Source organism: Nostoc linckia z4, assembly GCF_002608075.1.
Lineage (GTDB): Bacteria > Cyanobacteriota > Cyanobacteriia > Cyanobacteriales > Nostocaceae > Nostoc > Nostoc linckia.
Map to the genome: position 1 here is coordinate 1 of NZ_LAHA01000056.1, position 111,859 is coordinate 111,859.

Here is a 111,859-nt window from a genome sequence, read left to right on the forward strand (position 1 = left end):
GGTTTCAACTTCAACCAATCCATCATTGACTCTCAAGGTCGCGTAATCAACACCTGGGCAGACATCATCAACCGTGCAAACCTGGGTATGGAAGTAATGCACGAGCGTAACGCTCACAACTTCCCCTTAGACTTGGCATCTGCCGAAGCGGCTCCTGTTGCAATCAGCGCTCCTGCTATCAACGGTTAATCGTTGCCCTAGTCAACTGAACTGAAAATTAAATAGAATAAAAAGCGCCCTCCATCAAGGAGGGCGCTTTTTAGTGTCATAGCAATTTGCATTTACCATCTCCATCTCCCCAGATTTTCTTCACAACTCTCTCAAAATCTTTTGCTATAAATAGAACTATCAAACTAAAAGATTTCAGGAATTTAAAATTCAAAAATTGCTAGACTGACACTTCGCAGCAATTGTTTGATTGCAACTCTTGTAGTGTCAGCACTACGCGGTTATTCAAAATACTTCAAAATCTCAGGAAACATAGCAGATAGGCTGCTCATTTTAAATGATCCCACATCTGCAAATTCAAAATCATAGAACTGGGGGTCTATATGTTTAAAAAGATTTTAGTTGCATTAGATCGGTCGGAAGTAGGGCAAAAGGTTTTTGACCAAGCCTTTAATTTAGCAAAATTAACACAAGCTAGCTTAATGCTACTGCATGTCTTATCACCAGAAGAAGATGGTAGTCCTTACGTACCTGTTGTATCTAATTTTGACTACTATCCTGGATTGAACACTCAAAGCTTCGAGTTGTACCAAAAGCAGTGGGAGACCTTTAAAACTCAAGGTATCCAAATGTTACAATCTTTCTGCGCTCAAGCTAATACAGCAGGGATTACTACGGAGTTTACACAAAATGTTGGTAATCCCGGTCGCGTTATTTGTGACTTAGCCCGTAGTTATGATGCTGACTTAATTGTTATGGGGCGTCGCGGTCGTTCTGGGCTGACGGAATTATTTCTGGGTAGTGTAAGTAACTACGTCCTTCATCATGCTCCTTGTTCAGTACATATAGTGCATCTTTCCATTACCACTAAAAAAGACGAACTTGTCAAAGAAACTACAAGTGCTTCAAGCGTTAACTAAGTATTAAATTGCATGAACTATGGGTGACTGTTGACGGTTGAATGTTAACTGTTCGCTGTCAACAGTCTAATCGAGTGGAGTAAGGAAGGCTCCGCTCAATTAATGTGCAATTTTTATGTAGAACAGCTTAGAAATAATTATTACGTGAGCGATCGCTAATTCCATGCTACCAGATAAAATTAAGTAATACTTAAGGAAAAAGCCAACATGGAAGAAGATACCACAGAAATCGTTGGTTTTCATGCTCATGTCTACTTTGATACTGCAACTCGTGATATAGCTGCCCATGTGCGTGAAGGATTAGGCGGTAGATTTGATGTAAAGCTAGGACGCTGGTTTGACCAGCCCATCGGCCCCCACCCCAAAAGTATGTATCAAGTTGCTTTCTTACCAAATCAGTTTGATAAAGTTGTCCCTTGGTTAATGCTGAATCGTCAAGGCTTGGATATTCTTGTTCACCCCGAAACAGGGGATGATGTAGCAGACCATACCCATCGCTCTCTATGGTTAGGTAATAAGCTAGATTTGAATATAGACTTTCTTCGACAGATTACAAAGCACTCTTAATTTGCCTACATATAGGCATCCGATTTGATTTTTTAACCATTCGTAAAGACTCTTAACAAGGAATGGGCAACGGGGAACAGGTAAAAAGAAATCAAAGTGTACTGAGGTTTTTGCAAAAATCAAATATGAGTCCCATAGTTGGCAAATTTGTATCAGGCATCGCTCTAAATAATCAAAATTTTTAACATAATCATTCTCACAATCTTTTAATTATTAAATCACCCTAAAGATTGATTTCCGAGAATTTTACGCTACTAATAAAGAACAAAATTAATAACCAGAATATATTTGAGATACCCTACCCTGCGATTGAGGTGATTTCTCACTTTTGTAGATAGACTATTTATGAATTATGAATTGCTGAAATTATAAGACAATACAGTTCAGTTAAGGAATTTCTTTGTTAAGGCAGGAAGCAAAAAAGTTAAACTAAACTGTATTGAATTATAAGAATTATATTTTTTGAAAAAACAGTACAGTTACAGCCATTTTTTTGTTTACTTAAATCTGTTTTATTACCAAGAAAAATCAGTTATCCAAATCAAATTTTTATAGTTTTAGCAAATCGAATAAATTTGGCTATTAATGATAAACTAATACGCTTATCTATCGCACTAATTTTCGTATAAATTTTATTCGTCATTAGTTATTACTCATTTGTGTTTCTAAAGAAAAAGAACAACTATTAACAAGAATATTTTTCAATTTTTATTTATAAAAGCAACAAAATCTATAAATAGCAAATACAAGAGGTAATGATGGCAAACGAACAAATCAAAGTTGAAAAGACTGTAACCATTAACAAACCAGCAGAAGAACTTTACCGATTTTGGCGTAACTTTGAAAATTTACCCCGCTTCATCAAGCATCTTAAAGAAGTAAAGGTGTACGACGATGCGAAAATTAGGTGGATTGTTGAAGGACTCTTAGATAGAACCTTAGAGTGGGATGCAGTCATTGTTGAAGATAAAGAAAACGAAGTAATTGCATGGGCTTCAGTTCAAAGCGCAGAATTTCAAAACTCAGGTGTAGTTCAATTTAAGCCAGCACCAGGTAATCGTGGTACTGAGGTGAAAGTAGTTAGGAAATATAACCCGCCTGGTGGTGTGATTGGAAATGTGATTGCTAAACTTTTTGGTGAAGACCCAAAACACAATCTTACAGAAGATTTACGCCACTTTAAAATGCTCATGGAAGCAGGAGAAATTGCCACAACAGAAGGTCAACCAAGAGGTCAAGGCTAAATATTTAGGAGTTTGCAAGTAAAAAAATATTTCACAGAAGACTGTTAACTGTTGACGGTTGACAGTTGACAGTCAGTAATCAACGACCCCAAGGGCAATAATTTATTTTTTGGAGTTACCTTATAGGACTTAGGCAAAAACTCTCTGAAATTCTTATTTATTTGTGTCCTTTGAGGTTTCTTTTTTCATGATTTTGCGTAAGTTCTGATTTAATACAAAAGAGGAAAAACAATGAAAGCAGTTTGTTGGAACGGCGCTAAAGATATGCGGGTCGAAACAGTACCCGATCCAAAAATTCTGAATCCGCGTGATGCTATTGTTAAAATCACTACAACTGCAATATGTGGTTCTGATTTACATATCTATAATGGCTACATCCCCACAATGGAAAAAGGGGATATCGTTGGTCATGAATTCATGGGCGAAGTTGTTGAACTGGGTAGTGGTGTCAAGAATTTAAAAATAGGCGATCGCGTCATCGTACCATTTCCCATTTCCTGCGGTCACTGCTATTTCTGCCAGCAAGACCTGTGGTCGCTGTGCGATAACTCCAACCCCAACGCTTGGTTAGCAGAAAAACTCATGGGTTATTCTCCGTCTGGTCTTTTTGGCTACTCTCACATGCTCGGTGGTTACGCAGGAGGTCAAGCCGAATACGCCCGCGTTCCCTTTGCTGATGTCGGTTTGTTCAAAATTCCTGATTTCCTCAAAGACGAACAAGTACTATTTCTTACAGATATCTTTCCCACCGGCTATATGGCAGCTGAAAACTGTAATATTCAGCCTGGTGATACTGTGGCAATCTGGGGCTGTGGCCCAGTGGGACAATTCGCCATTCACAGTGCTTATATTCTTGGTGCTGAACGTGTCATAGCCATCGATAGAATTCCCGAACGCCTACAGCTAGTGGAGAAATATACCAATGCCGAAACACTTAACTATGAGAAGGTCGATGTTGGAGAAGCCCTCAAAGAAATGACGGGTGGTCGCGGGCCGGATGCTTGTATTGACGCTGTGGGAATGGAAGCACACGGTGTGGATTTGGAATATTTGTACGACCAAGTGAAGCAAGCAGTACGTTTAGAAACAGATCGACCAATTGTCCTCAGACAAATGCTAGTAGCTTGCCGTAAAGGCGGTCACGTTTCAATTCCTGGTGTTTATGTCGGTTTTATAGACAAAATGCCAATGGGTGCTGCCATGAACAAAGCCTTAACATTCAAAATGGGACAAACCCACGTTCATAAGTATTTACCCACGTTACTAGATCACATCCAAAACGGTAAGATAGACCCGTCTTTTGTCATCACCCATACTCTACCCTTAGAGCAAGCACCGCAGGGCTACCAAATTTTCAATGAAAGGAAAGACAACTGTATTAAAGTTGTACTTAAACCGTGAATTGGGCATTGGGCATTGAGATGCGAATAACTGTTGACCGTTGACGGTTCACGGTCAACAGTCAACAGTCAACAATGAACCACCTAAACCTATTATTTATTGTTTCCACTTCCCTTATTTAGTCACGAACGATCGCCAAACCCAAAGCTTTGTAAGAAGTTAGTATGCGATCGGATACAGTTGGTGCAGTTACAAGGTAAGTAATTGCATGAATCGATTCCACAACATAAGGAGCAGCAGTATCTAACTTTTCCTCTGTGGCTAATGCAACTACTTCAGCTGCTCCAGCAATCATCGCTCGTTTGACATGGGCTTCGTCTAAGTTCTGTACGCTAATGCCAAATTCCGGATGTACGCTGCATACTCCCAACATGCACAAATCTGCACGAATCATCCGTAATGACTCAACTGTTGTAGTACCGACGTTGACCAAGGCTTTTTTGTAGAGCTTTCCGCCTAACATTACAACTTCTACATGGGGATGTTCTGCTAAGGCAACAGCAATGGGAGGACTATTTGTAACAATTGTCGCCTGCAAATCCAAAGGCAAATGACGGGCTACTTGGAGAGTTGTGGTGCCTCCATCTAAAATTACCACCTGTCCTGTAGAGACCAATTTAGCAGCTGCACGGGCGATCGCTTCCTTTTCTTTGGGTGCTTGCTTTTGGCGATCGGCATAAGAGGCAATGGCTGGCGAAATCAGAAGTGCGCCTCCATGAACTCGCTGCAAAAACCCTGATTCGGCTAATTCCCGCAAATCCCGGCGAATCGTATCCTCCGAAACCTTCAAAACCGCACTCAATTCCGATGACAGCACCTTTTTGTCACGACGCAGAATCTCCATGATAAATTGCCGTCGCTCCGCAGTTAGCATAATTGACTTTCCTGAAATTGCACATTTAATCTTGAAATTGCACGTTTGTGAGTTTATACTCATAGATATGCAGGTTCATGCATGTTTATCGCCATCTTCAAATAAATTCAAGCACATTCGTGCAAGCGAGATTTAACAATCTTAGCTTGTTGATAGTGGCTTGTTGATAGTCAATAAACGCTGCTTTGGGATTGGGAGATGGGGTGCTCTTAAGGCAGGGGAAAAGGTTAAAGGGAAAAGGGAAAAGGAATAAATTTAATCTTTCCCCTTTCCCCCGGTTGGTGAGCTTGTCGAACCATACCCCTTTCCCTTTCCCCATACCCTGTTTGCCCAATGCCCAATGCCCTTGAAATCCCAGGAATAAATTATGACTTTTACCAACATTCAATTTCCCATTGATTTGAGTGCTTACAAACGAGTAATTCTCGATCTGACAAATCCAACTCTTACCTTGGAGCAACGAGAGAACCTCAAAGCTAATATTCAATTGTGCCGTGATGCGATCGTGTTTTTTACAGCCACCGGAGCTGCTAGAGGGGTGGGTGGCCATACTGGGGGGCCTTATGACACAGTACCAGAGGCGATTGTACTTGATGCCTTGTTTCGGTCAGTATCCGATAAGTTTGTGCCGATTTTCTTTGATGAGGCCGGACATAGAGTTGCAACTCAGTATTTGATGGCAACTTTGCACGGTGACTTACCAAGCGAGCAACTCCTACACTATCGCCAAGCACATTCCCACTTACCAGGACACCCGGAATTAGGGTTAACTCCCGGTGTCAAGTTTAGTTCTGGACGATTGGGACACATGTGGCCTTACGTCAATGGTGTCGCAATGGCAAATCCAGGTAAAGTGGTTTTCTGTCTTGGTTCCGATGGTTCCCAGCAAGAAGGCAATGATGCTGAAGCTGCTCGCTTAGCTGTTGCTCAGCATCTTAATGTCAAGCTCATCATTGATGATAACGATGTGACCATCGCCGGACATCCTTCAAAGTATCTGTCTGGTTTTAGTGTTGCCAAAACCTTACAAGGGCATGGATTGAAGATACTCGAAGGAGATGGGGAAGATATAGACGACCTATACCATCGTATTTACGAGGCTGTAAATACTCCAGGGCCAATTGCCATCATCAATAAACGCCCCATGTGCCCTGGTATTACAGGGTTAGAAGGCTCTACTCACGGTCACGATGTGATTTCTGTAGAGTTAGCTATTCAATATCTCGAATCACGCGGACAAACTGCTGCTGTTGAGTACATCAAGAGTATTCAAAAACCAAAACAAACCTACACTTTTTTTGGCTCTAGTAATAAATGGGATGCTAATCGCAACGTGTTCGGCGATGCGGTGGTTGCTGTGTTAAGTCACCTCAGTGAAGTAGAGCGCAAGGAAAACGTCAGAGTCATCGATAGCGATCTTGAAGGCTCGTGTGGTTTGAAGAAAATTCACGATGCATACCCGGAAATTTTTATCTCCTCTGGCATTATGGAGCGGGGGAATTTTTCTGCCGCAGCGGGATTTGGCATGGAATCAGGGAAACAAGGTATTTTTGCAACCTTTAGCGCTTTCTTAGAAATGTGTATCTCTGAGATTACGATGGCGCGGTTGAACTACTCAAATATACTTTGTCACTTTTCCCATGCAGGTATCGATGATATGGCGGATAACACCTGCCATTTCGGTTTGAATAATATGTTTGCGGACAATGGTTTAGATGATGGCTACCAAACACGTCTTTACTTTCCATCTGATGCTAATCAGATGAAAGCCTGTGTAGAATCTGTGTTCTTTGAACCTGGACTGCGGTTTATTTTCTCCACCCGTTCTAAAGTGCCATTAATTCTCGACAACAATGGCCATGAATTTTTTGGTAGTGACTATAAATTTGTTCCTGGTAAAGATGAAATAATTCGAGAAGGAACGCAAGGCTATATTGTGAGCTTTGGTGATGCTCTATATCGTGCCCTAGATGCAGTTGAGCGCCTCAAGCAAGAAGGTCTAGATGTAGGTTTAATTAACAAACCAACTTTAAACGTTATTGATGAAGAGATGATGACAAAAATCGGTAATGCCCCTTTTGTACTTGTGGTGGAGTCGTTTAATCGTCGAACTGGATTAGGTAGCCGTTTTGGTAGTTGGTTATTAGAGCGTGGCTTAACTCCCAAATACGCTTATCTTGGTACTCATCAAGAAGGTTGCGGTGGTTTGTGGGAGCAATTTCCACATCAAGGAATTGACCCAGTGAGTATTATCAACAAGGTTAAAAATTTAGTCGAATAATTTTTCCAAGACAACAGCTAACAGTTGGATACCCCAGACCTAAATTAAGATAATTTGCAACAGATACCGGATTTTTTTAAACTCCGGTATCTTACTTAGAGTTTGTTGAAAAAGTAAATTGAGGGAATATAATAGGAAAAATTATTCCTAAGTATAAATGCATGATAGAAATTGTACTATTAAATTCTTTTTTACTACTTTCTCAAGCACCCACACCAGAACGAAAATTTATTGAGTTGAAAAATCAATTAGAAAAATTTGGGTTTCAAGTAATAATTCAGTTACCTCCTAAGCGCGGTGCTTATGGATTATTACAGGAAACTACCAAAAAAATTTGGATTAATCCAGTAGTATTTGACCTACAAATCGGTACTCAAACCATAATTCACGAAGCTGTTCATGCTGCACAAGTATGTGCGGGAAAAGGAAAAATAAAAACTTTAGGTTTAGACATTCAGCCTATCAATTATGCTCGACCGTTTTTTATGCACTATACGGATATCCACAGGCAAGATTTAGAAAGAGAAGCTTATGCAGTGCAAACTCAACCTCATAGTTTTGAACTGGTTATGTCTCTTCTTCAAAAACATTGTAAATAATTAGGGACTTCCAAGTAAAAAATATTTCATAGAAGACTGTTAACTGTTGACCGTTGACCGTTGACAGTCAGCAGTCAACAGCAGCAAGATTTCACAAATGATTTATACCATTTCTTTGTGAGGCTGCGCCAAATTTTTTTTCTTTCTTTCTTTCTTTCTTTCTTTCTTTGTGTCCTTTGCGCCCTTTGCGGTTTGTTCCTCATACAAGGCGAACGCATCTTCATACAGAATTGGTATTAGGACTGCTATATATAGGAATCCTATTTGATTTTTGTAGGACTTAGGCAAAAACTCTCTGAAACTCTTATTCCTCCGTGTCCTCTGTCTTGAAAAGTTCAGAGCGCCGGCTTCCGGCGCTCCGACTTTTCGCTGCGTCCTCTGCGGTTAGATTTTCCGTTACTTGTGCGTAAGTCCTGTTTTGAACAAAATTCCGTACACTTTACTCTTTTATAACCCTCTTGCCTGCTTATACAGTTCATTAATCAAATCGGACTGCTATATAAATACTGCTTTTACTGCCAAGCCAGGGAGAAAATTTGCAATTCTGGTTCGCTTAGCATTAAAGTCAGTGGAGAGCGATCGCACTCATGAGTATTTTGTGAAATCCTATCAAAGAAGATGGGATTTGGCGCTGGCTGTTGGTCTTTGAGGGTTTTATTAAATTTAATTAGCAATTAGCTATATTACTAATAAACTATTAAATAACTATTGTGCTGAGCATTAAATCAACCTATGCCAAAAACTAAGTCACCCAAAGCCGATCCAGCTGTTCTCGTGGCGGTTGCTGATTACTTTAAGGTTTTATCAGAAGCAAGCCGATTACAAATTTTGAGCTGTCTGAGGTCGGGTGCAATGAATGTGATGGAAATTGCCGAGGCCACTGGTTTAGGACAGGCAAATTTATCTAAGCATTTGAAAGTGTTAACTCAGGCTGGAATTTTATCTCGTCAGCCTAGAGGTACCAGTGCTTATTACGAGATTGTCGATCCAATGATTTTCGAGCTTTGTGAATTAGCGTGCGATCGCATTAGCGAACGCGTCCAACAGCAGGCTGAAAGCCTAAAAACTCTCCGGGGCAAAACAGCAATTTTTTGAACGAGAAAACACACTCAAAATCGAGGGTGATAGTAGGAGCGTATCTAACTTGTTTTCAGCCCAGTTAATTTGCCAAACTTGGCAACGTCAATATAATCGACTACCAGATGCCTTGATTGTGGAAAATTGCCAGCAAGTGGGAGGGCATTTCAGCCAGTGCGAAGATGTGAACTCTCCAGGATTCTCCATAGAGTCTGTGATTTTTCAGTCCGTCACAGAACTGATGGCAGAGTTAACCCAACCTCAAAAACCAATGCACTTAAACATTGTTGTCCAAAGGAAAAACCCGCTTCAGATAAATTAGAGGTCGTAACGATTATGGACGTGGATGAAATTATCAAACGCTATAACGCTGGAGAACGAAGCTTTCAGCGAGTAAATCTCCAAGAAGTAGAGCTCACCAATGCCAATTTCAGAGGTGCAGACTTCAGCAATGCTGATTTACGACAGACACGGCTGGGTAAAACCAACTTCAATCAAGCATGTCTGCGGGAGGCAAACCTTAGTGAAGCAATCCTCTGGGGAATCGACTTAAGTGAAGCCGACTTGTGTGGCGCGATTTTGCGTGAGGCTGATTTGACTGGTGCAAAGCTGGTTCAGACACGCCTAGACAAAGCCAACTTAATCAAAGCTAGTTTGGGTGGTGCTAATTTGAATGGTGCAAAACTCTCTGGTTGTCTGTTAATTCAAGCAGACTTTCGCCCCAGTTCCAATCAACGCACAGATTTGGGATACGCTGTTTTAACTGGGGCAGACTTGAGTTACGCTGACTTGAGAGCAGTTTCACTCCATCATGCCAACTTAGATGCAGCAAAGTTGTGTCGGGCAAATTTGAGCCACACAACATTGTGGGGAGATTTGGCAACAGATCTCAGTCAAGCAAGTTTGCAAAAAGCAGACTTGAGCTATGCAGATCTTAGTGGTGCGATTCTGCGAAAAGCTAATTTGCAAGGAGCAGACTTAACAGGGGCAATTCTCACTGACGTTGATTTCCAAGGTGCAATCATGCCTGATGGTACAGTTCATGATTGAGGATGAGCGATCGCCAAGAACAACCATATCATGTCCGGTTGAAAACTTATCATTTAGGAGGCAGGGGTTCTGGGAGCAGGGGTGAAGTGTTATAAAATTTGCTTGAACAAACCTGAAATTGTTGGAAGCCCTAAGTGCTTTATTCCACGCCATTACTAAGTATCTGTATATTAAAGTTTGTCTAAAGTTCAGACCATTGCTTGTTTCCAAAACTTTGTATTTTGGGACATTAGTCTATTATCAATTTTTATCGGCGTTCCAATTCAGATATTATCTCTGTTGATCGGAAGATTTAAATCTTTACGGCAATAGTATATTGGTAAAAGTAATAATACTGATAATTTACGCTACATACTATCAGTACTTGAAAATCTATACTAAATTTTTACAATAAAACTCAGCACTCGGATATTAACTTTATAATATTTTTCTTAAAAATATTGTTAAATGAAAGGTGCAAAAAAAAGGTAGGAGGATAGGATTCAAAAAATATATAAGTCATTCACACTACCATAAATAATGCTCCCAAATAACTTGCTTAATGCTGAAATATATTTTCAGCTATGTGTGCTGCCTTAAATTAAATAGCACAAAATATTAAAACAATTTTTATCTGACCTTAACTACAAATCAGCCGAAAATGCAACTTCATAAAGACTGATTTTTGAGATAAAAATTAATTTACAGACTCTTTTGGGGTAGACAACAACCAACAGATAACAGGGAATAGCGATGGCGACGTTTAGTTGTAGGTCGGAGCTACAGTTTAAAAAAAGATGTTTTTACTAGACGAAAAGCGCGATTCTAAACGGTGTCCTTGTGACCATGCCATGCTGAAAAAAGTGGGTTTTCCTGTTAATAGTTCCTGTTGTCTCTGAACTATCAGATAGCATCATCCAATAATTTTGAATTGAGGATTTCACAATTACTACACTTGAGTGATACTAATGCAACTCTATACACCTATTGAAATTCAACAACTCCAGGAAAACGAAGACCTTCCTTACTTAAATCAAATTTTAGAGTGGGTTAAAACTTTTTTAGGAAAACCCCATCCACTTTTAGGCAGACCGGGTGCAGTTTGTCCTTTTGTACCTCACTCTATAAGAACCAACAGTATTCGTTTGGCAGTTATTCGTAGCAAAGACTTGTATCCAGAACAAATAGAAAATCTTGTCAAACGCTACCGAGATATCTTTCTAGAGATGGATGCTAAAGAACAAGAATCAAGAATTAGTAAAGCTTTTTTATTGATATTTCCTGATATCGATATAGAGGATGCGCCGAAAATCATAGACAGCATACAACAAAAACTTAAACCTTTGTTTGTCGAATCAGGATTAATGATTGGAGAGTTTCATAAACGCAATCAAAGTCCTGGTTTACATAACCCAGACTTCCGTCCACTACGTAGCCCCGTACCATTGTTGGCTATCCGATTTATGGTTGAAGCAGACTTGCCTTTTCTTCAAAGTCCTGTCGATTTACATTTACGCATTCGGTATTTGGAAGCTTATTTAAAGCGGTTTGGCGGTAAATTTACAGATGAAAATAGATTTAAAACTGCCTATCAGGTATTGGCTTTGGCGAAAGCAGAAGTAGAAGCAGCAACCTTAGTGAGTCATTAGAATTTCAATCAACTATGAGTTATCATCTACCTTTGATATAGCGATTCCCACTTCAGTGAGGTAGACAAACTTTTGTTTTTAAAGGCGCAGCGTCGCAGAGTCACACAGAGGTTTGCCCAATAAGATAAGCGAAGTACTCAGTACCTCAGCAGATTGGGAAACGCTATAACTGATAACCAGTGTCAGGCTTGTATTGAATTTTTCCAGAAACAACCTACTGTTTTGGCTATTTATTGTGTATCTTGTGTTCCCTGTTTTCTTCTAAAAATTTTCCATCAAAGATTCCAGTGCGCCACTTCAAACATCACTGAAATCTTGCTTTTGATAACATTTCACTTTATTTATCATAGGAATGAGCGCAGATAAGTAACTCAACCTAAAAAAACGTCATACATAGATGTCAATAAATGTAGTGGCGTGGCAAGGTTAAAATAGTGCATTAGTAAACTCTTGTGGGGTGGGCATCCTGCCCGCCCGGACGGGTGAGGACACCCATCCCACAAGAAATTTTATTGCAACATTTAAGGCTTGTCACGCCAGTAGGGTGTGTTATGCCGTAGGCTAACGCACCTCTGTAGACTGTACTATAGCAATTGAGGTGCGTTACGCTTTGCGATAACGCACCCTACCATTGTTTTATGTTTAATTAAGTTGACCTACTTATTAACGTTACCAAAGCATTGGCAGAATCGGTGAATGTCGATGAGATGGATAATGCGATCGACTATAGCGTAACTCGACTACGGGGCGATCGCCAAAAATTATTTTTTGAAAAAATGATTTAACTAAATAATTTTTTATAGAATTTCTGAGAAATGAATGTTTAAAGTAAAGCTTTTATATTCAAGCTAGTATCATGAATATTAGTTTAAGTTCAGGGTACAATTTATGTCTGTTGTACATAACAGTGAAATTGCTCGGTTAGTCAAAACTGATTATAATCTCAAAGATTTGCAAAATATTAAATTACTTCTAGAGGAAAAAGGAACATTTAATTTCCCTGTTTTAGACAATGGTCTTTTTCCTGCGGCAAGTGTGGCAGATAAAACTAAATATACGGGATATGCAGCTGTATGGATACGTGATAATGTATACGTCGCCTATTCTCACTATCTTTTTGGAGAGACTTCCATAGTCATTAATAATATTAAATCTTTGTTCCAATACTTTCAAAAACATCAGATTCGGTTTGAAAATATTATTAATGCTCAAGTCACTCCCGATCGAGTGATGGAACGTCCTCACATTCGATTTAATGGAGAAAATTTAGAGGAAATTAATCAGTCTTGGGAACATGCACAAAATGACGCTTTAGGATATTTTTTATGGTTTTCTTGTAAATTAATTAGCGATAAAATTTTAGAGCCAACTCAAGATGAGATTAAAACCTTAGCACTTTTTCCTTTGTATTTTGATGCTGTTTCTTACTGGGAAGATGAAGATAGCGGCCATTGGGAAGAAACTCCGAAAATCGAAGCTTCTAGTATCGGTGTTGTTCTTGCATCTCTTAAGGCTCTCAAACAACTAAAAATAGACTATCCTCATATATTCCAAAACTGTAGATATCAAAATAAACTCGTTACAATCGAACTTTTAGATAATTTAATTCAGAAGGGCATAGATGCACTGAATAAAATTCTACCTTCAGAATGTATTCAACAAAATAAAGAAAGGCGATATGATTCGGCTTTACTTTTTTTGATTTATCCTTTGGAAGTTTTGAACGATTCGATAGCTGGGGTTATTCTTGGAGATGTAATTAATAACTTGCAGGGAAAATATGGGATATCTAGATATTTAAATGATTCTTTCTGGTGTCGTGACTATACAGATCTTCCTGAAAGTATACGTACAAGCATATCTACAGAACGAGAGCAGTGGCTAAAAGAAAATCAGCGTGCTTTAAAACAAGGTGAGGAAGCTCAATGGTGTATTTTCGATCCAATTATTTCCACTATATTTGGTATGAAATTTATCAAAACTCAGCGAAAGGAGTTTTTAGAAAAGCAAATATTATATCTAAATCGCTCACTCGGACAAATAACAGCAGAGGATTTTCAACTTGGCGGTTTTAAATGTCCTGAGTTGTACTATCTCGAAAAAGATAATTACGTACCAAATGATGCAACACCACTATTATGGACACAAGCAAATCTGCGTATAGCTTTGAAAATCATGGAAGAAAGTTTAAAGCTAAAATAGTTCAATAATTCAGTCATTAGTCAGTGGTCATTAGTATTACACCTCGGCTTCCCTCGGTGTAAGCCTGAGCAAAGTCGAAGGCTTACTGGATACGATAAATTAAATATAACTACTAATGACTAATGATTAATGACTAATGACTCGAAATCCTCGCTGCGTAAAGCTGGGGAATGAGTTAATAAAGAGCGATCGCCTTTTTCATACCCAAGCAAATTTTTATGGCAAATACTATTTTAATCACGGATTCTCTAGTTCCCGATCCTATACCCAAACCAAGTATTATTCGTTTAGAAAATATATATAAAGTCTATGGCACTGGTGAAACTGAAGTCAAAGCACTCAACGATGTGAATTTGACTATCCACGAAGGCGAATATTGTTCAATTATGGGGCCTTCTGGTTCTGGTAAATCTACAGCCATGAATATTATCGGCTGTCTAGACCGACCCACAGGCGGTCATTATTACTTAGATAATATTGATGTGGCGCAAATGGACGATAAATCCTTAGCACACATCCGGAATAAAAAACTGGGGTTTGTGTTCCAGCAATTCCATTTATTACCCCAACTTACAGCATTAGAAAATGTGATGCTGCCAATGGTATATGCTAACGTCAATCCCAAAGAAAGGAGCGATCGCGCCACAGAAGCACTGACACGAGTCGGTTTAGCAAAACGCCTCAACAACAAACCAACCCAACTATCAGGGGGACAACAACAAAGGGTAGCGATCGCCCGTGCCATTGTCAACCGTCCCGTAGTCCTCCTGGCCGATGAACCCACCGGCGCACTTGATTCTCGCACAACCCAAGAGGTTTTAGACATCTTTAGCGAACTCAACGCCAGTGGAATCACCGTTGTTATGGTTACCCACGAACCAGAAGTAGCGCGTCAAACTCACCGCATCGTTTGGTTCCGCGACGGTGAAGTAGTACACTCTAACTTGACTTCATCTGACTTAACTCAGCTGGTAATGTCTTGATAAAGCTGTGAGTGTTGACTGCTGACTGTCAACACTCAACAGTCAACAGTTATCAAATTAACTTACAAACTCGGCGTTTTACCAGTTTGTGCTTGTGTTTCAATAGGCTTAACATCGGTGTAACCCATTTCACCGGCTATTGTCCGGAACACCGATATTTGCTCATCAAAATCTAGTGCTTCAATTTGGGAAAGTAAATCATTAATCGCTTTACTTGGCTTGTAGCTAGCTGGTAAACCAACAACTTTATCACCCATAGCTACTGCCCAAGCATACCAAACTAACAACTGATTGTTTTCTTTAATCGCTCCATAAGCGCGGGAATATTCTGTATCTTTGCGGTTAACTATATCCCGCATAATTTCCAATTGCTCGTCATCTGATAAATCAAAATAATCTCCTAGCAACTTTGGTGCTAATTCCGGATCGGTAGCGGCGGGAGCAGCTGGGGTAATGGAATCACCCATTTTTTTATAAACAAGATAGAACCAAGCTAATTTGGCATCGGTATCTAATGCATTAAACGCATCTACCACTTTTTGAGTTTCATTGCTTCGAGCTTGAGAAATATTTTTATCGTAACTTGTAGTCATAACTTTTCTCCAACACAATTTAATTAATAGGCCAAACTAGAAGTTACTAAAGTTTGAACGTCAGACTCTACTATCAATAGAAAGAGTTCAATTAACTATTAAATTTCAGATTAATCTATCTTTTAATAGAGGTAAAAATCTCTCGCAAGAAAGTAATAAATTAGTGAATTACTTTGCTAGCATTGCTCCAGCAATAAAAATTTACTTAAGGTTTTAATTATGCCAGATGAAATTAAACCCAATGTTAATGAAGCTCCCACCCATGATGCTCAATTAGCAGCTGAAAACATCGCTAGCGGTGAAGAAAAAGCCCCAAAAGTGGATTTTGAAGCTGATTATGCAGCTGCACAACAATTCAGCGTTAGTGAAGTTGACCGCACAGGTGAAGGCGCAGCAGTAGCCGAAGCTGCAACTGCTCCCAAACAAAAAGTCCCTGAAGCAAAAGAAATCAAAACACAAACCCAGTCAACTGGTAATCCCGATGATTATAAAGAGTTGGCTAAGGAAGTTGGAAATTCCAAAACTGAAAGTGTAACTAGCGTTGATGACAATTTGGTAGAAAAGGCTTTAGAAAAAGGTCAGCCGAAAAAATAAGTTTTTCTCATCCTAAATCTATTATGTGGAGACGTTGCATTGTAACGTCTCTACATTTTGAATTTTCATTTCATCACTTCTAGTAACTCGCTAGGTTTATGAATCAAATAATCTGGATTTTGCTTAGCGAGTACTTCTGATGAATTAAAACCCCAAGTCACTGCAATTACTTGGATATTTGCTTTTTTTGATGCTTCTATGTCTCTCGTTTCATCTCCTACATAAATTACATCTTGGGGCTTTAATTGTTTTTGCTTCAATACATTATTAATAATAGTTGTTTTACCAAAAATTGTAATTCCTGAATATATAAAATCAAATAAGCGATCTAAACCATTAATTTGGAGAAATTGTGTAACATTTTCTTTGGAGTTAGAAGTAATAATTCCCAGTTTGTATCCTTGAGCTTGGAGTTCTACCAATGCTTCCTGAATTCCAGGAATAGGCTTTAATTCGGGGATTTTGTTTTTTAATTCTCCTTTCACTTTTTTAACTAAAAAAGGTATTTTAAACAGCGAAACTCCAGAGTATTTAATAATTTCTCTGGATGTTAAGTTTTTGAGTAACGCTAATTGGTCTGGGGTTATTTGGATATAACCAAAGTCTACAGCTAGACGATTAGCAATACTGACAAGGGCGTCTACTGTATCAGCAATTGTGCCATCAAAATCAAAAATAATTACTTTTTGAGTCATCTTTCGCTTAGATGCGTCAAGATTAGCTTGAGCGTTGCGTCGTAACATTTCTGGCTTAATCCGTCGTAAGGCGGATGCTGGAAATCGTTTATTCCAGTCTCCATAAGAGATTTGGGCTAACTCTAGCAGTCGGGGAGCAAGATTCTGAGGATAGGGCGCAAACTCAGCGATATCAGTATTCTTCGCAAAACGTTGATTCCAAGGACAAACATCTTGGCAGATATCGCAACCAGCAACCCAGCCTTGCAAATGGGGTGTAAGTGTTTGTGGCAATTCTTCTGCCCGATTTTCAATTGTATGATAAGCAATGCAGCGATTGGCATCCACCACAAAAGGCTGAGTAATTGCATCGGTGGGACATGCTTGAAGACAACGAGTACAACTACCGCAGTGTTCTGTATGGGGGCGATCGCTTTCTAGTTGCAAATTGGTTAACACTTCTCCCAAAAATACCCAAGAACCATACTCGCGTGTAATCACATTACCATTTTTGGCAATCCAACCAATTCCCGCTTTTTGTGCCCAGACTTTATCTTGCACTGGGCCTGTGTCTGCATAATAAATGGCTTGTATATTTTCATCCAGTGATTCTAACCAGGTGGCTAGCTGCTTGAGTTTTTTATGCATTACCTTGTGATAATCCCTTCCCCAGCCATAACGAGAAATTTTGCCGTATTCTTCCCCTTGGGGACGTTGATATGCTGTGTAATAATTCAGCGCTACACAAACGAGCGATCGCACTTCTGGCATCACCAACCTAATATCCTGGCGCTTTGGGTTACTCATCCATTCCATATCAGCCTGATAACCCAGCGCTAGCCATGCTTTCAACCTCTGTGCTTCTGTAACATCTACCTTGTCCACAGCAGCAATTCCAACTTTGTGAAAGCCCAACTCGCTGGCTTTTTCTTTGACGACCCTGCTGCTGGTTACGGAAGAGTAATTCATTGTTTTATATTTGAATTTGCCTAACTACAGGCATAATTATTATACATTAATGTAGTCATTTTTTTGATAAATATTTGTGACTTGTTTTACATTCAGATCGTTAGACTTCTAAGAGAAGTCGGGAAAAGGGGAAGGGTAATGGTTCGACAAGCTCACCAACCGGGGAAAGGTTTAGTATTTTGCCTTTTTGCAATCAAGATGCATCCCTTTGACCACAAGAGTGCAAAAAGCAATTAACCCAAGCGTATTGAGTGATATCCCACGTGAGATAAATCTGGTGGCTTGTACCATTTAGTTTTCTTGACTTGCAACTTCCGATTTTTTCGGTCAACGGTCAACAGTCAACAAATCCACCATCAGAAAGATTTAAACGTATGTAGCAACTATCTCAATAGTGGCTTTTTTTTTAAGGATTTTTGTAATCAAATTAATATTTAGCTAATGTAATATAGGTAATTTTATGACCTCTGCGGAAATATCCCCAGTACAGTTGCAAACAGAATTGCAAATTCCAGGAATTACACAAACAAGTGTAATGCGTTATTTTGAAACATTGAATGCGGGAGACTTTGAGCAAACTGCGGGTTTATTTACCGAGGACGGTGTGATGCGTCCACCCCTGGAATCTGATATTGTGGGACGTGATGCGATCGCAGCTTACTTAAAGCAAGAAGCCCAAAACATTAAAGCTTACCCCAATACAGGAATAAGCGACACATTGGAAAACACTACCATCCAAGTCCAAGTAACAGGTAAGGCCCAAACTTCTTGGTGTGGCGTCAATGTCTTGTGGACATTTATCCTCAACCAACAACAGCAAATTTTATATACTAGAATCAAACTTTTAGCTTCACCTCAAGAGTTACTATCTTTACGCCCTCAAAAATAGTAAGTATAGCAGGCAACAGACAATAGGCAAAAAGTCCATGAACTCACGTCCTAAACTATGCTCCAACTGCCAACTCATTTGACTAATTCGGGTAAAGTAGCTTCTAACTTGAGACAGTTAGCGCCATTAATTTGTAACTTGTAGTCTACTTTATCCATTAGACGATTCATAATCAACCAACCATAACCACCTTCTTGTTTTTCAACAGGGTCAGGAGCATAGTAGGTAGACATATCAAAGCCTTCACCATAATCCCAAACTTCTAGAGCCAAGTCTCGGTCTTTGAGTTCCAAACGCAGTAATATGGGCAAATTTGGTTTGTCCCTATGGGCGTGACGTACTGCGTTTGAGTAGGCTTCCACTAAAGCCAATCTCAAACGACTCGATTGGCGCGACCAATCTACCGAGTCTCCTAGCTGGATTTTCAAACATCCCAACAACCAGTTCTCAACAATATTGAGAAAATTCAAATCACTTGGTACATGAAGCTCACTTTTCATTACTTACAAAATCTCCAGCGAGAGTATAGTTTGATCGTCTTCTTGGACGTAGTTATCTGCCTGTATGCGAGCTACTAAATGGTTCAGAGAAAGCGGTTTTTCCTCTTTTTGTAAGAGTTGCCAAAGGCCATCTTGATTCAGCATAGAACGTTCAACAGGCTCAACGCCAGACACGGTTTTTACTAAATTAGATGAATTATTAAATACCATTGCTTCTGTAATACCATCACTAGTTAGTAACAGTGTGTCTCCAGGAGCGAGAACCAAGCTACAAGACTGTCCTTGCCATTTGGGCAATATCCCCAAGGGAACGCTGCGGACTTTGAGGTAATTGGGATTGTCGGCTGATGCTGCTTTGTGTGACCATAAAAGTGGATAAATGTGACCAGCATTAGTGTAGATGAGTTCCCTAGTACTAGGGGTATAACAAGCTAACACAAGAGTGATGAAATAATTATTGCTAATTAAGTCTTCACTCAAAGCGTGGTTGAGGTTCTGCATAACGACATTTGGCGCTGCTGGGGCTTCTTGAGATAATTCCCAGCGCAAGACGGAAATAACACTAGCCATAAATAAAGCAGCTGGAACGCCTTTGCCAGAAACGTCACCCACAGCCAACCACAAATCGCCTTTGGGATGGACAAAAACTTCAAAAAAGTCTCCTCCTACTTCCCGCGCGGGGTAGCAGCAGGCTTGTACTTTCACACCTTTGATATCAGGTAAACTTTGGCGGAGCAGATTGTATTGAATTTGGCGAGCCACTTCTAACTCATTGTGAATCTGCTGTTGTTTTTCCTGGAGGCGCTGGTAGAGTTTTGCTTGGGAAAGAGCTAAAGCTGCTTGTTCGGCCACACCTGCAATCAGTTGGATGTCTTCTTCTTCCCAAGGACGATGGCGTCCCCATTGATGGAGAGTCAACACAGCCACTAGATGTTGCTGATAGCTAAGCGGTACAACCAGATGATGACAAGGGTTACCGTCGTATATTTCTTGAGCAAGTTCGTAATGACGGGTTTGCAGAACTTTTTCAATTAAAGGAGTCGAGTCGAAGGCGCAATCCAACACATCAGATTGAGAATCGTAGTATGAGAACAACTCCGATGTTAAGCGATCGCCTTCTGTTGGTCTGAGCATACAACTAGTAGCTTCAAAGGTTTGTCCAATGGTTGCTACAGTCTTTTGCAGCATACTGTCGTAGTCTAAAGATTCTCGAATTGCCGTTGTCACTGCATTGAACAAAGATTCTCGGCGCAGCGCCCGACGTAACTCTTGGGTGCGCTTCTTCACTAAGCGGTATGTATCGGTGGCTTGTTCCACTAACGCCCTGAGTCGCTCTGGATTCCAGGGTTTGGTGATGTACTTGAACACCTGACCGGAGTTAATCGCATCTACCAAATCTTCGACATCGGTAAAACCAGTTAACAAAATCCGAATCGTGTCCGGAAATCGTTCCACCGTGCGACTAAAAAATTCGCTCCCACTCATTTCTGGCATTCTTTGGTCAGAAATAATCACAGCCATCTCGCCAACCTTCTCCAAGATTTCCAAAGCACCATGAGCATGATTAGCTTTGTACACTTGAAAATCTCGTCTAAAAGTGCGGTAGAGTAAATCTAAGTTGTCTGGCTCATCGTCTACCACCATGAGCTTGAGTTTGTCCACCCCTGTCTCAGCCATATTTGACTTTAATTTTTCAACTATGTTTAGTGGCGAGATAGTCTGATGTTTATCCCACCTGATAACCAACGAAAATTTAGAACTAATCATTCTCAACAGTTATCAGTTATCAGTGTTTGAAACCTTGATAACTGTTTACTGTTAGTTGAATTTAACTTTTATCCCACTAACCCAGAACGCAAGGCGCGGACTGCGGCCTGAGTACGGTCATCGGCACATAGCTTATTCAAAATATTGCGGACGTGAGTTTTAACAGTTCCGACAGTGATGTAAAGCCTTTCCGCAATTACCGCATTGCTACAACCTTCGACAATCAACTGTAACACTTCTAACTCCCTTTCTGTCAGGGTGTAGGGTTCAATTCCTTCCAGATTTTCCGCAAAATCAGGATTAGGGGCAACGGCTTTAGTATCTACAAAAGCCGATTCCGACTTTTGGGGATTTTGTTGCGCTTGTTGTAATACAATTCGAGCGATCGCCGGATCGATCCAGGCGTTGCCATTGTAAGTTACTCGTACTGCTTCCAGCAAATTATCAAATTTGATATCTTTCATACAGTAAGAGTCTGCCCCCGCAGCAAAAGCCGCCAATACCGCTTCTCGATTATCCCGCAGTGTCAAAATTAACACCTTTGTGCTTGACTCTTCGTTATTAGTAGTAGATTTTACCTCCCGTGTCAACTCAATGCCATCCTTATCTGGTAAACCAATATCTACTATGGCAATATCTGGTTGTAGCACTTTTAACATTTTTAATCCCTCAGCGGCATTAGCAGCTTCCCCTACAACTTCAATTTCATCTTTTTGTAGTAGTGCTGTCCGAATACCTACGCGAGTCAGGTCATGATCTTCAATCAGAGCAATACGAATTTTACTCATAGCCAACTTCAGCCCGTTACACTACCTTAACTGTAAAGTCGAGTTTACTAAAAAGTCTTATCTAGGCACAGATAAAAGGCATCTTCGTATAATGTCACACTTGTTGAGCAACTAATCTTACGTTGAGAAAGAACCCAATCTTGACAATCAAAGGCAGTTGATATTCCCTTAATTATCCAGCAATTCCCCATCTTTTGATAAAGCGTTAACAGTTAACAGTCAACAGTCTTCTATGGAATATTCTTGTACACCCTCATACCCCTATACCCTAAGTCCTATGTACGGTAGATAGTGGTTTTCATCCCTTAGGGTTACCCTCATGACAGAAACCAGACTGGCTCGTGTTAAATTCTTCTTTGATAAAAATATTTGATAAACTTAACATTCAAGGAAATGTGGTGTGAAATCAATCAAAAATAGGCATATGTCTAAATCGCCTGAAGCATTTTCAGTGTTGGGAATACCAGTTCATGTGATGAGTAATTATCCGGGCTGGTTGTTAGAATGCTTGCAACAAGGCAGAGGAACTCATGTAGTAACCCTCAATGCAGAAATGACTATGCAGGCAGAGCGTAACGAACTTTTAGCTCAGGCCATTCAAAATGCTGAACTGGTGATTCCAGATGGAGCTGGGGTTGTTCTGTATTTACGCTGGTTATTATGGCAAAAAGTACAGCGTTGTCCAGGAATTGAATTATCAGAAAAGCTTTTGCAACAACTTGGACAACAAAAGACAGGAGCAAAAGTCTTTTTTTATGGCGCTGCACCTGGAGTGGCTGCAAAAGCAGCAGAGTTTTGGCAACAGCAAATTCCAGATTTGAACTTAGTAGGTACTCACTCAGGTTACCATTCCCCACAAGAAGAAGCACAATTGCAACAAACTCTTGCCGAATTGCAGCCACAAGTGATTTTTGTAGGTCTAGGAGTGCCACGTCAAGAATTATGGATTGCCGAAAATCGCCATTTGTGCCCCCAAGCAATTTGGATTGGCGTTGGTGGCAGTTTTGATATTTGGTCAGGAACTAAAACTCGCGCTCCCGCTTGGTTAGGAAACAACAATTTGGAATGGCTATATCGGCTATATCAAGAACCTTGGCGTTGGCGGCGGATGTTAGCTTTGCCAGAGTTTGCGATGAAAGCCTTTGTCTATCGCTGGACTACAAAGAGTGCAATTAAGTGCTGAGTGGAGAGTGGGGAGATGAGGGAGAAGGACAGGAGCAAGGGAGAATAATAACTCCCCACTCACCAGTCACCAGTCAACAGTCAACACTCTAATACCCCATACCCAATTCCCAGTACTTTTACGTAGCTGATACTGAAATCTTTAACAAATTTTAAATTTCTTTATTCCATTTGAAATTCCCAGGCAAAACCTGGGAATTCTGATTTTGAGGAGAATGTCGAATCTAGGTTGGCAAAGTATTTGGTTGTGGGTATGAGGAGAATTTAACAATGCCAGTATTAACAAGTGAAGTTAAGACAGAGAAATCCGTTGATAAACAGCACAGTGAAACTCAACAGCACATTAGCAGTAATGCTAAAAAGGTGCAATTGCAATCTGTAACTAAAACCTATTCCAATGGTTCTCATGCCTTGTTAAATGCGAACCTTGAAGTTAAAAAGGGAGAATTTTTGTTTATCACAGGGCCGAGTGGTTCTGGTAAATCCACGCTTTTGAAACTGCTCTATGGCCAGGAGTTACCCACACAAGGTGAAGTAATTGTTGATGAATGTAATGTAGCAGCTTTAAAGGGCGATCGCTTGTCATTATTGCGGCGACGTATTGGAATTGTGTTTCAGGACTACAAACTAATTAACCAACGGACAGTAGCAGAAAATGTTACTTTTGTACTCCAAGCTCAAGGCTATACCCGTAAAGAAATTCAACGCCGCTTAGAACCAACTTTAAAGTTAGTGGGTTTACTGAATAAAGCTGACTGTTTTCCAGATCAACTTTCTGGAGGAGAACAACAGCGGGTGAGTATTGCTAGGGCGATAGTCAGTACACCACCACTGCTACTAGCTGATGAACCAACCGGAAATCTCGATCCCGATAATTCTTGGCAAGTTATACAAATTCTCCAAAAGTTAAATTCCTTTGGAGCTACGGTAATTGTTACCACCCACGATGAACAATTGGTGCGACGATGCAATCATCCGGTAGTGCAAGTTCGCAATGGAAGGCTGTTTCGTAAATAATAATGGGGCATGGGGTATTGGGAGATGGGGAGATGGGGAGATGGGGAGATGGGGAGATGGGGAGATGGGGAGATGGGGAGATGGGGAGACAAGGGAGATAAGGGGGACAAGGAAGCAGGGGGAGCAGAGGAAGAAATGCCCAATGCCCAATGCCCAATGCCCAATGCCCAATGCCCAATGACTAATAAACACGCTGTTTGAGTTTTGCTGATATGGGTATGAAGGTTTTGGCTGTTTTGGGTGGTAGTATTTGTGAGCGATCGCAGGCTTGCAAGATTTTAAAAGCCGCCTCTCTAACCACAACTTCCTCTTCACGACTCAGTAGAAGTTGCAAGCATTCCACTACATCTTGCTGCACTGAAGTATCAACTCGCTTACGAACAATCAATTTAGTTAGTTGACGCAGAGCTATTAACCGCTTTAATGGATCTTTTTCTGTTAAGTTGACTAACAATTGTTCGAGGTGGTCTTCTTCTCGATTTCCATAAAAGTTGACAATTTGCCATACTAATAAAATTAAAGTTAGCAGGGTTCCTACACCTTGGGCGATAGCACCAGCCGCAATCCATCGGCTATGAGAATCAACCCAAATTGCAGCAGCCATGTAAGTACTAACAGTAGCAATACCACCACTGAGAACTGCTAAGACTAACCGACGGTTTGGATTATTTAAGAATTCGCGTATTTTAGACCAGCGTAATTGCCAGTCCCACTCTTGCATTGAGTAAACTAATACCATTACCCCAACGCCGATTAACAGAGCTAATAGGAGTTTCCAGTTCCACAACAGCATGGCAATGATAATGGTCAGGAACCCTAGAAAGCCTCCAGGCCCGGAGTAGCGTTTAAAAGTTTGTTGTTTTGAGCTTCCTCCTATCTTGAACTTTGGAAGCGACCAGTTGGGAAGCTGCTCGATCAATTGCTGCCAAGAAGACGAAGCCTGTGCCACGGTGTTTACCTACTTGAATACGAGATTACCTTTTGTAAAAGTTTGATTAGATACGAAAAATCAAGGAGCGTCCACAATTGGTAAAAACACTGGGAGATGAGAAATCACACCCTAGTTTCTACCCTTGGGGAGATCCATGAACAATATACTCTAAAAGAATACCCGGACTCGGACGAGTAAGCTTAATTTTTCTAGTGAGTTTTTAACGTTTCTAGTTTAGAAACAAAAACGAAAGTCATCAAGGACAAATTGACCGTCAAAAGCACAGAAAGTAACTGTGTAGATGTTATTCGCACTGATGGATAATAATGTATTCGGGGAAATTGCTGAGTCGGAATCGGCTAGATTACCGCTCGGTAGTGCGGTTTGTCCAAGGAGTTGCCTATGGCCATCGTAAGCCGAAAGTACTAGCCGTTGGGAACTTGTCACAAAGGCACTAACCGAGTTCACAGGATGCAAGAAAGTAGCTTCTAAAAATCCGCTTTTGGGCGCTCCCATTAGGACTGTCAGCCCCGAATAACTGGGAAATGCGGGATTTGATGGCTGTATTGCTAGAGAATTACGAAAAATTACTCCCCAGCGTTCATACTGGGACTCTACTACTTCAAAACACTTCAAGTCTTCAAAGTCTAAACAAATACAAGTAGGTATACTGAGTTTGGTAAGGTCAATAGGTGGCTCCACGCGATCGCGCCAGGATGAAGCTGTAATTTGGTGTTGTATATTAAGATTGTCAAGCGCAAATTTAGGGTCTTCAATCCTTGGTGCTTTATTTGATTGAAGAGTAGCCTGTTTTACCATGACATTCCGCCTTACCATTACGTAGAAAATAATCAGATTAGTAATATATCAAAAGCTATTCTTTTTAGATGCACAACTAAAATTAACAGCCCATCAAAGCCAGCATTTTCGCTATTTTTGAAGCTCAAAATTATTTATCAGTTTTTTCATAGAGTATCATAAACAACCATTTAATTTTTATGTACTAAATAATACTTGTTATACTGATGACCTAATAAATGCAGTAATTACAAGGTTAGTTTGTTTTTGTCTATGAAAAAATAAACACCAAATCTTTACAACTACTTCAGTAGTTTTACATCTGCTTAATCTGACGCTGGTCAGAAGTCTTCAAGTAATTGCTTCATTGATAATAAAGATAATTCCTTTGCCTGTGCCTGTATCTCTCCTGTTATCTGTGTTAATCAATCATTAGAGTGAAGAAAAATATTTATGTTTCAACCAATAGGATTTGAACAACGCTCCGTAATTACCTCATTAGGTAAGATGGTGTATTATACCGCTGCTGGGACACCCTGGTACAACGACGCCACTGTCAAAGACGACCGAGAAACTTTGGTATTTTTGCACGGCTTTGGTGGTGGATCTTCTGCTTATGAGTGGTCGAAAGTTTATCCGGCTTTTGCTGCTGAATATCGGGTTATTGCACCAGATTTAATTGGTTGGGGTAAATCTGAGCATCCCGCACTTAGTTATAAAATTGACGATTATTTGACAAGTATTCGGGAGTTTTTGCAGCAAACTTGTAGTGGCCCAGTAACAACCATTGCTTCATCTTTGACCGCAGCCTTTACAATTAGAGTAGCGATCGCTCATCCGGAATTATTTAAGTCTTTAATTCTCACTACCCCCGCCGGACTTTCCGATTTTGGCGAAGACTATTCCCGCAGCTTTTTTGCTCAGTTAATTAGTGTTCCTATTATTGACCGCCTGCTATACAGTACTGGAGTTGCTACCAGTGGCGGTATTCGCAGTTTCTTAGAGCAACGACAATTCGCTCAGCCCAACCGCATCTACCAAGAAATTGTAGATGCTTATCTAGAATCTGCCCAACAGCCGAATGCTGAGTATGCAGCACTATCTTTTGTACGTGGGGATTTGTGCTTTGATTTATCCCTTTATATTCAACAATTGACCACTCCTACAGCAATTATTTGGGGACAAAAATCCCAATTTACGGGCCCTGGAATTGGTCGCCGCCTTGCCGAAATGAATCCCCAAGCAATCCGGTTTTTTCAACAATTGGAAGATGTGGGTTTAACGCCACAGTTAGAATTGCCAGCAGTCACAATTGGGTTGATTCGCCAATTTTTGTCTTTGCTCAATTAATGTATCAGAAGTCAGAATTCAGAATGTAGCATATGACTTGAAAACGAAACTTCTTTGAATGTATTAATTTTTTAACTTCTGAATTCTGAATTCTGAATTCTTAAAAAAGACTACTTATCTTTGATTCTGATATCAATGACAGTAGCATTGAAATTGTAGTTAAAACCTTCTAACTCAAAGGGCATTCCAATTTTGACTTTACTGTTACCAAGAACAGGCCCGCTTGTAGTGACTTGAGCTTTGCCATCTAGAGTTAAGAGAAAATCTGTACTAAAATTATTAGTTTTTGGATCTGGCAATTCTTTAACAGTTCCATCAGGTTGGAAAACATTAACTGTTCTTGGTAGCTGTTGAATTGATTTAATCTCAATCTGCCCATAAGGTTGGTTGCGGATAATCACATTAGTTTTACCGCCTTTTTGGAATCCGTTATTGAACAATTGTTCCGGATCGCGCACATTTAAACCACGAACTACTAAATCTACTTCTATGGGTACTGTTTTGGAACCAACTTGAGCAACAGAACCAGAAGTACCAGGAAAGATAAAGATGCCAAATATAACTAGCAGAATTACCAACGCAGCACCTAAATCGAGGAGGTTAATTTTGCCAAACAAACGACCTTTTGAATCTAAAATAGCCATAAAAAGTTTTCCCAGGTAATAGCGAAGTAATTGATTGTAGCAAGATTCTTTTTGACGGAAACGGTAATTTTATCTATTTGCTAATAACTCCAATGGGCTGGTGGACAGTTTATCACGAGTTTGTCAGTTTAGAACTGCGGCTGGTAACTCAAAAATTTTTATTGGAACTAATACACCAAAAAAATCAAATCTCATCTTTAGGGACTTGCAAGTAAAAAATATTCCATTACTACTGTTAACTGTTGACCATTCACAGTTAACAAATAACAGTCAACCACCTGAAGCAGAAGAATTTCTTTTTTGGATTTCCCTTAAGCCTATCTCTAGAGGGAATCGTTAGTTGTGTCAATTTCGGTATATTTGCGTAAGTATTAGTTGTATAACAATCGGTTTAGTTTTGAACTAATAATGCAACTTAGAATACTCTAAATTCGTCTCATAATTTGTCTTATCATTTTACGTTCTCTCGAAATTATCTTCAGTGCAGATTATGTTGAACTGGAAAGGTTTTGTTGTAAACTACCGCACGTGGCGGCGTCGCTGGTTTTATCCACTAATTTCGGTAGTAGTGGCTTTGAGCCTGTGCCTGGGTACAGCCTTGCCTGGAAGAACTTTAGAATTCTTGCCTCTAATATTGCAAGGAGTCCAGGTACTTCAGCTTTCTAATATATCCGATCGCCAGGAAACTGATATTGGCAAACAGATTAATCAGGAAATAATAGGGAGTCAAGTCCGACTTTACAAGAATGCTGGAGTTAATAGCTATGTAGAACAAATTGGCCGGCGCTTAGCGGCTAATAGCGATCGCCCCAATCTTAGCTATACTTTCCAAGTAGTTGAAGATAATGCCATTAATGCCTTTGCCACTTTGGGAGGCTATGTATATGTACACACGGGTTTGCTCAAAGCCGCAGATAATGAAGCAGAACTAGCAAGTGTCATCGCCCATGAAATTGGTCACATTGGTGGAAAACACTTGGTGAAACAGATGCGCCAAAGAGCCATCGCTAGCGGTTTAGCAACCGCAACTGGTTTAGACCGCAACACCGCCATCAATATTGGTGTAGAACTTGCCTTAAATCGTCCCCGCAGTCGTCAAGATGAATATGACGCTGACAAAAGAGGATTAAAAACTTTGACACGGGCTGGTTATGCCCAGTCTGCTATGGTTTCTTTTATGCAAAAACTTTTGAAACAAGGTGGTTCTGTGCCCACATTTTTGAGTACCCACCCCGGAACCAGCGATCGCATTGCTAACCTCAAACGTGCAATCGAGTCCCAACCTAGTAATGGAACTTACGGATTAGATAGTGCTAGTTATAGAGCTAATATTCGACCATTAGCTTAGCCTTGACGGTATTGGGAGTGTTGATTGGTGAGTGTTGACTGTTGACTGGTGACTGGTGAGTGAGAAATTATTCTCCTTGTCTCCCTTGTCTCCCTTGTCTCCCTTGTCTCCCTTGTCTTCCCCATCTCCCCCATCTCCCCCATCTCTAATCCCGACGATTAACTCTGATTTTAGCGGGGTCAATTGCGATCGCTGCATCTTGTAAGGGCAGGGCACGCAGATAATTTCTAAAAATGTTAACTTGATATACTAAATTGTTTGTAATATCTAGTCCAGTCAACCATCCACTCCGGGGATGATAGGCACCAGTATCTATGTCTAGCCATCCCTGTCCTTGTGCCAGTTGACCAGGTGAAACACCCGGTAGAGTAAAGGTAATGGTGTGACCAATGATAATTTGCTTATCAGGAAAGTAAGGCTTGGGAATGCTGTGAAATTCTTCTCGTATCCAGCACAGCTGCTCGGCTGTTTGTTCTATCACTGGCTTAGAAGGGTCAACTCCTGCATGAGTTAACCAAATATCCCCCAAGTCCATATATGTAGGTAAAGATTTAAACCAGTCTAAATGGTCATCTGGAATTGTAGCTTCGTGGTAACTGGCTACTGTAGCTTGCCCTCCACTATATAGCCATGCTTGCATCCTGGGAGAAAAAGCTTTTTCTTCAGTGATAATGCTTAATAACATCTGCTCGTGATTACCCAGCAGACACGGGTAGTTATTTCGCTTGACAAAATTAACTACTTGTGCGCTATGAGGGCCGCGATCGATTAAGTCTCCCAGAAAATAAACTCGATCGTCTGATGTGGGGGCGATGGCCTCCAACAATATCATCAAACCTTCATAGTGACCATGTACATCCCCAATTACAATTCGTCTGGGGTTAGTTTCGCTCATTGTCTCTTGACTACAATAATTTAGAATGTTCGTTCATACTCTGCTACAGTTTAAGCTGTCTTCTTTCCGCAATGACGGGTGAAAATACTGGATAACCTTTATTGTAATTTAAAGTTTAATTTTAATTTAATTATTATTCCAGTCAGGAATAGGTTTGATTGGCATCGCAATATAGTATGGTCTATGATTTTTGTGACAATTTAAAAATCAGTAAATTTAATCTCAGTTGTTAGCGTAGAATCGAAGGCCTTGCTGTATAACTAAATTTTTATTTGGCAATGTCTAACAATTTTTCTGCTGAAATTAGTTCGCGTATCTGTAACCACATGAACGAGGATCATGCTGATGCTGTGGTTCTTTATGCTAAGGCTTTTGGTGGCATCACTGATGCAATCACAGCGCAAATGCTGTCAATTGATGCAGATGGTATGGATTTAACAGCGCAAGTAAATGGAGAAAATGTGCCAGTTCGTATTCCATTCGACCATGTTTTAGCAGATTCGGAAGATGCTCATCAAACTTTGATTGCAATGGTGAAGCAAGCGCGGGTGAAATCAAAGTAGCAAAAAATAGCGGTAATCTTCTTTTCTTTCTCTGTCAGGACTTACGCAAGTGTCACAAAAAATCAATTTTTTTTGCTTGTAGTAAGGACTTCAGTCCTTATTAGAGGACTAAAGTCCTTACTACAAACTTAAAATAATGTGCTTTTCTCCTATCTTCCTTATCTTTCTTCACATACTTAAACTTGATTAATCGCTAACTAGCACAATTCTAGGTAAAGATAGGGCTTGATTTTCACCGAAATCGCCAGCGGTAATTTTTTCTGCTCCTATTTGTTGCAATGTCTTCAACAATGCTACGCTTTGACTTAATAGCTCATCTACATCAATACCACCGTAACTAGATGGGTAACGCCGCAGGCGATTGCTGCCTTCTCCCAGCAGGATTACCGCACCTCGCCAGTTACGATTTTCTAGATGATACAGTGCCACAGCAATTTGCAGAATACCTTGATAAAAGGTTTTTTCCGGTTCGCTGGCTTCAATCCATAGAGCCTCTAAAGTGTCATGGCAGGCGTAAAACTGGCCACAATTGAATTGTTCTATGCCTTGCCAAAACTCTTGGGGGATGGTTTCGCTCATCCCATGCTATCTCGCACTTCTTTAATTGTTTCCAGAGAGATTTCTTGCTTGTCTCCAGCAAACTCATTGTCAGGTGTGAGGAATAACATACAGTGACATTCTTTGCGTTCTCTCATTGGTACGCAGGGGCAGTTCCAATATGTGGCGTGAACCTCAGCTTCTTTATCTTCGTAATGGCGACAAGGACATAAAGGCGAACCCAGTTCATCTTTATGTTTGGCTAGTCCTTCAATCACCACTGCGGTAACAGAAGGTTCAGAACAGAAGTATGTTCCAGTACGCTTGGCGTATTGTTCAGAAAAATGCCGCATTGCCTCAAGGCTTTTATCGCTGGATTTTGTGTTAACTTCTGATGTGATCATGTGGATCGGGCACTCATAATTTAAATATTTCTTTGCATTGTACCTCAGCCGCAGTGGGGGATTACTGGGTGTATTTCCCCAACCTTATTTGCTTATGCTGTTTTATATATGCACAAAGGCTGATATATCTGGCGTGCAGACAATCTAGCAAATCAGAGAAGCTTAGCTGGCGGGGGGAGGTGGGGAGGTGGGGAGGTGGGGAGGTGAGGGAGATGAGGGAGACAAGGGAGACAAGGGAGAATAAATCCTGATTTACCAGTCAACAGTCATCAGTCAACACTCAACAGTCAACAATCAACATCCAGCACCCCGAATTTTCTATGCCCCATATTTTATTGTTTTTTGTAGTTGGGGTTGTAGTGGGCGATCGCTTTGCAAAACTATACCCGGATGCTGCCAATTGATAACTTCTGGTTCTGGTGGCGATGACATATTCTGCCACAAAACCCAGCGGCTACCTGGAGATAGAGTAGCAAGGCTTTTTTGGTTTTGAGTCAGCCAAATCAAAGGATGGCTTTTGGGGACTACTGTGCTGGCTTCTTCTAAGGTAGTGGTTGCTGCTAGGGTTTCTAAAACAAAACGTTCTCCTTTAATTAAACCTGTGGATGCTGTCCACAGTTGCACCTGTAATTGCTGTTTTTGTGCATAAAAATACAATGAGGCTGCTGCGATTACTGCTTGTTCAAAGTTTTCTTCTTGCCAATTGCTAGCACTGTCAATGGCAATAACTATCTCTTGTCCACCAGTCACCATTTCTAACTCTCGCACCCGTAATTCTCCGTAACGAGCGCTAGTCCGCCAGTGAATTAGACGGGTGGAGTCTCCCAGGCGGTAGGGACGAAGCGATCGCACTAGTCCCGTTGTGGCCGTCTTTTCGGGTTTACCAACAGAATCGCTTCTTTTGCTTTCTTCTTGTCCCATTTCATCCACTAGGGGACAGGTAGCCAAGGATAATACTGTTGGATAGACAATGGCAATAGCGGCACAATCGCGCTGACGACGACACCAGAATAACCCCAAAGGCGCACCAGAAGCAAGTTCCACTGTGTGCCAGCGATAGACGCCCCGGCGCTCTGTAGGGTGATAGTATACCCAACGGTGAGTGCCTTGACTAGGAATTGTCTCGATGGCCTTTTGTACTGGTTTGCCCAAAATAAAAGGCAACATATCCTCAACTTGCAATAAGCTTACAGCCTGCTGTGTCTGATTGCAGATTTCTAACTCTATCGTTAATTCATTACCTGCTGACACAGGTGCAATGGAACGGCGGGTGACGGATAGATTTGTGAGCGATCGCGGCGGTAAGATGGCCGCTACAGTCAAAAGGGCAAAACTGATGCCGCTAATGGCGTACAGCCAACCAGCCATCGTATTGATACCTGCCCCAAAAAAACAAATAGCCGTAGCCGCTAGCACCCAACCGCCGTATGCAGGGGCACTGGCGCGGGTTTCTAATAAATTGGTGATGGGTTTGATGATTGTCATAGTTTCTTTTTTAACCCAACACCACCCTAAATTCACAGGCTTAAAGGGTTTCTTGATGTCTACCACGCGCTACGCCTACAAAGCAGATTTTTTAAACCTCTCTCTACCCCTCTGCACCATCTCCCTTGTCTCCCTTGTCTCCCCATCCCCCCATCCCCNAAAACTCCCAGAAGATTTGTATTTTAAAATGATGAATATCTTTTTTGACTAAAGTTGTTAAGGGGAAGGTTTTATGACTATTTGGGTAAATGAGCAAATCGATCCGTCTGGTATGATTCATGCTTGTATTGCTTGTTGTAACGAATCTCAAGCCAAAGATTGTCATGATTCCTTTGAGAATAATTTGACCCAGACGCAAAAAGCAGCGGGTTGGGTAGCGCGATTACGCACAGTGGATTCTTGGGATGAAGTTCCTGTTAATTCTTTAAAACTCAATTAAGTATAGGAATAAATTCGTTGACTGTTGACGGTTGACAGTGAACCGTCAACAACTAACGTGAAAAAACGTGCAAGTTAAATGCTTAAGAAGGCAGAAGTACGATCGCGTAGCGTCCTGTAGGGAAGGCAGAAGGCTTTTATGGAATCTCCATAAATAAATTTAGGGGATTTAATAAAGAGGCAGTACTTCTTATGCTTGTGCATCTCGAAATACATATTTTTTCAAGTTTCCATAAATAAATTTAGGGGTTTTAAACCCTTTTGGCAGAGGGAAAAATTGTATTTTTTGCCTTCTGCCTTCTGCCCTCTGCCCTCTGCCTTTCTTCGGTCAATCTGATTAAATAGGTTAATAAAGCATAAAAATCAGATTAAAATTGCAAGTTATTAACAACTACTTATCATAAAATTAATCTATTATAGAAATCTGATGATTTTTTGTAACTATTAAGAGCTATCATCTATACCGTAGATTAAATTAAAAAACTTGCTTTCAACCGAATTAATTTAGTGACATATCCTAAAGTTTACGCTTCAAAACAAGGCTATCCCATTAATTTAGTTGGCGAAACGGGACAAGCGGTTCAAATTTCAATTCATCCCCCCAGTCAATATATCTGTGCCAACTGCGAACGGATATTACCAGATTGGAAGCACCAGCCATTTTTACGAGTAGTGATTGTCTTACAGCGATCGCGTTATCAACTAGTGGAAAAGACTATCGAAATAGAAACAGAGAAAGAACGCTTGCGAGAAAAGTTTATGAGATTTGGCTGTGATTTAGCATTTAATCTGCGCGATCGCGGTTATTTAACTGACCTAATCGACCCTCGTACAGGTTATCCTTTATTATCTCATCCCGGAGCAATTCCCCACGACGACACAGCAGTTGTTCAAGCTTTACTCAACTATCAAGTGGTTAAAAATCAATGTCGTGTATTAATTCATCCCGAATGGGGTGCAGCAGTTTATCCAAGCATTCTGATCTCAGAAGCTCCGCCAATTGTAATCGAATGGGCTACTAAAGGTATAGCTGTTATGCATGGGTGGAAAGAAAATTAATAATTTGCTGTTATCTATCGTATGTTAATCAAGTTCAGATAAGCATGTTTTTTTCTCTCTGTTTCCCGTTGTTTGACTGCCACAGAGGAGCTTTTTTAACTGAACTCTATTGGATTATATGTATGATTTGTAGTGTAACATCCACTTTTTTCAGGATTGGGAATCAGGGTTTTAAAAGCACACAAATCACTTAACTATTTTCATACCTAAACTCAGCAACGTCAATAATTTCAAAATATATTTTTCAGAAAGTATAAAATGTAAAGATATATTTTGTGTTTAACTTTACAGACAATGTTGTTGTTATACTCACCACTATTGTTTCAGTAGTAAATAATCCAAAAAATACGAATTCTTTCTTTTGCTAAGTTAGAGTTGATTTATAAAGGAAAAATTAAATTTTCTGGTGCATTATTGCAAAACTTAATGCATCAAAAAATAGTGCTTTGTGGTTAATTTTCATTTTTTCAACCTGCTAAATCCTCCTATAACCATAACACAATGGCAATTTTGATGGTGCAAAACTTCAGCCCATCTCGCCCTCTATATGTAATATTTACTTTATCAATAGACTCTTAACTTTTAATTAGCGATAGAAACTGTTTTTAGTAGCAATAGCAATCTTAAATGAGTTCTCAAAAACTACCACTAGTTTATAAATCAAATAGGATTGTCATCCTCTAAGAGTAATGTATTGGTTTGAATAGGAAAAATTAATTATTATTGCATCATTGCCTATGATAGAGCATGTCCTTTCATTCCTCAAAGAACAACTCAACAGCTACATCCGAGTTAAAACCGGAGCGCAGGATTTTGAGGTCGTATTTGTTCGCGAACGAAATCAGAAAGACGTTTCCTTCCAAAATGATGCCATTACTACCTTGTTAGTCAACTTAGAAGAAGACTATACTTTTCGCTCTGGAGCAGCCTATGAAAGGATGCCTAATCAAGGTGGTAATTCGCCGAAAAACCCTAATATTTACCTGAATTTATATATTTTATTTGCGGCGAATTTTACTGATTACGAGCAATCTTTACAATTTTTATCCCTAATTATCAAATTTTTTCAAAGTCATCGGTTATTCAATCAGCACAACTCTCCAACGCTGAATTCTGAAATCCAAAAATTAACTCTCGAACTGGTTAATTTATCTTTTACAGAACAAAGAGAGGTTTGGGCTAGTTTGGGCATGTCTTATATGCCTTCAGCCATTTATAAAATCAGAATGGTTGTCTTTACAGATGCGGATACAGTAGAAGTTAGTTCTGATATAGCTGACAACGTAGTTTTAACTTCAAATATCTAATTTTTTATAAAAAATAATACATATCGTTAAAATTATGCATTATAAACAACTATTTGAATTGAGGATTATTCACGAGTATTATCAAAATCAAATATGTCCTGACTTCAGGCTGGAACCAACAGCAGAATGTCAGCACATACTTAGTGGTTATCGTTTGATTATCAAAAATCAAGTTAATGGAATAGTGGTGATTGCACCAGTAGATTCAGAAAGTAAGCCCTGGATAGAACTTGCTGAAAATCTGCAATTTAGTTTTATATTAAAGCTCAAAAATGAAGAATTTATAGATTTCACAGAACTTGATTGGAAACCTGTCAATAATGTTATTTATAAATTTACTAATAAAAATCATATTGAAGTATCAGATTTAGAAACAAACAAAACTAAATTTTCTGACCGGAAATTGCCCAAAGGAAAAAATATTTTTGGCATTGTCGATATTTATCATTCCTCTTCCAAATCTCAACTCTTGGATAGCGGAGGTGAATATAAAATTACTTTTAAAGCCAAAAAACAACGATGGTATTATTACTTGCTTGCTGATAGGGAAATTAATGGCGATGAATTTTTAATTAAAGATAAAGACACAACTAGAAAAACAGAAATTAAATTTACCAGATTCGCAAGTACCGAAGCTGAAAAAACAGACTCTATCTTTTCACGTCTTCAGCAACAATTTCCCCAAGCCCAACAATATCTCTTTATATCTGACTCAGAAATTGCTTGTCAGCAAGTAGGAATAAAAAATATTCAACTATTGAAGAATAAAAAAAGTGAAAATAGCAATTCTGTTGTGTGGATAGAACATTTACCTAACCCGCCTAATTATAACGGAATCCAAGTAATTAATGCCCTCAAATATCTATAGAAATCCTATTTGATTTTTGAAACTCTGTACACTTTACTCTTTTATAATCCTCTTGCTATTGCCTGCCTAGATCAGTTCATTAATCAAATCTGACTGCTATATAAAAATTCAAACCAAGGATTGAAATAAACATGGTAACTTATAAAACTCCCAACGTTTATGTTGAAGAAATTTCCACATTTCCTCCCTCAGTCGCCGATGTATCTACAGCCATTCCTGCCTTTATTGGTTACACAGAAAAAGCTCAAAAATATGATGAAGATTTAACTAACCAACCAACTCGCATTAGTTCCCTACTTGAGTATGAAACTTTATTTGGAAAAGCTCAAGCATCCAATTTTGAGGTGACAACTGATGCAGGTGGAATTAGTAGTATTACCACCCCTGAACTCAACTATTTAATGTATTATGCCTTGCGCCTATTTTTTGATAATGGCGGGGGTAGTTGTTATATAGTTTCAGTGGGGCAATACGGTACAGAACCTCTGAAAAAAGCTGATTTTGAAATAGGTTTATCAGCTTTAGAAAAAGAAGATGAACCTACATTAATACTACTGACTGATGCAGTCAATTTAAGCGAAATCGATTATTACGCACTTTGTCAGCAAACTTTAAAGCAATGTAATAAGTTAAAAGATAGATTTGCGATTTTCGATGTTCTCCAAGAGAAAAAAGATAAGACAGGAGGAGTTGATAAATTCCGAGATGCTATTGGCATAGAAACAGATGAATTAAAGTATGGTGCAGCTTATTATCCTTATTTACAAACCTCACTGAACTACTGTTACACCGATGATTCTGTAACTATCAAAGGAATTGGAGACACTGCTGATACACAAGCTCAAAAACTAACCGACACCAAAACCCAAAGAACCGATCTTTACAACAAAATTCAGACTGAGATAGGTAAAAAGCGAGTTGTATTACCTCCAAGTGCCGCCGTTGCAGGAGTGTATGCCAGAGTAGACAGAGAAAAGGGAGTTTGGAAGGCACCAGCTAATGTTAGTTTGGCATCAATACTTGCTCCTACAGTTAAAATTAGCAACGAGGAACAAGAAAATCTCAACATAGATCCCACCGCAGGTAAATCAATTAATGCTATTCGTAGTTTTACCGGCAAAGGAACCTTAATTTGGGGTGCAAGAACTTTAGCCGGTAATGACAATGAATGGCGTTATATACCTGTGCGCCGACTGTTTAATCTCATTGAAGAATCAATTCAAAAAGCCACTGCATTTGTTGTTTTTGAATCTAATAACGCCATCACTTGGCTAAAAGTGAAATCTTTAATTGAAAGTTATTTAGAGGGATTATGGCGACAAGGTGCCCTGGCTGGTAGTACGCCAGAACAAGCTTATTTTGTCAATATTGGACTTGGTAAAAGCATGACTGCACAGGATATTTTAGAAGGACGCATGATTGTAGAAATTGGTCTAGCGGCAGTTCGTCCGGCTGAGTTCATCATCCTCAAATTCTCCCATAAATTACAGGAAGCGTAGGAAAAAGCTAAAGAATTTGGGGTTTTATGCGGTTTGATATTTAACTTGCAATTGGCTTTATTATATTGTTGATTGTTGACCATTGACAGTTAACAGTCAACAACCAACACGAGTAGTTATGCGGTTGAATTGAAAGTTCTGCGGTGCTTGAATTCAAACATCATATTATTACTCCGCAGTGCCAGCAAAAATTATTATCTTTGATGCCAACTTGGTATGAAATTTGCACAATTGTCAACAACTAAAAACACTTAAATTAAGGACACATCAATCATGGCAACTTCAGCAGAAGAGATTAAAAATAATTACCCAATTCCTGTCTTTTATTATCGAGTCACCATAGATGGAGATGATTCCCACGCTTTCTCAGAAGTTTCCGGATTAAGCATTGAATATGAAACCATAACTTATAGAGATGGCATGAGTTATAAAGATGGAGCCAAGTATATGCCGGGATTAAGCACTCCCGTTAGCTTAAGCCTCAAAAAAGGCATAGTTAGAAAAGATAGCTATTTATTTAATTGGATTAGTACCGTGAAATTAAATACTGTCGCCAAGCGCGATATTCGTATTGATTTATTAGACGAAACAGGTACAGCAGTTGTTTCTTGGACAGCGATAAATGCCTTTCCTAAGAAATTAGATGCACCGTCATTTAATGCCACTAGTAATGAAGTTGCTATTGAAAGTTTAGATTTAATGGCTAACGATCTTAAGATTGACTATCCCGGATGATTACTCATTTTTCTTCTTTTCGTTGACTTTTGCAAAAATTATAGTGCAATGGCAGATAAATTTCCTATTCCGGAACTTACTTTGACAGAAAATCCCCCTGTTGGATTTTATTTTATGGTAGTGTTTTTCATTGCCGGAATTTTGCCTAATCCCTTAGATATTCGCTTTCAAAAAGTATCGGGAATTTCTGCCGAAATAGAGACAACAGACATCCGTGAAGGTGGTGAAAATATATTTAGACATCGTTTGCCTAGTCATGTCACTTATAATAATCTGGTTTTAGAAAGAGGAATGGTGATTGGTTCGCCTTTGAATGCAGAGTTTAATATTGCCATGAATTCCATGAAATTTACACCCAGTAATGTCTTAGTGATGTTGCTGAATGAAAATAGTATTCCTCTTTCTAGCTGGTTATTTAAAAGAGCTTATCCCGTGAAATGGAGAGTATCCGATCTAGATGCTAGTGCCAATGCAATAGTTATAGATACGATGGAATTAGCCTACACCAGATTTCAAAGTGTGAGTATTTAGCTATGCCTGTGGAAATTAAAGAATTAATTATTCGTGCCAACATTGTCGATAGTAATGATACTAATTACCAATCTGCAATTGAAGGTAATTCCGAACAAAAACAAGAAATCATTGCTGCTTGTGTGGCACAAGTACTAAAAATTTTGGAGCGTCAGCGAGAAAGATAATAAAAATATATGCTGAAAAACCCTTTTAAATTAGAAAAACTGAAGATTTATGTTTATGGAAATAGACTGCGGATTGGTTTACCACAACAAACCTTTGAAGCTATGTTTAATCCGGAATCTTATTCCTTAACATACGAAAATGTTTATCAATCTTATCAGGGGATTAATACCAGTGGACGCACTGCCAAATATTCTTTGAGCAAACCTCAGAAGTTGTCCCTGAAGTTAATTTTAGATGATACGGGAGTCGCAGATTATGGGCTTTCTGGGTTTGCGGCGGCTGCATTCCTTGGCAAGCTTAAAGGCACGAAAGATATTTACAAACAAGTAAATCGCTTTCTTGAGCTAACTACTTATATGGATGGCAAAAGCCATGAACCTAAGTTTCTTAAAATTGAATGGGGAGACTTAATTTTTGATTGTCGATTGGAATCTGTTAATGTTAATTATACGCTTTTCAACCGCAGTGGACAACCGATTAGGGCTGAATTAGATTCAGTTTTTATCGGGGACATCCAAGATTCCAAACGGATTAAACAAGAAAATAAAAGCTCGCCAGATTTATCCCACTCTAGAATTATCAAAGGTGGAGATAAATTGCCTGTGATGGCTCAAGAAATATACGGCGATTCTGGTTATTACATTCAGTTGGCTCGTGCTAATAATCTCAATAACTTCAGAAAATTAAAACCAGGAACAAATATTAAATTACCACCAGTTAAAGAAGTATAAAAATAATGAGTGGTGTTGTCACAGTAACAATTTTGAATGATGGGTCAATCATGAACCCTGAATATAATGTCATGTCCATTGACATTATCAAAGAGGTGAACAAAATACCCATAGCTCAAATAATTTTATTAGATGGTGATGCCACAAAACGCGAATTTGCTATTAGTAACACAGATTTTTTTCAGCCTGGTAATAATATTGAAATCAAGCTGCGCTATGAAGGTGAACGACAAAACGAAGCGACAGTTTTTGCAGGTATTGTAGTGAGACATTCCCTGCAAGCCGACCAATATGGTTCTCTGTTAACTGTTGATTTAAAAGATGCAGCATTTAAATTAACTCATCAAAGAAAAAGTGCTGTTTTTCGAGAGATGACAGACAACGAAATTATTAACAAAATTATCGAACCTTGGGGATTGGAAATTACATCTATTGCTGCAACTAAACCAAAGCATAAAGAAATGGTGCAATATTACTGCACCGACTGGGATTTTATTGTATCTCGTGCAGATGTCAATGGTCATTGGGTTTTAGCTGACGATGGTAAAATTACCATACAAGAGCCTAATCTCAATGGGTTACCAAAAAATAGTTTTGAATACGGTATCAGTGATATTTACGAATTTGAAATGTCTGCTGACATTCGCCATCAATATGCAGCAGTAGAAAGTACCGCTTGGGATGTGAAAACACAGAGTATATCACCACTTCAAAAAGCTAAAGCTTTCTCTCTGAGTCAGGGGAATTTAAAAGCAGAAGAATTAGCAAAAACTATCGGTGCAGATAATTATCAATTAATTTATTCGGGACAATTAAATGAGGAAGAAACACAAATTTGGGCTGATGCTAAATTGCGTAAAAGCCGTTTTTCCATGTTGAATGGTCGTCTGAAAGTGCCCGGATTTGCGGACATTAAGCCAGGACAATTAATGGAAATTGCAGGTATCAGCAAACGCTTTAATGGTAAAACATTAGTTACAGCAATTCGACATCAAGTCAATGAACAAGGGTGGCAAACAGATATACAATTTGGTTTATCTGCTGATTTCTTCGCTCAACAAAATCATAATATTGTTGATCTTCCAGCAGCAGGATTAGTTCCAGCAATTCATGGGTTGCAAATTGGGATAGTTGAGAACTATGAAGACGATCGCCAACAACAATTTAGGGTAAAAGTCAGAATTCCGTCAATAGAAAAAGATGGTATTATTTGGGCGAGATTAGCTTCTGTGGACGCTGGTAATGAACGAGGCATTTTTTTTAGACCAGAACTAGGTGATGAAGTGATTCTCGGTTTTATCAATGACGATCCCAGACAAGCCATAATTTTAGGTGCAGTGCATAGTGAGAAAAACGCTTTACCCCCTGATTTTACAGTCACCCAGGAAAATAATAAAAAAGGGATTGTCACTAAAAAATCATTAAAAATACTTTTTGATGATGAAAAGAAGTTAATTGAAATCAGTACACCTAATGGCAATAGTTTGAAATTATCAGAGGAGGCGCAAGGTATTAACTTAGTGGATGAAAATGGTAATACTATGACTATGAACGCTCAAGGATTAAAACTTGAATCGCCTGAAGATATTACTCTTCAAGGTAAAAATATAATTATTAAAGGTACAGAAATTCATATAAATTAATTGTTTATATAAATATAAAAATCTATGAATTATGGAAACAAATAATTCTTTTTTAGGAACGGGATGGAGTTTTCCCCCCACATTTCACCAAAATACTGGAACAGTAGAGATGGTATCAGATGAAAAAGATATTATCCAAAGTTTAGAAATTATCCTCTCAACTCGTCCAGCAGAAAGGATTATGCAGCCTAATTTTGGTTGTGAATTAAGCCAGTTTGTTTTTGAAGAAATTACTCAAGGTTTAATTACTAATATTAAAGGGACAATTTATGATGCCCTTTTGGATCACGAACCGCGTATTGATGTGGAGGAAGTTGATATTAATGAAAGTGAAACAGGTTTATTACTTATAAGTGTGACTTATCGGGTACGAGTGACTAATTCGCGATTTAATTTGGTTTATCCTTTTTATATTAATGAAGCCCAAATCCTTTGATGCTATCTCCATCAATTGGGGGAATTTTAGATAAAACACACTTAAAAATAAAAAAGGCATTACATATGGCAAATCTCGGTAAACAACAAGTTTCATCCAGGCAAACACCGAAATTAGTTCAGAAAAAGAGCGTTGTTGAGCAAAGTAAATTTCCTGAAGCGCCAACATCCACAACCGATTTATCTGGCTACCAGCAACCGCAGTCTGGGGAAATGATAGCCAATGTAATGCGATCGCACTTAACCCCAAACTCCATATCAACCACTAATTTGGCAGATAATCACCAATTATTAGCACCAAAACGTCAAAATAGCGAAGCCAATTTTTCGCCTACAAACCAGCTAAAAGCAGCATCAAGGCTCAGCTTACCAACAGACGGGGTAGTTCAAACAAAGCTGACCATAGGCCAACCCAATGACCGTTATGAACAGGAAGCCAACAGGGTCGCAACATCGGTGGTACGGCAAATAAATCTTCCTACACCTATTTCTGGGACTCAAGGTGAGGTGGTGCAAGAAAAAGAAGAACATGGACTGAGGAAAAAGCCCCAGCCAGTGTTGCAGCGTCAGGAAGACATAGGTGGCGGTGAAGCATCAACAGAGTTGGCGTCTGCCATTAACAGTGCTAAGGGAAGCGGACAGCCTTTAGATACCAGACTACAGCAGTCAATGGGGCAGGCGATGGGGGCAGATTTTAGTGGGGTGAGCGTACATACGAATAAACACTCAGACCAGTTGAATCAATCGATTCAGGCGAAGGCCTTTACCACCGGGCAGGATGTATTCTTTCGGCAGGGGGCTTATCAGCCGGGAAGTCGCGGGGGTCAGGAGTTGATTGCACATGAATTGACCCATGTAGTGCAGCAGAATGGCGATGGCATTCGTCGCAAAGAGACCCCAAAACAAGACCACCAAAATAGTGGAAGCGATATTTCCATCTCCCCAACTCCAAGCGACCAAATTCAAAGGCGTTTTGGATTTGAAATTGAACTACCTATGTTGTTTACACACAAAGCCAACATCGCCGTTCCATCTCTAGCAGGGGGGGGCAATATAGCTATGAATGATGTGCCGATGGATGCAGGAATGGGAGGTAGACATACGAATTTAGTAGATATGACGGGAGCAAGTCACTGTTATTTAAATGTTGACCATAGTAGAACCCTGAATAAACTTTACGAGGCAGAGCTAGACCAATATGCCACAGATAATGGTCTAAACCAAAATGAGCAGGATAGCCTGCAAGCTATCCGTGGAAGACTCATACCTAGTGGCGCTAGTATTGTCGAGGTTGTGACAACAGCATGGGATGAAAGTACCCTTTCTCGGACTCAGGCTCTAGCGAGGGTACGAGGGGTAGTGAACGCAGTAAATCAACTGTATAACAATATAGATAATGATACACAAGCGGCTGTAGGCGCACCGCTAGACGCATATTACATCGGCTCAGACAGTCCGAATTCTTCACTTTTTCAGCCACGTTTAGGATATTTTCACGCAACATATGGGATAAAACTCGCACAAGTACCCTATTTATTCGACCAGACTACCCAACAAAAGAACAGAATGGCTCGATATGCAGAGCGAAATCTACCAGAAAAGGAACATGCCAAGAATGTAGAGCTGACGAAGCGTTCAGTAGCAGTAGCAAAAACAGCGATGACAGCCATCAAGAGATTGTGGCCGACAGTGCCGGTGACACGAAAATTTTTGCCAGATACAACAAAGATCGACCTATCGAGCGCAGCAGAAAAAGATTTTCTTGGGTTTTTAACGCTTTTGTGTAATTACTTCATGCTGATGAATGAACACACTGGAAGGGGCGATCTGGCGAAGAAGCTGGTAGGAATGCACTACTATAAGAGCGACCTTTATGATGTGGCAAGCCAGTTGCCAACTCAGGTAATAAATCCGTTGCGTGCAGTTAATACTACCTTGGTTAATCAGGTAATAAATGCAATTTGTACAGCCGTGGGAATAAACAAGACCGATAAGTTGAACGACGGTCTTAGCGGCTACACAGTAAAACAGTATTTATATCAGATATTCAGAGGGCATTTTGGTGTCATCGTAGACAGTAACACTGGCGTTGCCCAGCAGGACGCTTCCAACAATACCTTCATAGACCCCGTGCTGGCTGGCAGTATTAATCCCTACAGTAGTAAGTTGGGGCCAGAGCAACTGGGGCCTGTGGGACGACAAGGAATGGGAGTCGTAATGGAGAATCGACACTTGGAATATCTCAACCCTGCATATGGGAGTCTCGTGACTGCTCAGCAGAGGACAATGACACAAGAGGTCATTCGTTATGGAGCGCCGCAAGGGGCACCTGACACAAGGACGGCCCAGGAGCGAGCTATGTACGATTCCATAGGAGCGAGAGAGGAAGGGCCCGCAAGGCGACCCATAGCACAATGGGAAAGGATAATGATGGGAATATACGACATGGTGAAAGCCACCAATAATCGGACATAGTACGATGCTTTTGTAGCGTATCAAACCAGCCCGCGATCGCCTAATTCGGAAAACAGATATGGAGCGATCGCTCACCGATTATTTTTCATTTTTATATACAATCACAATTCATAATTCAGCTATGAATATAAATAAGCAAATTAAAGATCGGGTTTTTCGGGATGGGGTTAGTCAACGCCATCGCTTACTTAGAGAACTGGAACCAGATTATGTTGCAGTGGATGAGCGCGATACATCAGATTTGTTGGCTTTTGTGCAAGACTATGCTACAAAACTCAACTATTTTGATGAGTCTAATACGATAAAGGGTGATTGGTCGGCTTTTTTTGCGGGAGATATTAAGCAAATGGTTGCTTACATTAATAACCCGGAAAGTTTCGCCGATGATGAATCGACACTCAGACAATTATCTCAACCTCATCTAGTTTTATTATTGACGTTTTTACAATTATTACGCTATCCGCAACAACAGTTTAAAGCACTGACTCAAAGATATCTTGATTTTTACTATCAAGAGGTTTTAAAGTTAAGGATAAAACCGGAAGTTGCCGATAAAATCAATGTCATTTTTGAATTGTTGCCAGGACAAGATACGCATTTAATTAAACAGGGTACTTTGCTGAATGCAGGTCAAGATAGTCAAGGTATTAATCTCAATTATGCGACTGATGAAGACATCATCGTGAATCGAGCTACTGTGGCGAGTGTAAAAACTGTATTTTTAGAAAAAACATACATCACTTTAGAAGACATTCATCAGCAAGATAATAGAAGCGATCGCAGTTTTGAAAAGATGCTGCGATGGGCCATTGGTAGCCCCAATCAAGGAGATAAATTTCCTGATTTTAATGGCACAGCAGTGGATATTAATTATCTTAAACAATATATATATCAACCACTGAAAAATACTCAACAAATATCTCAAACTGCAAAAAATTATGTTGAAAATAGTTTATTTTTTGATAGTGTAGAAAGTTTTCAATATTGCTTTGAAACAAACGATCGCCAAACAAGTGAAGATAATCCCGACCTGAAAAAACCTACGGAATTAGAATGGCAAGAAATTTATAAAATCGCAGAAAAAGCCTACAGAAAAAAAATCACCTTTGCTCGACGTAATACTTTAAAGGAAGAACGAGAAAAATCCGGCTTCGATGGAATGATGAAATTGGCTCTTGGTAGTCCTAATCCTGGGGATGCTTTACCAGAAATGCCAAATAATTATCAAACCTTGGTTGAGATATTTGATAATCTTAACCAAGAGCCAGTTATTAGATATATTAAAGAACAACTTTATCTGAGTGTGGAGGATTTCCGGAAGATTATGGAAATCCAAGCTACTACAGTCAATCCTAATTGGGAAGAAGTTTATCGCCTGGTTGAAAAAGCACAAACCAAGAAAAGGAATTTTATTTATCCTTTCATTGGCAGAACGGAAATTCAAAATATTTATCCTAATTCTCCAGTGGATGTTAAAGAGAAAGAAGCAGCTAAATTCCAACGTTTTCAGACTTTTGGAAATATTACTCAAAATTTACCAAATTCCCTTGGTTTTGCAGTTAGTTCGCCTATACTTTTGTTGTCAGAAGGTACGCGTACTATTATTTTGACCTTTGCATCTTCTGAAAAGACGTTGAATCGAGATGCTTGCCAACAGATGCTCGATAGTAAGATTCAATGTTTTGAGATTTATTTGAGTAGTGGAAAACAATGGATAAAACCCGAATCATTTCAATATAAAATTGGCGATTTTATTTTAGAAGAAGCAGTTAAATCTTATAATATCTCCCAAGTTAATTTAGGTGCGATCGCTCCAGATAATCGCATATTTACGAGTGTGTCTTTGGCGGCTGCTAATGATACATTTGATTCGAGTAATTTCGGGCAACTTCTTGTGTGGAATGACGGTAGAATATTTGAAATTACAGAAATAGTTAATAGTAAACAAGCTAATATTCAGGAAATTGCTAGGGGGATATTTCCTCAAGAAGTTCTTAGCAATGACAAGGTTAAATTATATCAACCTTCAGCTATCTATCTCAATAGTTTACAATTTGAATTAACCATTGATGCCACCTCACCTGCTATTTTACCACCAGCAGAAACATTAACTGATGCGATGGCTACTCCTCATCCGGTGGTGAAAATTCTGTTGCATCAAATATCAAAATTAGATGATTCTGAAGTAAAATTTATTTATTATCAGCAATTGCGATCGCTACTTTTAAAAAAAGTAAATATTCAAATTAAAGTTGAAAATCTTCAGAATTTACAATTGCGTAATGATAACTCAATTTTGAATTCCAAAACTCCTTTTCCACCCTTTGGTAATAATCCCAAACCAGGTTCGAGTTTTTATTTCAGCCATAGAGAAATCAGTTGCAAAAAATTAGATAGTCTTTCCCTAAATATCCAGTGGATGGCACTCCCCAAAAACTTTGAAGAATACTACAAGGCTTATTCTGATACTGGGGTAATCAGCAAAGTTACTAATAATAGCTTTCAAGTTAGTTGGAAAATTCTTAATAATAGAAGCTGGGTAGACATTGCAACTTATCTACCTATTTTCTCTCAAGATGGGAATAATTTAAGTAATTCCATTCAGATGCAATGTGAAAACTTTAATATTCCTGGTTATACTCTCGATACTTCTACTTTAGCAATTGCTACAGACAATCCTTTTGAGCAAAACAGATACTTCAAACTGGAATTAGAAAGTCCTGATTTTGCACATGATTTATATCCCATAGTATTAAATAAGGTGGCTTTGGCAACGGATGATAAAAAAAATCTCACAGTTTATCCTCCCTACACCCCTCAAATAAAAGCCATCTCCCTCGACTATACCGCCTCCGTGGAAGTTGATTTGCAAGGGCATTCAAACACTGATGATTCTACCCAAATCTTTCATCTTCATCCCTTTGGTTATGCAGACATCCAAACCTTGAATCCAGATAACTCAACAAATAGCCAATATTATCTCCTACCCCAATATGAAACAGAAGGTAGTTTATATCTCGGTATCCGCAATCTGCAACCACCACAAAATATTTCTATCCTCTATCAAATGATAGCAGGAAGTGGTAATGGCGAACTCACTCCGCCACAAATTTATTGGAGTTATTTAAGTGGTAATAATTGGCAAGAATTTCAAGACACAGAAATACTTTTTGATAGTACCAACGGATTAGTAGATCCGGGAATTATTCGCTTGAGTATCCCAGACAAAGCCACTAATAAGCATCAATTATTACCCAGTGGATTGCATTGGTTACGAGCCACTGTTAAGGAAAATACCACCGCGATTCCTGATACTTTAGATATCAAAACTCAGGCAGTGAGGGCTACTTTTGTTAATCAAGAAAACGCAGCCGAACATTTCAGTCAACCCCTAGCAGCTAATTCCATTCAAGGATTTGTGACGCGAGATGCTGCTATCAAAACAGTACAACAACCATATACATCTTATGGTGGTAAACCTAAAGAAAATAACCGCGCTTTTACTACGCGGGTGAGTGAAAGACTGCGCCATAAACAAAGGGCAATAACTCCTTGGGATTACGAACGTTTGGTATTAGAACATTTTCCGCAAATTTATAAAGTTAAATGTATCACCTCTGCTGCTGGCTCTAATAATCCCAGTGCTGCAAAAGTAACAGTGGTGGTAGTTCCCGATATTTCTAATACTGCGCCATTTTTTCCCCTAGAACCCAAAGCACCTTTATATTTGCTCAAGGAAATTGAGGCATATCTGCAAAAATATACCTCACCTTTTGTGCAAATTGTGGTGAAAAATCCCCGCTACGAACGTATTAAATACAGAGTGGGCGTCCGTTTTCGCCAGAGATACGAACAAGGTTATTATCTCAATCAACTGAACGAAGATATTAAACGCTTTTTGTCTCCTTGGGCTTATGAAGAACAAGCAGACATTACCTTTGGAAGTTCAATTCACAGTTCCTCACTGATTTATTTTATTGAGAACAGACCTTATGTAGATTATGTTGCCAATTTGAAATTAATTGAACAAATTGGTATTCAAGCTGGTTCTCAAGGTAAATCAGATACTTATTATCGAGTCAATCAATCTAACTTGGCTCAGGTGCAATATCCAGATGCAATTTTGGTTTCTGCACCGGAACATATTATCGATTTAATTGGCACAGAAAATTATGATGAAGAGGACTTTGAAGGCATTGGTTACATGATTGTCGGTATTGATTTTATTGTTAGTTAAAAGGAGTAAAGTATCGTGGCTCAAAAAAGTAGAAGCGAACTGCAAGGATTATTCAAAACAGGAACGAAACCTTCCCAACAGGATTTTGCCGATTTTATTGAATCCACCCTCAATATTAAAGATGATGGCATACAAAAGCCCTCTGGAGCAGATACTCCCCTGAAGATTACAGCCCAGGGTAACGATGAGAAATTAATAGATTTTTATGCAGGTGAAACAAAAACCTGGGGTTTTAATCAGAAATCAGGAGACAAACAAGGCTTTAATATATCTAATTCTGGAGGTAGCAGGTTTTTTATTGCTAACAGTAATGGAAATGTGGGATTGAGTATCGACCAGCCTACGGCAAAATTGCATATTCAACAAACAGCAAATGAAGATGCTTTGCGAATAGATGATGAGTTAAAGGATACAACTCCTTTTCTAATTAATAAAGATGGTAATGTGGGAATTGGCACAGCAACTCCAGGAACAAAGTTAGAAATCAATGGTAATTTGAAGTTACAACAGGGAGTGGCAGTCAATCAAATTTCTAGTGATAGCACTCTAGCAGGAAATAGCGACCTTACCATACCAACAGAAAAAGCAATCAAAACCTATGCAGATACTAAAGCACTTTTGGCGGGTTCTGCGAACCAGGATTTTCAAACAAAAAACTTAACTGTAAATAGCAATTTCAAGTTACAACAGGGAGTAACAGTTAATAAAATTTCTAATGATGGGACTTTAGCAGGAAATAGCGACCTTGCCATTCCCACAGAGAAAGCAATCAAAACCTATGCAGATACCAAAGCACTTCTGGGGGGTTCTGCTAGTCAGGATTTTCAAGCAAATAACCTAACTATAAAAGGTAAAATTTCAGGTGCCATCGACCGATTAACTTCATCTGATAACAAATATACCTTGGTAATGCAGAGCGATCGCAATTTAGTTATTTACGATGATACTCAAACTCAAGGCAATAAAGCTGTTTGGTCTCTGGCAGGATCGTCTAACCAAAGTTTTTATACAAAAAATCTAAGTGTCTCAGGAAGTCTAACTGTAACCGACTCTTTGTCTGTTGCCGCATCTGCTGGCAGTACAGTAAATATCGATTTATCAGGTCATGTCCAACTCAAAGAATATGGCACACAAAACCTAGCTTTTTTCCAAGCAAGAGACGACTTATCAAATCGAGACATTGGTTTAAGAATTAGAACCCAAAGGGAGGGTGATAAAAAACCAAGTATTGTAGAAGCAATCACCATTAGTCCTGATGGTAATTTGGGTCTTGGTACTACAAGTCCAGGTGCAAAATTAGATGTTAATGGCAGTTTGAGGGCAAATAGTCTAAAACTCACAACAAAACTAATTTCATTTAAAAAATATAGCAATCTTGGCGATAATATTAATTACAAAACTGACTATCCCACATCTCAATGGATTTGTAGCATTGCCGGATTTTACTCAGGCCCTGGTGATATCAATGAGGGAACTGTTGCTGACATTATTCAGGTTTATACTTATCCTAATTCAGATGGTTGGTGGTATATTAGGGGGGATTTTTTAACTCACAACAAGGCTGAAAACTGGACGATTTGGCTAATGGCAATTAATCGAGATATAGCAGAAGCAGCCAATTCTTTGTAAGCATAAAACAATACTGTTGCTGTTAATAAATTTCATTTATAAAGGCGAGAGAACAGGGAACAGAAGAAAGCAAAAACAAGCTTATGTCAACCGTATTAAACCACAAGCATCAATCACAGCTATGGCAACCTAAAATAATTTTAGGACTTACGCAAAATATCTCTCAAACTCTCATTTCTCTGTGACCTCTGCGCCTCTGTGGTTCGATTTTCCGTTAGGTGTGCGTAAGTCCTAAATTTGTGAAATATTACATGTTAAGTCAATACGGTTCGGTTAAAGGGGAAAGGTGAAAGGTTTCAAATACATCCTTTACCCCTTACCCCTTAAACTTTTCCCAGACCTATATAACTAAACTATATTTAGTTAATCATGAAACAACAACTACAAAACCGCCTTCAACAACTCAAAGCTGAATTTGCATCAGGACAAAAAGTCCTTGCAGATTTAGAAGCTAAACAAATCAATGTCCGAGAAACTTTACTCCGCATTCAAGGAGCTATTCAGGTATTAGAAGAAGAATTAGCTAAAAATAATGGTGTTGTATCTCAACAAGAAGAATTAGAGGTTTTAGAAACAGATTAAATAGGAGTTCAACCACTAGTCAAAACCACAAAATCACCATGACTGAACACCTTACCATCTCCAGCACTCCTCCCGAACATCCTGGGATGAATTTTGCCTTATTGCGACAAGAAGGCATAAAGTACATTGAACGCTTAGCAGGGAAATTGTGGACAGATTACAACACCCACGATCCTGGTATTACTATCCTAGAACAACTCTGCTATGCCATCACGGATTTAAGCTATCGCCTTGATTTCGAGATGAAAGATTTGCTTGCACCTCCTCAAGAAAAAACTGGAGAAAACAGCAAACAGTTTTTTACAGCCAGAGAAATTCTCACTGTGAATCCCCTCACTATTAATGATTATCGTAAACTATTAATTGACATTAATGGTGTGAAAAATGCTTGGTTAGAACCCATTAAAAATTCACAAACTCCCATTTATTATGACTCGATTCTTCATACACTAACCTTTAAAGCTTCCGATTTCACTGAGGAAGTACATTTAAATGGTCTTTATCGGGTAATGATTGAAAAAGAAAAGAATATATTTGATGAGGCTGGTTTAATAGAAAAAATCACAACCAAACTTCATCAACATCGCAATTTGTGTGAGGATTTTGCTGTCATTGAAATATTACCTGTTGAAGAAATTAGCATCCAAGCAGAGATAGATGTGGAAGAAGGCTTTGATGTCAATGAATTAATGGCAAAAGTTTATTTTAATTTAGAAAATTTTATTTCTCCTAGTTTAGAGTTTTTTACTTTAAAAGAACTATTAGAACAAGGTAAAACTCCCGAAATTATTTTTGATGGTTTACCCCTTGAACACGGCTTTATTGATAACGAACAACTCGATAATTTCACTAAAAAAGATGAACTGCATACTTCTGATTTAATTAGAATTATTTTAGATATCCCAGGAATAAAAACAGTTAGAAATATTACTCTTACCAGCAACAAGTCATCTGAATTGGAAGAATGGGCGTTAGCATTAGATCCTAATTTAACACCCCAACTGAAAGATATAGAGCGTTTGACAAATAACATTAGTTTTTACAAAGGACAAATCCCCTGTAATCTCAACCTGCCTAAAGCTAAAAGTCATCTACAATTTTTACAACAGCAAAACAAAAAATCAATATCAACTACACAAATAAAAGATATCCCCGTTCCCTTGGGACAATACCGTGAATTATCTGACTATGAATCAATTCAAAATGATTTTCCTGCTAATTATGGAATTGGAGAATTAGGTTTACCAGCTTCTACATCTCCTCAGCGCAAAGCTCAAGCAAAGCAATTACAAGCTTATTTAATGTTTTTCGATGCCTTGTTAGCTAACTATTTCGCTCAATTAGAACATACGAAAGAGTTATTTTCTTTTCAAGAAAATCATAAGAAAACTTACTTTTTTCAAGATATTTCCAAAATTCCAGGGGCATCTGAAATTCTTCAGGTGGATGTTAATTCATCACTAGATGAATGGAATGACATTGATTTAGAAAGGAAAAATCGCTTTCTGAATTATTTAATAGCACAGTATTGTGAAAAATTTACGGATTATTCCTTACTTTTATATAACTCAATTCTAGAGGAAGAACTAATTAATCTTAAAATTAATTTTTTACAAAACTATCCTCAAATTAGTGGTGGTAGGGGTAAAGGATTTAATTACACTGACTCCAGTCAAGTTTGGGATACTGACAATGTATCGGGACTAAAACAAAGAATTTGCAGCTTAATTGGTATCCCCTACAAGCGACAAACTTTAGCCCTTTCCGATGAATTGAATGAAACAGCAGGATTTCATATACTCGAACATATTTTACTTCGTCCTGACAGCCGTGAAAATTACGAGCAAAACCCTAATTTTTTAAATTTTGGTCAGCCAATTTCAGAATTTAAATCAAGCACAATTTCTAACAAAAAAGTAACTTGTGTTTCTGAAAAACACGGACTTGTTGAAAACGAAGAAATACAAATATTTGACACAGATAATTACGATGGAATTTATTTCATTACTAACGTTCAACAAAATACCTTTGATATAGAAATAGAAACTGGATTTGCCAAATCTGAACCAGGACAGTGGGTACAAGTAGATAGACCCCTAGATCCTTACTCTTTTCAACTCAGTTTTGTATTCCCCGATTGGCAGTTTCAAAATGAAAATTTAAAAAAGCTAATTTATAAAGTAATATTTGCAGAAATCCCCGCACATATAACTCCTTACTTTCACTGGTTCGATAAATCAAAAATGCAAGATTTTGAAAGGTCTTACACTCACTGGCTGAACACAATTGTGGACAAAAATGCCACAGGAGAAAATCTGAAAAATACGAGTAATAACCTGATTAGAGCCTTGGAAATTGCCAGTGTTGATATTAGAGAATTTAATGTTTTGGGATATATGACTATCGGCACAGATTTTGTAGTGAGTTGATGAAAATTTTTGCAAGTGAGCCAACAACAACATTCCATTAAAAAACAAATTATAGAAATTAATTTGAGTTCCCAGACCGATGCTTTTGAACTGCAAAATGAGATAAGTAGAATATATCATCATAAATTTATTCCTCTCATTGATAATCTATTGAGTCAGTTTAGTAGTTCAGAAATTATATATCAAATTAATCAATTAGAAATTGATTTAGGTAATATTGATATTCATCATTTGGAAGAGGAATTAGTTGATAAATTTATCGAAAAATTCCAAGAAAAATTACCACAAGCAATTGGTGTGTCAACTTATAATTTTTCACAACAAACACGACCAGATATTAAATTAGCTGAATCTTCAATCTTGCCTGTTGAGATAGCAGGTTTGCTTGATGAAACAGCTAAAGAAAGGGATAACAATAGAAATAAAAATCAACTTAAATCTGAGGATAAAAAAACTATTTCTAAAAATATACTAGTAGAAATTACCGATATTGAAGCCTCAGATTTAAATATTTTGAACTATTTTATGCAAACAGGTATGCTACCTTGGTGGAGTGAAAAATTCAGCAAACAAGAACTCGAAGAATGTTGCGATCGCCTACTCACAAATTCACCAAATAAAATTAAATATCTTGTCGAACAAAGTATAAAAGAACCCAAGCAATTGCAGCGCCTTATTTATCAATTTTCTGATTCAATACTACTGAAAATAGCAGGATTATTGACTGCGGATGCTGATTTAGTCCAGTTTATTGCAAACTATAATACAGATACCAAGCTGATTTTTCAACAACTAAAACAGACTAAAAATATTCCCGAAGCAAAATTAAGATTAACTAAATGGCAAGGAATCTTTTTTACTCTTTCCTCAAATAGCAACATCCCACTGAATAAATTTAGATTCACTCAAGCCAACTTGTTACATATCACCACTAGTTGTGGAATTAACTATTCGGAATTTTTAAATAGTCTTATTGCTCAAATTAACTACTCAATTAGAGATGGTAAGTACTCTAAAGGTACATTAGCCCAAATTCTCACAGAAATCAAAATCCCTAACGAAAATACACAAATCAATCTACTATCTAGCGAATTGCAACAACTCAGTCTCAATACACAGATATCACCACAATATACACAACAAATCAATCAACTCAATAATGAATTCCAAAGATTACTCAATGAAATTAAAAATTCTGCTGAAAATCAATCTCACCAGAGGACACGCCTCAATCAACTTGAAAAAGTTACTCAAAGTCTGAAAATCAAAATCCAACAAGATATCAATTCTCAGCAATTCACACTTGCTAATACGAACAACACCTTTAGTCAATCTGAGGAAATTTATATTTTTAACGCCGGATTAATTTTACTCTGGCCATTTTTGAATCGTTTATTTACCAAAATCAGGTTAGTAAAAAAGAATTATTTTATTAATAAAATATCTGCTGAACGAGCATCGCTTTTACTCCAGTATTTAGTTGATGGTTCAACAAATTCATCTGAGTATATGTTTCCCCTCAACAAAATTCTGTGCGGTCTAGATTTATTAGAACCTTTAAATACAAACTTAGAAATTACCACAGAGGAACACGCAGAATCTGAAAATTTATTATCTGCTGTGATTCAAAATTGGTCTATTTTGAAAAATACATCTATGGAAGGCTTGAGAAAAGCTTTTTTACACAGAAATGGTATTTTGAGAGTTCATCATGATGGTTGGCTACTACAGGTTGAACGTCAAACTTATGATGTTTTACTAGATAAAATTCCTTGGAGCATACAAGTTATCAAATTACCGTGGATGAATAATATTTTACACGTAGAATGGTAGTCAATTAGAAACACAATTAATATGAAAGTATTACCCTACAATACCTTTACAATTTCCACACCCGATTCACTACCTGTAGTTCTGCAACGGCTAAATGCAAAAGTTGAGCCTATCAAAGCATTCAGATTTTCGAGAAAACACGCGCCTTATCAAGGAAGCATTTCTGAACAAGGCTTTCAAATTAGCCGTATAATTCATTACCGCAACTCCTTTTTACCCACAATTAAAGGGCGCTTTAAAGTAGAATCACATCAAACAATGATTCATATAGAAATGAGCATACATCCTTTTGTGGTAGCATTTTTGGGATTCTGGTTTTTTTGCTGGTATGGTGCTGTTGTTCCCATAACATTAACAGATGCTATGCCTAAGGGTATGCTTTTAGTATTTTTAGGGATGCCAATACTGATGCTATTTGTCTTTTGGTTAGCTTTTTGGTTAGAGGCAAATCGCAGCCGTACCGAGTTGACTCAAATTATCCAAGGACAAGTATAGTTGAGTATTTCTATTTGCTTTTGGCTACTTTCAAATAGAATATTTTTACTCCCGACTTTCATAAACTGGCCTTGAAAATAGGGACTGCTAACTGGGAAAATCAAGACATTTTCATTGTTTATTGTGCGTGCAATTCAGGGATTTTATTGCAAAAGTCCTTCAAAATCTTTAATCTTAAATTAAATTTATACTTTCTTTTACCAAAAGATTAAATAATTATCTGTATCTTAGTTATATCAAAAAATGAATTTGCTCAAATTTTAATGAAAAATCAAGATGTTTAAATATAACGTTTTTATAAGGTTTTTGGTATTATGTAGAATTATTTTTAAATAAAATTGACATCATAAAATATTCTTTTTTCAACATTTAATCGATTGCAGCCATCTCAGCAATCAATTAAGTGAAATTTTTGGTGTCAAACAACTTTCAGAGCAAGAAACAAAACATTTTGCCATAGGATTTTTTTTAGTATGGTTCAAGTCAGCTTTAACGTTTGGGGTAACGGTTCTATCAACCGTTCGGGGGGCATTAGTTCGGATGCACCAACCTATGTTGTAATTCATGGTTATCAAAGTACTGGTGGCAACGCAAATAATAACTATCAACCTGTAGACTGGATGGCAAACATAGCCCAAACCATTCGACAGCGGGAGTCCAATGCCAACATCATTTTGGTAGATTGGGAAGAAGCAGCTAGTTCGTGGTGGTATCCAACTTCGGCTGGTAGAACGCGGGATGTGGGTAATCAGTTGGCTGCCTACTTAATAAATAATGGCGTAGATCCCACTTATACCAACTTTATCGGTCATAGTCTGGGAGCGCACGTTGCCGGATTCGCTGGTTCTAGCTACAAGGCATCTACTGGGCGTTCTATTGCTCAAATAGTAGGATTAGATCCCGCTGGCCCTGAGTTTGAAGGCAAAGCAGCTAGCGATCGCCTAGATCCCACTGATGCCAGTCGGGTTGTCGCATTACATACCAGTGAAACCTTGGGCTATGATGCTCGGTTGGCTACCCTTGATGTTTATGCCAACTGGAACGACTTATTCCAGCCTGGACAGTGGAATTTTGCAGGCAATCACAGCTATGCCCACACTCTGTATACACAATTACTCCAAGGCTATAGCTTTACTCAGTCCAACAGCGTTTTTCTCAACTTGAACAGAGTAGTCAATGGTGGATTTACTGGCCAGAATGATGCCACAACTAAAAACAATCAGACTATTGTTGCTCTCAATCTTGTGGGTACAGTTAACAATGATACTCAAGCCGGTGGTGCAGGCAGTGATACCATTCGTGGCAATGCAGGAAATGACTACATCACAGGGGGCGATGCCAATGATTCCTTGTTTGGCGATAGTGGCAACGATCTTCTCTACGGTGGGCGTGGTAATGATTCTGTCTTTGGTGGTACTGGAAGCGATCGCTTGTTTGGAGATGAAGGTAATGACGTACTTACAGGAGCAGATACAGTCACAATCGGTGTTAGTGAATTTGACCGTTTAACCGGAGGTAGTGGGAGCGATCGCTTTATTTTAGGTACTACTGTCGGTATTTTTTACAATGATGGCAATACCAGCACTTCTGGATTAGGCGACTATGCCCTGATTGCTGATTTCAACCCTACTGAAGACACACTGCAATTATCTGGCTTCAAGTCTAGCTATACCTTAGGCGCAGCACCCACTGGTTTGGCTACCGGTACAGCCTTGTTCCTGAATGAAAATACCCCCGAACTAATTGCCATCATTCAAGGTTCCACCAACCTCAGCCTGAGTGCAAACTATTTTGTAACTGTATAAGACACATAGAAAACAAACAGAACTTACGTAAATGTCACAAGTGACGGTATGGCTACAGAGTACCGTCACTTGTGACATTATCTTTTTACTGCCACAATAAGTTTTTTAGCTGATTAAGAATTGATGTCACTCAAGTGACAAAGAAAGGCAGAGGGCAGGAGGCAGAAGGCAGAAGGAAAGAACTATTAATAAAAACTTTAGTTATGGGTCTAAAGCCCACTCAAAAACAAGAATTATACCGAAACTGCTTGCAGCTAGGTATAAAACGTCATTGCCTCAATCCCATACTTTTAAGTGTGGGTTCCTTCTGCCCTCTGCCCTCGTACTTCTGCCTTCTGACAAAATCAACATGAATATTATTCTTGCCGATTACAATCTCATCAAAGTTATTTTTGATGGTATAAATACCTGTATTTATCGTGCTTTCAAAGAATCGGAACGAACTTCAGTAATTATCAAAACTCTAAAAGCTGTAATCTAAAATCTAAAATCCAAAATTGGTACTAGAACTCCCTGAAAACACAAAAACCCGCCGTAGCGGGGTACACAACAAAACTATGAACAGTGAAAACTTGATTTAGGTCGAATATCTCATCTCAGCTTCTAGTTGACGAATCAGCTGTTCGTCGCCTTTTGCTCTGGCTACTTGCAAGCGATGTTCTAGGCTTTTTTGAATATTCTCTCTGTGAGCTTCTCTGGCTTTTCTGGCAGCTTGTAATCTACCTTGATTCATAGGAATTACCTCTTATTTTTGCTTTTATGTCTTGTATTCTTAACTTAGCATATATTTTGTAGCTGTTGCTACAGAAATTTCTGAATAAATCTAAATTTTAGTCAAGCTATGTCTGAGGATAGGATTAGCGAACAACCACTGGTGACTTTATTAAGCGATTTTGGCGATCGCGATGTCTATGTGGGGGTGATGAAGGGAGTAATAGCGCAAATTAACGCTCAAATCATGATGGTGGACTTAACACATCAAATTCCACCGCAAGACATGGCCGCAGCCCGTTTTTCTTTGATGAATGCTTACCTTTATTTCCCAATTGGCACAGTGCATCTAGCAGTGGTAGATCCAGGTGTGGGCAGTAGGCGACGGGCGATCGCAGTAGAATTTGCTCAAGGGTTTCTTGTGGGGCCAGATAATGGCATTTTCAGTGGAGTATTAAGCCAGAGTCCGGCGATGGCAGCTGTGGAACTCACAAATCTTAACTTTTGGCGGACTCCCCAACCAAGTAAGACTTTTCACGGTAGAGATATTTTTGCACCAGTGGCAGCTCATCTTGCCAGTGGTATTCCCCTCAAACAGCTAGGACAAGAAATCGATTTAGCCAGTTTGGTGAAGCTAGATATCCGCGAGTGCAAGCAGACTACCACCGGTGTAGTGGGTTGCATTCAATATATAGATGGCTTTGGCAACTTAGTCAGTAATATTCCTGGAAGTTACGTTGACGGTAAAAGCTGGTATGTCCAAGCTGCTGGGTTGAGTATACCAGGATGCGAAACTTATAGTAGTGTCAAAGTGGGAGAGCTGATGGCTTTGGTTGGCAGTCACGGCTGGGTAGAAATTGCCGTCAATAGCGGCAATGCTCGCTTACAGTTACAACTTAATTTAGAAGATGCCCTACATGTATGGTTTTGCTGACAAAACTAAAAGTCTTTGTTGACTGTTGATTGTTGACGGGTAACGGTGGCCAGTGTATTGTTGGTGGTTTAACTCTTGGAACCAACTGGCTCGTATCAGTCAACCGTCAAAAGTCAACACATCTTAAATTTAAAAATCTAATTATTCATATATCCTAGTGCATACTTTTAGAAAAACTCACATTAAATCCGTCTCATTGCTGATAATAATAAAAGTACCATTCAGCAATTTACCGTAACACTCTACTTTGAATCATAACTACATTCTTAGCTATGACTACGCAAACACTACCTACACCACAAGTTTATCAAGGTCAGTTTGGGGAATTTACAATCACTTCACACGATCGCACTGGCGTAATTATTTACCGCGCTGGCTTAATGATAGCTGCACTCAGCTTTGCCCTTGGTAGCGGTTTGGTTTTGCTTAACAACAACCAGACTGTTCTAACTGTGCTGACACCCTTATATGCTTGTTTTATTTTGGCTCTTGGTGTAAGTTTATTTACGATTCATATATACATGTTAATACTACACCGAATGTTGCAAATTTTTTGGGCGATCGGTACTATCACATCCGTAATTTTAGCACTATCTAGTAGTCAACCTTTGGCTGTTACGGTATACAATCAGCCCATTACTTTATTTGGAGTTGGTTTTATCTTTGTTGCTTTAACAGGTATTTATTTTAAAGAAGCTTTTTGCTTCAACCGCCTGGAAACTAAAGTATTAACTCCCATAGTACCACTATTATTATTAGGACATTTGGTAGGAGTTTTACCAATTCACTGGGAAGGTATTTTATTAGGAATTTGGGCAACGTTGTTTTTGGTATTTGCTCTGCGAAAGACTGTGCAACCAATTCCTGCCGACATTGGCGATAAGTCTGTATTTACTTATTTGAAAGAACAGCGTCTCGCTAAAGTTTAATGCAGACAAAAAAACGTCGGCGTCAAAAATTTCTCAAAATCAAACTAATAAAACGCCAAGAAATGTGGACACTTACGGCTCCGGGGTGGGCGATTGCAATCGCTGTGATTGCTTATTTAATATTTTTGAGTATTACTCATGTACACTCATATCTCGCCGTAACTTCCCCTCTCAAATCAGCAGAAATATTAGTTGTTGAAGGATGGCTACCAGATTATGCCATAGAAGAAGCGTTAATAGAATTTAAAAACGGTTCTTATCGTCAAATAATTACCACAGGAGGTACATTAGGAAAAGGAACTTACCTGACTGGATACAATAATTTCGCAGAAGTGACAGCCGCCACCTTTAATAAACTTGGTTTAGAAGCAGAAAAAGTAGTAGCTGTTCCCACACCTTATGTAGTTAAAGATCGTAGTTACGCCTCTGCTGCTGAATTTTATCGCTGGCTATCCAATTCCAATATAAAAGTAGAATCAATAAATCTTTTTTCCTTGGATGTTCATACCCGTAGGAGTTGGTTAATTTTTAAAAAAATACTCTATCCAGAAATTCAAGTCGGGGTAATTGCTGCCAAAACTCAAGATTACGATCCACAGAAATGGTGGGGTTCTAGCCAAGGTGTGCGGACTGTTCTTGATGAAACAATTGCTTATGTTTATGCACGATTTTTGAGTTGGAAAGCTTAAAAATAATTTAAAAATTGGCGTTGCAAACCGGATTTATTATGATTTCCCCTCCTCGCTGGCGGGGAGGGGATTAAGGGGAGGGGTGCAAATCTACTTATCCTCTCGCACAGGTAACGGCATATCCAAAATCTCCATCAGCAAATCCAAACGAGAGGGACGCGTTAGGAGTGGAACGAGGTTAGGCAAGCTGTAGTAATCACCCTCAAAAGTAAAGGTTTCCACAGGTGCTTGCTGCTGCTTTAGTTGACTTTCTACCCAGTTGTAATGACTACCTACGCGGACAATCACCACATTAGGAATTACAGCAAACTCTCGACAATAGGTTTTGTAGACTTCGTTGAAGTAAGGTGTAGCATTTTCCCCTTCATCGGTTACCAGAATAATCTGGTCAACAACCTGCTTTTTTTTCCGCATTGCTTCCAACGCAGAACCAATACTAGTACCGCCGCCTGCATTGATGTGCTTAAAAGCACGTTCCCAGTCAGTTAACTCTTTACCCTTTGCGGTGACAGCATAAGGAATGGTGTCGAAGGCGTAGACAAACAATTCTGCTTGAGCGATACCAGAGATTAACGCACCGAGTTGCTTACCAAGGGCGATCGCATTTTCCATTGAACCAGACTTATCCACCAGTAAAGCAGTTGGGCGAGCGATCGCACCACGGCGTTTCACCTGTTCGTTGGTCACTTTTTCTAAACGTGCAACGGTGTCTGCATCTAAATCTGCGGTGTCTGCCGCAACCTGGGCTTTGAATGCTGCCACACGTCCACTTTTAGATGCTGCTTCCAGTTTTGAATCAATCAGCTTCTTGACTTCTGGATGATCCATTGCACCTCTAGCTTGGAGTGACTTGAGGTTATTAATAACTTCCTGGGGAGTCATGCTGTTGATTAACGCCACCAGCACAACTGGTGTGAGTTGTTTAATTGCACCGATGGCAATTGTATAGGGAATGTTGAATTCCACAATCAGCCGTGCTTGTTCTGCCGCGCTTTCCGCCTTGGCAAGCCGTTTGAGGATATCTGCTAAGGAACCCTCTGGCGGAGTATCGCAAAATAGAATCGCATTTGCCCGTTCATTTGGCTTGATGTGCAGCGAAGCATACAAGTGCTTCATTGCCTTACGACCCCGCAACGCAGCGCGATCGAACAAAGCCGGATTGCTTTCCCGTGTCTTCAAATAACGCCGCACCGCAGTTCGAGCCGAACGAGGCAGTTTATTTTGCTGCTGCTTCATAAAGTCCACTACACGCGCCACCTGATAAGGTGGAAACTCTTGCAGCATCATAAATCCGGCGTCACGGTGTTCAACCAAATTGCTGGTTAGTAAGTGAGCAACAAACACTTCCTTGTGGTCGCGGACATCACCATGACGCTGATACCAAACTGCCAGGTGTCCGTAGAAAATAGGATCGAGTTCAACAATTAACTTGTGAATTTCTGCGACTTGCTCAAGTTTGCGGTGAGGAGTTGTCAGCAAACTGTTGAGCATTTCCAAGCGCAGGTCACGTTCTGCGGTATTCATATTTAACCTCCTTGAGAAATTTTAGATTTTAGATTTTAGATTTTGGATTGCAATCTAAAATCTAAAATTGTAGGAGGCAGATGTTGGACGCCGTGTGATACAGTCACCGCGCAAGTTGCAGAGTTATATAAGCTTCTGCGATGAGGGCGCGACAACAACTGCCGAGGGATTGGGGACTGGGGGAGATGGGGAGATGGGGAGATGGGAAGATGGGGAGATGGGAAGATGGGGAGATGGGGAGATGGGGAGATGGGGAGTGTGGGGAGTGTGGGGAGTGTGGGGGGAAAGATTTTTTCACCATCCTCCCACACCTCCCACACTTCCTGCTTGCCCAATGCCCAATGCCCAATGCCCCATGCCCAATTCCCATTACTTCAAATAAACAACTGCTCCTGTCTCCTCTAGCTGCTGCTTGAGAATTTCAGCTGTTTCCTGATTTAGTCCTGTCTGAAGGACTTGAGGTAGGGATTCCACAAAATCTTTGGCTTCTTTGAGTCCCAGTCCTGTCACCGTCCTGATGACCTTGAGTAAGGCAATCTTTTTCTCTGCTGGAACCGATACCAACAAGACATCAAATTCCGTTTGAATCTGCGGTTGAGTTTGATCCTCATCTCGCTTGTCAATCTGAAGGAATTTTGGTGTGGATATATCGACATTGAAAGTTACTTCAATTTGCTTTACTAATTGGGCAGTTTCATTAATATTTAAAGACTTGATTTTTTCTAAAATTTCCAGAGTTTTTACAGACATAACAGCCTCGAATCATACTAAATTCAATTAGTATTATTTGTAAGTCCAGCAAATACGTTTTATTTGAATTTTGAATTCTGAATTCTGAATTCTGATTTTTAATCCAAAATCTAAAATCTAAAATCCAAAATTGAATCACTTCGTGCAAGTTGAAAAAGCTGTTGATTCACACATGGGATTTGAACCCATAATTGCTTGAGCTTGATTCAAGTGCCTGTTCCAATTCGGCTAGTATGTAAGCTTTTTCGGTTAGGGCACGAAGTGAATATTTTAGTTTTCAGAAATTTGATTTAAAATAAATCGAATTTCTTTTTTACTACACTGTTGTTTCTTTACAGCGTAAATTCTGCTACCTTTATAAGTGTCGGCACGAGAAGAATGAATGAAACCTTTCAGAATATCCTGCACATAATTAGTTGATGATGGAAAATCTTCAAAGGTAATTAGATACCAAATATCGTTGAGTTTGTGGTATTGATGATAACGATCGACGATGACAACATCAGTTTCCTGCTGCCTTTGTTTCTGCTTTCGAGGTATATTCTGTACAGCACAAAGAATACCAGTTTCCGGATGGACATAAAAGCTATTGCGGTAACTTCCATCTAACAGAATTGGATGCCCACGGTCAGGCTTACTATAAACATCACCGTCAATGATTTGTACATGGCGTTCAACATAATGCCACAAATGACTAATGACATGCTGTCCTGCCATTGTTTTGGTATCCAATCGTTCACATAGTTGGCTGTAAACATCATTCCACGGTTGTCCAGCTTTTGAGCGCAAAAACCGACGCAAAGGGCCGAGATGATCTGAAGGATATTTAGTTTTTTTCGTTGCTTTAATTAAGTAGTGATTAAATAATCCGTCTTCACTCGCTTCTTTGGTGATGTTGTCTAATTGCTTTTTAAAACCGGTCACTTTTTTGAGACTAATTCTCTTACCAACACGAGGACGTTCAATCACAATTTCGCTCAAACGATGTTCGCTCATATCTCATTTTATTTAAATATTGTTTTACTAGTTGAGTTTTGATTAAACATAAATTTGCGAACATCATTGAACTCACCTCCATGTAAGTGATTGGTTAATAGATAAATACAATTTAAATAATTGAAATTCCGCACAAGTTAGCAAAGCAATTTTCACAGTTGCCTTTACCAATTTGGCTACGCTCCCATCAGTGGAAGCGACAGGAATCGTTCGCGTAGCGTTCCCGCAGGGTACCTGTATTTCCGTTGCCGGATGGTGTGTAGGCTTTACAAGTTAGGGTGCGGAAAGAAGACACGGGGACGCCAAGAATTTATCTAACCATAGACAGCTTCCGGACGCACAATTAAATCGCCGCTGGGACGCCGATCGACTACGTAAGCAGAAAGGCGATCGCTATTTACATCTAAATGCCGCGCTACCCGTTCTTTCACTGCTACATCGTTCATACTTGCTGTAATTCCCAGTTGTGTTTCAACAACATCAACAGAACGTCCTTCAAATCGAATATGAACCATCACAATCACCTCTTTTCTAATTACAAATTACAAATTATTTAGTGGATCTGACCGGAATTGAACCGATACCTTCCCTGTGAGAGTTGCACTCACACCTCGTGCAAGTTGAAAAAGCTGTGGTAACACACACAGGAATCGCACCTGCAACTTATCGTTTACTAGACGATTGCTCTGCTTTTGAGCTAGTATGTAAGCTTTTTCTGTTAGGGCACAAGTGAATCTGGGCGCTCTACCATTAGAGTTACAGACCCAAGTTTGTTAAGAATAATAGAAATTATTCCTGTAAGAAAACGCCAAAAATTAAGTTATTTTTGTCGTAGCTTTAGGCTTTAAAGCCATTTTCAGTAACAATTAAAGCCTAATGGAGTCGTCGGGAATTGAACCCGAATCCTGCAACCGTCCGTTTGTTGGTTTCGGAGCAGACGAACGCCAATCGCGACCCCAAAAGTTATAACTAGCTATTCAGTTGTCTAGGTTCTGAGATGTCTTGCTTTGACCTCTTGGAGAGGTTTTTGTTTTCATAATACATTTGTAATACACAAGTTACATGATGTCAAGGGTATACTACAAATTTTTTGGTCTATGAGGGAGCCAGTAGTATGAATTTACAAAAAGTTGTAATTATTACAATTACTAGGCAGGGAATTGGCGGAGGCTATGACAGTTAGCGGCGTTGGTTTCTAGCGTTTTAAAGATGACTAGAGTCTAAAGTAAGCATGGTTAAAAAACTATTATTTTTTATCTCTCAAAAAATAGGAGGGTATAAAATTTGCGCTGGATTGGTTTAATCAATTTTAAGGACAAACAACTAATGCTGAAAATTTGTGTAACTTTTTTGTGTGCGCTGTTGCTGAGCTTTAATATGGCGATCGCCAACGCTTGGGCAACTGGTGAGTTTTCTCAAACCTGCAATAACATTAGTCTCGAAGGTTCTACCCTAACGGCTAGCTGTGAAAAAGCTGATGGATATACTCTTTCTGCAACTTCTATCGACTTAAATCCATATATCGCAAATCTCGATGGCACTTTAAGTTGGGATGGAGATAAATTTGCTCTGACTTGCGACAATATTGGTTTAGCTGGTAAAAACAGGCTTCGTGCTGAGTGTGAAAGAGCAGACGGAGAAACATATCTAGGAAGCTACATCAATCTTGATGAGCATATTGCCAATATTGACGGTCAGCTTAAGTTTGAATAATCTAGAACAGTCAACATCTTCTAATCCCTGAAAAAGGAAGTATTAAAAACTTCCAACTCATCAACTATCCAATCTTGTGGGGTAGGAATCTTACCTGCGCTTTGTTGCAGGTAGGCGAGACGCCCACCCCACAATTAGATTGGATAATCTCAGGGTGCAATTTACTTAAAAAAAGGTAGAACATATATGTCAGACCAGTTTACGTTTTCCGTCACTAATAACACCGACTTAGCAATTACAGAATTGTGGGCATCTCCTGATGATGAAGATTGGTCTCAATTTACCCTTTCCGAAGAAGGAATTCCTGTGGGTGAATCAGTAACAATTGCCTGGGCAGAATATACAAATAATTCTCCCTGTGAATGGTACATCTCTGCTGTATTTGAAGATGATTCAGAAAGTGATTCAGCTTTATTTAACTTCTGTGAAGAACCAGATTTAGTATTTGGATAAATTTTGCAGTATGGTGTTGACTGTTGACTGTTGACTGTTAACAGCCACCATTGATATTTTTCAAGTAACCAAATAGGCTTACTATATTGTGTCCGCTCTCAATCCAATTTACTCAATTCAGAATTCTGAATTCTAATTTCTGACAACAAAATTTTAGGGGTAGTTGTGTAACTACCCCTTTATTCCCCTCAAATTAGAATTTAATTCCACCATCCTTTATAGGATGTATATTTTACTTTGAAATATTAACTAAAGTTTCGACTTGAGAACTAGCCAAGGTTGGCGCTGTAAAAATACGCGAGTAGAGACTTGATGGTTGTTGGTGAGCAACAACTGGTAGAACTTGACGAGCATGAGCAGCTACTTCTACTGCTTTAACATCATAAGTCTGCGTTGCCAATTTGGGATAGAAACCGATACCGATGATTGGTAGCAGTAGACAAGCGGTAATGAAGAGTTCGCGGGGTTTGACATCAGATACTACAGCATCCAAGTGCAACTCTTGATTTTGATTTCCGTAGAATACTTGACGCAGCATTGAGAGCAAGTAAATTGGTGTCAAAATCACGCCCACTGCTGACAGCAGCACCACTACAACTTTAAAGCTAGAACTGTAAACATCGCTGGTGGCGATACCTAGAAATACCATCAACTCACCAACAAAGCCACTCATTCCTGGTAAAGCCAGGGAAGCCATTGAGCCAACGGTAAACAGAGCAAAAGTTTTGGGCATTACTTTTGCGATTCCACCCATTTTATCCATCATCAAGGTGTGGGTGCGATCGTAAGTGACACCAGATAAGAAGAACAAGCTAGCAGCTATCAAACCGTGGGAAACCATTTGTAATACAGCGCCGCTGATGCCAAGTTCTGTGTAGGAGGCAATTCCAATCAGCACAAACCCCATGTGGGCAATTGAAGAGTAAGCCAAGCGACGCTTGAGATTGGTTTGAGCAAAAGCACAGCAAGCACCGTAGACAATGTTCACTACACCTAAAATCGCCAGCACTGGAGCAAAGTAAACATGGGCATTAGGCAGCATCTCAACGTTGATGCGGATGAGAGCATAACCACCCATTTTCAATAACACACCAGCTAAAATCATCGAACCGGGTGCTGATGCTTCACCGTGAGCATCGGGTAGCCAAGTGTGTAAAGGGAAGATTGGCAGTTTTACACCAAAGGCAATTAAGAAACCTGCGTAGACTAATAGTTCAAAAGCTTTGGGATATTCTTTCATTCCCAGAGTCGCCATATCGAAGGTGACGGTATCTCCTGAGAATGCCATCGCAAAACCCGCTACCAAGATGAAGATTGAAGCAGCAGCAGTGTAAAGAATAAACTTAGTGGCTGCATAGCGGCGATTTTGTCCTCCCCAGATGGAAATCAGCAGGTAAACCGGCACTAACTCGATTTCCCACATTAAGAAGAACAACAGTAAATCTTGAGCAAGAAATACACCAAGCTGAGCGCTATACATCGCTAGCATCAAACCGTAAAATAATCGCGGCTTGTTGGTAACTTTCCAAGCCGCGAATATTGCGAGGGTATTGATTAAGCCTGTCAGAAGTATCAAGGGCATCGATAAACCATCAACCCCAACAGCCCAATTTAAACCTAACTGCGGTATCCAAGGATAGTTTTCTATGAGTTGCAGCGTTGAACTTTGGAAATCATATCTATACCAAAAGGTATAAATCATCAATGCGAAATCTGCAAAAGCAACGAATAAAGCGTACCAACGAACAGTTTTACCTTCTTTATCTGGGATTAACGGGATGGCTAAGGCAGCCACCAGGGGCAAAGCAATTATGGCTGTTAGCCAAGGATATTCCATAGCATTCATCACTTCTGACAATCAATTTCACTTTTCGCTTTTAATTACATTATATTAAGCTATTTGTATTTTTGTAAACGCGCTTTCCTTTGAAAGATAAAATCTTAATTATTGATAGGAATAAATACTCAGTTTGAACTACTCTAGCCCATTCTAAATGTAAAGTTTTGCAACGTCAACAAAAAACGGCGGCTTATGCCACCGTCCTCAGCTAGAATTTAGCCTGATTATTGATTTATGAGTATTGGCTCATATTTCACACAATACGGTTGACAATCGTCCAGACTTCACCATCTGAGCGGACATGGGGAACAGAGATTGTCTTGAACCCAGTGATGAAAGGCTTGTAATAGACTTGCCAATACATAGGACTAAGCTCATCGGCGCAGGCTTTTAGTAAGCGGATTTCGGTAGCTAGTTCGGCTGCGAGTTGGTTAATGCGTTGAGCGTGAACTTGAGCTACTTTTTTCGCTTCCTCTAGCTGTTGTTGTTGGGTAAGTTGTTTTGATTCAATTTGCCAACGAGCTAATTCAGCTTGTTTTTGTTGTAGTTGCAATTCCAGCGCTGCAACTGCATCATCTATACCCTTGAGTTCAGCAGATAATTGAGGATTTTCTCTAGCTTGGCGACGGAAAGCCTCAACCATTGCCAAGGGTGAATCATTTTCGGCTAAATTTACATTATTAATAGTGAGTGCAGCGCGTTCTTGCTGGAGGACTTGTATTTGAGATTTCAGCGTTGCTATTTCAGCTTGAATTCGATCCATAGGGCGAGTGGGGAGCTTTCAAGGGTAGGTATTTAAGAAAATCTGTAGATGATGTGGGAATCCGATTTGATTCCTGAAAAAATTTGCGTGGTGGGCGTTCGCGCAGCGCAAGCGCGATAGGAAAGGAACTCTTAACAGCTAAGAAGGAATAAAAGTGTACCTAGTAGTCTGGCAAGTTAACTTTGCTAGGTGAGGGCTGGGGAAAGGGAAAGGGGAAAAGGGTAAGGGATTTAAAACCTTTCCCCTTTACCCTTTACCCTTTACCCCGCTTGCGTCACCAAAGCGAACTACTAGCTTCAGAGAAATCAAATATGAGTCCTATAGGATTCTTATAGTAATTATTAATTATGAATTATTTTGACCCGACTCCCTACCTGAAGGGGCTAATTTATTCTCTGGAAGTCCCCAAGGATGAAGAATTTTGCGGAATTAGTTAAAAGTGTTTTACAGCCCATACGGCAGCATTGCGGCAAGGTAAACTGTTGGAATCAACTGCATAAAGTTGAGCTACGCAAAGTTAAAAACAGTGACCTATGCCTGCTTTTTTATTAGAAATTGGTACAGAAGAACTACCTGCAAGCTTTCTCAGTGATGCCTTATCGCAATGGCAAGAGCGCATTCCTCGAAGTTTGGAAGCAAATAGCCTCAAAGCCGAAAGCGTTGAGGTGTACGGGACTCCCCGGCGTTTAGCGGTATTGATTACAGGTTTACCATCCCAACAACCAGACCGGGAAGAAGAAATTAAAGGGCCTCCAGCTAGTGCGGCCTTTAAAGATGGTCAACCGACACCAGCAGCAGTGGGCTTTGCCAAAAAACAGGGTGTGCAAATACATGCGCTGTCTATTCGCCCCACTGATAAAGGGGATTTTGTGTTTGTGCAAAAAAGAGTGGATGGCCGTCCTGTGGCAGAAATTTTGACAGAATTGATTCCCCAATGGATTTGGGGCTTGGAAGGTAAGCGGTTGATGCGTTGGGGTGATGGAGATGCGAGATTTTCTCGACCAATTCGTTGGCTTGTGGCTTTGTTAGATGATACGGTGCTGCCTTTAGAATTGGTAAATGGTTCTAAAACGATTCAGAGCGATCGCCACACTCAAGGTCATCGCGTCTTACATCCTCAACCTGTGACAATTCCCCAGGCTACAGATTATATTACCACCCTAAAATCTGCCTACGTTACCGTCGATCCAGAAGAACGGGCAAATGTTATCAAACAGCAAGTAAATACAGTAGCCGAAAATTTAGGCGGACATACAGTAATTTACCCCGATTTGTTAGAAGAAGTCATCAACCTGGTAGAATATCCTTCGGCAGTTGTCGGTAAATTTGAACCAGAATTTTTGGAATTACCAACTGAAGTAATTACTGAAGTTATGGTAACTCATCAGCGTTATTTTCCTGTATTTAAACCAGGAAGTTTTCAGCAAGAATTACTGCCAAATTTCATCACTATTTCTAACGCCGATCCTCAAAAATCAGATATTGTAGCTGTGGGTAATGAGAGGGTAATTCGCGCTAGATTAGCTGACGGCAGATTTTTTTACGAAGCTGATTTGGCTAAGCCTTTAGAAAGCTTTTTACCCAAATTAGAAACAGTTACTTTCCAAGAACAATTGGGTTCTTTGCGTCTCAAGGTAGATAGAATAGTTAAGATTTCTGAGCAAATTAGTCAGCAATTAACATTAACACCAGAGCAAAGCCAAAAAATCCAGCGTGCGGCTTTATTATGTAAAGCAGATTTAGTTACCCAAATGGTGTACGAATTCCCTGAATTACAAGGGATTATGGGAGAAAAATATGCCTTAGCTAGCGGTGAAGATAGCGAAGTCGCAAAGGCAATTTTTCAACATTACTTGCCAACAGGAGCCGGTGACAATTTACCAGAAACACTCACAGGTCAAGTGGTGGGGTTAGCAGATAGATTAGATACTTTAGTGAGTATCTTCGGTTTAGGTTTAATTCCTTCCGGTTCTTCCGATCCTTTTGCTTTACGTCGTGCCGCCAATGCAGTAGTAAAAATTACGTGGTTTGCTAATCTACCAATTAAATTAGATGACTTACTGTTGCAAATTGCAACAGATTTTGCGGCAAAATATCAAAAAGATTTGGCATCATTAACAGCAACATTACAAGAATTTTTCTTACAACGCATTCGGACTTTATTGCAAGAAGAAAAACAAATTGATTACGACTTAGTGAATGCAGTTTTGGGTGAAAACGACCCAGAATATACAGAGCGGGCATTAAAGGATTTGTTAGATGTGCGCGATCGCGCTTTATATCTGCAACAAATTCGTAACAACGGCATCTTAGATACCATCTACGAAACCGTTAACCGTTCCACACGCCTAGCCGCCCAAGGGGATTTGGATAAAAAACAGCTAGAACCCACAAGCTTAATCCGTGAAGAACTATTCCAAAAGCCGTCCGAAGTAGCTTTGTATAAAGCCTTAGTGGATTTAGTGCCAGAAACTCAAGCAGCACAACAAACCAGAAACTATCAACTGCTAGTAGCAGCATTGACAAAAATTGCTCCTACAGTTAGTAACTTCTTTGACGGGCCAGATAGCGTTTTAGTAATGGACTCCGATCCAGAAATTAAGCGTAATCGATTACATCTATTGGGATTAGTTCGCAATCATGCCCGTGTTTTAGCTGATTTCGGAGCAATTGTCAAAAATCTGTAGCGTAGACCAACAAAAAGTTGTGTAATTTTTGCCAATAAACGTTAGTATAAGGAGTGCTTAACCAGGGATCTCTGCTGCAATCTATGTCCAGAGCTACTGTAATTGGATTTGGAAAGTCCGGTGTTGCTGCGGCGAGATTGTTGAAACGGGAAGGTTGGGAGGTGCAACTGAGTGATTCCGCTAGTGCTGAGAGCTTAGCTGAACGTAACACCTCCGAGACCCTTCTCCAACAACAACAAGAACTAGCTGCCGAACAAATAACCGTAAAACTCGGTCAATCTCCAGACTTGAATGGTGCTAATTTACCAGAATTAATAGTCGTCAGTCCCGGCGTACCTTGGGATGTTCCTGTATTAAATAAAGCACGGGAACTAGGGATTGAAACCATCGGCGAAATAGAACTCGCTTGGCGACATTTACAACCTTTACCTTGGGTAGGAATTACCGGCACTAACGGTAAAACCACCACCACATCTTTAATTGCTGCCGTTTTTCAAGCAGCAGGCTTGAACGCACCAGCCTGCGGTAATATTGGCTACGCCGCCTGTGAAGTCGCTCTGTCTTGGAAGGGAAGAGGAGCAGGGGAGGCAGGGGGAGCAGGGGAGGAAAATCAAATCCAAAATCCAAAATCTAAAATCCAAAATTCTCTTGATTGGATAATTGCCGAACTTAGCAGCTATCAAATAGAATCTTCAACGTCCCTAGCACCTCGCATCGGTGTTTGGACGACTTTTACGCCAGATCATTTGGCGCGGCATAAAACTCTAGAGAATTATTACAACATCAAAGCCAAGTTATTGCGGCAGTCTGAGTTACAAGTATTTAATGGCGATGATGCTTACTTGAGCAAGCTGGGTTTGAGTACTTGGCCGAATGCTTATTGGACTAGTGTCAAAGGAAGAGATTTCTTAATTAGCGAACAAGGCTTTTATATAGAAGATGGCTGGGTTGTGGAAAAGTTAACAGCTACCTCCGCCCCAGAACGAATTGTGAAAATATCTGCTTTGCGGATGGTGGGAGAACATAACCAGCAAAATCTCTTGATGGCGGTAGCAGCAGCGCGGTTGGCGGGAATTAATAACGATGCGATCGCTCGTGGAATTAGTGAATTTCCTGGCGTTGCTCATCGTTTAGAACATATCTGCACTTGGGAAGGTATTAATTTTATTAACGATAGCAAAGCTACTAACTACGATGCTGCGGAAGTTGGCTTGGCATCGGTGGACACTCCAGCGATTTTAATTGCTGGTGGAGAAGCAAAAGCAGGCGATGATACTGCTTGGCTGGCACAAATTCAAAGCAAAGCTGCTGCTGTGTTATTGATTGGTTCTGCTGCACCCGCCTTTGCCCAACGCTTGAAAGAAGTAGGGTATTATACTTATGAAATTGTGGAAACTATGGAAAAGGCAATTCCCAGGTCTGCGGAATTAGCCAAGCAATATCAAGCACCTGTAGTTTTGCTATCTCCTGCTTGCGCGAGTTTCGACCAATACCCGAATTTTGAGGTACGGGGCGACCATTTCCGCCAACTGTGCCTTGCTTGGGTGGAAAACTCCAAACCCAACACAGTAGAACTTTCAAACTCGGAAAATTCTCGTCAACAGTCCATAGTTCAAAGCCGCTAGGCTTGTGTGTCAACTAGTGGTGGCGATGGAGTACTGATTTGCGGAGTATGGTAGGCGCTTATTTCAACGTTTACCATTTTGCTTTTCCTAAGTTAATACTTCGGACAAGTCTATTTACTTGTGTTTTTTTGCTGCACCTATGAGGGGTTCAACTTGGACGGATATATCAGGAAAGGCCAGGGGTGAAATAGTCCCTGTGGTTAGTATCAGTTCAGTTGTGTATTGCCCATTTTTCAGGTCACAAAACACTTGCAATTGCGGAGTCTTCAGGTTGACAACCCAGTATTCAATAATGCCAGCCTCGGCGTAGATTTCTTTTTTCTCACCTAAATCTTTGCTGAGGGTGGCTTTGGAGAATTCAATAATCCAGAAAATATCTTCAGGGTAAGGATGGTGTTCTAAATAAATCTCACCTAAAGGTTTAACAATGGCAACATCGGGCGCAGGTTCTGAATCGTTTGGCAGGGTGATGGGTTTGGCATCGCGGATTTTTACGCGCTCACCGAGCAACATACGGAGATAATCAGCGGCTTCTGTATTGTAGTATGCGTGAGGTTCTCGTTCTGGGGGCATAACAATCAGATCGCCACGCAACAGTTCAATCGGCTGGTCATCAAAAATTCCTGCTTCTATTGCTTGGTGATAGCGTTCAATTGTCCATTTATAGGTAGTTATGGTCATATCATGTCCAGTTGAAGACTTATCATTGAGGGGCAGGGGAGAAGAGGCTTTTGAGATTTTGCTAAAGATGTGGTAATCATAAGTGATTAGCCGGATATTAGATTCTACCTATGTTTAGCGTTTTTCTACCAATTAGACCAGAGATTTAGTTTAATGTTATTAAATTTTGGTAATAATCCGATCCATATACCAGTTAATTCCAGGAGCTAGCAGGCTGTGAAACCTGCTAAGGAATGTCATTTCTAGTCCGGGAGTAATTGCAAAGGATTTTTTCTTAATACCTTGTACAATCTCAAAAGCGACTTTCTCGGCACTCCAAGTTTTGGCAGTGCCGGTAATCATTTTCGTTTCAATGGGTTTGGTTTTGTTTTCTTCCTCAAGTTGTGGCGTGTCAGTATCAGGAGGATAAACAATTGAGACGTTCACTCCCATCAGCTTCAATTCGCCGCGTAAAGACTCCGCTAAACCCCGTAAGGCAAACTTGCTAGGACTATATGTGGTGTAACCATAAATACCAATCAAACCTGCGCCAGAAGAGATGAGTACGATGTCGCCCTGTCGTTGTTGTTTCATGGCTGGTAGTGCTGCTTGAATGCAGTAAAGCGAGCCAAAGTAATTGACTGCCATTGTGCGTTCAAAAATTTCTGTTGGCTGTTCTTGAAAATAACCAGGTTGGGCGATACCAGCAGAAGTAATTAACAAATCAACAAAGCCAATTTGTTCAATAGCTGTTTTGATAGCTTGTTGGGCTTGAATTCTATCGGCTACATCCGCGGAAATAGCAATAATGCGCTGATTTGGATTTGCCCTTACTGCTTCTATCTCTGCTTTTGCACCCTCCAGTTTCCTTTCGTTGCGAGCAATAATTGAAATATGTGCGCCCTCACTAGCTAACAGTTGCGCTGTTGCTTTACCGATTCCACTTGAACCGCCAGTAACAATAGCGTGTTTTTGGTCAAAATTTTTATTCATAATTTTGAGGACAATCTTGAAAATTTGCCTCTGGCGTCCCATAGTCAAGAGTACGGAAGACACAGTAAGTTACTAAGTAAATAGTCATGATTAAATCTAAGATGTCATTGCGAGCGAAGCGAAGCAATCGCAAAGTCTCTGGGATTGCTTCGCTTCGCTCGCAATGACAGAACATATTATATTTATTTATGTCCATCTACTTAGCAGCACATACATATTAGACCTCTTGCAATCAATTGCTTTTTGGACTCTTGTGGTCAAAGGGAAAAGGTGAGCCAGCGCGGTCTTGGGGGTTTCCCCCATGAGCGACTGGCGAACCCCGAAGGGGTTAAAGGGAAAAGGGAAAATACCAAACCTTTCCCCCTTTTCCCGACTTATGCAAGAAGTCTATTATCCCATCGCTGTTAACTGTTAACGGTTGACAGTTAACAACCAACACAAAAAAATGCACTACCTTAAATACAAACAGCTAATTTTTCCTATTCGCGGACATTTTCCAGTTTGTTTGGATTTACCCAACGATTTACAAATTGGTTTTTATTTTTGTACACCTTAATTTGTACTTCCTTGGAACCTAACTTGACCACTTCTGCGGGAATTCTCTGGATATCAGCAGAATCGCCACGAGCTTTATAAAGCCAAATTACTTTTTGACCTACTTCAAAGTAGTCAGGATTACTACTTGAGGAAGGTGCTATTTTTGCCCAGGTGGGAGAAGCAAATGTTAAGTTAAACAAAAAGACTAATAACACTAAGGTAATTTGGAAAAATTTGATGTTCATTAGATTGAGTCAATTTCTAGAAAAAGCTAAAGTAATAATTACGAGAAATGGTTAAATTATTTTATTCATTTTCTAATGTTGGATTTTTAAAATGTACATGATTGATAATTTTTATCTCTTGCAATAAGTATCAATTAACTCTAAAATTTGAAGCTAATATCAATTTTTTATTGAAAATAAAGATTAATCTGTATAGGCACAAAATTATCCCTTGATTTAAAATACTGAATAATCATTGATGATTTTTTCATTAAAAATTTTTGTTAACTCTAGAATAAACAAGCTTTGAAATAAAATCAAATATTGTTGCTTGTTAAAATAATAAATTAAATTAATCGTAGATGTTCTAAATCAATTGCTCGATACAGGTAGTGATTGAGAAGAGATTTTGAGGATAGTGAAGTATGGAATTTTTGGGCAGCGATCGCCCCATATCAGCTAGTGTATTCTAACTAATGGAAAAAATTGCTCAATTATAATCTCTATCTCCAGAATAATTGACGTAAAATCACACTCTAACGTAAACATTAGATATGTAGAGCATCATAAACTGTGATTTATATGCCTCACAATATGTGCCTACTTGTGGCAAAACAATTCAATATCGATCGGCTAGTTCCTACCCTGCGGCAAGAATCAAAATCTATGCCCAGAAAAATTTTTTGCCGAGTTTGGTGTGACTTTTGCAACAATAAATTGTGATTAGCACGTGATTACAATTGTAGCTTTATACCCGACCCATGACTAATCGACACAAACCCATGAAAAACGAGTCAACGTCAGCAAGCAACGCCGACGCTAATTTCCTTTTCGGTGGAGGTGAAATGGGTGCGCGGATGCGAGAATTCGACTGGTCGCAAACTTCTCTTGGCCCAACACAACATTGGCCGCAGAGTTTGAAAACAGCGGTGCGGATTATGCTGACTTCTCGCCAACCGATGTTTGTCTGGTGGGGGGACGAACTGATTAATCTTTACAACGATCCTTATAAAGCTATTATTGGTGGTAAACATCCACAAGCACTAGGCCAGCCAGCTTCCCATGTGTGGCGGGAAATTTGGGAGCAGGTAGGGCCGCGAGCAGAATCAGCGATGCTGAAAAACGAAGGCACTTACGATGAAGCCTTACTGCTGATTATGGAGCGTAACGGCTACCCAGAGGAAACTTATTATACTTTTTCCTATAGTCCAGTTCCCAATGATGAAGGTGAGACGGGCGGGATTATTTGTGCTAACACAGACGATACACAACGCATCATTGGAGAACGGCAGTTAAATTTATTACGTGAGTTAGCAACTAGGACAGCAGATGCACGTACATTCGATGAGGCCTGTACCTTGAGTGTCAGTTGTCTGGAAACCAACCCTTATGACTTCCCCTTTGCAATGATTTATTTGGTCGAACCAGACCAACAACAGCTTTTTCTTGCTGGAACATGCCGCATTCAGCCAAACCACAAAGCAGCACCACAAACAGCTGCTCTCGATTCTGATGCTGTTTGGCCTTTTGGGGAAGTGATGGCAACCCATCAAACAAAATTAGTTGATATTTTAGCAGGGGATTTTGGTAGCTTGCCTTGCGGGATATGGGAGCGATACCTACGGCGGACTTCGCCAACGCCACATCAAGCAGTGGCTATACCCATTGCACCATCGAGAGAAACAGGCAAAGCTGCCATTTTAATTGCTGGCTTAAATCCCTTCAGGCTGTTCGACGATAATTATAGAGGATTTATGGAACTAGTTGCAGCTCAGATTGCAGCTAGCATTGCCAACGCCCAGGCTTACGAACAAGAGCGCAAACGAGCCGAAGCTTTAGCAGAAATCGATCGCGCCAAAACTATCTTCTTTAGCAACATCAGCCACGAGTTTCGTACCCCATTAACTCTAATGTTGGGGCCACTAGAAGACATCCTAGCCGATGGTGGCAGTTTGTTACCAAGCAACGAACAAGAGCAGTTAAAAATGGTGCAACGTAACGGACTGCGCTTGTTGAAGCTAGTTAATAGCTTGTTAGATTTCTCGCGAATTGAAGCCGGAAGGGTTCAAGCTTCCTACGAACCCACAGACCTCGCCAGTTTCACCGCCGAATTAGCTAGTGTTTTTCGTTCAGCAATTGAACGAGCAGGAATGCAGTTATCAGTTAATTGTCCTCCCCTGCCGGCATCAGTGTATGTAGATCGGCAAATGTGGGAAAAAATAGTTCTCAACCTGCTGTCTAATGCCTTCAAATTCACCTTGGCAGGAAAAATTGTGGTGAATTTGCAGTGGGTGGAGAATAAGGAAGCGGGGATGCGGGGACGCGGGGACGCGGGGAGGTGGGGATGTGGTGACGCGGGGAGGTGGGGACGCGGGGACGCGGGGATAAGGGAAGATGAAAATGTAGAGAATTTTTCACAAACACTTTTTGCGTCCTCTTTCGTAGAACTGTCAGTGCAGGACACAGGAATCGGCATCCCAGCAGCAGAAATTCCCCAGTTGTTTGAACGCTTTCATCGCGTCAAAGGAGCGCAAGGACGAACCTTTGAAGGATCGGGAATTGGTCTGTCACTGGTGCAAGAATTAGTGAAAATGCATGGTGGAACTGTCCAAGTAAGCAGTGTTTTAGGAGTAGGCAGTTGCTTTACTGTATCCATTCCTACAGGCTATGCTCATTTACCTCCAGACAGGATTAGCGCAACTCAAACTTTAACTTCAACTGCCTTGGGTGCAGCACCCTACATAGAAGAAGCCCTGCGTTGGTTGCCTGAAGAGGGAAGTGAGGAATGGGCAGTGGGCAATAGGGAAATAACATCTTCATCTCCTACTTCCTATTCCCTACTTTCTACTTTCTCTGCCCGTATTCTCCTCGCTGATGACAATTCTGATATGCGTGATTATGTCAAGCGGTTGTTAAGTCAGCACTATGAGGTGGAAGCAGTGCCCAATGGTTTAGCTGCTTTGAATTCTGTTCGGGAGCGTTTGCCAGATTTGGTACTGACGGATGTCATGATGCCTTTTTTGGATGGCTTTGGATTGTTGCAAGCATTACGCAGCGATCCGCAGACCAAAAAAGTTCCCATCATTCTGTTGTCGGCACGAGCAGGAGAAGAGGCGCGGGTAGAAGGGTTAGAAGCTGGAGCTGATGATTATCTGATTAAACCGTTCTCTGCCCGTGAATTGTTAGCACGGGTAGAAGCAGCCTTAAAAATGGCTCGTTTGAGACAGGAAACGATGCAACGAGAACAAGAGCTGCGGTTTGAAGCGGAGGTGGCAAAGGCACATTTAGAAACGGTGTTAGCTGGTATCCAAGACCAGTTCTTTGTATTGGATCGTCAGTGGCGCTACACCTTTGTCAATAAGCAGGTAGTAGAAGTTGTGGGCTTTTCTGAGGAGGAGTTACTGGGTAGAAGCATTTGGGAGGTGTTTCCAGATTTAGGGGGAAGTGAATTTTATACCCAGGTTCATCGGGCGATCGCCGAACAAACTGTGGTTCGTTTTGAATATTTTTATCCTAGATGGAATCGCTGGTTTGAGAATCGCATCTATCCCTTTAATGAAGGTGTATCAATTTTTATCACAGATGTCAATGATGTCTATGAGGAACTACGCCTACGCAAACAAGCCCAAGAAGCACTTCTTGAAAGTGAGGAACGCTTTCGGCTGATGGCAGATTCAACACCAACATTAATTTGGATGTCTGGTACTGATAAATTATGTAATTATTTTAATAAGACTTGGTTGGACTTTACTGGGCGAACCATAGAGCAAGAGATGGGCAATGGTTGGACTCAAGGAGTGCATCCCGACGATTTGCAATATTGCTTAGATACTTATAGAAATGCCTTTGACACCCGTCAAGGGTTTCACATGGAATATCGGCTCAGACGCTTTGATGGACAATACCGCTGGATTTTTGATGTCGGCGTACCTAGATTTACTCCCGAAGGAGAATTTTTAGGGTACATCGGTTCCTGTATTGATATTACCGAACGCAAGGCCGTAGAATCAGAACGCGATCGCCTGCTGCAACTAGAGCAAGTTGCCAGAACCGAAGCCGAAAGAGCCAACCGCATCAAAGATGAGTTTCTAGCAGTACTTTCTCATGAATTGCGATCGCCCCTGAATCCGATTCTCGGTTGGGCGAATTTGTTAAAAACTCGTGAATTTGATTCAGTGGCACTGAAAAAAGCGATCGCCACCATTGAGCGTAATGCTAAATTACAAGCTCAGCTGATTGAAGATTTGCTCGATGTCTCTCGCATTTTACAAGGCAAACTCAGCCTGAATATGTTTCCCGTCAGTTTAGCGATCGTCATTGATGCGGCATTGGAGACAGTGCGTTTGGCAGCAGAAGCAAAAAATATTCAAATTCATAAAACCCTCGATACTTGTGTAGAGAGAGTTTTGGGCGATTCCAGTCGTTTACAACAAATCATCTGGAATTTGTTATCCAATGCTGTGAAATTTACCCCCCAAGAAGGAAGAATTGACATTCAACTCCAGCAAGTTGACACTCAAGCTCAGATTATTGTCAGCGACACAGGTAAGGGGATCAGCCCCGAATTCCTTCCTCATGTGTTTGAATATTTCCGTCAGGCTGACAGCACGACAACCCGAAAGTTTGGTGGCTTGGGGTTAGGCTTAGCAATTGTTCGTCATTTGGTAGAACTACATGGGGGAACAATTTGGGTAGAAAGTTTAGGCGAAGGCCAAGGAGCCACTTTTACAGTTAGACTACCCTTAATCAAAAAAGATTTAAATCAAAAACAAGATAACGAATTTCTTGATTTTGATGTTTCCCCCGCCACTGAAATTCTGACGGGTATAGAAATTTTAGTCGTGGATGATGATGCAGATACCCGTGAATTCCACGCATTTGTGCTAGAACAAGCTGGAGCCAAGGTGACCACTGCGGAATCGGCTTTAGAAGCACTACAAGCCTTGGCAGAGTCAAAGCCAGATATTCTAGTGAGTGATATCGGAATGCCCGAAACAGACGGTCATATGCTGATGCGCCAAATTAAAGCATTGCAGGTAGAGCAAGACAAACAGATTCTGGCCATCGCTTTAACTGCTTATGCAGGAGAAATCAACCAAAAACAAGCACTTCAATCAGGATTTCAAAAACATATATCCAAACCCGTGGAACCAGACGAGTTAGTCAAGGCAATTGCTAATTTGATTGGTAGGTAGGATTTTGGGGGTTGATTGTTGACTGAGGAGTTGAGAGTTAGGAGTTAGGAGTTAGAAGTTATATCATGTCCGCGCGAGGCGTGACTTCTCTCCTTGTCTCCCCAGTCCCCCCAATCCCCATCATGCCTTAGCGTACTTATCAATGATATTGGCTAAGTCTGGTATCGCCTCTTCAACATGTTTTTTCGCTGAGCCGCGAAGCTTGTCATAGGTTCCTCGCACGATTTGGCGTTTCACAGTTTTGAGTCTGGCGTCAGTTACGCCCAGAAGTGCATCTGCTGTATCTGATGAATTAGCAATCACGTGTCCCACTGGGTCACCTTTTTGAACGCCTTCATTCCAAATGGGATCGAGTGCTGTCAAACACTGGGGTAAAAGTTGTTCAACCGCATAAGGAATGTATCCAGGCTTGATTCCCTTTAAGGCTCCAAAGGCCGCTTTCAAAGCCATACCACTGATACCTGACTTAGAAGCAATCTGTGTTTCGAGCAGGTTGCAGCAGTCTTCTACCACCATAGCTTTTTTGTTTGTGTTCAAAAGTCCGTCGCTAAGTCCCATTTCACTCCTCCTGAGAAATCCAGTACTTAATTTTCATTCAATTAATTTTTTAGCAAGCAGGAAGTTACAGAAAATGGTATCTGAGATGCCATTGTCAGTCCTAAAGATAACCTTGCTGTGCTGTTAAATGGTAGTTTTGAATTTAGCTATAACCTAAATTAAGTAACCTTAGTATCACATCACAAGCCAAAAATTAAGTAAATACATTTAATTTTTTCCATAAATCTAAAAAAATTTATACTAATTAACCAACTTGAAGTCAAACACCATAAAGATGCTTAACCAGCTGTTGAGAATTCTAGCAAGGACTGGTGCGATCGCAAATACTACATCTTTGAAACAATTTTTATAGCTCAATAGCTATTAAGCGATACTTATGGCAAATACTTTTAAAAAAAATTACTCTCATGGCAAGTTTGTACCAAGAGCATGTACAATTTCTACTTAAAATTTAAAAAATGCTACACAATGCGTGAGCAAAAAGTTTCACTTTACTCCTGTAATTTATATTAGGTGTAAGGCTATGATTTCCCAAGATTATGATTCAATTTCCGATGTAAATGAACTGCTAAGAAAAATCAGAATCAAAGAAAGTCAGCTAAAAATCGCACAAGAATCTGATATGGTAAACGTAATTACAGCATTACGGACTCAACTGTTAGAACTACAGCATGAGTTATCAGAGTCACCTGACTCGGAATTGCAAGCATTGATGAGTTTGTTAGATGACTGAACTACCCCACCCTAGCTTGAAAGGAGTTCGGTCACAACCATAGGTGTCAACTTAGGAACTCCAAAAAATAAATTATTCCGGTTGGGGTCGTTTACTGTTGACTGTTAACGGTAAATAGCGAAACGGGCAGTTAGAAACCGCATCTACACAAACTCTCACCCACCTTTGTGGGTTTCAAAACCTTAATTTTCCATTAGTCCGCGCAGGCCGACTTCGTTTGTGTAGCTACGAATTCCATTCACTAAGGCTTAAGTTGACACCTATGGGTCACGACTCCCGACTTCTATGTGGTAACAACAGCTACCATAGGAGAAACAAGTGGCGTGGAAACCCCAATCCTTACAATGCCAATTCTTCGGGAAAGCCAAGCATGATATTGAGATTTTGGACTGCGGCCCCGGATGCGCCTTTGCCTAAGTTGTCAAGACGAGCAACTAGCAAGGCTTCTTTGGTCGCGTCATTAGCAAAGACAAAAATCTGAACAAAGTTGGTACCGTTCATGGCTTTGGCATCTAGAAACGTTCCCTCTCTAAGAAGTGTGAGTTCTTTGAATGGAGCAACTTGGACAAATTTTTGACTTTGGTAATAGTCAGCGATCGCTTCATAGATTACCTCACCTGATGGCGGATTATCCAAAATCCACAAGGGCAAAGGCACTTGTACTAACATTCCCTGCTCAAAATCACCCACTGACGGTACAAACAACGGCGGCGACGCTAACCCCGAATAGTAATGCATTTCCTTAACGTGCTTATGCCCAAACTGCAAACCGTAGATACCATAGGGATAAAGCGACTCTCCCCCGGCTTGTGTTGTGTGGAAAGCATCGTACTTTTGAATCAAATTCTTTCCGCCACCAGAGTAACCAGACACTGCATTCACGGTGATGGGAAAGTCAGTTTTTAAAATTCCTTTAGCAATCAACGGACGGATACAAGCTAAAAATCCCGTGGGGTAACAGCCGGGATTACTTATAAACTGGGCGCTGGCGATTTTTTCTCGCTGTCCTGGATTTAGTTCGGGAAAGCCATATACCCAACTTTGTGCTGTGCGATAAGCAGTACTGGCATCAAGAATTTTAACGCTAGTATTAGTAACTAAGCTCACAGCTTCGCGGGCAGCGTCATCAGGTAGGCAGAGAATAACAACATCCACAGCATTAATCAGCTTAGCTCGCTCAGTTGCATCTTTTCGTTTAGATGCCTCAATGCTAACTATCTCGATGTCATCCCGTTGGTTGAGGCGCGAGTAAATTTGTAAGCCTGTGGTTCCTGATTCTCCATCAATGAAAATCTTCGGTTTAGCACTCATGGGATCTTATATATTTACAGCGTATTTCAGGTAAATCAAGTACATCACTACGGGCGCTATTATCCGTACCTCACTCCGAAAGCAATGTACTGTAAGTGGTATTTTAAAACAGTTATGTAATCTCCTTTAATTTTATGGGGAACAACGAACAGTCAACCGTCAACCATCAACCATCAACATCTACCAATCAAGAGTACGTTTGACTGCCTTTTGCCAGGTAGCAAAGTTCGAGAAATCATTCTTTGGCTGAAATATGCGCTCAATCTGCCGTTGCTGCGCCAATGTTTCATAGTTATCCCAAAATCCCACGGCTAAACCTGCTGCGAATGCTGCACCTTGAACGGTGGTATCGCGCATTATCGGACGTTCCACTGGGATACCTAAGACATCAGCTTGAAACTGCATCAAAAAATTATTCTCGCAAGCACCACCATCTACGGTTAATCGCCCGACTGGTGTAGTACTAAATTCATTTATCGCCTGCACTACTTCCACAACTTGATAAGCTATGGCCTCTAACACGGCGCGTACTAAATGTTCTGGTTGTACGCTGGCGGTAATGCCGAAAAATGCTCCCCTGGCGCTCATATCCCAGTAGGGTGCCCCCAGTCCGCTAAATGCAGGTACAAAATATACGCCGCCATTATCTGTAACTTTATTTGCCATTGCTTCAGTTTCAGCCGCAGTTTTAATTAACTTCAAGCTATCGCGCAACCATTGGATACAAGCACCGCTAGTAAACATACTGCCTTCTAAGGCGTAGCCAACATCTAAAACGCCGTTTGGATTTCTTTGCGTCCATGCCACTGTGGAAATGAGTTTTTCGGGTGACCGCACAATTTTAGAGCCAGTATGAGCTACTAAAAAGCTACCTGTACCGTAAGTACATTTCATCAAACCAGGACTGTGGCATCCATGACCAAACAAAGCAGCTTGCTGATCTCCCAAAATGGCACTAATGGGAATTTCCGCACCAAATAAAGTAGCATCAGTAACTCCAAATACCCCTAGACTAGGCTGAATCTGGGGCAAAATTTGAAGCGGAATCTGGAATAATTTGAGGAGAATTTCATCCCATTCGCAGGTTTTGAGATTCATTAACATTGTGCGGCTGGCGTTGCTGTGGTCGGTGGCGTGGACTTTGCCACCTGTGAGTTTCCATAGCACCCAAGTATCAATCGTGCCTGCAAGGACATTGTTTACATCGATATCTGTAAACTTGTCTAATAGCCATCTAAGCTTAGTAGCAGAAAAGTAGGCGTCGATAATCAATCCGGTGCGATCGTAAATTTCCGGCGCATAGCCTTCGTTTTGTAATTTTTGACACAATGGAGCAGTACGTCGGTCTTGCCAAACGATCGCTCTATGGAGTGGCTTTCCTGTGGTTTTATCCCAAATTAAACAGGTTTCACGTTGCACAGTCAACCCCATTGCGGCGATGGCCGATGGGGTAATTTTGGCATTGGCGATAGCCGTTTTCATCACCCAGCAAGTATCCTGCCAGATTTCTTCAGGGTCATGTTCTAGCCATCCTGGCTGTGGATAATACTGAGTCAATTCTTTATATGCCTGTCCGACAATTTTACCTTCTGCGTTAAACACAAAAGCGCGGTTGCCGGTAGTACCCAAGTCTAGTGCCAAGATGTGGCCAGATGATGGAGTTGTGCTGCCAACTGTGTCCATAGCCGAATAATGCGATGGTGATTTCAATATCCGTCAAATCACATATAGTTACTAAAAACATAATCAAATGTTTCTAGCTTGGTAAGGCGTAAGCCTTACTGGGCTAACTACAAGCCTCTCTATTGAGTTTCTATCGAAGATAGAGTCCCCAACTACCTTTCTTAATATATTTAGCGAACCATTTAAATCTGCTGAGTAGATTTTTCCTGAGTTAGACCTAAACAAACCTCTCTTGATTCTTCTGCCTAAATATTGCTCATGTTTTTTAATGGGTTCCAAATCCAGAAAACTACATTTGGATGTGTAGCTCTCCTCGCTGATTTGTACTTTGATNGTAAGCCTTACTGGGCTAACTACAAGCCTCTCTATTGAGTTTCTATCGAAGATAGAGTCCCCAACTACCTTTCTTAATATATTTAGCGAACCATTTAAATCTGCTGAGTAGATTTTTCCTGAGTTAGACCTAAACAAACCTCTCTTGATTCTTCTGCCTAAATATTGCTCATGTTTTTTAATGGGTTCCAAATCCAGAAAACTACATTTGGATGTGTAGCTCTCCTCGCTGATTTGTACTTTGATTCCAACAAGTTGAGCTTTATATTCTATTTGTTGGATAAATCGAGCATGAGGAATACTAGTGAAGTTTTGATTATTTTTACTTCCTAAATTAATGCTCTGTTTCCAATTCTCGTTTTTACCTATAATCAAATGCGTTATGTTTTGGCTGGCTAGATGATTAACAATAAATCTACTAGCTGTGTGGAGGTAATAATCCACTTTGTTGTTACGTTTGAGTGTTAGTGCTTCTATTTTTCTAGAAGTTCTCTTACAAAGTTCAGAGCGCTGTCTTCCGGCGCTCTGACTTTGCGCTTTTTGATTTTTAGGTAACTGAGATTGAAGACTAGCTTTAACTTTGTTGTAAAACTGATTGCACGATTTGATAGCCTTGCCACAAACAATAAAAGTCTTAAAATCTAAACAATTACTGCTAACAGTAGCTAAGTTGTTTAAACCTATATCAATTGCTGCGATTCTGTTGTTAGTTACTACGGGGGGTTCCTCTTGCTCATAAACTGCTTCAATAATGTAGACATTATTTTTGGGGATAATCCTAATTTCTTCAATTTCAGCAAGCTTGGTTTTAATAAACACTGATAATCCCGAGGGAGAAATTAAACCTTTTTTTAGTGCTTTTTTAGAAAAAGCTTGATTGTTAAAAGCTAAAATATTTCTCCCTTTTGAAGAGTGTTTATATTTAGGTAGCTTTGGCTCACCTAAAAACTTGCCTGGATTTAAGTCGTATTCTTTCTTAGTTTTTTGATAAGATTTAAAGCATTTATCAACTTGCTTAAATACCAATTGAGCAACTTTACTAGGTAAAGCTTTATAATCATCACTATTTTTTAGAGAGTGATAAATTTGATTCAACGTTGGTATTGGCTGATTTTTGAAAAAGGCTTGGCGACACAAATAAACGGCACAGTTGAATAAATTTTTTGATAAAAAAGACATTTGATCAATTTCTCTAAACCACTTGTTATTCTGTTTGATTATATGTCGCTCAACTAATCGCATTCTGACTCCAGGCATTTAACAATACACGCTTGTTTTCTCTTCCTTCTTCTTAGACCATAGATTCTTGCACAGAAGCTAGTTATTATTGAAATCAAATCTTGCATGATATCTTCAGTTTCTTCTTCGGCAAGATTTACTACCTCAATATCTTTCCCTTGTTTATTTAGAAGAACTTTTAAATAATTAAAACCCACTCTAGTTAATCTATCTTTATGCTCAACAACAATGATTCTATAATCATCTTCATTTAACAATGCAACTAGTTTTTTTCGGTTATCATTAACTCCGCTTCCTACCTCTTTAACTATTTTTTTTATCTGATATCCTTTAGCTTCGCAGTAGCGTACAAGTCTTTCGGCTTGACTATCTAAGTTGCTTTTATTTTCAGCACTAGATACTCTTGTATAAATAACAACGCCTTCAAATGTTTTTTGTACATCCACAATCACTGTACCTGTAGGAAGTTGGGTGGCTTTAAGTTCACCACGTTTCCACATCCTCCAGGCAGTCTGATAGCTGATTCCTTTTGACTTGGCATAGTCAGATAGTTTCATTCGTAAACTATACCACGAATGATTATATCTGAATATATCTGACTATATTTTTATTATTTAAACTTCATACATTATTTTGTGCCAACCTGACCAAGGAACTCAATCTAGTAGTCTGGCAAACTTGGTGGGGAAAGGGGAAAGGGGAAAGGGTAAAGGGGAAAGGGTAAAGGGTAAAGGGGGAAGGGGGAAGGGTAAAGGGGAATAGGGGAAAGGGGAAAGGGGAAAGGGGAAAGGTTTTAAATTTCTTACCCTTTAACGCTTCCCCCGGCCTCCAACTAACATTTTTGGGTTTCCAGACCACTAACTACACAGATACCAAAGTTGTCTTCGCTACTTTAATAAAAATTCAAAGTAGAAAATATGGAAACATAAATCCACCAATTGTATTAATACTAGGACTTATGTAAAACTCTCTTAAACTCTTATTTCTTTGTGTACTTTGCACGGCAGTTGCTTTAAGTCGGGGAACCCGCCCAACGCACTGCCTCGTCTTTGCGGTTTGTTTTTCGTTATTTTGCGTAAGTCCTGATTACCATAACTTTTTTTGAGGTTTAGCCAATATGAAATTACAAAAATACAACAAATTTGCAACTTTACTCAGCGCCGGATGGATGTTATCTAATTTTGCTGCGGCTTATGCTGCTGATAACTTCCAACTAGCAAATACTTGGAGCCAAAATATTACAAATCCCAATGTTCTTAATCTTGCATCCAATTCCATACCCCAACCAAAACTAGTTTTTATTGGAACAGAACCATATACAGTTTCAGGCAAAAATTTTCAAAGATATAAATTATCAGTAGCAAATTGGAATGCATTTCCTAACAACTTATTTACAAAAGCTCCTAATTTACCTCCTTGTGGAGAAAATAATAATTCTTCTCGGACTTGGGTAAATATTTATAATGGTCAAACAAACCAACGAATTTATGGCTTTTGTGCATTTTCCTCTGGTGAGAGTTTAAACTCTCTTTGGTTTGCCGTTGAACAAGGTCAAACACCACCCCAATCGGTATATATCATTTTAAAAGATAGAAGAGCTAACAAAGAATATCGTTCTAATTTAGTGTCATTAACACAAGAAACACAGGCAGTTAAAGAAGACTGTATTGCTTTTAATCCTAATAATATTAGTGTCAATCAAGTAAGCGATCGCTGGAAAATAGTCGAGAACGGCAATCACTGGATGTTTGACTTTGCTAATCAAAAAGATGAAGCGGCGCGTGCTTTCAAAGTTATCAAGCACTATGGTATAAATAAATCTTGTTTTGTTGGACGACCACAACCATCATTCCAATATTTATTAGTAAATAATAGCGCTCCTTCTGGTTCGCTACAAGGCGAAGACTGCGTATCTTTTAATCCTGCTACTACAACCGTCAATCAAATTAACAATCGGTGGAAAATTGTAGATGGCAATCATTGGATGTTTGATTTTGGCAATAATAAATCTGAAGCTACAACATCATTAGCCATTATCAAAAAATATAAATTTACCCATTCTTGCTTTGTTGGCAGACCCGACCCCAATTTTAGTTACCTACGCCGATAAAAGTTGTTGACTGCTGATAGTTGGCTGTTGACTGTAAACGGTTTCTTTGATGGAATATTTTTTTACTTTGAAGTTCCGTAACATCCTACCAATAGTTTTATAGGTTTACCCACAAAATTGTTGTAGAGACGTTGCAATGCAACGTCTCTACGTGTGTTGGATAACGAAAAATGTTAGGGTTTTATAGTGGGTTTTAACTACTGAGTAAACCACCAGCTTGAAAAATCTGTTCGGCGGTTAAATTCAATTCTGGGAAAGTAGGCGAGACGATGGAATCATTACCTCTAAATTGAGTAACTTGGTATTCACCATCGATTAATTGATAAATAGACATAGTAGGCTGTTTAGGATTACCAGTGAACTTTTTAGCGCCTAAACCAAGATAATCTACAACCCAATATTCAGGAATTCCAATAACTTCATATTTACCTTGTTTTGTGTAGTAGTCATCATCCCAATTGGTACTAACTACCTCAACTACCAAGGGAATTGATGCCGCATAACATACAGTTGATTCTTTTTTCCATAACGGCTCATTCACTAAATTAAGACGATTTAATATCAACACATCTGGAGAGTACGCAAATACTGAATTAGCAGGTTTTATCAGCGCAGTTTTAGGAATTATATAAGGTAAATTTAATCGGTCAAATTCTACTGTTAGTTTTCTAGCTAAAAAACCAACAACATCTTCATGGTCTCCAACTGGTTGTGCAATTTCGACAATCACACCATCGTGTAATTCATATCTTCCGCCTTCAGGTCGCCACGCTGCAAAATCTTCAAAGGTTACTAGTTTGGGTATGGCTTGACTCATAAATTGTTACCTTAATACTTGCTTTTAAAGCTGACAAGTCGCCATCAAAGTAGCTATCAGTATAAAAATTATACTTTTATTGAGAATGAGAAAGGCGATCGCCCTTTGCCAAGAGCCTGCAATCGCCTTTCCTGAAACCCTGATTCTGAGAGATAATTACCATCATGGCACAAGTATTGTAGGGTGGACATCTTGTCCGCCCTTTGTTGTGAAGCCAACAGTTATACCATTTCTTGATGAACTACTATGAGTCTTACAGAGTGTATGGCTTGCGATTACGTTCTATCAAACGATCCCATTGCATAGTTAAGGTGCTTCCCATTTTTTCTTGTTGCTTTGCCCACATTGATAGCAAATCTAAGCAAGAGTGATCTATGTAAGCCAAGTCTTGTAAATAAACATGCAATTCCTTTTCTGGAGGCACAAGTTCTAAAATGTTTGCTAATTTTGGTAGCCTGACAAATGTTGCTGCGCCTTGTAAATGAATGTCTATTCGGCGATTGTTTTCGTGCTTAATAATTTCGATATTCAGCACGGACATTTTGTGAATTAGTAAAATTCCTGTCAACAAAATACCGATGAAAACACCAGTGATTAAGTCAGTAACAACTATCGTGATTAAAGTGGCAAAAAAGATCCCCAAAGGAAAGCGTCCATAGTTTCTTAACTGGCGAATATGTTCTACTTCGATGAGTTTGTATCCAGTAAAAACTAGAATTGCTGCCAAACTAGAAATGGGAATTATTTTTAGCAAGCTTGGGGCTGCAATTACTAAAATTAACAGCCATAAACCGTGAAGCATGGTGGATAATCTCGTTTTCGCACCGGCTTCTACGTTTACAGAACTGCGGGCTATCACTCCTGTCATGGGCAAAGCACCCAAAAACCCACAGATAATATTACCAATTCCTTGGGCTGTTAATTCGCGATCGAAGTTGGTTCTGGGGCCGGTATGCAGTCTATCCACTGCTACGGCTGAAAGCAAACTTTCTGTACTCGCAATGAAGGCAATGATGATCGCATCTATCAAAACTGATGCCTGAATCAAGCGTGGGAAGCTAGCAGGTGTTGGTAATTGAATTGCTTCTAGGAGACTTCCAGGTACATCAACATACTGAATCGGTAATCTATACACAGTAGCAATGGTAGTAGCAATAACAACCCCCACCAGGGCACCAGGTATCAATTTCAAACTCCTGGGTTTAAATTTTTCCCACAGCAGAAGAATGATAATAGTTGTTATACCTATGAGTGCTGCAAGATGATGAGCGCTACCATCAATAGGAAAGATGGCTTTGTAAATAGTGTTAGGAATAGAAATTAAATTATCAATGCCGTGTATACGCGGTTTATCGTCTAGCATCACATGAAATTGGGAAGCAAAGATTAATATCCCAATACCTGCAAGCATTCCATAGATGACAGCCGGCGACATAGCCCGAAACAACTGCCCAAGTTTAAATATACCTGCGAGGAATTGAATTAAACCTGCCAACAACAAAATTGGCCCAACCATTTCAATACCATACTGTTGGACTGTTTCTGCTACAATCACCGCCAACCCAGCAGCCGGGCCGCTAACTAGCAAAGGAGAACCAGAAACAGCACCAACAACAATTCCGCCTATGATTCCTGTAACTAAACCGCGAGATGGCGGAAGTCCCGAAGCGATGGCAATACCCATGCAAAGAGGGAGGGCCACGAGAAATACCACAAACGATGCTGGTACTTCACTAGTAAATGAGGATTTGTTTATGATTTTTTTCAAATTTATCATTCGCTTATCCTCCAATGAAAAGCTTTTAATTTTTACTTCACAGGCTGAACCGTTACAATGCAGCCGCAACTATGCTTGCATTGAATAATTCAAAGATATTTATTGTGTTTTAATTACGGCATCGTTTTACTGGTATATTTAATCCTCAGATGGCAAACACAAAATCATTAAGTTAAATCAACTTCTATCTATAGTTACTCTTCACATTTCTTAATGATTACAAACCCATGATAACAATAGGGCTATCTGATGGATGATAGATAACTTTTTCTGTTGGATTTGCAGCAAAACGTAAAGTAAATCTAGACAATAACTTAGATTCGCGAGAAAAAAGTTATAATACATCAGCCTCTAGTTTGATTTTTATTTCTCAAATCTCCTCTGAAAGCGTTACCCTTAACTGCTGACTGTGAACCCTCAACGCCCCTTAGCGCTTCACAGGATTCATCCAAACTTCTAATCGGCTAAATGCTTGGGAAGAAAGTAGCGTCAAACACAAATAAATCAGCGCTACACCCGCGTAAATTTCAAAAGCGCGATAATTATCAGCAACAATTAGCTGTCCTTTGCGGAATAATTCTTCAAAACCAATTACAGCCACTAAACTTGTATCTTTTAATAAACTGATAAACTCATTACCCAAGGGTGGAATCATCCGGCGGAAAGCTTGGGGAAAAATCACATACCTCATGGTTTGCACAGGACTCAAGCCTAGTGATTGCGCTGCTTCACCTTGTCCTGCTTCAATAGATTGAATCCCAGCACGGACAACTTCTGCAATATAAGCGGCACTATTTAAACTTAAAGCAATTACTCCCGCCACTAAGCGATCGAAAGTAAATGTCGAACCAAGTTCTTGGATAATGGCTGGTAACCCAAAATAAATCATAAAAATTTGCACCAACAAAGGCGTTCCTCGGAAAAAATCTACATAAGCCCTGGCTAGCCAACGTAAAGGTGCAATATGAGAAAGGCGGATAATTCCAATTAAAGAACCGCCGATTAAACCAAACACCACAGAAAGTATCGTCAATTGTAAAGTTACCAAAGCTCCCTGCAATAAGGTGGGGACAGCTTGTAAAATTACACTAATTGACGTAAATTTTCCCGAAACACCTACATTACTTTGATTTTCAAAGGGTGATGTCGTTGGTAATGATGGCGGTTCGGCTTTAAACCATTTTTGATAAATTTGAGAATAAGTGCCATTTTTTAAAATCTTATCCAAACCATCGTTGATTAATGCCAAATCAGGCGAATTTTTCGCTGTAGCAATTCCATAAAACTCTTCTGTGAGTAATTGCTGTACAACTTTAATTCCCTTGAGATTGCCAGTATTGATAGCATATAAAGTTACAGGCGCGTCATTAATTACCGCATCCACATTACCATTGACTAATTCTTGTAAAGCTATAGGTGCTGAATCAAAACTGCGAATTTGCACCCCAGGAATACTTTTAGCTTTAGTTGCACCAGTTGTGCCAATTTGTACAGCAATTTTTTTATTCTTGAGACTATCAAAGTTAGTAATATTTTGATTATCGGTGCGAATGGCGATCGCCAACCCCGCCTTAAAATAAGGACGAGAAAAAGCAATCGTCTTCGCCCTCTCCTCTGTAATCGTAATGGAACTAATGGCTGCATCCACCGTTTTGCTTTGGAGTGCTGGGATAATGCCATCAAAAGGCAGACTTTGAAAATTCACTTTAAAGTTAGCAGCAGTACCAACAGCATTCATTAAATCAATGGAAAAACCTTGCAATTCACCACCTTGTCCTTGAAACTCAAAAGGTGGAAACGCAGGTTCAGTTGCAACCCGCAGAGTTTTTCCCCCGCTAGGGTTCACACCACACCCAGTCAATAACAAACAACTAATACCAACAACCACACACCAACGCAGCCAACGCCCAAAACTAAATCCAGCCATACTCTTTCATTTCTTCCTTCGCGCTCTTCGCGTTCTTTGCGGTTCGTTCCAAATATTACAATCAACTTTAGAGCAGGACTGATGCAAAATCATAAAAAAACATCCCATCGTATACCCCACCCCGAAGTTCAAAGAGGGATAAAACGTGTGTGGTATAAGCATTTAAGCTTAACTTGAACCAATGCACAGCTGTGCCCCCTACAAACGTACAAATAATTTGGGATAATTTATTTTTTGGAAGTCCCTAACAGAGGAACTGACACCACCAATGAACAATCCTATACCCGCAATTATTTTTGAGAATATTGAAAAAAGCTTTGGTTCTCTCAAAGTTCTTAAAGGAATCACAGGGGAAATCAAGCGGGGAGAGGTGGTTGCAGTTATTGGTTCCTCTGGTTGTGGTAAAAGTACTCTACTGCGTTGCTTTAACCGTTTGGAAACCATCAACAGCGGACGTTTGATGGTTAACGGTATAAACTTATCCCAACCCACTGTTAACTATAACCAACTGCGGCAACTGCGGATGCAAGTAGGCATGGTTTTCCAGCAATTCAATTTATTTCCCCATCTCACCGTCTTGGAAAATATGACACTTGCGCCGCGTAAAGTCTTAGGGAAAACACCGAAAGAAAGCGCCCAATTAGCGGGGTTATATCTGGAAAAAGTCGGTTTATTTGATAAAGCCTCTGCTTATCCCGAACAACTATCTGGCGGACAAAAACAACGAGTAGCGATCGCCCGTAGTTTATGTATGAATCCCCAGATTATGCTATTCGACGAACCCACCAGCGCTTTAGATCCGGAACTCGTGGGCGAAGTTCTCCAAGTAATGCAACAATTAGCCGCCGAAGGTATGACAATGGCCATCGTCACCCATGAAATGCAGTTCGCCAAAGAAGTAGCCCATCAGGTGATTTTTTTAGATCGAGGTATTGTTGCAGAACAAGGTTCAGCCTACGAAGTTCTGACTAATCCGCAAAGCGATCGCCTGCGTACTTTCCTCAGTCGCCTCAAAGGAAAATAGTGAGGAATTCAGAGTTAGGATAACTCCTAACTCCCCACTCCTCACTGTTTACAGATATTCACGTAAGAAATCAAAGGGGTCATCTTCCCAACAAGGTTCAGGTATTAGCCAAAACAAATTAGTGTGGATGTCGTCTTCAATTTCATCACCGTCATCTCTATCAAATAGTTCTATTAAAGCTGTCCAGTCACGCTCTCTAAGTGATGTTAACGATGGGGTATATACTTGGAGATTAGTTGGGTAATTCACGCGCGAATTGGTAGTTTAGTGCTGCAAAATGTTAGTTTAATGGGAATAATTCACAATCCAGAATCCAGAAGTCACAATCAATAAGGCTTTGAAAATCAAGCTGAATAATCTCAAAACACCAAGCTTTTTACAGACTATTGATTTTTTAATTATTCTGAATTATGACCCCTGACTCCTGAATTCTTATGTTTAATGCTTTGTAAATAATTAGATTCTAAACGTGATATCCCTAGTTCAATAGATATTTGATACTAGGAACAATAGATAACCATTATGAGTGTGTCATAATTTCAATGAGACTGGTATAGTATTTATTACATAATTTACAGCAAAATTGATTCATACTGAAAAAGTAACAATTCAGCACCCAGAACTCAGAATGGGTCAGAAATTTAATATGATTGGGAATTGATATAAGCTGTTCTGCATTTAAGTTGCATATTGACTCGATAAGATTGTTGACTATTGACCGTTGACCGTTGACAGTTAACACTCAACAATCACGCTAATGTAGTTATGCTTTTTTTAGCGCGCATTAGCTTATTCTGCTGATTCTTTAACTATTCTGACTCCTGAGTTCTTACCTGAAAAGTTTTTTCTGGCTGTGATTCTACTACTTCCACTCCAAATACTTCTGCAAAGGACTGTGCTAGATAAAAACGCACTTCTTCGCAGGTAACATTTGCAATCCACTCGGCTAAACTGCCTACAGGTTTATCAGAAATACCACAGGGTACAATGCGTTCAAAGCCTGTCATGTCTGGACAAACATTTAATGCAAAGCCGTGCATGGTAATCCAACGACTGACTTTAATGCCTATAGCCGCAACTTTTCGCCCTTGTAACCAAACGCCTGTAAAACCCGGAATTCTTTCTCCCTGCAATTTATAAACTGCTAGTAGGCGAATTAACACTTCTTCAAGTTGCCGTAAGTACCAGTGCAAGTCTTTTTGATAACGTTGCAGATTTAAAATCGGATACCCCACCAGTTGACCAGGACAATGGTAAGTAACTTCGCCGCCGCGTTCAACTCTATGCACATCATAGCTACTTTTGTCAATATCAAACTTGAGAAAATCTGAATTGGCTCCTTGTCCCAAAGTGTACACGGGTGGATGTTCGAGGAGAATTAACACATCATCTAGATTGGGGTCATGGATGCGTTGATTGAGGAGCGATCGCTGCCATGCATGAGCGTCTAAGTAAGATATCAATCCTTGGTTATATAGCAAACAACGGTTTTTGTGTGGTTTATTACTATGGATCATGCCAAAAATCAACTGTAAAAAGAACGAAATATATTTCAACTTAAAGGAATAGAATCAAAAAATGTCAAGCTTTGCAAAGGATTTTAAAGGAAAGTCAAGGGAACATGCATCTTAAAATACAAAGTGCTAGCTTGAATATATAACCTTAATAGGTGTTGGGAGGAATTCTCTACAATCAGCATCACGCCAAGAGAATAGAATGAATACACTGGCTGATGACTCTAATAACATTGTTTGCATTTCAAACAAAATCAACTTCCACAAAACTTGTGTTCTTTATCAACAGCAAGCAAACCTCACCCGAACGCACAAGGAGCAACTATCAACAGTTCTGTCAGCCTTGCTTTAAAGGAGAAACTAGTCACATCTGCTACTGTTAAGATTTCTAGCTCGAAGAGTTCTAAGTCGATATCTAACTTGGATATCAGCGCAGAGATGAGAAGGGAAATCTAACGATATGCTTAGTAAAAACTCAGATGCAACGAGTTTAAAGTAAAGCACAGCAGCAGTAAATGAGAAAAGTTCACAATTTGTTTTAGCGGGAGTGATATATCTTACCGCAACTTCTTTTCATACAAAGCAAATTCACACATCAAAATATTCAGCGGGAGAGTTTACATGAAGCTTGTCATCCACGGCAAAAACATTGAAATTACCGATGCAATTCGTGAGTATGTACATCAAAAAATTGAAAAAGCAGTTAATCACTTTCAGAATATTACAAATGAAGTGGATGTGCATCTTAGCGTAGCGCGGAATCCTCGAATTAATCCTAGACAAGCAGCTGAAGTAACTATTTACGCTAATGGTAGCGTCATCCGTGCGGAGGAAAGCAGCGAGAACTTGTACGCTAGCATTGACTTAGTTGCAGATAAAATTGCCCGTCAATTGCGGAAATACAAAGAACGGCGTCAAGATCAGAAAACTCATGCCCAACCAACAGAAGAAGTTGTTGCAGAGTCAGTAGTCACAGATTTAATTGGCGATCGCACTCCCGAACTACCAAACGAAGTCGTCCGCACCAAATATTTTTCTATGCCTCCCATGAACGTTGCAGAAGCTTTGGAACAACTGCAACTAGTAGGACACGACTTTTATATGTTCCGCAATATTGAAACAGGAGAGATAAATGTCATTTACGAACGTAACCACGGCGGTTATGGCGTAATTCAACCCCGCAATGGGAACGGTCATACCAACGGCAAAAATGGCAAAGTAGCCCATACGAATGTTGTGATGGCGGAAAAGTCGCATATTAAATAGGGATTGAGGAGATGGGGAGATGGGGAGATGGGGAGAGAATTTCACCCCATCTCCCCACCACCCCACCACCCCACCACCCCACCATTCCCCACTCCCTATTTCACAAGTTGTTGCAACGTTTTTAGTGCTTCTTCAACGTGACCTTTGAAGTTAAACATTGAATCAAATACGTATTGCACAACTCCTTGTTGGTCAATGACGTAGGTAACGCGACCAGGGAACAAGCCAAAGGCGGCTGTTGCACCATATAGTTTTCGTATTTGGTCGTCTTTGTCAGTCAACAAGATAAAAGGTAGATTGTATTTGGTTGCAAATCTTTGGTGAGATTCGGTGGAGTCGCCACTCACACCGATAACTTCAGCACCAGCGCTTTTAAAAACTTCATACTGGTCGCGAAAGGCGCAGGATTCAGCGGTACAACCGGGTGTATCGTCTTTGGGATAAAAATATAAGACAACGGCTTTTTTGCTGCGAAAATCTTCTAGGCTAACTGTTGAGCCGTTTTGAGCAGGTAGACTGAAATTAGGAGCAGTATCTCCAACTTTGATTGACATAGCAAGTAGTGGTAGTTAGTTAACAAAATTTTACCTTGTATACAAGTCTATAAATTTTCCTTGATTAGGTGCATCAAGCGGGTTAGCTTAAGATACTCATCAAAGACAAAATTCCGCTTATGCGCCTGACTTCACTGGATGTTTTTCGCGGTATCACCATCGCTGGGATGATTTTAGTCAATATGATGGGGGTTGCAGATGATGTCTATCCTCCCTTCGCCCACGCTGATTGGCACGGCTGTACGTTAGCTGACTTGGTATTTCCCTTTTTTCTCTTTATTGTTGGTGTAGCGATGACTTTTTCTCTGTCAAAATACACCGAAGGTAATAAAGCAAACTCAGCTGTTTACTGGCGGATATTACGCCGCGCCGCCATTCTTTTTGTTTTGGGATTACTATTAAATGGCTTTTGGAATCAAGGTGTTTGGACTTTTGATTTCAGTAGCATCCGAATAATGGGAGTGTTGCAACGCATCAGCATTACCTATTTGCTGGCTTCTTTAATAGTTCTCAACATCCCGCGCAAAGGTCAATGGATACTAGCAGCAGTGCTACTCATCGCCTACTGGCTAACAATGATGTATGTAGCAGTACCCGATTATGGGGCGGGAGTTCTGACGCGGGAAGGTAATTTTGGTGCTTATGTTGACCGTTTGATTATTCCCAAAGCACATTTATATAAAGGTGATGGTTTCAAGTTTCTGGGAGATCCAGAGGGATTGTTTAGTAGTATTCCTGCAATAGTAAGTGTCCTGGCTGGTTACTTCAGTGGCCAATGGATACGCAGCCAGTCCGTACAGTCGCGTACAAGTATCGGGCTAGGATTATTTGGAGTTGGTTGTTTAATTATCGGTTGGGCGTGGGGGTTGACGTTCCCCATTAATAAAAAATTGTGGACTAGTTCTTATGTGGTTTTTACAACAGGTTGGGCATTATTGTTACTAGCAGCTTGTTATGAACTCATCGAAGTCCGGTTGATACGTCGCTGGGGTAAACCTTTTGAAATTATGGGTTTAAATGCGATCGCTCTTTTCGTCGCGTCTGTTTTATTGATTAAAATCTTAGTCAAAACAACTATTGGTACGGGAGAAAATGCTCCTACTACTTACAATTGGATTTACCAGAACTTTTTCGCATCTTGGGCGGGGGCGCTCAATGGTTCCCTGTTTTTTGGCATAGTCACCGTGTTGTTGTGGTGGGCTGTTGGTGTTGTGATGTATCGCCAACGCTGGTTTTTGAAAGTGTAAGTAAGTAATACCAATTCTCTAAAATTCGGCAACAGATTTAAACCAGCAAACCTAGATAAAGTCTGAATTTCTTAATTGCGTTAGCGTAGCCCATTGCGAATTGCTATTACATCGTCCTTGTAAAAGCGTCTGTCTTCCCTGTAAGACTTTCTGCCTTGACGTTTCAGTATATCGCGCAGCCTGCAAGAGCTTCCGTCTTCGCTGTAAGACTTTCTGCTTTGACGTTTGAGTATATCGCGCAGCCTGTAAAAGCTTCCGCCTTCCCTATAAGAGTTTTTGTCTTCCCTGCAAGACTTTCCGCCTTGACTTGATGGCAAACAGACTTGTGTTAATCCATAGATTTACGGTGCGTTGCGCCATACGACAACGCACCCTACGAAAGTGTAAGTAAAAATTAGCGATACCTTCTCTACGAGACGCTACGCGAAAGAGAAGCTACGCCAAAGCACTTGTAAAGGCTACGCTTACACACAAGTTATTGAATTACCCTACCCTAGCCCTCCCCTTGTAAAGGCTACCGTGTACACACAAGTTATCGAATTACCCGACCCTAGCCCTCCCCTTGTAAAGGGGAATAAAATCTCTTTTTCCCCCCTTTCCAAGGCGGGATTAAGGGTAATGTCCGGGATTTAAGAAGAAATTCGACTTATGTGTACACCGTAGTTTTTACAAGGAGAGGGTTAGGGTGGGGTAAAAATATATTTGATACATCAATCATGACTTTTCAAACATCCTCTCAAGTGCGATCGGCTTCAAAAAACCAAACTATGTAAATAAAAATAAAATAAGTGAAAACCCTGTTTCCTTATGCTTTTAGCATAGTTGTGTTCTGTTTTATTGCAATGATAAATATTCACGCCCACCTACTCAAGTTTGCATATCTATCAGTTCAATTTGGTATCAAAGTTGGCAGGTTATAGAAAATTAATATTAGAACTTAACGATTGCGATCGCTGGCAGATTTATGTGAAATTATTCAGATTTTTGAGTCAAAAATTTCTAAGTTTCCATTAACTTTTAATGAAATTAGTTTCAATACGCAAGATTTAACCGTAGTGTAATATTGACGAGTTGCCGTCAATAAAAATTACTAAATAATTGGGTGCTGTTTCCATACCTTTACTTTTTAGGGGTAATGGAAACAATTTTGCTTTGTCAAAAAAATAATCAGCAATTAATAAAGTCTTGTATGGAAAGTTTTCTGCCGCGCAGTTACGCCATGCCATCTTCGACTGCGCCCGAACTAGAAATCAAGTGTTTGCCGCACTTTATACCCTGGTTGCAAACGCAGTTTATTAGCCTAGCTTTCACTACATATCAAACTAATCGCCTGTTTTTCATCGGTTGCAATGAGCAAAATAGGGTGAGTGTCAAAGAGCGATTGTTTGATAAACCAATGGGAATGTATGCATCAAACAACAGTATATATGTTAGCACGCGTTATCAAATTTGGCGATTTGAAAATTTACTCAAACCAGGAGAAACCGTAGACCTCTTGCAAAAGTGCTTTTTGCAAGAGGTGGGAAAAGGGAAAAGGTTAAAGGGGAAAGGGAAAATACCAAACCTTTCCCCCTTTCCCCTTCCCCTTTTCCCTACTTCTGCAAGAAGTCTCGTTTATTCCCAAGCTAGCCGCAGAAGACCGCTGTCACCTCAACGGTTTCGGATTGCGCGATCTTGGGACTTTACAGAAGCCCACTTTGCTGTGGTCAGCCTGTTCCTAAAGAATTGCTAAATCGCCTCTAGTCGTTAACTACTATGTCTTCTAACCAAAATTCCAATTCTTTAAATCACAGTATTGCAACGGTTTCTCCTAATTTTGCTGATGCTCTGTGGCCGCAACCCGCTGATTTCAAACCGCCTTTAGTATCGATTATCATGCCGGTGTATAACCGCGATCGCTACTTAGAAGTGGCAATCAGCAGCGTGCTGAGCCAAACCTACCGAGACTTTGAACTGTTGATTTGGGACGATGGCTCAACCGATCGCTCCCTAGATATTGCCAATCACTATGCTCAACAAGATGCCCGCGTTCGCGTCATTGCTGCGGCTCATCATGGTGCCGCTCATGCCCTCAAAGGGGCTTATGCTGCGGCTCAAGGCACTTACATTGGTCAGGTCGATAGCGATGATGCTTTAGACTTCCGGGCGCTGGAACTCACTGTTCCGGTGCTGAACTCCCATCCACAAGTAGGCATGGTCTACACCGACCATTGGCAGATAAACGCAGGCGGACAGGTACAAGGGTTGGGGCAGCGCTGCCAAGTCCCCTACAGCCCAGACCGACTGCTAATTGACTTTATGACGTTTCACTTCCGGCTGTTGCGCCGTTCAGTTTATGAGCAGGTCGGCGGCTTTCGAGAAGCGTTTGAATCGATCGAAGACTACGACCTGTGTTTGCGCTTGTCAGAAGTGACCGAGATTTGGCATTTCAATCAACCACTTTACTACTACCGTTTGCATCCGACTAGTGTCAGCAGCACTCGCACCATTGAACAAGTGCTGAAATCGCAGCTTGCCATTAACGAGGCCATTGTTCGACGCGGCTTGAGCGATCGCTATCAACTGCGGGTAGAAGTGCAAGCAAGATTCTTTATTGATAAAAAGCCAACCGATGCTGGTGCTGTACCTGCTACTTCACAGCGATTGCAGCAGTCCGATTCTATCCCCGACGAGGAGAGCGACAGGGCTTGTTATGCTTCTTACTCTCACGCTGCCTGAAGCAGTTCCTAGCAATCGTTCGCCTCCCAAACCAGAGGGGGAAGGGAACATCTCAACCCTAACGATTCCATTTGACCAGTATCTCGACCGATTAACTCGTTGATAGCTTAGGAGATTTTAATCATGGCAACGTTCACTGTAAACACCATTAATGACGACAACGACACCAGCAACAACGCTGATTCGCTGCGAGAGGCCATCATTGCCGCTAACAACACGGTAGGCGATGACATCATTATCTTTGATGTGGCTGCCAATTCTACCTTCCGCCTGACGAGTGCCTTACCAACCATTACGAGCAACATCAGCATTCAAGGCACGAGTGGCAGTAATCTCACCATCAGCGGCGATGCCAACAACAACGGCATTAACGACGCAGGCGATGTGTCATTGTTTTCTGTCAATCAAGGTATTGTGTCTATTGCGAACCTGACGCTGGCAAATGGACGGGCCCAAGGCAGCAATGGTGTCAATGGTGCGGGGGGTAACGGTGGGTTTGGCGGTGCCCTGTTTATTAACAACGGCACTGTCACCATCAGCAGCGTCAACTTCATCAACAACCAGGCGATCGGCGGTAACGGTGGCACTGGCAACACGGGTGCGAACGGCGGCGGCGGCGGCGATGGCGGCTTTTTCGGGAGCGACGATGGTGGCAGTAATGGTAGCACTGGCGGCAACGGCAATCCTGGTAGCAATGGTGGAACTGGCGGCTTCGGCATCGGCGGCATCGGTGGCGGTGGTGGCGCGGGTGGTGGTGGCGGCCGTGGCGGGGTTAGCGACTTCGACATCATCGCTAGCGGTGGTTCCGGCGGCTCCGGCGGCTTGGGTGGCACTGGTGGTGGCGGCGGCTTCGGCGCTGGTGGTGGCGCTGGTGGTGGCGCTGGTGGTGGTGGCGGCGGCGGCGGTGGCGGTTACTTCGGTGGTAGCGGCGGTAGCGGCGGTAGCGGCGGTAGCGGTGGTAGTGGCGGTTTCGGCGGCTTCGGCGGTGGTAGCGGCAGCAGTGGCAGCAGCGGTGGTGACGGCAGCAACGGTGCCAACGGCGGCGGCTTCAGCGTTGGTAGCGGTGGTGGCGGCGGCAGCGGCGGCAGCGGCGGTACTGGCGGCGGCGGTGCGGGGTTAGGCGGTGCCATCTTCATTCGGTCAGGCAACCTCACCCTGTTGAACACCAGCTTTACCAGCAACTCCGCCACAGGGGGAACCGGAGCGAATAATGGAGAGGGCTTCGGCGGTGCTATCTTTGCCGTGACGCCAGGACTAGCTACCCAGGCAGGCGTGACGACAGCTCCCGTAGTCGGGGGAGGCAACGTTACCTTTTCAGGCAACACTGCCTCGACCAGTAATAACGATGTCTATGGCACTATTAACACCATTCCTAATACCCCTCCCACTGCCGTTAATTTGCTCAACCAAACCAACAGTCTGGCAGAAAACACCAATACTACCAGCCCCATCAAACTGGCAGACATCAGCGTTAGTGATGACGGTGTGGGCAACAACGGTCTCATCCTCAGCGGCACTGATGCAGCCAGCTTTTTCATTCAAAACAATGCTCTCTACCTCAAAGCAAACACTGTTCTCAACTTTGAAAGCAAAAATGCCTATAACATCACTGTGAACGTGGATGACTCTACTGTAGGCAGTACACCTGATGCATCGACTAACTATATCCTCAACGTCAGCGATGTTAACGAAGCCCCCAGTGCCATTGCCTTGAGTGCCAACACCGTCGCTGAAAATGCGGCAGGGGCGGTAATTGGCAACCTGACTGTTACCGATGCAGATACGCTCAACCCAGCATTTCGCAACAACACCCTGACCGTTGATGACAACCGCTTTGTGGTGGACAACGGACAACTCAAGCTCAAAGATGGTGTTTCCCTCAATTATGAAGCAATCCCCAACGGTCAACTAAATGTCATTGTCACGGCTACCGATGCGGGGAACTCATTGCTAACCAAGTCCCAGACTTTTGTTCTCAACGTCAGCGATGTTAACGAAGCCCCCAGTGCCATTGCCTTGAGTGCCAACACCGTCGCTGAGAACGCGGCAGGGGCGGTAATTGGCAACCTCACTGTTACCGATGCGGATACGCTCAACCCAGCATTTCGCAACAACACCCTGACCGTTGATGACAGCCGCTTTGTGGTGGACAACGGGCAACTCAAGCTCAAAGATGGTGTTTCCCTCAATTATGAAGCAATCCCCAACGGTCAACTGAATCTCACTGTCACGGCTACCGATGCGGGGAACTCATCCCTAACCAAGTCCCAGGCTTTTGTTCTCAACGTCACCGATGTTAACGAAGCCCCCAGTGCCACGGGGGAAACAGTCTCTACTAGCAAGAACACGGGCAACCCAGTGACAAAGGTAACAGTCGATGTCAACGATAACATCTCTGACCCCGATCGCAATGGTCTAGTCGGTGCTAAACTCTCTGTTACCAGCACCACTAACGGCACTGTCGCTCTTTCCGACATCAATTCTGATGCTCGCCTGATTACCTTTACCCCCACCGCAGGTTTTAGTGGTACTGCCTCATTTAAGTACACCATCACCGATGCCGGAAACCTGACCTCAAATGAAGCTACTGTGACGGTGGAAGTGGGAGACATCCTCTCGACAGGCAATAAAGACCAGAATATTTCCGGCAACGCAGGCAATGACTATATTGCCGCCGGCAATGGTAAGGATACGATTCGTGGCTTAGGTGGCAATGACACACTCTATGGCAACAATGGCAACGATACCCTTTACGGGGGAGTAGGTACTGATATCCTCAATGGCGGTAACGGCAATGACGTACTCTATGGTGGTACTGGTAACGACACCTTGACCGGGGGCAATGGGGCAGACCGCTTTGTACTGGGTATTGGGGAGGGTAAAGACACGATTACCGACTTCCAAGATGGCACTGACTTGTTGGTTTTAGCTGGCGGCCTGAGCTTTGGGCAGTTAACGATTAGCAACAGCGGCAGCAACACCCTCATTAGCCTTACCAACGGTGGCGAACAATTGGCTGTACTGACAGGTATTAATGCCAGCAAGATTACTAGTGCTGATTTTATCACCCTCTAGTAACCAAGAGTGCGATGTCTACGACGGGCTGCGCCTACGCACTTTGGGGAAACTTGAAGTGCGTCAGCCCCATTTTGAAGAATTTGGTGCGTTACACTGTCCTTGTAAGAGCTTCTGCCTTCCTTGTAAGGCTTTCTGCCTTGACGTTTCAGTATATCGCGCAGCCGGCAAGAGCTTCCGTCTTCCCTGTAAGACTTTCTGCCTTTCCTGTAAGACTTTGTGCCTTGACGTTTCAGTATATCGCGCAGACTGTAAGACTTTCTGCGTTCCCTGTAAGAGCTTCTGCTTTGACTTGATGGCAAACAGACTTAGCTTACATCAATTTTTACCCCCCTTAATCCCCCCTTTCCAAGGGGGGAAACAAGAATATCTGGTTCCCTCCCCTTTACAAGGGGGAGCCACTGCGTTGGGCGGCTCTGCCGATTTGTTCGCGCAGCGTCTCCGACAGGAGAAGCAAGTGGCGTTAGGGTTAGGGAGGGGTAAAACTTATGCTGCCTAAGCATTTGAGCTTAGGTTAACAATAGCCGTGCTACTACCATAAATGTGGTTTCAATCAGTAAAGAATGCTGGAAATCACTGAAATTTTAGATTCTTGCAGAAAAATCAACAATTTTACGTATGACAACTTTTTATACAATTGTCCACCATAGATATGTAATCATTTACTCTAAATAGTGTAAATTATGGCAAGAGCAAAACGGACTTCACGTACACTTGATAAAGCTGAAGTACGACTAGCAAGTGTTAAATCTATCAATCCAACTCTTGAGGTGAGGGAGGGGTTGTCAGTCAAAGATTATACTGACAGAATAGAAAGCCTGCGAGAATCTATAGAAGAATACAATACCGCCCTCTCCAATATTGATATATTGCTAACCCATATCGTCGAAAGTGAAAAAGATTTAGCAGATTATTCCGATCAATTTTTGCGCGGTATAGCTTATAAATTTGGCCACAATAGCGACGAATATTATAAAGCTGGAGGAGTTCGCAAAAGCGATCGCAAGCGTCCTGTACGTCAAAGCGCGGTTTTGCCCGCAAGTTAATCGTAGGGGCACACAAGAGACTTCTTGCAGAAGTCGGGAAAAGGGGAAGGGGAAAGGGGGAAAGGTTTGGTATTTTCCCTTTCCCCTTTCCCCTTTAACCCCTTCGGGGTTCGCCAGTCGCTCATGGGGGAAACCCCCAAGACCGCGCTGGCTCACCTTTTCCCACAAGAGTGCAAAAAGCAATTGATTGCAAGAGGTCTATTTTGTCCCTATCTGTGTACTTCAACTTAACCTACATCATCATGGGCGAAACGGTTAAACAGGAAATCTAAGGCATAGTTACGCAGTTGATAGTATTGTGGATCTTCCATAATACGGGCGCGATCGCGGGGACGCGCAAAGGGAATTTCCATGACTTCACCAATCTTTGCATGTGGCCCATTAGTCATCATCACCAATTTGTCTGCTAAAAATAGCGCTTCGTCGATGTCGTGGGTAATCATCAACACTGTGCAGCGGTTTTCATTCCAAATTTTCAGTAGTTCTTCTTGTAACTCTTCTTTGGTAATGGCATCCAGCGCCCCGAAAGGTTCGTCTAAAATTAAGACTTTGGGACGAATTGCCAAGGCGCGGGCGATGGAAACTCTTTGTCTCATACCGCCGGACATTTGCATTGGTTTCTTTTCCATTGCGTCAGCCAATCCCACCATTGCTAAATGGTCGCGCACGATCGCTCTTTTTTCAGCTTGTGGTTTATTAGGATAAACAGCGTTAACAGCTAAGTAAATATTTTCAAAAGCAGTCCGCCACGGTAGCAAGGCGTAGTTTTGGAAGACAACCATTCTATCCGGGCCTGGTTTGGTAATGGGCTGTCCTTCTAGTAATACTTGCCCGGAGGTGGGAAAGTTAAAACCAGATACCATATTTAACAACGTAGATTTACCACAACCAGAGTGACCGATAACACAGATAAACTCGCCTTGCTCGACGTTGAGGTTAACGCCATCGAGGACGGTGAAAGGGCCTTTTTTTGTGGGATAGACTTTGGTAACGTCTTTGATTTGTAGGAAGGGGTGGCGGGTGGTGGCTGTATTTTCTAGTGGGCTTCTGAGGTCGGTAATTGTTGAATTGCGGTTTTGCATGGTGATTTGGTTATTGGGTATTGGGGACTCTTGGCGGCGAACTATTAAAGTTCAATGCTTGTTAATGGAGTTCAGAAGTTCATTAAGGATTTCCAAAAAATAAATTATCCAATCTTGTGGGGTGGACATCTTGTCCGCCCTTGGCGATGGGCGGGCGAGACGCCCACCCCACAAGAAGTAGTTGAGTATTTTTTTATTTGGGAGTCCCTTAATGGAGTTCAAAGAATTGTGGGTGATGTCCTATTTCTTCCACTTCCTCTTTCTCTCACGATTCTTTTATGAGGCAAGTTTTCTTCTGGGGGCATCGAGAATGACTTCGGCCACTGAAAAATCGCGTTTAATTTTCAAGTTGTTGAGATAGGCAATTGGGTCGTCGGCGTTAAAGGGAGTATTATCGAATAGTTGGATGGGTTGGCGAATGTAGCTGATATCTAAGCCTAATTCCCGTGCGGCGGTGCTGAAAACCCGGACTCTACACACGCGTTCGACGACTTCCACCCAATTTCTGGGAAAGGGAGTGTCGCCCCAACGGGCTAATTGAGTCATAATCCAAATTTGTTCGGTGCGGCTGGGGCGGTTAATGGCAGACTCGGAATAAAATTGGTGGTGGGCGTAGTCGCGCAGGGGATGGTCAATATCGCAGGTGAGACTATTGGGATCTTCTAATTGGATGTATTCTAAATCGGTGCTGACATAATCTCGACTTGCTAAAATTTGGCGAATTTCTTGGGCATTGTCGGGGTTTGCACAGTATTGACAAGCTTCTAATAAGGCTTTGGTCAAAGCAATGTGGGTGTTGGGATAAGTTTCTGCCCAATCTTCCCGCACTCCCAGAACTTTGCCGGGGTGTCCTAGCCAAACTTCCAAATCGGTGGCGATGGTAAAGCCAACGTTTTCGGCGGCGGCGCGGTAATTCCAAGGTTCGCCGACGCAGTAACCATCAATGCTGCCTGCTTGCAAGTCGGCTACCATCTGGGCTGGGGGAATGGTCTTCATGTCTACATCGCTGTCGGGGTCTATGCCACCAGCGGCTAACCAGTAACGCAGGAGTAAGTTGTGCATCGATGCGGGATGCACTACTCCCATTGTGTGCCTTTGGTCGTGGGTGTCTAGGAGGTATGTTTTGAAGTCTGATAAGCTTTGCACGCCTTGGTCGTAAAAGCGTTTTGCTAAGGTAATGGCGTTACCGTTGCGGGTCATGGTGAGGGCGGTGACAACAGGGAAAGGTTGGTTGTTGTGTCCCCCTAAAGTTAGCCACATGGGCATTCCTGAGGGCATTTGCGCCGCATCCAAATAACCGCCAGTCATGCCATCAACGATACCACGCCAACTACTTTCGCGCACGAGGTGGACTTCATCTAAACCATGCTTGACAAAAAAGCCTTTTTCTTTAGCAACTGCTAAGGGGGCGCAGGCGGTGAGGGGTAAAAAGCCAATTTCTAAGTTAACTTTTTCTAAGCCGTGGCGGGAAATGTCGGCTGTTTTTCTGGCGCGAATTTTCTTAATGCGTTTTTGTTGATTGAGGAAATAAATCATTTCACTCCGCAAGCTGTAGTAGCTGGGATGTTCTACAACTTCCATGCGCTTACGGGGTCTGGGAATATCTACTTCTAAAATGTCACCAATTTTCGATTCGGGGCCGTTGGTGAGCATAACAATTCTGTCAGATAATAGCACTGCTTCGTCTACATCATGGGTGACCATAACAGCAGTAACTTCATTTTCTTCGCAGATTTGCATGAGTTGTTCTTGCAAATTACCGCGAGTCAGGGCATCCAAAGCGCCGAAGGGTTCATCTAATAATAATAACTTGGGGCGAATCGCTAAAGCGCGAGCGATCGCTACACGCTGCTTTTGTCCCCCAGATAACATTGTTGGCTGTTTGTCAGCATGGGGACGCAAGCCCACCATATCTATATGTTTTTCCACAATGGCGTTGCGTTCGGCTGCGGGTACGCCTTTCATTACTGAGTCCACAGCTAAGGCAATATTTTCTCTCACTGTCCGCCAAGGTAATAGCGAATAGTTTTGAAAAACCACCATTCTATCGGGGCCTGGTTGCCTGATTTTTTGCCCTTCTAAGGTGACAATACCTTCAGTGGGCAAATCCAAACCCGCAATCATATTTAATAATGTAGACTTGCCACAACCGGAGTGACCAATTAAAGAAACGAATTCCCCTTTTTTAATTTCGAGGTCAATTCCTTTGAGGGCAATGTATTTACCACCGCCGGTTAATTCAAAAACTTTGTCAATGCGATCGACAGCAACGAATGTAGACATGGTAGTTTGGTTATTGAGGGTTGAGTTTTAAACGCAAAGGGGCGCTGAGGTTGGCGCTGAGGTGCGCGGAGGTTGAGGGTTAATAGTAGCTGCCGGATTTACGGTATTCTAGGGCGGTTAAGCCGTCGGTTTCTAGGACTTGGCCTTTATCGACTACGGCGTAAATTAACCATCTGTCACCGCATTTCATTTGATTTTGTACGGTGCATTCTAGGTAGGACAATGCTTCGCTCAGAATTAGGCAACCATTGTCAGCTGTTTTTGTGGAAAGATTGATAAAGGGATTATTTCCTAAAACGCTATTGCGGAAAAAATAGCGGCGGATATTTCTACCTTCTTTGAGGATATTTAATACAAATTTATCGCCGGGATGACACATTAAATCTGCGTTTTGTTCTTCAGCAATGGCAATCATAATGCCTGGTGGATTAAAGGTTGCTTGCGATACCCAAGAAGTTAAAACGCCTTTGTGGTTTTCTTCGTCACGAGTTGTTAAAACACACAATGAACCAATAATACGTCCTACTGCTTGTTCGGTGCGGTCTACTTTTGCTTCTGTAACAACTTGACGTGCAGTCCGCAATTTCTTTGTTTTTTTCAAGTTTTGAGCAAAGGAAGCGCCTGCTTCTTTACACTGTTGGATAATCTCATCTGTAGGTGTAAAACGGACTCGAATTGTTTCAAATCCTAAACGATAATTGGCATCTTTGAGTTTACTTTCTAGTAAATCAATTGCTTCTCCACTCCAGCCGAATGAACCGAATACTCCTGCTAATTTTGTTTTTGCTGCTGTGGCTATAACTATTCCTAAAGCTGTTTGAATTTGGGTTGGCGCATGACCGCCTAAGGTGGGCGAACCAATAATAAATCCTTCGCAAGCTTCAACAATGCGGGTAATTTCTGCTGGTTCTGCTAGTTCGCAATTAATGGACTCTACGTTAACTCCATTTTCAATTAAACCTTGAGCGATGGCATTCGCTACAATTGCCGTATTTCCATAAGCTGAAGCATAAAGTAAAGCAACACTTAATTCTTGTAATTTTTGTCCTTGACACCATTGCCGATAATCAAAAGTAAAGCGGCTGAGGCTGTAACGAACAACAGGGCCGTGAGCAGGAGCATAACATTTTGCGGGGAAAACCGAAAGCTTTTCTAAAGCAACTTCCACTTGTTTAGCTTGGGGTGCGTGGAGACAATCAAAATAATAATGACGTTCTGCATCTAAACTTTTCCAGTCTTCATCGAAGAGGGTATCTTCACAAATATGAGCGCCAAAAAATTTGTCTGTGTAAAGAATTTTAGTTGCAGAATCATAAGTACACAATCCATCTGCCCAGCGAGGAGTTGGTACAGTAATAAATGTCAGATGATGTCCTTGTCCTAAATCCAAAGTATCCTCTGAACGCACAGCTTGAATGCGCGATTCCCACTCTGGAAAAGCAGTTTTCAAAGCATTAGCAGCAGGACGAGAACAAATTAAAGTAGCTTGAGTAGCTTCAGAAAATAATACTTGTAACGTGGCTCTGCGGTTGGGATTGACATGACCGAGAACAATATAATCTAAAGTAGTGAGATTGAGATGTTGTGCTAATTCCTGGAGATAAATTTCCGTAAAAGATTCACCAGGAGGATCGATTAAAGCTTTTTTATCAGCTTGAATCAGATAAGAATTCGCCGTAGTTCCCCGTTGGCGGGAATACTCAACTTCAAATTTTAGCCTCTCCCAAGTCCGCGATCGCAAAACCAGCGTATCTTTACCAATTTCAGCAACCTGTACATCTCTGGGATGGCTAGTAGTTAAAGTATTAGCAGACATAGTAACCTCTTTGGGAATGGGGCATGGGGCATTGGGCATGGGGCATTGGGAGAATAATTCTTAACTCCTAACTCCTAACTCCTAACTTCTAACTTCTAACTTCTAACTCCTAACTCCTAACTCCTAACTCCTAACTCCTAACTCCCATTACTTTCAATTAATTCCGATTTGGCTCGATTTTTATAGCGTTTAGACATTGCTTGTTCGGGGTCAATACCTTCAAAGGTGGGGGGTAGCCAAACTCGAACAACGAGTATTACTCCTAAAACTAATAAGAAAGCACAAGTGGCTAAAATTTGACTCCAATTAGTTTCTAAAACTCCTTTAACAATGACTTCTCGCAAGGCCGAAACAATGGAGACTTCTACAGCTACACCAATAGATATTCGTTGTTCTTGCAAATAAATAATCAGCAGTCGAAACAACTCAACTAAGATGAGCAAAAAGAGAATATCGGCAGTAACAATATGAAAATCCAGTGGGGGAAGCAGGGAGAAAAACATATCTCTCACCTGAATTACCATGAAGCAAAACAAACCAAGACACAAAGAAATCACAATCAAATCTTGAATCAATTCTAAGGTTTGTACGATGCGTTTCCGATGGATTTCATAGGTGGGAATTTGGCTATCTTGAGCAGACTTATACATGGCTTTTTGTGTGTGGGGAGTGGGGATATGGAGAAGACGCGGGGACGCGGAG

Annotated in this window: 98 protein-coding genes and 2 pseudogenes; 59 read left to right on the forward strand and 41 right to left on the reverse strand. The window is 40.6% G+C overall.

Translation table 11 applies throughout. The annotated features are described in order from the left end of the window. The 5 genes and pseudogenes from VF06_RS30235 to VF06_RS30255 all read left to right on the forward strand — a co-directional run. Positions 1 to 189, forward strand: a pseudogene (locus VF06_RS30235) (photosystem II q(b) protein); the annotation flags it as partial. 362 nt (positions 190 to 551) lie between these two features. Then, positions 552 to 1,088: a universal stress protein gene (locus VF06_RS30240; RefSeq protein WP_099070941.1), complete on the forward strand. Its 537-nt coding sequence runs from the start codon at positions 552 to 554 to the stop codon at positions 1,086 to 1,088. A gap of 207 nt (positions 1,089 to 1,295) precedes the next feature. Continuing rightward, positions 1,296 to 1,655, forward strand: coding sequence for a DOPA 4,5-dioxygenase family protein (locus VF06_RS30245; protein WP_099070942.1), 360 nt, complete (start codon positions 1,296 to 1,298; stop codon positions 1,653 to 1,655). A 755-nt stretch (positions 1,656 to 2,410) separates the two neighbouring features. Then, the gene (locus VF06_RS30250; RefSeq protein WP_180267496.1) at positions 2,411 to 2,899 is read left to right on the forward strand and encodes an SRPBCC family protein; all 489 of its coding nucleotides are present in this window, start codon (positions 2,411 to 2,413) and stop codon (positions 2,897 to 2,899) included. A gap of 231 nt (positions 2,900 to 3,130) precedes the next feature. After that, complete coding sequence (locus VF06_RS30255; RefSeq protein ID WP_099070944.1) at positions 3,131 to 4,300, forward strand: zinc-dependent alcohol dehydrogenase; 1,170 nt, start codon at positions 3,131 to 3,133, stop codon at positions 4,298 to 4,300. A 118-nt stretch (positions 4,301 to 4,418) separates the two neighbouring features. Here VF06_RS30255 and VF06_RS30260 read toward each other — a convergent pair whose 3' ends face one another. After that, a complete protein-coding gene (locus VF06_RS30260; protein ID WP_099070945.1) occupies positions 4,419 to 5,174 on the reverse strand; it encodes a DeoR/GlpR family DNA-binding transcription regulator in 756 nt (251 codons plus the stop codon). Between the two features lie 367 nt (positions 5,175 to 5,541). On the opposite strand from VF06_RS30260, the gene VF06_RS30270 reads away from it, so the two are divergent. Next, positions 5,542 to 7,455 (forward strand): thiamine pyrophosphate-binding protein, encoded by a 1,914-nt coding sequence (locus tag VF06_RS30270; protein WP_099070947.1) that lies wholly within the window; start codon positions 5,542 to 5,544, stop codon positions 7,453 to 7,455. 161 nt (positions 7,456 to 7,616) lie between these two features. Then, positions 7,617 to 8,054 (forward strand): DUF8637 domain-containing protein, encoded by a 438-nt coding sequence (locus tag VF06_RS30275; protein WP_099070948.1) that lies wholly within the window; start codon positions 7,617 to 7,619, stop codon positions 8,052 to 8,054. 512 nt (positions 8,055 to 8,566) lie between these two features. Here VF06_RS30275 and VF06_RS41460 read toward each other — a convergent pair. After that, positions 8,567 to 8,728 carry a hypothetical protein gene (locus tag VF06_RS41460; RefSeq protein WP_180267497.1) on the reverse strand — a complete coding sequence of 54 codons (162 nt, stop codon included), beginning with the start codon at positions 8,726 to 8,728 and terminating at the stop codon, positions 8,567 to 8,569. Positions 8,729 to 8,786: 58 nt separating this feature from the next. Here VF06_RS41460 and VF06_RS30285 point away from each other — a divergent pair, with 58 nt between their 5' ends. From VF06_RS30285 to VF06_RS30310, 6 genes are all read left to right on the forward strand, one after another. After that, positions 8,787 to 9,149, forward strand: a complete 363-nt coding sequence (locus VF06_RS30285; RefSeq protein ID WP_099070950.1) for an ArsR/SmtB family transcription factor — start codon at positions 8,787 to 8,789, stop codon at positions 9,147 to 9,149. 49 nt (positions 9,150 to 9,198) lie between these two features. Further along, positions 9,199 to 9,453 (forward strand): hypothetical protein, encoded by a 255-nt coding sequence (locus VF06_RS43030; RefSeq protein ID WP_244918216.1) that lies wholly within the window; start codon positions 9,199 to 9,201, stop codon positions 9,451 to 9,453. A gap of 14 nt (positions 9,454 to 9,467) precedes the next feature. Beyond that, positions 9,468 to 10,181 carry a heterocyst differentiation pentapeptide repeat protein HetL gene (gene hetL / locus VF06_RS30295; protein ID WP_099070951.1) on the forward strand — a complete coding sequence of 238 codons (714 nt, stop codon included), beginning with the start codon at positions 9,468 to 9,470 and terminating at the stop codon, positions 10,179 to 10,181. Between the two features lie 947 nt (positions 10,182 to 11,128). Then, positions 11,129 to 11,809: a DUF6875 domain-containing protein gene (locus VF06_RS30300; protein ID WP_099070952.1), complete on the forward strand. Its 681-nt coding sequence runs from the start codon at positions 11,129 to 11,131 to the stop codon at positions 11,807 to 11,809. A gap of 888 nt (positions 11,810 to 12,697) precedes the next feature. Further along, on the forward strand, positions 12,698 to 14,011 hold the full coding sequence (locus VF06_RS30305; RefSeq protein WP_099070953.1) for a glycoside hydrolase family 15 protein: 1,314 nt from the start codon (positions 12,698 to 12,700) through the stop codon (positions 14,009 to 14,011). A 218-nt stretch (positions 14,012 to 14,229) separates the two neighbouring features. After that, positions 14,230 to 14,994 (forward strand): ABC transporter ATP-binding protein, encoded by a 765-nt coding sequence (locus VF06_RS30310; protein WP_099070954.1) that lies wholly within the window; start codon positions 14,230 to 14,232, stop codon positions 14,992 to 14,994. Positions 14,995 to 15,056: 62 nt separating this feature from the next. Here VF06_RS30310 and VF06_RS30315 read toward each other — a convergent pair whose 3' ends face one another. Continuing rightward, positions 15,057 to 15,587 (reverse strand): orange carotenoid protein N-terminal domain-containing protein, encoded by a 531-nt coding sequence (locus VF06_RS30315; RefSeq protein WP_099070955.1) that lies wholly within the window; start codon positions 15,585 to 15,587, stop codon positions 15,057 to 15,059. Positions 15,588 to 15,806: 219 nt separating this feature from the next. Here VF06_RS30315 and VF06_RS30320 point away from each other — a divergent pair, with 219 nt between their 5' ends. Continuing rightward, positions 15,807 to 16,181, forward strand: coding sequence for a hypothetical protein (locus VF06_RS30320; RefSeq protein WP_099070956.1), 375 nt, complete (start codon positions 15,807 to 15,809; stop codon positions 16,179 to 16,181). 65 nt (positions 16,182 to 16,246) lie between these two features. Here the strand turns inward: VF06_RS30320 and VF06_RS43035 are convergent, their stop codons facing one another. Further along, on the reverse strand, positions 16,247 to 16,876 hold the full coding sequence (locus VF06_RS43035; protein WP_242062410.1) for an HAD-IA family hydrolase: 630 nt from the start codon (positions 16,874 to 16,876) through the stop codon (positions 16,247 to 16,249). A gap of 63 nt (positions 16,877 to 16,939) precedes the next feature. Further along, positions 16,940 to 17,824, reverse strand: a pseudogene (gene queG / locus VF06_RS43040) (tRNA epoxyqueuosine(34) reductase QueG); the annotation flags it as partial. A gap of 460 nt (positions 17,825 to 18,284) precedes the next feature. Between queG and VF06_RS30330 the strand changes: the two are divergent. After that, complete coding sequence (locus VF06_RS30330; RefSeq protein WP_099070958.1) at positions 18,285 to 18,713, forward strand: ketosteroid isomerase family protein; 429 nt, start codon at positions 18,285 to 18,287, stop codon at positions 18,711 to 18,713. A 74-nt stretch (positions 18,714 to 18,787) separates the two neighbouring features. Here VF06_RS30330 and VF06_RS30335 read toward each other — a convergent pair whose 3' ends face one another. The 3 genes from VF06_RS30335 to VF06_RS30345 form a co-directional block, all read right to left on the reverse strand. After that, positions 18,788 to 19,213 (reverse strand): ATP-binding protein, encoded by a 426-nt coding sequence (locus VF06_RS30335; RefSeq protein ID WP_099070959.1) that lies wholly within the window; start codon positions 19,211 to 19,213, stop codon positions 18,788 to 18,790. 3 nt (positions 19,214 to 19,216) lie between these two features. Beyond that, entirely contained in the window at positions 19,217 to 20,890 is a 1,674-nt protein-coding gene (locus VF06_RS30340; RefSeq protein ID WP_099070960.1) for a SpoIIE family protein phosphatase, read from the reverse strand. 158 nt (positions 20,891 to 21,048) lie between these two features. Next, a complete protein-coding gene (locus tag VF06_RS30345) occupies positions 21,049 to 21,768 on the reverse strand; it encodes a response regulator transcription factor (protein WP_099070961.1) in 720 nt (239 codons plus the stop codon). A 424-nt stretch (positions 21,769 to 22,192) separates the two neighbouring features. On the opposite strand from VF06_RS30345, the gene VF06_RS30350 reads away from it, so the two are divergent. From VF06_RS30350 to VF06_RS41465, 3 genes are all read left to right on the forward strand, one after another. Then, complete coding sequence (locus tag VF06_RS30350; RefSeq protein ID WP_099070962.1) at positions 22,193 to 22,951, forward strand: WecB/TagA/CpsF family glycosyltransferase; 759 nt, start codon at positions 22,193 to 22,195, stop codon at positions 22,949 to 22,951. Between the two features lie 269 nt (positions 22,952 to 23,220). Further along, entirely contained in the window at positions 23,221 to 23,967 is a 747-nt protein-coding gene (gene ftsE, locus VF06_RS30355; protein WP_099070963.1) for a cell division ATP-binding protein FtsE, read from the forward strand. Positions 23,968 to 23,991: 24 nt separating this feature from the next. Next, positions 23,992 to 24,168: a hypothetical protein gene (locus VF06_RS41465; RefSeq protein ID WP_244918215.1), complete on the forward strand. Its 177-nt coding sequence runs from the start codon at positions 23,992 to 23,994 to the stop codon at positions 24,166 to 24,168. On the opposite strand, the gene VF06_RS30365 is transcribed toward VF06_RS41465, so the two are convergent. Together VF06_RS30365 and VF06_RS30370 are read right to left on the reverse strand one after the other, a co-directional pair. Further along, positions 24,149 to 24,916 (reverse strand): armadillo-type fold-containing protein, encoded by a 768-nt coding sequence (locus VF06_RS30365; protein ID WP_099070965.1) that lies wholly within the window; start codon positions 24,914 to 24,916, stop codon positions 24,149 to 24,151. The two genes, VF06_RS41465 and VF06_RS30365, sit on opposite strands and share 20 nt — an antisense overlap. A 216-nt stretch (positions 24,917 to 25,132) precedes the next feature. After that, positions 25,133 to 25,717, reverse strand: a complete 585-nt coding sequence (locus VF06_RS30370; RefSeq protein WP_099070966.1) for a hypothetical protein — start codon at positions 25,715 to 25,717, stop codon at positions 25,133 to 25,135. Between the two features lie 432 nt (positions 25,718 to 26,149). On the opposite strand from VF06_RS30370, the gene VF06_RS30375 reads away from it, so the two are divergent. Continuing rightward, the gene (locus VF06_RS30375) at positions 26,150 to 27,046 is read left to right on the forward strand and encodes an alpha/beta fold hydrolase (RefSeq protein ID WP_099070967.1); all 897 of its coding nucleotides are present in this window, start codon (positions 26,150 to 26,152) and stop codon (positions 27,044 to 27,046) included. Between the two features lie 110 nt (positions 27,047 to 27,156). Here VF06_RS30375 and VF06_RS30380 read toward each other — a convergent pair whose 3' ends face one another. Next, complete coding sequence (locus VF06_RS30380; RefSeq protein ID WP_099070968.1) at positions 27,157 to 27,690, reverse strand: DUF4330 domain-containing protein; 534 nt, start codon at positions 27,688 to 27,690, stop codon at positions 27,157 to 27,159. A 490-nt stretch (positions 27,691 to 28,180) separates the two neighbouring features. Between VF06_RS30380 and VF06_RS30390 the strand changes: the two genes are divergently transcribed. Next, a complete protein-coding gene (locus VF06_RS30390) occupies positions 28,181 to 29,038 on the forward strand; it encodes a M48 family metallopeptidase (protein WP_099070970.1) in 858 nt (285 codons plus the stop codon). Here the strand turns inward: VF06_RS30390 and VF06_RS43045 are convergent. Both VF06_RS43045 and VF06_RS30395 read right to left on the reverse strand, forming a co-directional pair. After that, positions 29,035 to 29,163: a hypothetical protein gene (locus VF06_RS43045; RefSeq protein WP_257207716.1), complete on the reverse strand. Its 129-nt coding sequence runs from the start codon at positions 29,161 to 29,163 to the stop codon at positions 29,035 to 29,037. The two genes, VF06_RS30390 and VF06_RS43045, sit on opposite strands and share 4 nt — an antisense overlap. 20 nt (positions 29,164 to 29,183) lie before the next feature. Then, positions 29,184 to 29,933 carry a metallophosphoesterase family protein gene (locus VF06_RS30395; RefSeq protein WP_099070971.1) on the reverse strand — a complete coding sequence of 250 codons (750 nt, stop codon included), beginning with the start codon at positions 29,931 to 29,933 and terminating at the stop codon, positions 29,184 to 29,186. A 278-nt stretch (positions 29,934 to 30,211) separates the two neighbouring features. Here VF06_RS30395 and VF06_RS30400 point away from each other — a divergent pair, with 278 nt between their 5' ends. Beyond that, complete coding sequence (locus VF06_RS30400) at positions 30,212 to 30,496, forward strand: DUF2470 domain-containing protein (protein WP_099070972.1); 285 nt, start codon at positions 30,212 to 30,214, stop codon at positions 30,494 to 30,496. 186 nt (positions 30,497 to 30,682) lie between these two features. Here VF06_RS30400 and VF06_RS30405 read toward each other — a convergent pair whose 3' ends face one another. From VF06_RS30405 to VF06_RS30415, 3 genes are all read right to left on the reverse strand, one after another. Next, positions 30,683 to 31,075 (reverse strand): DUF309 domain-containing protein, encoded by a 393-nt coding sequence (locus VF06_RS30405; protein ID WP_099070973.1) that lies wholly within the window; start codon positions 31,073 to 31,075, stop codon positions 30,683 to 30,685. Further along, positions 31,072 to 31,437, reverse strand: a complete 366-nt coding sequence (locus tag VF06_RS30410) for a ferredoxin thioredoxin reductase catalytic beta subunit (RefSeq protein WP_099070974.1) — start codon at positions 31,435 to 31,437, stop codon at positions 31,072 to 31,074. The genes VF06_RS30405 and VF06_RS30410 overlap by 4 nt, the downstream gene beginning before the upstream one ends. A gap of 318 nt (positions 31,438 to 31,755) precedes the next feature. Further along, positions 31,756 to 32,922, reverse strand: a complete 1,167-nt coding sequence (locus VF06_RS30415) for a DUF58 domain-containing protein (RefSeq protein WP_099070975.1) — start codon at positions 32,920 to 32,922, stop codon at positions 31,756 to 31,758. A gap of 232 nt (positions 32,923 to 33,154) precedes the next feature. Between VF06_RS30415 and VF06_RS30420 the strand changes: the two genes are divergently transcribed. From VF06_RS30420 to VF06_RS43050, 20 genes are all read left to right on the forward strand, one after another. Beyond that, complete coding sequence (locus VF06_RS30420; RefSeq protein ID WP_099069124.1) at positions 33,155 to 33,361, forward strand: glycogen debranching protein; 207 nt, start codon at positions 33,155 to 33,157, stop codon at positions 33,359 to 33,361. Positions 33,362 to 33,867: 506 nt separating this feature from the next. Beyond that, positions 33,868 to 34,419 carry a methylmalonic aciduria and homocystinuria type D protein gene (locus VF06_RS30425; RefSeq protein ID WP_099069123.1) on the forward strand — a complete coding sequence of 184 codons (552 nt, stop codon included), beginning with the start codon at positions 33,868 to 33,870 and terminating at the stop codon, positions 34,417 to 34,419. A gap of 737 nt (positions 34,420 to 35,156) precedes the next feature. Beyond that, positions 35,157 to 35,726: a Pvc16 family protein gene (locus tag VF06_RS30430; protein ID WP_099069122.1), complete on the forward strand. Its 570-nt coding sequence runs from the start codon at positions 35,157 to 35,159 to the stop codon at positions 35,724 to 35,726. A gap of 34 nt (positions 35,727 to 35,760) precedes the next feature. After that, positions 35,761 to 36,594 (forward strand): hypothetical protein, encoded by an 834-nt coding sequence (locus tag VF06_RS30435; protein ID WP_099069121.1) that lies wholly within the window; start codon positions 35,761 to 35,763, stop codon positions 36,592 to 36,594. Positions 36,595 to 36,725: 131 nt separating this feature from the next. After that, entirely contained in the window at positions 36,726 to 38,093 is a 1,368-nt protein-coding gene (locus VF06_RS30440; protein ID WP_099069120.1) for a phage tail sheath family protein, read from the forward strand. Positions 38,094 to 38,366: 273 nt separating this feature from the next. Continuing rightward, the gene (locus VF06_RS30445) at positions 38,367 to 38,828 is read left to right on the forward strand and encodes a phage tail protein (protein WP_099069119.1); all 462 of its coding nucleotides are present in this window, start codon (positions 38,367 to 38,369) and stop codon (positions 38,826 to 38,828) included. A 48-nt stretch (positions 38,829 to 38,876) separates the two neighbouring features. Further along, entirely contained in the window at positions 38,877 to 39,359 is a 483-nt protein-coding gene (locus VF06_RS30450; RefSeq protein ID WP_099069118.1) for a phage tail protein, read from the forward strand. A gap of 2 nt (positions 39,360 to 39,361) precedes the next feature. Continuing rightward, the gene (locus VF06_RS41470) at positions 39,362 to 39,526 is read left to right on the forward strand and encodes a DUF5908 family protein (RefSeq protein WP_180267543.1); all 165 of its coding nucleotides are present in this window, start codon (positions 39,362 to 39,364) and stop codon (positions 39,524 to 39,526) included. A 9-nt stretch (positions 39,527 to 39,535) separates the two neighbouring features. Beyond that, on the forward strand, positions 39,536 to 40,258 hold the full coding sequence (locus VF06_RS30455; RefSeq protein WP_099069117.1) for a CIS tube protein: 723 nt from the start codon (positions 39,536 to 39,538) through the stop codon (positions 40,256 to 40,258). A 5-nt stretch (positions 40,259 to 40,263) separates the two neighbouring features. Next, complete coding sequence (vgrG, locus tag VF06_RS30460; protein WP_099069116.1) at positions 40,264 to 41,901, forward strand: type VI secretion system tip protein VgrG; 1,638 nt, start codon at positions 40,264 to 40,266, stop codon at positions 41,899 to 41,901. A gap of 31 nt (positions 41,902 to 41,932) precedes the next feature. After that, positions 41,933 to 42,337 (forward strand): GPW/gp25 family protein, encoded by a 405-nt coding sequence (locus VF06_RS30465; protein WP_099069115.1) that lies wholly within the window; start codon positions 41,933 to 41,935, stop codon positions 42,335 to 42,337. Then, entirely contained in the window at positions 42,337 to 44,811 is a 2,475-nt protein-coding gene (locus VF06_RS39725; RefSeq protein WP_218963854.1) for an eCIS core domain-containing protein, read from the forward strand. Before VF06_RS30465 ends, VF06_RS39725 begins: the two co-directional genes overlap by 1 nt. Before the next feature lie 58 nt (positions 44,812 to 44,869). Continuing rightward, positions 44,870 to 49,048, forward strand: coding sequence for a baseplate J/gp47 family protein (locus VF06_RS30475; protein ID WP_099069114.1), 4,179 nt, complete (start codon positions 44,870 to 44,872; stop codon positions 49,046 to 49,048). Positions 49,049 to 49,063: 15 nt separating this feature from the next. Then, a complete protein-coding gene (locus VF06_RS30480) occupies positions 49,064 to 50,677 on the forward strand; it encodes a hypothetical protein (RefSeq protein ID WP_099069113.1) in 1,614 nt (537 codons plus the stop codon). A 369-nt stretch (positions 50,678 to 51,046) separates the two neighbouring features. Further along, on the forward strand, positions 51,047 to 51,259 hold the full coding sequence (locus VF06_RS30485) for a hypothetical protein (RefSeq protein WP_099069112.1): 213 nt from the start codon (positions 51,047 to 51,049) through the stop codon (positions 51,257 to 51,259). A gap of 38 nt (positions 51,260 to 51,297) precedes the next feature. Further along, positions 51,298 to 53,688: a baseplate wedge protein gene (locus VF06_RS30490; RefSeq protein WP_099069111.1), complete on the forward strand. Its 2,391-nt coding sequence runs from the start codon at positions 51,298 to 51,300 to the stop codon at positions 53,686 to 53,688. Between the two features lie 15 nt (positions 53,689 to 53,703). Beyond that, positions 53,704 to 55,521, forward strand: a complete 1,818-nt coding sequence (locus VF06_RS30495) for a contractile injection system tape measure protein (RefSeq protein ID WP_099069110.1) — start codon at positions 53,704 to 53,706, stop codon at positions 55,519 to 55,521. Positions 55,522 to 55,542: 21 nt separating this feature from the next. Next, positions 55,543 to 56,016, forward strand: coding sequence for a hypothetical protein (locus VF06_RS30500; protein WP_099069109.1), 474 nt, complete (start codon positions 55,543 to 55,545; stop codon positions 56,014 to 56,016). A 473-nt stretch (positions 56,017 to 56,489) separates the two neighbouring features. Then, entirely contained in the window at positions 56,490 to 57,821 is a 1,332-nt protein-coding gene (locus VF06_RS30505) for an alpha/beta hydrolase family protein (protein WP_099069108.1), read from the forward strand. A 349-nt stretch (positions 57,822 to 58,170) separates the two neighbouring features. After that, the gene (locus VF06_RS43050; protein WP_257207664.1) at positions 58,171 to 58,302 is read left to right on the forward strand and encodes a hypothetical protein; all 132 of its coding nucleotides are present in this window, start codon (positions 58,171 to 58,173) and stop codon (positions 58,300 to 58,302) included. Between the two features lie 96 nt (positions 58,303 to 58,398). Here VF06_RS43050 and pirA read toward each other — a convergent pair whose 3' ends face one another. Next, complete coding sequence (gene pirA / locus VF06_RS41475; protein WP_180267544.1) at positions 58,399 to 58,554, reverse strand: arginine synthesis PII-interacting regulator PirA; 156 nt, start codon at positions 58,552 to 58,554, stop codon at positions 58,399 to 58,401. 108 nt (positions 58,555 to 58,662) lie between these two features. On the opposite strand from pirA, the gene VF06_RS30510 reads away from it, so the two are divergent. The 3 genes from VF06_RS30510 to VF06_RS30520 all read left to right on the forward strand — a co-directional run bounded on the left by VF06_RS30510 (position 58,663) and on the right by VF06_RS30520 (position 61,084). Then, a complete protein-coding gene (locus tag VF06_RS30510) occupies positions 58,663 to 59,466 on the forward strand; it encodes an SAM hydrolase/SAM-dependent halogenase family protein (protein ID WP_099069107.1) in 804 nt (267 codons plus the stop codon). Between the two features lie 272 nt (positions 59,467 to 59,738). Beyond that, positions 59,739 to 60,395 (forward strand): DUF2301 domain-containing membrane protein, encoded by a 657-nt coding sequence (locus VF06_RS30515; RefSeq protein WP_099069106.1) that lies wholly within the window; start codon positions 59,739 to 59,741, stop codon positions 60,393 to 60,395. Further along, on the forward strand, positions 60,395 to 61,084 hold the full coding sequence (locus VF06_RS30520) for an ElyC/SanA/YdcF family protein (RefSeq protein ID WP_099069105.1): 690 nt from the start codon (positions 60,395 to 60,397) through the stop codon (positions 61,082 to 61,084). Before VF06_RS30515 ends, VF06_RS30520 begins: the two co-directional genes overlap by 1 nt. A gap of 90 nt (positions 61,085 to 61,174) precedes the next feature. Here the strand turns inward: VF06_RS30520 and VF06_RS30525 are convergent, their stop codons facing one another. Continuing rightward, positions 61,175 to 62,608, reverse strand: a complete 1,434-nt coding sequence (locus tag VF06_RS30525; RefSeq protein WP_099069104.1) for a vWA domain-containing protein — start codon at positions 62,606 to 62,608, stop codon at positions 61,175 to 61,177. A 193-nt stretch (positions 62,609 to 62,801) separates the two neighbouring features. Between VF06_RS30525 and VF06_RS30530 the strand changes: the two genes are divergently transcribed. Next, positions 62,802 to 62,990, forward strand: coding sequence for a hypothetical protein (locus VF06_RS30530; protein WP_143861735.1), 189 nt, complete (start codon positions 62,802 to 62,804; stop codon positions 62,988 to 62,990). Here the strand turns inward: VF06_RS30530 and rplL are convergent. The 3 genes from rplL to VF06_RS30545 form a co-directional block, all read right to left on the reverse strand. Further along, positions 62,978 to 63,358, reverse strand: a complete 381-nt coding sequence (rplL, locus tag VF06_RS30535) for a 50S ribosomal protein L7/L12 (RefSeq protein ID WP_099069102.1) — start codon at positions 63,356 to 63,358, stop codon at positions 62,978 to 62,980. The genes VF06_RS30530 and rplL overlap by 13 nt on opposite strands. A gap of 270 nt (positions 63,359 to 63,628) precedes the next feature. Continuing rightward, positions 63,629 to 64,354 (reverse strand): hypothetical protein, encoded by a 726-nt coding sequence (locus VF06_RS30540; RefSeq protein WP_099069101.1) that lies wholly within the window; start codon positions 64,352 to 64,354, stop codon positions 63,629 to 63,631. A gap of 314 nt (positions 64,355 to 64,668) precedes the next feature. After that, positions 64,669 to 64,869 (reverse strand): hypothetical protein, encoded by a 201-nt coding sequence (locus tag VF06_RS30545; protein ID WP_099069100.1) that lies wholly within the window; start codon positions 64,867 to 64,869, stop codon positions 64,669 to 64,671. Positions 64,870 to 65,680: 811 nt separating this feature from the next. Between VF06_RS30545 and VF06_RS30555 the strand changes: the two genes are divergently transcribed. After that, positions 65,681 to 66,067, forward strand: a complete 387-nt coding sequence (locus VF06_RS30555; RefSeq protein WP_099069127.1) for a mannose-binding lectin — start codon at positions 65,681 to 65,683, stop codon at positions 66,065 to 66,067. Positions 66,068 to 66,253: 186 nt separating this feature from the next. Continuing rightward, entirely contained in the window at positions 66,254 to 66,520 is a 267-nt protein-coding gene (locus VF06_RS30560; RefSeq protein ID WP_099069099.1) for a hypothetical protein, read from the forward strand. Between the two features lie 232 nt (positions 66,521 to 66,752). On the opposite strand, the gene VF06_RS30565 is transcribed toward VF06_RS30560, so the two are convergent. Both VF06_RS30565 and VF06_RS30570 read right to left on the reverse strand, forming a co-directional pair. After that, positions 66,753 to 68,366, reverse strand: a complete 1,614-nt coding sequence (locus VF06_RS30565) for an NAD(P)H-quinone oxidoreductase subunit 4 (protein WP_099069098.1) — start codon at positions 68,364 to 68,366, stop codon at positions 66,753 to 66,755. 247 nt (positions 68,367 to 68,613) lie between these two features. Further along, positions 68,614 to 69,123, reverse strand: a complete 510-nt coding sequence (locus VF06_RS30570; protein WP_099069097.1) for a hypothetical protein — start codon at positions 69,121 to 69,123, stop codon at positions 68,614 to 68,616. Between the two features lie 533 nt (positions 69,124 to 69,656). Between VF06_RS30570 and glyS the strand changes: the two genes are divergently transcribed. Together glyS and murD are read left to right on the forward strand one after the other, a co-directional pair. Then, entirely contained in the window at positions 69,657 to 71,810 is a 2,154-nt protein-coding gene (gene glyS / locus VF06_RS30575) for a glycine--tRNA ligase subunit beta (RefSeq protein ID WP_099069096.1), read from the forward strand. 83 nt (positions 71,811 to 71,893) lie between these two features. Next, positions 71,894 to 73,435, forward strand: coding sequence for a UDP-N-acetylmuramoyl-L-alanine--D-glutamate ligase (murD, locus tag VF06_RS30580; protein ID WP_099069095.1), 1,542 nt, complete (start codon positions 71,894 to 71,896; stop codon positions 73,433 to 73,435). 114 nt (positions 73,436 to 73,549) lie between these two features. On the opposite strand, the gene VF06_RS30585 is transcribed toward murD, so the two are convergent. From VF06_RS30585 to VF06_RS30595, 3 genes are all read right to left on the reverse strand, one after another. Further along, the gene (locus tag VF06_RS30585) at positions 73,550 to 74,116 is read right to left on the reverse strand and encodes a Uma2 family endonuclease (RefSeq protein WP_099069094.1); all 567 of its coding nucleotides are present in this window, start codon (positions 74,114 to 74,116) and stop codon (positions 73,550 to 73,552) included. 159 nt (positions 74,117 to 74,275) lie between these two features. Then, the gene (locus tag VF06_RS30590) at positions 74,276 to 75,088 is read right to left on the reverse strand and encodes an SDR family oxidoreductase (protein ID WP_099069126.1); all 813 of its coding nucleotides are present in this window, start codon (positions 75,086 to 75,088) and stop codon (positions 74,276 to 74,278) included. Positions 75,089 to 75,567: 479 nt separating this feature from the next. Then, positions 75,568 to 75,870, reverse strand: coding sequence for a hypothetical protein (locus VF06_RS30595; RefSeq protein ID WP_199341804.1), 303 nt, complete (start codon positions 75,868 to 75,870; stop codon positions 75,568 to 75,570). 761 nt (positions 75,871 to 76,631) lie between these two features. Here VF06_RS30595 and VF06_RS30600 point away from each other — a divergent pair. Continuing rightward, positions 76,632 to 81,044, forward strand: coding sequence for an ATP-binding protein (locus VF06_RS30600; protein ID WP_099069093.1), 4,413 nt, complete (start codon positions 76,632 to 76,634; stop codon positions 81,042 to 81,044). 120 nt (positions 81,045 to 81,164) lie between these two features. Here the strand turns inward: VF06_RS30600 and VF06_RS30605 are convergent, their stop codons facing one another. Beyond that, entirely contained in the window at positions 81,165 to 81,602 is a 438-nt protein-coding gene (locus VF06_RS30605) for a DUF6918 family protein (RefSeq protein WP_099069092.1), read from the reverse strand. Positions 81,603 to 82,125: 523 nt separating this feature from the next. Between VF06_RS30605 and VF06_RS30610 the strand changes: the two genes are divergently transcribed. Continuing rightward, positions 82,126 to 82,335, forward strand: a complete 210-nt coding sequence (locus VF06_RS30610; RefSeq protein ID WP_099069091.1) for a hypothetical protein — start codon at positions 82,126 to 82,128, stop codon at positions 82,333 to 82,335. A 339-nt stretch (positions 82,336 to 82,674) separates the two neighbouring features. On the opposite strand, the gene argC is transcribed toward VF06_RS30610, so the two are convergent. The 4 genes from argC to VF06_RS30630 form a co-directional block, all read right to left on the reverse strand. Next, positions 82,675 to 83,646 carry an N-acetyl-gamma-glutamyl-phosphate reductase gene (argC, locus tag VF06_RS30615; RefSeq protein ID WP_099069090.1) on the reverse strand — a complete coding sequence of 324 codons (972 nt, stop codon included), beginning with the start codon at positions 83,644 to 83,646 and terminating at the stop codon, positions 82,675 to 82,677. Positions 83,647 to 83,826: 180 nt separating this feature from the next. Beyond that, the gene (gene glpK, locus VF06_RS30620) at positions 83,827 to 85,329 is read right to left on the reverse strand and encodes a glycerol kinase GlpK (RefSeq protein ID WP_099069089.1); all 1,503 of its coding nucleotides are present in this window, start codon (positions 85,327 to 85,329) and stop codon (positions 83,827 to 83,829) included. A 63-nt stretch (positions 85,330 to 85,392) separates the two neighbouring features. Further along, complete coding sequence (locus tag VF06_RS30625; protein ID WP_306610415.1) at positions 85,393 to 86,919, reverse strand: RNA-guided endonuclease TnpB family protein; 1,527 nt, start codon at positions 86,917 to 86,919, stop codon at positions 85,393 to 85,395. Next, positions 86,895 to 87,458, reverse strand: coding sequence for an IS607 family transposase (locus VF06_RS30630; RefSeq protein ID WP_099069087.1), 564 nt, complete (start codon positions 87,456 to 87,458; stop codon positions 86,895 to 86,897). The genes VF06_RS30625 and VF06_RS30630 overlap by 25 nt, the downstream gene beginning before the upstream one ends. A gap of 560 nt (positions 87,459 to 88,018) precedes the next feature. Here VF06_RS30630 and VF06_RS30635 point away from each other — a divergent pair. After that, positions 88,019 to 89,011 carry a hypothetical protein gene (locus tag VF06_RS30635; RefSeq protein WP_099069086.1) on the forward strand — a complete coding sequence of 331 codons (993 nt, stop codon included), beginning with the start codon at positions 88,019 to 88,021 and terminating at the stop codon, positions 89,009 to 89,011. A gap of 193 nt (positions 89,012 to 89,204) precedes the next feature. Here the strand turns inward: VF06_RS30635 and VF06_RS30640 are convergent, their stop codons facing one another. The 3 genes from VF06_RS30640 to VF06_RS30650 all read right to left on the reverse strand — a co-directional run bounded on the left by VF06_RS30640 (position 89,205) and on the right by VF06_RS30650 (position 93,532). Next, the gene (locus VF06_RS30640; RefSeq protein WP_099069085.1) at positions 89,205 to 89,828 is read right to left on the reverse strand and encodes a Uma2 family endonuclease; all 624 of its coding nucleotides are present in this window, start codon (positions 89,826 to 89,828) and stop codon (positions 89,205 to 89,207) included. A gap of 253 nt (positions 89,829 to 90,081) precedes the next feature. Further along, positions 90,082 to 91,605: a SulP family inorganic anion transporter gene (locus tag VF06_RS30645; RefSeq protein ID WP_099069084.1), complete on the reverse strand. Its 1,524-nt coding sequence runs from the start codon at positions 91,603 to 91,605 to the stop codon at positions 90,082 to 90,084. Between the two features lie 427 nt (positions 91,606 to 92,032). Beyond that, positions 92,033 to 93,532: an ABC transporter permease subunit gene (locus VF06_RS30650; RefSeq protein ID WP_099069083.1), complete on the reverse strand. Its 1,500-nt coding sequence runs from the start codon at positions 93,530 to 93,532 to the stop codon at positions 92,033 to 92,035. Between the two features lie 268 nt (positions 93,533 to 93,800). On the opposite strand from VF06_RS30650, the gene VF06_RS30655 reads away from it, so the two are divergent. Next, positions 93,801 to 94,556 (forward strand): amino acid ABC transporter ATP-binding protein, encoded by a 756-nt coding sequence (locus tag VF06_RS30655; protein WP_099069082.1) that lies wholly within the window; start codon positions 93,801 to 93,803, stop codon positions 94,554 to 94,556. A 48-nt stretch (positions 94,557 to 94,604) separates the two neighbouring features. Here the strand turns inward: VF06_RS30655 and VF06_RS30660 are convergent, their stop codons facing one another. Together VF06_RS30660 and lipB are read right to left on the reverse strand one after the other, a co-directional pair. Further along, positions 94,605 to 94,805, reverse strand: coding sequence for a hypothetical protein (locus tag VF06_RS30660; RefSeq protein WP_099069081.1), 201 nt, complete (start codon positions 94,803 to 94,805; stop codon positions 94,605 to 94,607). A 560-nt stretch (positions 94,806 to 95,365) separates the two neighbouring features. Further along, positions 95,366 to 96,073: a lipoyl(octanoyl) transferase LipB gene (gene lipB, locus VF06_RS30665; RefSeq protein ID WP_099069080.1), complete on the reverse strand. Its 708-nt coding sequence runs from the start codon at positions 96,071 to 96,073 to the stop codon at positions 95,366 to 95,368. A 618-nt stretch (positions 96,074 to 96,691) separates the two neighbouring features. Here lipB and hpf point away from each other — a divergent pair. After that, positions 96,692 to 97,336 (forward strand): ribosome hibernation-promoting factor, HPF/YfiA family, encoded by a 645-nt coding sequence (gene hpf / locus VF06_RS30670; RefSeq protein WP_099069079.1) that lies wholly within the window; start codon positions 96,692 to 96,694, stop codon positions 97,334 to 97,336. Between the two features lie 95 nt (positions 97,337 to 97,431). Here hpf and VF06_RS30675 read toward each other — a convergent pair whose 3' ends face one another. Continuing rightward, positions 97,432 to 97,890, reverse strand: coding sequence for a peroxiredoxin (locus tag VF06_RS30675; protein ID WP_099072375.1), 459 nt, complete (start codon positions 97,888 to 97,890; stop codon positions 97,432 to 97,434). Between the two features lie 119 nt (positions 97,891 to 98,009). Here VF06_RS30675 and VF06_RS30680 point away from each other — a divergent pair, with 119 nt between their 5' ends. The 5 genes from VF06_RS30680 to VF06_RS30705 all read left to right on the forward strand — a co-directional run bounded on the left by VF06_RS30680 (position 98,010) and on the right by VF06_RS30705 (position 105,976). Beyond that, entirely contained in the window at positions 98,010 to 99,137 is a 1,128-nt protein-coding gene (locus VF06_RS30680) for an acyltransferase family protein (RefSeq protein WP_099072374.1), read from the forward strand. 1,219 nt (positions 99,138 to 100,356) lie between these two features. Next, positions 100,357 to 100,869: a DUF4915 domain-containing protein gene (locus VF06_RS30685; protein ID WP_099072378.1), complete on the forward strand. Its 513-nt coding sequence runs from the start codon at positions 100,357 to 100,359 to the stop codon at positions 100,867 to 100,869. A 23-nt stretch (positions 100,870 to 100,892) separates the two neighbouring features. After that, positions 100,893 to 101,855, forward strand: coding sequence for a glycosyltransferase (locus VF06_RS30690; RefSeq protein ID WP_099072373.1), 963 nt, complete (start codon positions 100,893 to 100,895; stop codon positions 101,853 to 101,855). Positions 101,856 to 101,978: 123 nt separating this feature from the next. Then, positions 101,979 to 104,930, forward strand: a complete 2,952-nt coding sequence (locus VF06_RS41490; protein WP_180267809.1) for an Ig-like domain-containing protein — start codon at positions 101,979 to 101,981, stop codon at positions 104,928 to 104,930. A 683-nt stretch (positions 104,931 to 105,613) separates the two neighbouring features. Continuing rightward, positions 105,614 to 105,976: a hypothetical protein gene (locus VF06_RS30705; protein WP_099072371.1), complete on the forward strand. Its 363-nt coding sequence runs from the start codon at positions 105,614 to 105,616 to the stop codon at positions 105,974 to 105,976. A 227-nt stretch (positions 105,977 to 106,203) separates the two neighbouring features. Here VF06_RS30705 and VF06_RS30710 read toward each other — a convergent pair whose 3' ends face one another. The 4 genes from VF06_RS30710 to VF06_RS30730 all read right to left on the reverse strand — a co-directional run bounded on the left by VF06_RS30710 (position 106,204) and on the right by VF06_RS30730 (position 111,807). Beyond that, positions 106,204 to 107,058, reverse strand: coding sequence for a nitrate ABC transporter ATP-binding protein (locus VF06_RS30710; protein ID WP_099072370.1), 855 nt, complete (start codon positions 107,056 to 107,058; stop codon positions 106,204 to 106,206). Positions 107,059 to 107,334: 276 nt separating this feature from the next. After that, positions 107,335 to 109,341: an ABC transporter ATP-binding/substrate-binding protein gene (locus VF06_RS30720; RefSeq protein WP_099072368.1), complete on the reverse strand. Its 2,007-nt coding sequence runs from the start codon at positions 109,339 to 109,341 to the stop codon at positions 107,335 to 107,337. 79 nt (positions 109,342 to 109,420) lie between these two features. Next, a complete protein-coding gene (locus tag VF06_RS30725; RefSeq protein ID WP_099072377.1) occupies positions 109,421 to 111,157 on the reverse strand; it encodes a diflavin flavoprotein in 1,737 nt (578 codons plus the stop codon). Positions 111,158 to 111,294: 137 nt separating this feature from the next. Continuing rightward, positions 111,295 to 111,807, reverse strand: coding sequence for a phosphate-starvation-inducible PsiE family protein (locus tag VF06_RS30730; RefSeq protein ID WP_099072376.1), 513 nt, complete (start codon positions 111,805 to 111,807; stop codon positions 111,295 to 111,297). Positions 111,808 to 111,859: the final 52 nt, after the last annotated feature.

Excerpts from the sequence above, each read along its gene's own strand:
- VF06_RS30525 (WP_099069104.1), bottom strand. The coding sequence starts at position 62,608 with ATGAATACCGCAGAACGTGACCTGCGCTTGGAAATGCTCAACAGTTTG.
- VF06_RS30520 (WP_099069105.1), top strand. The coding sequence starts at position 60,395 with ATGCAGACAAAAAAACGTCGGCGTCAAAAATTTCTCAAAATCAAACTA.
- VF06_RS30555 (WP_099069127.1), top strand. The coding sequence starts at position 65,681 with ATGCTGAAAATTTGTGTAACTTTTTTGTGTGCGCTGTTGCTGAGCTTT.
- VF06_RS30270 (WP_099070947.1), top strand. The coding sequence starts at position 5,542 with ATGACTTTTACCAACATTCAATTTCCCATTGATTTGAGTGCTTACAAA.
- ftsE (WP_099070963.1), top strand. The coding sequence starts at position 23,221 with ATGCCAGTATTAACAAGTGAAGTTAAGACAGAGAAATCCGTTGATAAA.
- VF06_RS30510 (WP_099069107.1), top strand. The coding sequence starts at position 58,663 with ATGTCTGAGGATAGGATTAGCGAACAACCACTGGTGACTTTATTAAGC.
- VF06_RS30445 (WP_099069119.1), top strand. The coding sequence starts at position 38,367 with ATGGCAACTTCAGCAGAAGAGATTAAAAATAATTACCCAATTCCTGTC.
- VF06_RS30345 (WP_099070961.1), bottom strand. The coding sequence starts at position 21,768 with ATGAGTAAAATTCGTATTGCTCTGATTGAAGATCATGACCTGACTCGC.
- VF06_RS30710 (WP_099072370.1), bottom strand. The coding sequence starts at position 107,058 with ATGCAAAACCGCAATTCAACAATTACCGACCTCAGAAGCCCACTAGAA.
- VF06_RS30650 (WP_099069083.1), bottom strand. The coding sequence starts at position 93,532 with ATGGCTGGATTTAGTTTTGGGCGTTGGCTGCGTTGGTGTGTGGTTGTT.
- VF06_RS30380 (WP_099070968.1), bottom strand. The coding sequence starts at position 27,690 with ATGGCTATTTTAGATTCAAAAGGTCGTTTGTTTGGCAAAATTAACCTC.
- VF06_RS30430 (WP_099069122.1), top strand. The coding sequence starts at position 35,157 with ATGATAGAGCATGTCCTTTCATTCCTCAAAGAACAACTCAACAGCTAC.
- VF06_RS30600 (WP_099069093.1), top strand. The coding sequence starts at position 76,632 with ATGAAAAACGAGTCAACGTCAGCAAGCAACGCCGACGCTAATTTCCTT.
- VF06_RS30675 (WP_099072375.1), bottom strand. The coding sequence starts at position 97,890 with ATGTCAATCAAAGTTGGAGATACTGCTCCTAATTTCAGTCTACCTGCT.
- VF06_RS30305 (WP_099070953.1), top strand. The coding sequence starts at position 12,698 with ATGTCTGTTGTACATAACAGTGAAATTGCTCGGTTAGTCAAAACTGAT.
- VF06_RS30340 (WP_099070960.1), bottom strand. The coding sequence starts at position 20,890 with ATGGCTGAGACAGGGGTGGACAAACTCAAGCTCATGGTGGTAGACGAT.
- VF06_RS30505 (WP_099069108.1), top strand. The coding sequence starts at position 56,490 with ATGGTTCAAGTCAGCTTTAACGTTTGGGGTAACGGTTCTATCAACCGT.
- VF06_RS30370 (WP_099070966.1), bottom strand. The coding sequence starts at position 25,717 with ATGGTAAAACAGGCTACTCTTCAATCAAATAAAGCACCAAGGATTGAA.
- VF06_RS30250 (WP_180267496.1), top strand. The coding sequence starts at position 2,411 with ATGATGGCAAACGAACAAATCAAAGTTGAAAAGACTGTAACCATTAAC.
- VF06_RS43035 (WP_242062410.1), bottom strand. The coding sequence starts at position 16,876 with ATGACTCAAAAAGTAATTATTTTTGATTTTGATGGCACAATTGCTGAT.
- VF06_RS30350 (WP_099070962.1), top strand. The coding sequence starts at position 22,193 with ATGTCTAAATCGCCTGAAGCATTTTCAGTGTTGGGAATACCAGTTCAT.
- VF06_RS30560 (WP_099069099.1), top strand. The coding sequence starts at position 66,254 with ATGTCAGACCAGTTTACGTTTTCCGTCACTAATAACACCGACTTAGCA.
- VF06_RS43050 (WP_257207664.1), top strand. The coding sequence starts at position 58,171 with ATGAATATTATTCTTGCCGATTACAATCTCATCAAAGTTATTTTTGAT.
- VF06_RS30605 (WP_099069092.1), bottom strand. The coding sequence starts at position 81,602 with ATGGGACTTAGCGACGGACTTTTGAACACAAACAAAAAAGCTATGGTG.
- VF06_RS30635 (WP_099069086.1), top strand. The coding sequence starts at position 88,019 with ATGAAATTACAAAAATACAACAAATTTGCAACTTTACTCAGCGCCGGA.
- VF06_RS30245 (WP_099070942.1), top strand. The coding sequence starts at position 1,296 with ATGGAAGAAGATACCACAGAAATCGTTGGTTTTCATGCTCATGTCTAC.
- VF06_RS30530 (WP_143861735.1), top strand. The coding sequence starts at position 62,802 with ATGGGGAGATGGGAAGATGGGGAGATGGGAAGATGGGGAGATGGGGAG.
- VF06_RS30655 (WP_099069082.1), top strand. The coding sequence starts at position 93,801 with ATGAACAATCCTATACCCGCAATTATTTTTGAGAATATTGAAAAAAGC.
- VF06_RS30565 (WP_099069098.1), bottom strand. The coding sequence starts at position 68,366 with ATGAATGCTATGGAATATCCTTGGCTAACAGCCATAATTGCTTTGCCC.
- murD (WP_099069095.1), top strand. The coding sequence starts at position 71,894 with ATGTCCAGAGCTACTGTAATTGGATTTGGAAAGTCCGGTGTTGCTGCG.
- VF06_RS30255 (WP_099070944.1), top strand. The coding sequence starts at position 3,131 with ATGAAAGCAGTTTGTTGGAACGGCGCTAAAGATATGCGGGTCGAAACA.
- VF06_RS30450 (WP_099069118.1), top strand. The coding sequence starts at position 38,877 with ATGGCAGATAAATTTCCTATTCCGGAACTTACTTTGACAGAAAATCCC.
- VF06_RS30720 (WP_099072368.1), bottom strand. The coding sequence starts at position 109,341 with ATGTCTACATTCGTTGCTGTCGATCGCATTGACAAAGTTTTTGAATTA.
- VF06_RS30405 (WP_099070973.1), bottom strand. The coding sequence starts at position 31,075 with ATGAGCGAAACCATCCCCCAAGAGTTTTGGCAAGGCATAGAACAATTC.
- VF06_RS30585 (WP_099069094.1), bottom strand. The coding sequence starts at position 74,116 with ATGACCATAACTACCTATAAATGGACAATTGAACGCTATCACCAAGCA.
- VF06_RS41470 (WP_180267543.1), top strand. The coding sequence starts at position 39,362 with ATGCCTGTGGAAATTAAAGAATTAATTATTCGTGCCAACATTGTCGAT.
- VF06_RS30240 (WP_099070941.1), top strand. The coding sequence starts at position 552 with ATGTTTAAAAAGATTTTAGTTGCATTAGATCGGTCGGAAGTAGGGCAA.
- pirA (WP_180267544.1), bottom strand. The coding sequence starts at position 58,554 with ATGAATCAAGGTAGATTACAAGCTGCCAGAAAAGCCAGAGAAGCTCAC.
- VF06_RS30730 (WP_099072376.1), bottom strand. The coding sequence starts at position 111,807 with ATGTATAAGTCTGCTCAAGATAGCCAAATTCCCACCTATGAAATCCAT.
- glyS (WP_099069096.1), top strand. The coding sequence starts at position 69,657 with ATGCCTGCTTTTTTATTAGAAATTGGTACAGAAGAACTACCTGCAAGC.
- glpK (WP_099069089.1), bottom strand. The coding sequence starts at position 85,329 with ATGGACACAGTTGGCAGCACAACTCCATCATCTGGCCACATCTTGGCA.
- VF06_RS30390 (WP_099070970.1), top strand. The coding sequence starts at position 28,181 with ATGTTGAACTGGAAAGGTTTTGTTGTAAACTACCGCACGTGGCGGCGT.
- VF06_RS30330 (WP_099070958.1), top strand. The coding sequence starts at position 18,285 with ATGACCTCTGCGGAAATATCCCCAGTACAGTTGCAAACAGAATTGCAA.
- VF06_RS30645 (WP_099069084.1), bottom strand. The coding sequence starts at position 91,605 with ATGATAAATTTGAAAAAAATCATAAACAAATCCTCATTTACTAGTGAA.
- rplL (WP_099069102.1), bottom strand. The coding sequence starts at position 63,358 with ATGTCTGTAAAAACTCTGGAAATTTTAGAAAAAATCAAGTCTTTAAAT.
- VF06_RS30590 (WP_099069126.1), bottom strand. The coding sequence starts at position 75,088 with ATGAATAAAAATTTTGACCAAAAACACGCTATTGTTACTGGCGGTTCA.
- VF06_RS30680 (WP_099072374.1), top strand. The coding sequence starts at position 98,010 with ATGCGCCTGACTTCACTGGATGTTTTTCGCGGTATCACCATCGCTGGG.
- VF06_RS30300 (WP_099070952.1), top strand. The coding sequence starts at position 11,129 with ATGCAACTCTATACACCTATTGAAATTCAACAACTCCAGGAAAACGAA.
- VF06_RS41490 (WP_180267809.1), top strand. The coding sequence starts at position 101,979 with ATGGCAACGTTCACTGTAAACACCATTAATGACGACAACGACACCAGC.
- VF06_RS30455 (WP_099069117.1), top strand. The coding sequence starts at position 39,536 with ATGCTGAAAAACCCTTTTAAATTAGAAAAACTGAAGATTTATGTTTAT.
- VF06_RS30320 (WP_099070956.1), top strand. The coding sequence starts at position 15,807 with ATGCCAGATGAAATTAAACCCAATGTTAATGAAGCTCCCACCCATGAT.
- VF06_RS30595 (WP_199341804.1), bottom strand. The coding sequence starts at position 75,870 with ATGAACATCAAATTTTTCCAAATTACCTTAGTGTTATTAGTCTTTTTG.
- VF06_RS30415 (WP_099070975.1), bottom strand. The coding sequence starts at position 32,922 with ATGACAATCATCAAACCCATCACCAATTTATTAGAAACCCGCGCCAGT.
- VF06_RS30540 (WP_099069101.1), bottom strand. The coding sequence starts at position 64,354 with ATGAGCGAACATCGTTTGAGCGAAATTGTGATTGAACGTCCTCGTGTT.
- VF06_RS43045 (WP_257207716.1), bottom strand. The coding sequence starts at position 29,163 with ATGGGGAAGACAAGGGAGACAAGGGAGACAAGGGAGACAAGGGAGACA.
- argC (WP_099069090.1), bottom strand. The coding sequence starts at position 83,646 with ATGAGTGCTAAACCGAAGATTTTCATTGATGGAGAATCAGGAACCACA.
- VF06_RS30465 (WP_099069115.1), top strand. The coding sequence starts at position 41,933 with ATGGAAACAAATAATTCTTTTTTAGGAACGGGATGGAGTTTTCCCCCC.
- VF06_RS30490 (WP_099069111.1), top strand. The coding sequence starts at position 51,298 with ATGACTGAACACCTTACCATCTCCAGCACTCCTCCCGAACATCCTGGG.
- VF06_RS30410 (WP_099070974.1), bottom strand. The coding sequence starts at position 31,437 with ATGATCACATCAGAAGTTAACACAAAATCCAGCGATAAAAGCCTTGAG.
- VF06_RS30570 (WP_099069097.1), bottom strand. The coding sequence starts at position 69,123 with ATGGATCGAATTCAAGCTGAAATAGCAACGCTGAAATCTCAAATACAA.
- VF06_RS41465 (WP_244918215.1), top strand. The coding sequence starts at position 23,992 with ATGGGGAGATGGGGAGATGGGGAGATGGGGAGATGGGGAGATGGGGAG.
- VF06_RS30440 (WP_099069120.1), top strand. The coding sequence starts at position 36,726 with ATGGTAACTTATAAAACTCCCAACGTTTATGTTGAAGAAATTTCCACA.
- VF06_RS30640 (WP_099069085.1), bottom strand. The coding sequence starts at position 89,828 with ATGAGTCAAGCCATACCCAAACTAGTAACCTTTGAAGATTTTGCAGCG.
- VF06_RS30500 (WP_099069109.1), top strand. The coding sequence starts at position 55,543 with ATGAAAGTATTACCCTACAATACCTTTACAATTTCCACACCCGATTCA.
- VF06_RS30395 (WP_099070971.1), bottom strand. The coding sequence starts at position 29,933 with ATGAGCGAAACTAACCCCAGACGAATTGTAATTGGGGATGTACATGGT.
- VF06_RS30420 (WP_099069124.1), top strand. The coding sequence starts at position 33,155 with ATGACTATTTGGGTAAATGAGCAAATCGATCCGTCTGGTATGATTCAT.
- VF06_RS30630 (WP_099069087.1), bottom strand. The coding sequence starts at position 87,458 with ATGAAACTATCTGACTATGCCAAGTCAAAAGGAATCAGCTATCAGACT.
- VF06_RS30285 (WP_099070950.1), top strand. The coding sequence starts at position 8,787 with ATGCCAAAAACTAAGTCACCCAAAGCCGATCCAGCTGTTCTCGTGGCG.
- VF06_RS30375 (WP_099070967.1), top strand. The coding sequence starts at position 26,150 with ATGTTTCAACCAATAGGATTTGAACAACGCTCCGTAATTACCTCATTA.
- VF06_RS30610 (WP_099069091.1), top strand. The coding sequence starts at position 82,126 with ATGATTTCCCAAGATTATGATTCAATTTCCGATGTAAATGAACTGCTA.
- VF06_RS30400 (WP_099070972.1), top strand. The coding sequence starts at position 30,212 with ATGTCTAACAATTTTTCTGCTGAAATTAGTTCGCGTATCTGTAACCAC.
- VF06_RS30690 (WP_099072373.1), top strand. The coding sequence starts at position 100,893 with ATGTCTTCTAACCAAAATTCCAATTCTTTAAATCACAGTATTGCAACG.
- VF06_RS30310 (WP_099070954.1), top strand. The coding sequence starts at position 14,230 with ATGGCAAATACTATTTTAATCACGGATTCTCTAGTTCCCGATCCTATA.
- VF06_RS39725 (WP_218963854.1), top strand. The coding sequence starts at position 42,337 with ATGCTATCTCCATCAATTGGGGGAATTTTAGATAAAACACACTTAAAA.
- VF06_RS30315 (WP_099070955.1), bottom strand. The coding sequence starts at position 15,587 with ATGACTACAAGTTACGATAAAAATATTTCTCAAGCTCGAAGCAATGAA.
- VF06_RS30335 (WP_099070959.1), bottom strand. The coding sequence starts at position 19,213 with ATGAAAAGTGAGCTTCATGTACCAAGTGATTTGAATTTTCTCAATATT.
- VF06_RS30725 (WP_099072377.1), bottom strand. The coding sequence starts at position 111,157 with ATGTCTGCTAATACTTTAACTACTAGCCATCCCAGAGATGTACAGGTT.
- VF06_RS30260 (WP_099070945.1), bottom strand. The coding sequence starts at position 5,174 with ATGCTAACTGCGGAGCGACGGCAATTTATCATGGAGATTCTGCGTCGT.
- VF06_RS30435 (WP_099069121.1), top strand. The coding sequence starts at position 35,761 with ATGCATTATAAACAACTATTTGAATTGAGGATTATTCACGAGTATTAT.
- VF06_RS30545 (WP_099069100.1), bottom strand. The coding sequence starts at position 64,869 with ATGGTTCATATTCGATTTGAAGGACGTTCTGTTGATGTTGTTGAAACA.
- hpf (WP_099069079.1), top strand. The coding sequence starts at position 96,692 with ATGAAGCTTGTCATCCACGGCAAAAACATTGAAATTACCGATGCAATT.
- VF06_RS30475 (WP_099069114.1), top strand. The coding sequence starts at position 44,870 with ATGGAGCGATCGCTCACCGATTATTTTTCATTTTTATATACAATCACA.
- VF06_RS30515 (WP_099069106.1), top strand. The coding sequence starts at position 59,739 with ATGACTACGCAAACACTACCTACACCACAAGTTTATCAAGGTCAGTTT.
- vgrG (WP_099069116.1), top strand. The coding sequence starts at position 40,264 with ATGAGTGGTGTTGTCACAGTAACAATTTTGAATGATGGGTCAATCATG.
- VF06_RS30275 (WP_099070948.1), top strand. The coding sequence starts at position 7,617 with ATGATAGAAATTGTACTATTAAATTCTTTTTTACTACTTTCTCAAGCA.
- VF06_RS30685 (WP_099072378.1), top strand. The coding sequence starts at position 100,357 with ATGCCATCTTCGACTGCGCCCGAACTAGAAATCAAGTGTTTGCCGCAC.
- lipB (WP_099069080.1), bottom strand. The coding sequence starts at position 96,073 with ATGATCCATAGTAATAAACCACACAAAAACCGTTGTTTGCTATATAAC.
- hetL (WP_099070951.1), top strand. The coding sequence starts at position 9,468 with ATGGACGTGGATGAAATTATCAAACGCTATAACGCTGGAGAACGAAGC.
- VF06_RS30485 (WP_099069112.1), top strand. The coding sequence starts at position 51,047 with ATGAAACAACAACTACAAAACCGCCTTCAACAACTCAAAGCTGAATTT.
- VF06_RS30705 (WP_099072371.1), top strand. The coding sequence starts at position 105,614 with ATGGCAAGAGCAAAACGGACTTCACGTACACTTGATAAAGCTGAAGTA.